Genomic DNA, 88,893 nt, shown 5'->3' with positions numbered 1-88,893 from the left:
GGAATATGACCCCGCTTGTCGGGCCGGATAGCGCGGCCTGTCCAATCCACCAGCATCAGGTAGTCAGTAAAGGAATAGGGCAGCCCTTCAGGCTTCCCCTGGCTGGCAAACGGCAGCAACAGTGGTAACAACACCTCAGGGGCAGCAGGCTCTTCCAGGCGCTGTTTGATACTGGTGTAGTCACTCTGCTCGGGCCGAGCTGTCAACGCGGCTCGGATCGGATTGAGGTCAACATACGCCATACAGGCCAACAAGGCTGATTCGGTGAGCAAAGCCTGGCTCTTGAAGCGCCCTTCCCAGAAATGGCCCTTGCAACCATCTTCCTGATTGGCCTGACGGGCCAGATTTTCATTGAGTAGCCGAATAAACCAGCTGATGGAGTGAAGCCGCTCCCGCCATTGGGCCAGCAATTGCTGTACAACCGCCAGCTCAGGCTCGATCAACATCTCCCCTTGATACCAACGCCTGACCAACAGCGGCCACTGAAAAAGCGCAGCCCAGCGCTCAGCCACTTCCCGCTCACTCCAATTGGCAGCAGCGTCGGGCTCCACCTTGAGCACCAGATGATAGTGATTGCTCATCACCGCATAGGCACAAATGCTGATGGCAAACAGCCGTGACAGTTGCCCCAGTTTGTCAACCACCCACTGACGCCGATGCTCGTAGCTCTGGCCTGAATGGGCATCTTCCCCACACAGAAAAGCGCGCCGCACACAACGGCTGACCACATGGTAATAAGGCGTATCCTGCAAGCTGATTTGACGTGAACGGGCAATGGTCATGGCGTATCCCTCGACAGTAACTTCTTAAGTCAAGACCAGCACTACACCACTGTCAAAAAGGTGGGTGTCCCGGATTTCCCCACCAGATGATAGTGATTGCTCATCACCGCATAGGCACAAATGCTGATGGCAAACAGCCGTGACAGTTGCCTCAGTTTGTCAACCACCCACTGACGCCGATGCTCGTAGCTCTGGCCAGAATGGGCATCTTCCCCGCACAGAAACGCGCGCCGCACACAACGGCTGACCACATGGTAATAAGGCGTATCCTGCAAGCTGATTTGACGTGAACGGGCAATGGTCATGGCGTATCCCTCGACGGTAACTTCTCAAGTCAAGACCAGCACTACACCACTGTCAAAAAGGTGGGTGTCCCGGATTTCCCCCGGATTTCCCTGCCGGATTTCCCCTGCATCAATTCCGCGAACGTCTGATTACGCTTCGCTAATCAGACCTACAAGGGTGGCACCAACCAGGGATGGGATAACAAAGGGAGCCCGCTTGGGCTCCCTTGTTTGTCATGGGGGGGCGTTTGACTGAACGCTTAGCGCAGGGTCGCAGCCTTCATCCCTTCCACAAACTCTTTCAGGCGGGTCAGCATGTGTTCCGGATTCTGGTGGTGAGTCTCGATGATCTTCACCACGGCGGAGCCGGAGATGGCACCAGCGGCGCCAGCTGCGATGGCTTCACGCACCTGAGCTGGTTCGCTGATGCCAAAGCCGAGCAGGGCGGGGGGCGCCTTGAAGTCGCGCAGGGTATTGATGAGACCTTCCACCGGCATGCCGGCCTTGGTCTCGGCACCGGTGACGCCAGCGCGGCTCACCAGATAGGTGTAACCATTGCCAAGCTCCGCCACCTGTTTCAGGGTCTCGGCATCGCCATTGGGCGGGGCGATAAAGATGCTGTCGATACCGAACTTGTCGGCGGCCGCCTTGTAGGGGGCGCACATCTGCACCGGCACGTCGGCGACCAGCACCGAATCCACGCCCGCCTGCTGGCACTTCTCGTAGAAGCCGTCAATTTTGCGCACATAAACCAGATTGGCGTAGACCAGCAGGCCAATGGGCAGCTGCGGGTACTTGGCGCGGATGCGGCCAAGCAGCTCGAAACAGTCGTCCGGGGTGGTGTGGCTGGCAAAGGCGCGCAGGGCGGCGCCCTGAATGGTGGGGCCGTCCGCTACCGGATCGGAGAAGGGAATGCCGAGTTCGAGGGCATCGGCGCCCCCTTCGACCAGCGCATCGACGATGGCCAGCGAGAGTTCAGGAGTGGGGTCACCCAGCATCACGAACGGCACAAAGGCGCCCTGATTGGCTTCGTCCAGACGGGAGAAGAGTTGTGCGTAACGGTTCATGACAAGGTTCCTTCTTTTTCAAAGATGTCGGCAACGGTGAAGATATCTTTGTCGCCACGGCCGGAGAGGTTGACGATCAGCACCTGCTCTTTTTCCGGTTCACTGCGGGCCATCTTGAGGGCGTGGGCCAGCGCGTGGGAGGACTCCAGCGCCGGGATGATGCCTTCGGATTTGGCCAGCTCCTGGAAGGCGTCCAGCGCCTCCTTGTCGGTTACCGAGGGGTACTCGGCGCGGCCGATGGCGGCCAGATGGGCGTGCTGCGGGCCGACGGAGGGGAAGTCCAGCCCCGCCGAGACGGAGTAGGACTCCTGAATTTGCCCCTGATTGTCCTGCATCAGATAGGAGTGCATGCCAAAGAAGACCCCCTTGCTGCCGTGACCCAGCGGCGCACCGTGCTCGCCGCTCTCGATACCGTGACCGCCCGGCTCGACGCCGATCAGGCGCACTGAAGGCTCATCGATAAAGTCAGCAAACATGCCGATGGCATTGGAGCCGCCGCCGACGCAGGCGATCACCGCATCGGGCAGTCGCTCTTCCTTCTCGAAGCACTGGGCCTTGGCCTCTTCGCCGATCATCTTCTGGAACTCCCGCACGATGGTGGGGAAGGGGTGCGGGCCGGCGGCGGTCCCGAGCAGGTAGTGGGCCGACTCGTAGTTGGCGGCCCAGTCGCGCAGCGCCTCGTTGCAGGCATCTTTCAGGGTGGACGAGCCGGAGTGCACCGGAATGACGGTGGCGCCCATCAGCTTCATGCGAAATACGTTGGGCTTTTGGCGCTCGCAGTCCTTGGCCCCCATATAGACCCGGCACTTGAGGCCGAGCAGGGCGCAGGCCAGCGCAGTGGCGACGCCATGCTGACCGGCGCCGGTCTCGGCGATGATCTCGCTCTTGCCCATCCGCTTGGCCAGCAGCGCCTGACCCAGCACCTGGTTGGTCTTGTGGGCGCCGCCGTGCAGCAGATCTTCACGCTTCAGATAGAGGCGGGTCTTGGTGCCCTTGGTCAGGTTGCGGGTCAGGGTGAGCGGGGTCGGGCGACCGGCATACTCGGTCAGCAGGGACTGAAACTCGGCGATAAAGGCCGGATCATCCTTGGCATCGACAAAGGCTTTCTCCAGCTGGAGCAGGGCCGGGATAAGGATTTGGGGCACATACATGCCGCCAAATTCACCGAAAAACGGGTTGAGCAGGGTCATGATTAAATTCCTTGTTTCTGCTGTTAAATCAGGGATGCACAGTGATGGTCTGGGATGTATGTCTGGGGCGCATACATGTCATCGGCGAAATTCACTAAAAAACAGGTTGAGCAGGGTCATAGACTATTCCTTGTATTTATAGGCTTAAGCGATTCATTCATTTGGTGCATGTGTTTAGCGGGTTCGCAGCGCTTTTTCACAGCTGGCGCAGTGCGCCGAAGGCGGCTGCTATCTTGTGCGCATCCTTCTGGCCCGGGGCACTCTCCACTCCGGAGTTGAAATCAAGGCCGAGGCAACCCACTTGTGCCGCCTGCAGGGCGTTGTCGGGATTGAGCCCCCCCGCCAGCATCAGTTTGCTCTTGTCGAGCGTGGCCAGCATGGCCCAGTCGAACGCCTGACCTGTGCCGCCGCTCTGGCTGCCTACCGCAGTTTTCACGACAGTATCGAGCAGCAGGCGATCCGCCGGGTAGTCGAGGGCAGGCAGCGGCTCGCCACTTGTGACTCCAATTGCCTTCCAGATCTGGCAGCCCGCGGGCAGCAGTGGGCGCAGGATCTCGATATAGGCGGCATCTTCATCGCCGTGCAGCTGCACCGCGGCGAGTCCCAGCGCATCCACCGTCTTGGCGATGGTGGCGGGCTGGGCGTTGCGAAATACCCCGACGTAGGAGAGCGGCGCACCGGCCATCACTGTGCGGGCGGCGGGGATGTCCACATAGCGCGGGCTTTTGGCTACAAAGATAAGACCACCAAATACCGCGCCCGCCTGATGGGCGGCGGCGGCATCCTCGGCACGGGTCAGGCCGCACACCTTGTTCTGGCCCAGTACCAGTTTGCGCACCGCAGCCTCCAGATCCGGCTCGGCCATGAGTGACGAACCCACCAGAAAGCCCTTGGCGTGGTGGCGCAGATCCGCTACCTGAGCGCGGTGGTTGATGCCGGATTCGCTGATCACCACCCGATCGCTCGGGATATCTTTAGCCAGCTGTTTGGTGCGGTTGAGATCGACGCTCAAATCCCGCAGATCCCGGTTATTGATGCCAATCACCGGCGCCCCCAGCGCGATGGCCCGGGTCAGCTCCTCCTCGTTGCTCACCTCGGTCAGCACGCCAAGGCCCAGCTCCTTGGCCACCGCGAACAGGGCGCGATAGCCCTCGTCGGTGAGCACCGAGAGCATCAAGAGGATGGCGTCCGCCTGATAGTGGCGGGCCAGATAGACCTGATAGGGGTCAATCATGAAATCCTTGCAGAGCACCGGCTGCTGAACACGGCTGCGCACCCGCGGCAAAAAGGCGAAATCCCCCTGAAAGAACTTCTCGTCGGTCAGCACCGAGATGGCGGTGGCGTATTTGCCATAGATGTCGGCGATCGCCTCCGGGCTGAAATCATTGCGGATCAAGCCCTTGGAGGGGGAGGCCTTCTTGCACTCCAGAATAAAGCGGGTGGAGCCTGCCTTGAGTGCGCCAACGAAATCCCGATCGCTTGGGGTCAGCGCGCTCTGGAAGCTCTCCAGCGGCTGGGCCAGTTTGCGGGCGGCAACCCACTCCTGCTTGGCCGCCACGATCTTGCCGAGGATGGTCTGGCTGATGGAGGCCATGTTCAGAAAAGCATGGGGGGCAATAAGGTCTGACATCTCGTTATCCTTGCGAAACTGCGAACTGCCGCTCGGGAGTTCTGCATGAGTGCCCTGTGGGCGTTCTGAATGACTGCTGTGCAACGTGGAGGCTGACATCATGCCTCCTGATGGCTCAAAGTGGCGAGCCGGGCGGCGAGCTCCGCAGCCTTGCCGCTCGCCAGCACCGCCAGCACCTCGGCCGCCGCGCTCTTGAGGTCTGTCGCCTTGCCCGCCATCAGCAGCAGTGGCGCCACATTGGCGGCGATGGCGGCGTTGTGAGCCGGGGTGCCACGCCCTTCCAGAATGGCGGCGGTGATGGCGCGGTTCTCTTCAGGCTCACCGCCCTGAATGGCGCTGACCGGATAGGTCTCGAGGCCAAAGTCAGCCGGGGTGATCATAAATTCGCGGATCTCGCCGTCACGGATCTGGGCCACCTGGGTCGGGCCGTGGATGGCAATCTCGTCGAGCCCGGCGCCGTGCACCACCATACCGGTTTTCAGCCCCAGTGCCAGCAGGGTTTCGGCGATGGGACGCACCAGCTCGGGGACATAGACCCCCATCAGCTGATAGGTAGGGCGAGCGGGGTTGATAAGCGGCCCCAGCACATTGAACAGGGTACGGGTCTTGAGGGCCTGACGCACCGGCATGGCGTGGCGCACCCCGGCGTGATACTGGGGGGCGAACAGGAAGCAGATGCCGAGCTCGTCAAGGCAATGGCGCGCCTGCGCCGGGCTCATGTCGAGCTTGATGCCCATTTTGTCCAGCAGATCGCTCGAGCCCGACTTGCTCGAGACCGAGCGGTTGCCGTGCTTGGCCACTTTCAGGCCGCAGGCGGCGGCGACCAGCGCCGAGGTGGTGGAGACGTTGATGGTGTTGAGGCCATCGCCACCGGTGCCGACGATGTCGCAGAAGGCATAGTCCGGACGCGGGAAGTCGCGCGCTTCGGCCAAGAGGGCCTCGGCGGCACCGGCGATCTCCTCCGGGGTCTCCCCCTTGATCTTGAGGGCGGTCAGGAGACTGGCGAGCACGATGGGGTCCACTTCGCCACGTACCACCTGGCCGAAGGCATCGCGGGTACTTTCACGGCTCAGAGAGTGACCCTGATAGAGGGTGTTGAGATGTTGATGCATGTTGGTCTCCTTACCTTAACGCACGCCGCGTGTCGAAAAAATGCTTTCTGGACGGGTGATATGGGCGAGCGCCTGAGTCAGCAGACGGGCCCCTTCCGAAGTCATGATGGATTCGGGATGAAACTGGAAGCCCAGCACCCGCTCATCCTGCTGCTCGATGGCCATGGGCATGCCCTGATAGTGGGCAATCACCGTCAGCTCTTCCGGTACATAGGTGGCGACCAGCGAGTGGTAACGGGCTACCGGCAAGGGGCTTTGCAGCCCCGCGAAGGCGCCGTGGCCGTTGTGCTCAATCAGGGAGCGCTTGCCGTGGACGATTTCACCCGCCGCGCCGACGGTGCCGCCGTAGGCTTCGCACAGGGCCTGATGGCCGAGACAGATGCCGAGGATGGGCACCTGACCACGGGCAAGTTTGATCAGATCAATCAGGCAACCCGCTTCGTGGGGGGCACCCGGGCCCGGCGAGAGCACCAGCACGGCGTCCCCTTCGCAGGCGGCGATCTTGCTCATGATGCGGCTGGCTGGCAGGCTGTTGCGGTAGATCCGTACCGGATAGCCGAGGGAGCGGAACTGGTCGACGAGGTTGTAGGTAAAGGAGTCGAAGTTATCGAGCAGGAAAATGTTAGTGGCGGTTGATCCGGTACTCATTGGCTCACGTCCTTATGTTGCTCCTGCTGGGCGCTCAGGGCTTGCAGGGAGGTGCCATGGCTGGCGGCGATGGCGGCCAGCACGGCGGCCGCCTTGGCGCGGGTCTCGTCCGCTTCGGCTTGCGGCTTGGAGTCATAGACCACACCGGCACCGGCCTGCACGTGGGCCAAGCCATCTTTCACGAAAGCGGAGCGGATGACGATGCAGGTATCCATCTCGCCGGCGCCGTTGATGTAGCCGACCGCGCCGCCGTAGCTGCCGCGGCGCTTGCCTTCCACCATGCGAATAAGCTCGCTGGCGCGGATCTTGGGGGCGCCGGTGAGGGTGCCCATGTTCATGCAGGCCTGATAGGCGTGCAGGGCGTCTAGGTCGGCACGCAGGGTGCCGACCACCTTGGAGACCAGATGCATCACGTGGCTGTAGCGATCCACTTTGAGCAGCTCCTTGACGTAGCGGGTGCCGGGCTCCGAGATGCGGGCGATGTCGTTGCGGCCCAGATCCACCAGCATCAGGTGCTCGGCCACCTCTTTCTCGTCCTGACGCAGCTCCAGCTCGATGCGGCCATCGAGATCGCGGTTGATGCTGCCATCCGGGTTGAAGCCGCGGCGGCGGGTACCGGCGATGGGGTACATCTCCACATCGCGGCTGGCGGCGCAGAATTTCACCGCGCTCTCCGGCGAGGCGCCAAACAGGGTGAAGCCCTCATCCTGCACGTAGAACATGTAGGGGCTGGGGTTGGTCTGCTTGAGGCGGCGATAGGCGGCCAAGGGGCTCGGGCAGGGCAGGGAGAAGCAGCGGGACGGCACCACCTGGAAGATGTCGCCACGGCGGATAAAGCCCTTGAGCTTCTCCACCTCGGCACAGAACTGCTTGTCGCTCTTGTCCACGCTCATGCCGCCGGTCAGGGGCTGGGTGGTCAGCTCGGCGCAGAGGGGTTGCTGGCAAATCTGTTTGAAGTCGGTGAGCCGTTCGGTCAGGCGGGTGTATCTCTCTTCCACCTGGCTCTCGTCGCTGTCGCCGCCAAAGATGCAGGCGAGCAGTTGGGTGGTGCGCTTGATATGGTCGATGGTGATGAGGGTCTCGGCCACATAGAAGCAGTAGTCGGGGCAGTCGTTGCTCCCCTCGGGCACCTCGGGCAGGTCTTCAAAAGAGGCGATCAGGTCATAGGCGAAGCTGCCCGCCATAAAAAGCGCCTCGCTGTTCGCGCTAGCGTCAAGAGGGCCCAACTGGCAATCAAGCTCCCGCTGCAGGGTGCGCAGCACATCCAGCACGCTGCTCCCCTTGAGGCGGCTGTCTTCATCCTGCTCCCGATCGGAGGCCGGGAAGTCGAGTTGCAGCTCGCCATTTACCAGCGAACGAGCCACCACCGCAGGCAGCCGCTCGGCCAGCAGGCTTTGCAACTGGGCACCGTTGTCGTTCAGGCTGCGCACCCGCACGGTGCGACCACGGCACTCGATGCGCAGGCAGGCATCCACCAGCAGCAGGCTCTGTTTGCCCGCCTTGGAGTCGATCTCCACCGATTCCAGCAGCAGGTTGTTGGGGCGGCCCTGACAGAGGCGGGTATAGAGCGCCAGCGGATCGGCCACATAGGGGGCGTTGAGTTTGAGGGTATCGAATTCACCCAGAGGAAGGCGATGTGTGGCTGTCATAGTGCGTTCCCTTGCGTGTGATGCGTGTTACCGATGTTCATGACGTTGAATTCCTTAGAAATTTAATTGGTCCGGGGTGGCTGGTTCAGGGGCGCCATCGCCAGGTCAGCTTGCTTGTCTGAATTCTCGGTTTCATCACAGGTCCATTTGCCGGATAATAAAAAAGCCCGCTGGGGTCAGCGGGCTTTTTCTTTGGGTTCTTAATTTGCTGTCAGATTACAGGTACAGCAACGACCACACGCCCGCATGTCAGGGAGTGTGCCACCACCAGATGGTCAGGATGGAAGTCGTTTGCATGATAAGGTCCTGTAAAAAACTGTTTGCAATGAAGTGCCTACAGAGAACGATAAAGCCGCGGCCAAGTCAAGTCGCTTTTTAGCCTTCTTTCACCGATTTGCCATGAATGGTGACCTGACCACGAGAGCGGAATAACCTGATGAGATTCGATCTTCACTGCCATACCACGGCCTCCGACGGGGTGCTAAGCCCAGCCGAATTGGTGCGCCGCGCAGCCGAAAAACAGGTCGAGGTGTTAGCAGTTACTGACCACGACACCCTCGCCGGGCTTGACGAGGTGCGCCGCACCATCGAAGCCGAGCAACTGCCGCTGCGACTGGTGAGCGGGGTCGAGATCTCCACCGGCTGGGAGCATCACGAAATTCATATCGTGGCGCTGGGGGTGGATGAAAAAAATCCGCAGCTGTTGGATTTTCTGGCTGGTCAGCTGGCCCGGCGCGAAGCGCGTGCGCTGGAAATCGGGCGCCGTCTGGAGAAGTGCCTCATCCCCGGCGCCTATGAAGAGGCCAAACAGCTTGCCGGTGACGCCGCCGTGACCCGCGCCCACTTTGCCCGGGTGCTGGTGGCGCGCGGGGTGGCCGACAACATGCAGAAGGTATTCAAAAAGTACCTGAGCCGTGGCAATAAAGGGTATGTTCCGGCCGAGTGGCCCGAGATGAGCGAAGCCATCGCGGCCATTCATGCCGCCGGTGGGCTGGCGGTGCTGGCCCACCCCAGCCGCTACGATCTCACTGCCAAGTGGATCAAGCGGTTGCTGGTGGCCTTCAAGGGGGCCGGTGGCGATGCCATGGAGGTCTCATTGCCCCAGCAAAGCCCGCAAGAACGGGCCAATCTGGGCCAGTGGGCCAAGGATCACGACCTCTATATCTCGGTGGGATCGGATTTTCACTTCCCCTCCAACTGGACCGAGCTGGGCCGCCACCTTTGGTTGCCCAAAGAGGGAATGCCGGTCTGGCTTGCCTATCCCGGTCACTTTGGGCTCACCACCGAACAGCATGCCGAGCTGCTGGCGAGCCGGTAACGGCGCCAGCGAAATAGGGAACAAGCCGGGCAAGAGGGGATTCCCATAGTGTGGCTTGCCTATCCCGGTCACTTTGGGCTCACCACCGAGCAACATGCGGAGCTGCTGGCAAGCCGGTAACGGCGCCAGCGAAGCGGCCACAAACAGGTTAAGGTAGTGTCATGGGTCTTGGGCCCGTGACCATACGAGCGGGCAGGTATTGCTGCCCCCATTGCGAGAACAAGCTATGAGTCAGCATTTTTACGTACATCCGGAAAATCCCCAGGCCCGTCTGATCAGTCAGGCGGTACAGATCATCCAGAACGGCGGTGTGATCGTCTATCCGACCGACTCCGGTTATGCGCTGGGTTGCCAGATGGGTGACAAGGGCGCGTTGGAGCGCATCTGCCGCATCCGCCGCATCGATCCCAACCATGACTTCACCCTGGTGTGCCGCGATCTCTCCGAGATCTCCACCTACGCCAAGGTCGACAACAGCGCGTTTCGCCTGATCAAGAACAACACCCCGGGCGCCTATACCTTCATCTTCAAGGCCACCAAAGAGGTGCCACGTCGTCTGATGAACGAGAAGAAGAAGACCATTGGCATCCGGGTGCCGGATAACAAAATTGCCCAGGCACTGCTGGAGGCCCTTGGCGAGCCGCTGCTCTCTACCACATTGATCCTGCCTGAGTCCGATATGGCGGAATTCGATCCGGAAGAGATCTACGACAAGTTGGGTCGACAGATCGACTTGGTGGTCAACGGCGGTTATCTGGGCGAGCAGCCCACCACAGTGGTCGATTTCTCTGACGACGAGCCGGTATTGCGCCGTCGCGGCGCCGGGGATCCGACTCCGTTTGAATGAGAGTGTCGACCCGGTGACGTCGACCCCAGATGATAACGGGGCTGGCGCCACTGCACCTATCGCCAAAGTCCTGGGGCAGCCCTATCACGAGCTGCCCCAGGACTTGTTTATCCCGCCCGATGCGCTGGAGGTGTTTCTCGATACTTTCGAGGGGCCGCTGGATCTGCTGCTCTACCTGATCCGGCGTCAGCAACTCGACATCCTCAATCTGCCGATCCTGCAGATCACCGCCCAGTATATGGAGTACGTAGAGCTGATGCAGGGGCTCAACCTTGAGCTGGCGGCCGAGTATCTGCTGATGGCGGCCTGGCTGGCGGAGATTAAATCCCGCCTGCTGTTGCCCAAGGCGCCGGAGCTGGAGGATGAAGAGGAGGGGGAAGACCCGCGGGTGACCCTTATTCGCCGCCTGCAGGAGTACGAGCGTTACAAGGTGGGGGCGGAGAGGGTCAGCGAGCTGCCACGGGTGGAGCGGGAGATCTTTATCGCCGCTGCCTTGCCCCCCGATTTTGGCGATCTCAAGCCGCTGGCGCCCGATGTTTCGTTGGTTGAGCTCGCCCTTTACATGCAAAGTGTGGTAAAACGCGCGACTCATTTCGAGCATCACCAGATCCGCCGCGAACAGATCCCGACCCGGGTGCGCATGGCGGAGATCCTCGCCATGCTCTCCCTGGGGCAGACCCTGCGCTTGGAGCAGGTGCTGCGCGCCGAAGAGGGACGGATGGGGGTACTGGTGACGTTTTTGGCCCTGCTGGAGCTGTGCAAGGAGCAACTGATCTGGATCCTGCAGGCAGAACCACTCGGCCCAATCCATTTTGCATTGGCTGCAGAAGAGAATGAGAAACGTGAACAGACCCACTGAGCGTGCATCCCGTCTGTTTCGTTGCAGCCAGAACCCCTGGGTCACAGTGCATTTTGCATTGGCCGAGCAGAGCGAGGAGGGGGAGCGTGGTCTTGCCCATTGAGATGGCTTTTGAGAGGAACGCCCAATGGCGCTGCCAGCTGAACGATTAAAGACGCTGATCGAAGCGGCGCTGTTTGTGGCTGGTCGTCCGCTCAACGTCAGTGAGCTGAAAAGCAGCGTGCTGGCCGATTACCCGGTCACCAGTCGCTATGTACAGCTGCTGTTGGCCGAGATCAGGCAAGATTACAGTACGCGGGGGGTGGAGCTTAAAGAGGTCGCCTCTGGCTGGCGCTTTCAGGCGCGTCAGGAGTACGCCGAAGAGCTCTCAAGGCTCTGGAGCGAGCGGGCGCCCCGTTATTCCCGCGCCGTGATGGAGACGCTGACTCTGATCGCCTATCGTCAGCCCATCACCCGGGCCGAGATCGAAGCGATCCGCGGGGTGGCGGTGTCGAGTCAGATAGTCAATACCTTGAAAGATCGTGGCTGGGTGCGCAGCATAGGCCACAAAGAGGTGGTGGGACGCCCCGAGCTGCTCGCCACCACCAGAGCATTTCTGGATTATTTTAATCTGCAGAGTCTGGAGCAGCTCCCCGAGCTGAATCCCGAGCTGCAACCCCTGTTGCCCACAGTGGTGGACGGGGAGAACGATGCCCGATAAATGAGGCCCAAGTGTGCCGATTGTACCGGCATGGACATTTTTCAACCGTGGTGAGCGCCCCAACTGGCGTTTGTTACAGTTAACCCCGTTGCCCCTTTTACCAGTGGGCAGCGATCAACAATCAGGTAACCCCGATGAGTGAAAAACTGCAAAAAGTATTGGCCCGCGCGGGTCAAGGCTCCCGTCGTGAGATGGAGGCCCTGATCACCGCAGGTCGGGTCAGTGTGGATGGCAAGGTCGCCACACTGGGGGATCGCGTCGAAGTAAACGCCGTGATCCGGGTGGATGGTCACCAGGTCAAGACCCGTGCTGCGGAAGAGGTCATCTGCCGCGTACTGGCTTACCACAAGCCGGAAGGGGAGATGTGTACCCGTCACGATCCGGAAGGTCGTCCCACTGTGTTTGATCGCTTGCCCAAGATGGATGGTGCCCGCTGGATCGCGGTCGGCCGCCTCGACGTCAACACCTCTGGTCTGCTGCTGTTCACCACCGATGGCGAGCTAGCCAACCGTCTGATGCACCCGAGCCACGAAGTGGAGCGGGAATACGCGGTGCGTGTCTTTGGCGAGATCACCGAAGCCATGTTGCAGCGCCTGCGCAAGGGGGTGCAACTGGAAGATGGCATGGCCAAATTCAACAAGATCAAACCCGCTGGCGGTGAGGGTCTGAACCAGTGGTTCAACGTCACCCTGACCGAAGGTCGCAACCGTGAGGTGCGCCGCCTGTGGGAATCCCAGGAAGTGCAGGTGAGCCGCCTGATGCGTATTCGCTACGGCGACGTCAAGCTGGATCGCGGCATCCCGCGCGGCGGCTGGCAAGAGCTCAAACTGCCCGAGGTGAACTACCTGCGCGGTCTGGTCAACCTGCCCAACGAGACCGAATCCAAGGTCGATCTGCAGCAAGATGGCAAAACCAGCCGCCACAAGCAGGCCGCCCAGATCCGTCGCGCCGTACAGCGTCACAAAGAGATGCAGGGCAAAGAGCCCCGCGCTCGCGCCACCACCGCCCGTCGCAAGCCGCAAGCCTCTACCCGCAACTCCGGTACCGGCAGCAAGTAAGCCGACAACCCGTTGCAAACTGTGCGCCGTCAAATAGCGCGCAGTCGGCCAAGCGAAAGGCCCGCACCAGATGGTGCGGGCCTTTTTGTATCCAATGTTTATCTCCAATACCCGCCCTGAACAGGCCAAAGGGCGGTGGGTAAGGGGGGGCGGGGTGTTTCTGTCGTCTGTTTGCCCGCAGACTCGCCTCTGCGGTTGCTCTGCTCCGGTGAGCTTGTTAGCCTGTGCGGCTCTGATAGAGGAGTGAACGATGAGCAAGGTACTTGATGGGCTGCTGGCGTTGCTGGCGCTGGAAAAAATCGAGGAGGGCCTGTTTCGGGGCCAGAGCCAGGATCTCGGTCTGCGGGCCGTGTTTGGCGGACAGGTAATGGGGCAGGCCTTGTCAGCCGCCAAGCAGACGGTCGAGACCGGTCGTCAGGTTCACAGTTTTCACTCCTACTTCCTGCGTCCGGGGGATGTGACCCGTCCTATCGTCTATGACGTTGAGAATATCCGCGACGGCCAGACCGTCTCCACCCGCCGGGTCAAGGCGATTCAGGGCGGCAAGCCCATCTTCTATCTCAACGCCTCGTTTCAGGTGCCGGTCGACGGGTTTGAACATCAGGTGCAGATGCCCAGCGGCATCACCCCGCCGGAAGCGCTCAAGAGCGAGCTGGAGCTGGTGCGCCCCTACGAGAGCCTGATCCCGCCCTCCCTGCGGGACAAGATCCTCTGCGAGCAGCCCATCGAGATGCGCCCGGTGACCCTGGTCGACCCTATTCGGCCGACGGTGCAGGATCCGGTGCGTCACGTCTGGTTCAAGGCTAACGGCCAGATGCCGGACGATCTGCGGGTGCACAAATACCTGCTGGCTTACGCCTCCGACTTCAACTTCCTGCTCACCTCGCTGCAGCCCCACGGGGTGTCGTATTGGGAGCCGGATATGCAGGTGGCGACCATCGATCACTCCATGTGGTTCCACCGGGATTTTCGCTTCGACGACTGGCTGCTCTACGTGGTAGACAGCCCGAGCGCCAGCAGCGGCCGCGGTCTGGTGCGCGGTCAGTTCTTTACCCGCGACGGGGTGCTGGTGGCGAGCACCATGCAGGAGGGGGTGATCCGCCGTCGCGGCAGTTAAGGCGCCAAGCGGATAGCAAAACGGGGTGGCACTGGCCACCCCGTTTTCGTTGCTGCGCTTTGCGCGGACTCTTTGTGCGGGCTCTGCGGGTTCAGCCGCCGCGCTGGTACTTGAAGCGCTTCTTGCGCCGGTAGGGATAGACATCGTCAAACAGCCCCACCTTGATGTTGCTCTGCAGCATCTTCCAGTAGTTGGCGTCGAACATCTCCTTGTGCAGTTGCAGCATGATCTCCCGCACCTGCGGCTTTTGCAGCAGGAAGGTGGCGAACTCCTCGGGGAAGATATCGTTGGGGGCCACCGAATACCAGGGCTCGGCGCTCCACTCATCCTCGGGGTAGCGGGGCGGCGGGATCTGGCGGAAGTTGCACTCCGTCATGTAGCAGATCTCGTCGTAGTCGTAGAAGACCACCCGGCCGTGGCGGGTGACGCCGAAGTTCTTGAACAGCATGTCCCCCGGGAAGATGTTGGCCGCCGCCAGCTGCTTGATGGCGTTGCCGTACTCCTCCAGCGCGAGCCGGGTCTGCTGCTCGTCCGCCTTGTCCAGATAGAGGTTGAGGGGGATCATCTTGCGCTCGGTATAGAGGTGCTTGATCACCAGCTTGTCCCCTGTGATGGTGAGGGCCGAGGGGGCAACCAGTTTGAGTTCGGCCAGCAGCTCCGGCGAGATGCGATCCAGCGGAAACTCGAAGTTGGTGAACTCCTGGGTATCGGCCATCCGGCCAACCCGATCGTGCTGTTTAACCAGCCGGTATTTTGCCTTCACCTGCTCGTGGCTCACATCCTTCGGGGGAGTGAACTCGTCTTTTATCACCTTGAACACCACATCGTAGGAGGGGAGGGTGAACACGCTCATCACCATCCCCTTGATGCCGGGGGCGATGATGAACTGATCCCGACTCTGGGCCAGATGGTGGCAGTAGTGGCGATAGAGCTCGGTCTTACCGTGCTTCTGGCAGCCGATGGCGTTGTAGATCTCGTAATCGGGCTTGTGGGGCATGATTTGGCGCAAAAAGGCGACAAACAGCGCCGGTTCGCGGGCATAGACCATAAAGTAGGCGCGGGCGAAGCCAAACACGATGGAGGCGAGATCCGGCTCGAAGATCACCGTATCCACATAGATACTGTGGCCGGTGCTGAGCAGGGGCAGGATAAAGGGGAACACCTGATCCCGGGCCCGGATCAGCCCCACCAGATAGGCCCCCTTGTTGCGGTAGAACACCTCTTTGAGCAGCTCGATGGCAAAGGGCTCCTCATGGAGGATTTGCGGGCCGTTCTCCGCAAGATGGCGGTGGATGTCGACAATATCCCGCTGTTTATCCTCGTAGGGGAGGGTGAAGCTGTAATCCCCCAATAGCTGGCTCAAGGTCTGCGGCAGGTGGGGCAGTGTGGTGCGATAGATCCGCAGCAGGGCGCTGAGATCCGGTTTTTCGCCACGGCTGACGAAGGGGTGGATATAGAGGTTCTCGTCGCGGATGTTGCGATGACGAAAGATCCGCCGATAGACGGAGTTGAAGAAGGACTCTGCCACCTCGAAGTTCTCGCACTTGGGCAGCAGATCGCTGAAGGCACTCTTGACCCGCTTGAGCAGCGCCTGGGTGGCGTGGTGCTCTCCCATCATCTGGCGGATGGAGCTGGCGGTGGCCCCCACATGGTGGTCATAGAGGCGAATGCGCTCGCGCCCGGCGAGCTGCACCCCCAGCCAGTCGCTGTTCTCGAAGCGGCTCTTGCTACCGCGGGTGATCTCGAGAAAGCGACTATAAAATGACTCGAACCGCTGCAAGATAGTCTCGGCGACGGCCTGTTCCAATGGCTGCTGCATCTCTCTCTTCCTTGTGATCTGTCGGGCCGATAGCGCGAAAAATTGGCTGTAATTTGTTCACACCTCTGGCCACTATCGCAACATTCAAACGTCTGTTCAAGTGGCATTTTTCGGGGATAAACGGTAGATTGCGCCCCTGTTTTGCTGATGGTTTAGCGACTGTTTGCTGTCTGTTTGAGAGGCCGTTTGGCCTGCGAGGAAACCCGATGAAGCTCTATTTTGTCCTGGTGGCACCTGCCCGCGCCGCGAACGTGGGGGCGGCTGCCCGCGCCATGAAAACCATGGGATTCGATGCAATGCGACTGGTGGCGAGTCGGGTGCACGAAGAGGAGGAGGCGAGCTGGGTGGCCCACGGCGCCCAGGAGATCCTGACCGAGGCCAAGGCCTTCGATACCCTGCCCGAGGCGCTGGCCGACATGGATCTGGTGATCGCCACCACCGCCCGTGAGCGCGGTCGCTACCAGCACTACCTCACCCCGGGGGAGATCCGCGAGCAGATCAAGGCCAAGCCCTCCCTTGGCAAGGTCGCCATCGTCTTTGGCTGCGAGGAGTCGGGGCTCTCCAACGAGCAGCTGGCCGAGGTCGATCTCATCAGCTATCTGCCCCTCAAGGTGAGCTATCCGTCACTCAATCTGGGGCAGGCTATCATGCTCTACGCCTATGAGATGAGTCAGCTGATGGATGAGTTGAACGCCGACGGCGCCACTGCGGTAGCAGAAAATTTTGATAACGCCGGGCAGGTTCGGGTGCTGAAAAGCAAAACAGCAGAATTGCTGGGTGAACTCGGAGTTTCGCAGGATGAAAAACTACATCAATGGGTGATGGACCGGTTACCCATGCTGCCGCAGCGGGATTTGAACATGCTCCACCTGCTCTGCAAAGACCTTGCGCGCCGCTTTGGGCGTGAGTAGCAAAGAGGTTTAGGTTGACAGCCCGCTGCCCGCCGCGGTATTGCTAAAAGCCAGCTTCGTCAACGAGTGTTCGTCATGCAGTTATTCACCAACGTCATCACCACCACCATTATTACCGGTACCACCACAGGTGGCACTGGGGCCGGTTGATGCGCTGACGAACAAGCACAGAAATCAGAAAAGGCCCGTACCCACCCAGTACGGGCCTTTTTGTTGGATTGGTTTTTAGATTGAATTTCATAGATTTACAGGGAGAGAAAGCGATGAGAGTGTTGAAATTTGGCGGGTCTTCACTGGCCGATGCAGAGCGTTTTTTACGGGTGGCCGATATCGCGGTCAACACCCACGGCCAATCTCAGGTAGCCCTGGTGCTCTCTGCACCTGCCAAGGTGACCAATCATCTGGTGGCGCTGGTGGAACAGACCAGTCGCGGCATGGATGCCAGTTCCACCCTGTTTGAAGTCAACGGTATCTTCTCCCGCCTGCTGGCCGGGTTGAAGGCGGCCTATCCGGCGCTCGATGACAAGGCGCTGTTGGCCCGTCTCACCGCCGAGCTGGATCAGGTGGAGCGGCTGATGCAGGGCATCCGCCTGCTGGGCCTCTGCCCGGATAACGTGCAGGCGCGCATTCTGAGCCGTGGCGAGAACCTCTCCATCGCCTTTATGCACGAATTGCTGCGGGTGCGTGGTCTGGATCTGGAGCTGATCGTACCGGAAGAGCTGCTGGTCACCGACGGCGGCTATCTGGAAGCCCATGTCGATATCGAAGCCTCCCGCCTGCGCTTTGCCGCCAAGGGGCTGCGCCCGGTTGAAGAGGGGCAAGGCCCCTCTGGTAAAGCGTCATGTCTTTATCTGATGCCGGGCTTTACCGGTGGCAGCGACAAGGGCGAGACCGTGCTGCTGGGCCGCAACGGCTCCGACTACTCCGCCGCCGTCCTGGCTGCCTGCGTCGATGCCGAGTGCTGCGAGATCTGGACTGACGTCGAGGGTTGCTACAGCTGCGACCCCCGTCTGGTGCCGGATGCCTACCTGCTGAAAACCCTCTCCTACAAGGAGGCGATGGAGCTCTCCTACTTCGGCGCCAAGGTGCTGCACCCGAAAACCATCGCGCCGGTGGCCCAGTTCCATATCCCCTGCCTCATCAAGAACAGCTTCAACCCGCAGGGGCCGGGCACCCTGATCGGCCCCGAGAGCGGCGACGATGACCTGAAAGTGAAGGCCATCTCGGATCTTTCCGGCATGTGCATGTTCAACGTCTCCGGCCCCGGCATGAAGGGGATGGTCGGCATGGCCGGTCGCATCTTCTCCGCCGTCTCACGCGCCGGGGTCAGTATCGTGCTGATCACCCAGTCCTCTTCCGAGTACAGCGTCAGCTTCTGTATCCACAGCTACGACAGTGAGAAGACTCGCAAGGTGCTGGAGCGCGAGTTCGAGCTGGAGTTCAAAAACCAGCTGCTGGAGCCGCTGGATATCATCAGCGATCTGGCGATCATCTCCCTCATCGGTGACGGCATGCGTACCAGCAAGGGGATGGCGGCCCGCTTCTTCACCTCGCTGGCGCAAGCCTCCATCAATATCGTCGCCATTGCGCAGGGCTCCAGCGAGCGCTCCATTTCGGCGGTGGTGCGGGATCGCAAGGTGGCGGAAGCCATCAAGGCGTGCCACCAGAACTTCTTTGGCAGCCAGCAGTTTATCGATCTGTTTGTGGTCGGGGTCGGTGGCGTCGGCGCGGCGCTGGTGGATCAGATTGCTCGCCAGCAGCCGGTACTGGCCGAGCAGGGCACTGGCCTTCGCGTGGTCGGCATCGCCAACAGCCGTCAGATGGCGGTCAACAAGGATGGCCTAAACCTCGCCAACTGGCGCGAACAGTTGGCGGAAGCCCGTGACAGCTTCTCGCTGGAAGGGGTGAAAAAGCTGGTGGAAGATAGCCATATCATCAACCCGGTGATCGTTGACTGCACCTCCTCCGAGGCAGTTGCCGTCCAGTATGCCGACTTCCTCGCCGCCGGTTTCCATGTGGTCACTCCGAACAAAAAGGCCAACACCGGCTCGCTCGATTACTACAAGGCGCTGCGCCGCACTGCCCGCCAGACTCGCCGCAAGTTCCTCTATGAAACCAACGTCGGCGCCGGTTTGCCGGTTATCGAGAACCTGCAAAACCTCATCAAGGCCGGTGACAAGCTGCGCGCCTTCGACGGTATTCTGTCCGGTTCCCTCTCCTTTATCTTCGGCAAGCTGGATGAAGGGATGGCGTTCTCCGAGGCGACCCAAATCGCTCGCAGCAACGGCTTTACCGAGCCGGATCCCCGCGACGATCTCAACGGCATGGATGTGGCGCGCAAGCTGCTCATTCTGGCTCGTGAGGCTGGCATGGCGCTGGAGCTCTCCGATGTGGAAGTCGAGCAGGCTCTGCCGCCGGGCTTTGACGTCAGCGGCGACGTGGAAGCCTTTATGGCCCGCCTGCCGGAGGCGGACGGCTGGTTCCGCGACCAGTTCGCCGCCGCCCAGCGTGAAGGCAAGGTGTTGCGCTATGTGGGTTCCATCGAGGGTGGCAAGTGCAAGGTCGCCATCAAGGCGGTCGGTGGTGACGAGCCGCTGTTCAAGGTCAAAGACGGGGAGAACGCGCTCGCCTTCTTCTCCACCTACTACCAGCCAATCCCGCTGGTGCTGCGCGGCTATGGCGCCGGTACCGAAGTGACTGCGGCGGGTGTCTTTGCCGACGTGCTGCGCACCCAGAACTGGAAGCAGGAGCTATAAGCATGAGTTCAGACATGTACCCCTCTTATATGACTGAAGGCGGCAGCGTAGTCGCCTACGCCCCCGCCTCCAGCGCCAACCTGAGCGTGGGATTCGATGTTCTGGGGGCGGCGCTCGCCCCCGTTGATGGCTCTCTGCTCGGCGATCGGGTGCAGGTAAAAGCGGCTGACGTGCCTTTTGCGCTCTCCTCTGTGGGCCGCTACGCCCACAAGCTGCCGGACGATCCGAAAAAGAATATCCTGTTCGACTGCTGGGTCGCCTATGGCGAGGCGCTGGAGAAGCGCGGCCTGACACTCAAGCCCCTCGAAATGGTGCTGGAGAAGAACTTGCCGGTGGGCTCGGGGCTGGGTTCCAGCGCCTGCAGCGTGGTGGCGGCCCTTGAAGGGCTCAACGCCTTCCACGGCGAGCCGCTTAATGAGCACGACATGCTGCTGCTGATGGGTGAGATGGAAGGCAAGATCTCCGGCTCCGTTCACTACGACAACGTGGCCCCCTGCTATCTGGGCGGCATGCAGCTGGTGCTGGAAGAGCACGGCGTTATCAGCCAGGGCATTCCGGTGTTTGACGAGTGGTACTGGGTGGTCTGCTACCCGGGGACCGTGGTTTCGACCGCTGCCGCCCGCGCCATTCTGCCGGCCCAATATCGCCGTCAAGATTGCCTCACCTATGGCCGCCGTCTGGCTGCCTTCGTGCACGCCAGCTACACCGGACAAGAGGGGCTGGCGGCGAGCGTCTTGAAAGACGTGATTGCCGAACCCTACCGCGCGGCGCTGATCGAAGGCTTTGCCGAGGTGCGGGCGCAGGCGGCCCAGAACGGGGCGCTCGCTACCGGCATCTCCGGTTCCGGCCCCACCGTATTTGTGGTGATGAAGGATCTGGCGCAGGCCGAGCGGATGAAGGATTGGATGGAAGCACATTTCGTGCAGAACGAAGATGGATTTGCCCGGGTCTGCAAATTGGACATGGCCGGGGCACGGGTAACAGGAAGCGAGCTATGAATCTCTACAACATCAAGGACAACAGCGAACAGGTGAGCTTCGCGCAGGCGGTGCGTCAGGGCTTGGGTCGCGAACAGGGGCTCTTCTTCCCCGAACAACTCGACCCGCTCGCCGATGTGGATGCTCTGCTCGATCTGCCACTGGCCGAACGCTCCGCCCGCATCCTGAGCCACCTGCTGGGGGACGAAGTGCCCGCAGCGAAAGTGAGCGAGCTGATTAACGCCGCTTTCACCTTCCCGGCGCCGCTGGTGAAACTCAAAGACGGCTCCGATCGCAAAATATATGCCCTCGAACTGTTCCACGGCCCGACCCTGGCGTTCAAGGATTTCGGCGGCCGCTTTATGGCCCAGTGCCTTGCGGCGTTTCGCACCAACGATAAGATCACCATCCTCACCGCCACCTCCGGCGACACCGGCGCCGCCGTGGCCCACGCCTTCTACGGGCTGGAGGGGATTGAAGTAGTGATCCTCTATCCCAAGGGCAAGATCAGCCCCTTGCAGGAGAAGCTCTTCTGCACCCTCGGCGGCAATATCCGCACCATCGCCATCGACGGCGACTTCGATGCCTGTCAGGCGCTGGTAAAACAGGCCTTTGACGACGAAGCGCTGAAAAAGGCCATTGGCCTCAACTCCGCCAACTCCATCAATATCAGCCGCCTGCTGGCGCAGGTTTGCTACTACTTCGAAGCGGTGGCTCAGCTGCCGAAAGCTGACCGTGCCAAGGCGGTGATCAGCGTGCCGTCTGGCAACTTTGGCAACCTCACCGCAGGCTTGATTGCCAAGGCGCTGGGGCTGCCGGTGAAGCGCTTTATCGCCGCCACCAACGCCAACGATACCGTGCCGCGCTATCTGAAAAGCGGTCAGTGGGAGCCGCACCAGACAGTGGCGACCCTGTCGAACGCCATGGACGTCAGCCGCCCCAACAACTGGCCACGAGTAGAAGAGCTCTGCCGTCGCAAGGGCTGGGCGCTGGAGACCTTGGGCTCCGGCATGCGTGACGACGCCCAGACTCGCGCTGCCCTTAAACGCCTGCACCAGCTGGATTACCTGTGCGAACCCCACGGCGCCATTGCCTGGGATCTGTTGGGTGAACAGCTGGCCGAGGACGAAGTGGGGGTGTTCCTCTGCACCGCCCATCCCGCCAAGTTCAAGGAGTCGGTGGACGAGATCCTCAATCTCGATGTGCCGCTGCCCGGCCCGCTGGCCAAACACGCCGAGCTGCCGCTGCTCTCCGTTAATTTGCCTGCGGAGTTTGCCCGGTTAAGAGCCTTTCTGCTGGCTTGAGTCTTGGCCGCGAGGTAACCGATAAAAATAAAATCCCCCCGATAGAGGGTAATGCCAGTCAGTTAAGCACTTTTATGACTAAATATTCGAGATGTTGAATATAAAAAGTAGCTCCATGATTAAAGAGTCAATTTGGCTCCAACCCTTGCCCTGACTGGCATGCAATAAAAAGAGGGAGGCATCATGCCTCCCTCACTCGTTAGCCCTTATACCACGCGGGTTGGGACTCAAATTCTCTTAACTGACTTGCATTACCCCGATAGAGGTTTTTTTTTAGCATCTATAAAGGGTGCTTGTCAGAATGTGAGGTTGGAGGTTCAGTGGGTATTCTCAATACATAATAATAGAGATGACATGTCCGAAAAATGGATGGGAAGTGCCAATATTTTATTTATAGTTTTTCTCTATGAACTCTTTTGATATCTCAAGGATGCTTTTTTTTACAAATCTTTTTTTGGGACGTTTCGTTGATTCCAAAAATAGGTTCTTGTATATGTGAAAAGTCTTTTGATAATTTCACAGCAATTGACATGGAATTGAATAAGCTAACAAAGCAAATGAGGCCTTCATTAGGTATGCTGCTCAACACAAGAAAATGGGAGTCATCATCAATTTTGATAAATTTCCTATAGTTTAATTCAACCATATTTTCAAACCCACTCCCATGAGTATATTTCGATGCCTCGTTGTAATTAGCAGTCAGCAGAATATTTGAGATGTTTATAGCTTCTTGATCTTGATGGTAGCTCTCAATGGAGTCCATCGCAAATTCATATGCTATTTTTAGTAGACCTATTTTGAATTCATATAAATCTATATTGATAGTGGTTTTCACCCCAGAGAGATCAAGAGTTAAATCTTCTTTCTCTACTGAATATGATTCGGTAGACAAATTGTTTTTTCTAAGAATTTTTTCAATTAGTGCTGTGCTCTGGTGTGCATCCATTTCATCTAATGTGAAATTTATTTCAACTTTTTCATTATCTAAGTTTTTAATTGATGGGGCGCTTGGTAAAATGTACTGGTATACAAAACCATTATTGTCTATTCGATTTTGAAATTTCAAACCATCGTTTAATTCAATGTTCCCGGAGTATGGATTAGGTAGTTTTTTAGACTTTCCTAAAGTTTTATATTGAAGTCTCAGTAGTTGTATAAATTTGTTGTCAACAAGTTTGGTATCAACTTTTGAGCCAAGATGAGAGTTACATTGTTCACAGACACTTCTAATATGATAGTATCCACCAAGAGCATCGGGGATGACATGCTCATCAGAGAATTTATCTTTATATTGACGACAAATAATACATTCTTTCATTGAGCTTAACCATATTAAATATTAAAGAGGTTTTTTATTTAGGAAAAAATCCGGGACAACCACTTTTTGAGCAAAGCATTATCCTCTGAAAGCTCACGCTACCGCGCGTGGATTACAGCTTCCAATATGCTCCATTAACCATCCCGTATGTTGGGCTAAATATCGTAGGTTGGTGCTGAACGAAGTGAAGCCCAACGTTTACCGTGAAAGCTAAAATTTATTTGGTTGTTGATTTTGGTATGTTCAAAATTCATCTTGTTTTGGAAATCATAAATCCCGTTTGTTGGGCTTCGCTGCGCTCAGCGCCAACCTACAAAACATTCCAAGCCGATTATTCCCGACCCGAGTCACAATCAATGGCCCAATCTGGCGTTATCCATCCTGCGGTGATATAGCGATGAATTGACGAGTAAGACCAATCGACCGGTTTGGCACAATAACCATGTTTGACCGGATTGAAGTGGATGTAATCGACATGGGCTTGCAGATCCTTGTCATCCCGGATCAAATGTTCCCAATAACGACGTTGCCAGATACCGCGTTCCCGTTTTCTGACTCGACTCTCCCGTATCCGCTCTGTTTTGGCAATGCCCCGTGAAAAGCCTGCCTTGATCAGAGACCAGCGCATGGGATAGTCACTGTCACCCGGCGGTAGTTGCCAAATGGCATGAAGATGACCCGGCATCACCACCATGGCAATAATCTCGAAGGGGTGTTGCTGTTTGACGTGGCGGGTCACTTCGCGCAGCAGGTCGATATGACGTACCAGCAGATCCTGCTGTCGGTCAGCCAGGTTGACGGTGAAGAACCAACATGCCCCACTGGTTGTTGCTCGGCGATAGCGCATGGTTCTCCTTTCCGGTATCGGGGTGAAATATTCGGTCTGTTCGGTTACACGAAATGGGAACCAACTAACCGGAGGCATACGTGTTGGGCTTCGCTACGCTCAGCGCCAACCTACGCAATGCATCAATCACTGTGCAAAACCCACGCTACCGCCCGTGGATTACAGCTTCCAATATGCTCCATTAACCAGCGAGGGTAGTAACCCATCACTGATGAATAGATACCAGATGGCTATGTTAAGCCCATAGAATCTGGCCGCACCAGTCAAAAAGTGATTTAAGTGTCAGTAATGATTGGTTTTTTGCGCTGGCTCAACAAATCGCCCTGAGTGGTCACCGGATTCCCATGGCCCTTGATTCTATTGGGGTTGGCGGGTGTGGCGTGGAAGAGCGGGATTGGCTTGCCGTTGCGGAGGGGCTGGCTGGGGGCAATCCTGCTCTGCCAATCGGCGCTATAGTGCAGGCGATAGTTGCCCTCTGCTCTGCTCCCAAGCTGGCGAGGCGGGGGATCTGCGGCAACAATCAGCTGTTGCAATCACAGCCATGTGCAACACATCGTCATGCAAATATGACCATGCAAACACATCACCAGATAGAGAGGAGATCACCCATGAAGCGTACCATCCTGTTCGGCCTGCTCTGCGGCATCCCGTATGTTGGGCTAAATCTCGTAGGTTGGTGCTGAACGAAGTGAAGCCCAACGTTTACCGAGAAAGCTAGATTTGATTTTGGTTATCGATTTTATATGGTCAAAATTTATCTTTTTGGGAAATCATATCTCCCGTTTGTTGGGCTTCGCTGCGCTCAGCGCCAACCTACAACATATCCCTCGCCGATTATTCCTGACCCGAGTCACTATCAATGGCCCAATCTGGCGTTATCCATCCTGCGGTGATATAGCGATGAATTGACGAGTAAGACCAATCGACCGGTTTGGCACAATAACCATGTTTGACCGAAATCTGGGACACCCACCTTTTTGGGTGAGGCGTAACGCCACTAAATCCCACGCTACCGCCCGTGGATTACAGCCTCCAATATGCTCCATTAACCAGCGAGGGCAGCAACCCATCACTGATGAATAGGCACCGGATGGCTATGTTAAGCCAGTCGAATCTAGTCGTGCCAGTCAAAAAGTGGCTTAAGTGTCAGTAATGATTGGTTTTTTGCGCTGACTCAACAAATCGCCCTGATCGGGCACTGGATTCCCATGGCCCTTGATTTTATTGGGGTTGGCGGGTGGGATGGGGAAGATGGTGGTTGGTTTGCCGTTAGGGAAGGGTTGTCCTGTGCTCCCTCTCCCAAGCTGGCGAGGCGGGGGATCTGCGGCAACAATCAGCTGTTGCAATCACTGCCATTTGCAACACATCGTCATGCCAATATGACCATGCAAACACATCACCAGATAGAGAGGAGATCACCCATGAAGCGTACCATCCTGTTCGGCCTGCTCTGCGGCAGCGTGCTGCTGGCCAATCCGGTCTTTGCCAACGACACAGCCCAGTTGCAGTGCGAGGCGCAGGCCGCAGCCAAAAAGCTTAACGGCGCCGCCAAGACCAGCTTTGTCGGCAAGTGCGTGAAAGATGCCGCGGGTGCCGCAACCGGCGAGTGCGAGAAGGCGGCCGCCGACAAGAAACTGGCCGGTGCGGCCAAAAACAGCTTTATCCAGAAGTGCGTGAAGACGGGCGCGGCAGTGGATCCGGCGGCCAAGTGCGAGAAGGCGGCAGCCGACAAGAAGCTGGCTGGCGCGGCCAAGAACAGCTTTGTCCAGAAGTGCGTGAAGGATAGCGCCGCCAAGTAAGGCATTTTCTCATCCGGTGTGTTTGCGGGGGGCCATCAGGCCCCCCGCGCTTTTTGGGGCGCACTGATGGCGCAACGCACAAGCCTTGTATCGGGACGGCAATAGCGACACTATTGACTCCTTTTATAGGTTCCGCAGCGGCGCAGCCATGACCTGTCGTGACCGGACGAGGGGTTGGCGAGCTGCATTTGTGCGGGATTAGGCGAGATAAGGGAGCAAAGCAGGATGATGGAAGGGATGGAATGGCGCTGGCTCAATGAGCCGGCCCAGTGGCACAAGACAGAGGGCGGTTTACAGGTGGTGACAGACCTGCAGACCGATTTTTGGCGCAGCACCTGGTATGGCTTCGAGCGTCACAGCGGCCACGTCTATGGCTGCGAGGTGGCGGGTGAGTTTACCTTTCAGGTCTGCGTCGAGGGGGAGTTCACCACCCTCTACGATCAGGCGGGGCTGATGCTGCTGCAAGACGACGAGCACTGGCTGAAAGCGGGGATCGAGTACAACGATGCCCAGCCGATGATCGGCAGCGTGCTGACCAATCCGCGCTCTGACTGGGCCACAGGTATTTTCCCCGGTAATCCGCGCTGTTTCTGGCTGCGGTTGACCCGGCTGGCCGATTGCCTGCGTTTGCAATACTCCACCGATGGCAAGGTGTGGCCGCTGCTGCGCCTCGCCCCGTTTCCGCCAGGCGAACGCTGCTTTATCGGGGTGATGTGCTGCACGCCAGAGCGGCAGGGGCTGGCGGTGCGCTTCTCTGACATGCGCCTCACGCCGCCCCTTGGCAAGGCGCTCCATGATTTGAGCTAGGCCAGCGGTTTTGCCTGCGTCATTCAAGCAATAAAAAAGCGCCCGCAGGCGCTTTTTTCATTTGGTTGGTAAAGCCTGAATTATCCCCTATGTTGGGCTAACCCTCGTAGGTTGGTGCTGAACGAAGTGAAGCCCAACGTTTACCGTGAAAGCTAAATTTGATTTTTGTTATCGATTTAATGTGGTCAAAAACCATCTTTTTTGGAAATAACATCTCTCATTTGTTGGGCTTGAGAAATCTGGGACATCCACCTTTCTGAGCACTCATTTGTTGGGCTTCGCTACGCTCAGCACCAACCTACACGAACTGAATTTCAACGTTTACCGAGAAAGTTAGATTTGATTTTGGTTATCGATTTTATGTGGTCAAAAATCATCTTGTTTTGGAAATAACATCTCTCATTTGTTGGGCTTGAGAAATTTGGAGAAATCTGGGACATCCACCTTTCTGAGCACTCATTTGTTGGGCTTCGCTACGCTCAGCACCAACCTACACGAACTGAATTTCAACGTTTACCGTGAAAGCTAAATTTGATTTTTGTTATCTATTTTATATGGTCAAAAATTATATTTTTTGGGGGCGTATATCCCGTTTGTTGGGCTTCGCTACGCTCAGCACCAACCTACACGAACTGAAGCCCAACGTTTACCGTGAAAGCTAAATTCGGTTTTTGATATTATATGGTCAAAAATTATATTTTTTGGGGGGCATATATCCCGTTTGTTGGGCTTCGCTGCGCTCAGCGCCAACCTACAACATATCCCTAGCCGATTATTCCCGACCCGAGTCACTATCAATGGCCCAATCTGGCGTTATCCATCCTGCGGCGATATGGCGATGGATGGAGGAGTAAGGCCAATCGACAGGTTTGGCACAATAACCATGTTTGACCGGATTGAAATGGATGTAATCGACATGGGCTTGCAGATCCTTGTCATCCCGGATCAGATGCTCCCAATAACGGCGTTGCCAGATACCGCGTTCCCGTTTTCTGAGTCGGCTCTCCCGTATCCGCTCTGTTTTGGCAATGCCCTGTGAAAAGCCTGCCTTGATCAGAGACCAGCGCATGGGATAGTCACTGTCACCCGGCGGTAGTTGCCAAATGGCATGGAGATGATCCGGCATCACCACCATGGCAATGATCTCGAAGGGATGTTGCTGTTTGACGTGGCGGATCACTTCACGCAGCAGGTCGATATGACGTACCAGCAGATCCTGCTGTCGGTCAGCCAGGTTGACGGTGAAGAACCAACATGCCCCGCTGGTTGTTGCTCGGCGATAGCGCATGGTTCTCCTTTCCAGTGTCGGGGTGAAATATCCGGTCTGTTCGGTTACACGAAATGGGAACCAACTAACCGAAGGTATACGTGTTGGGCTTCGCTGCGCTCAGCACCAACCTACGAACTGCATCAATCACTGTTCAAAACCCACGCTACCGCCCGTGGATTACAGCTTCCAAAATGCTCCATTGACCAGCGAGGGCAGAGGCCCGTCGCAGATGAATAGGCACCGCATGGCTATGTTAGACCAATTGAATTCGCTCGAACCAGCCAACAAAATGATCTAAGCGTCAGTAATGATTGGTTTTTTTCGCTGGCTCATAATTTTCGCTGGCTCATAAAAGGGGGGGGGCAAAAGGCTCGATTCCCATGGCCCGTGCTTTTGGGGACGAACCGATGGCGCGAAGCACAAGGGGTATGCCGGGGGTTGCCCCATCTTGCGATCATGGGCAAAACAAAACCGCCCCGGCTAACCGGGGCGGTTGTTATTTGGCAATCCAGAGGTGAGCCGTGCGGGCAAGCAAGGCTCAGCGATAGCGGCCGCGCACCGAGTTGCTGGCGCGGCCAGCCATCTTGATCAGGCTCTGGCGGGTGTGCAGGTGGCAGAGCGCAACGCCAAGGGCATCCGCCGCATCCGCCTGCGGGGTGGCGGAGAGTTTCAGCAGATGGGTCACCATATGCTGCACCTGCTCCTTGGCGGCGCCGCCGGTGCCGACCACCGCCTGCTTGATCTGGGTGGCAGAGTATTCGCTCACCGGCAGATAGGCGTTGACCGCGGCGACGATGGCGCTGCCCCGGGCCTGCCCCAGCTTCAGGGCCGAGTCGGCGTTGCGGGCCATAAAGACCCGCTCGATGGCAAACTCGGTGGGCTTGAACTGGGTGATGATCTCGCATACCCCGTCATAAACCTGCTTGAGGCGCTCCGGCAGCTCGCCGCAATCGGTGCGAATGCAGCCGGATCCCAGATATTCGGCCTTGCCGCCCACGACCCGGATAACCCCGTAGCCGGTGATCCGCGAACCCGGATCGATGCCCAAAATAATGCTCATGGGTGTTGATTGCTCTAAACGCGAGTGATGGCCGTCAAGATAGCAAACTGTGGCCCGCTTGGCTGTACGTCCTGGATCAAGCGGGCAAAGATTGGCCAGCCGGTGTCAGGCGTGGCTACCCCTTGAACAATTCTATGGTGTCGCCATCCTGCAGGCTGCCCGCGCCGCGCACCACCACCCGATCCCCCTGTTTGAGGGCGCCGCTCACCGCCACCTGCTGGCTGTCGCCAAACAGCACGGTGACCGGTACCCGATTCACCTTGAGCGCCTTGCCACTTCTCGCTACCTGATAGACCACGCTGCCATCGCTGCCGAGCACCAGGGCATCCCGGGGCAGCAGCATGCTCCGCTGATCCCCCAGTGGCAGGGCAACCCGTACCGGTGAGCCGATGATGAAGGTGCCCGCTTCCGGTTTGAGGCGCAGCTCGATCAGCCGCGATTTGGGATCGGCGCTGGCGGCCCGCTGGTAATAGATGCCGTGACCGCTCAGCTGCTCCCCCTCCACCCGCAGCCGGGTTTGTGGCGCCAGCTGCTGGGCCCAGAGAATGGGGGCTTGCAGGCGGATATCCGGCTGATCCGGGTTGACCAGCTCCAACGCCTGCTCGCCCGCGCCCACATGCTCGCCGGGCTGGATGAAGTGGTTGTTCACCACCCCGTCGAACGGGGCATAGATGTGGCTGCGGCGCAGCTGTTCCTCAATCTGATTCACCTGTATGGCGGCCAGTCGCTCGGCCAGCGCGGCCTGCTCCACATCGTAGCTGGCCTTGTCGTGCTGGCTCTGGGAGGCGCTCTTTTGCTGGTGCAGCCGGGTGATCCGCTGGGACTCGGCGCGAGCGAAGCGCAGGTTGCTCTGCCATTTCGCCTGCTCGGCGCGAGCCTGCTCCAGCGAGAGGCGCAGTGCTGCGCTGTCGAGGCGCAGCAGCTCATCCCCTTTGTTGACCCGGCTGCCAAATTCGGCGATCCACTCCACCCGGCCGCTCACTTCGGCGCTGAGCGCCGCCTGCTGGCGACTCGCCACCGTGCCGCTGACCCAGATATTGGCGGCCACATCCCCTTGGGTCACATCCGCCAGGGTCACCATCTTGCCCTGAACGGCCAATACCGGTAGCGCACAGCCTGCTATCAGCACCACGCCAGCCAACATTCGGGTAATCATATGTGTCATCGATGAGCTCCTTGCTCAGGCCCGCTGGCGCAGGGGTTGTGGGATCGCTACCTGCTCCCCGAGACGCAGGAAGGCAGGCAACAGGATCAGGGTAAACAGGGTGCTGCAGCTCATGCCGCCGACAATGACGGTGGCGAGCCCGCGGTAAATTTCGCTCCCTTCGCTCGGGCTCAGCATCAGCGGCAACATGCCGAAGATGCTGGTGAGGCTGGTCATGACGATGGGACGCATCCGGCTTTGCAGGGCAACGGCCACCGCCAGCTGACGGCTCATGCCGTCCCGCTCGGCGGTGCGGGTCTGATGCACCAGCAGGATGGCGTTGTTGACCACCAGTCCCAACAGGATGACAAAGCCGATGATGGTGAGCAGATCCATCGGCAGCGGCACCAGCAGCCCGCTCAGTTGCAGCGCCAGCACGCCGCCAACCGAGGCCAGAGGCAGGGTGAGCAGCACCAGCAGCGCATCCTTGAGGGAGGCAAACACCCCCCACAGCAGCACCAGCAGGATCACCACGGCGAACAGGAAGATGGTTCCCAGATTGTCGAGCGCCTGTTGCAGACTGTCGGCATTGCCGGCAATGCGCAGCTCGCCACCGGCGGGCAGCAGGGGGCGGATGGCAGCAAAACTGCGGTTTTTCAGGGTATCGATCACCTGCTCCATGGTCATGCCTGCCGGGGGGGCTATCTGCAGGCTGATGCTGCGCCGCCCATCGGCCCGGAAGATGCTGGCAGGGCCCAAGTCGTGCTCCACCCGCAGCAGTTCGCCAAGAGGAACGATGCGCCCGGAGGGGGTGGCCAGCGGCACTGCCTTCAGTTCGTCCGGATTGGCGGAGCTCTGCCCCATCAGCATGATGTCCAGCCGCTCCTCGCCATCGAAATACTCGCCGACCCGCAAGCCGTCGCCAAAGGTCTGGATGATGGTGGGCAGGGGCGTGCGATCCCAACCCACTTCGGCGAGGCGCCGATCTTGCGGCACCAGTTTGAGCTCGGGGGCGGTGAAGTCGAGACTCGGTTCGGGCCGGATCTGTGCTCCCGGCAGGTCCTTGCTGAGGATCCCCATGCTGGCACGTGCCGCCTGATAGAGCTCGGGCAGGTTGCCCCCCTGCAGCAGCAGGGAGACGCCGTTCTCGCTGTTAAAGCCGCCAAACAGCGACCCCTGACCGCCGAACACCCGGGTGTCGGGAATGCCCACCAGCAGCTGTTTCATCAACAGGCTCTCCAGCTCCTTGATGCGGTTCTCGTCCTTGGGGCGCACGCCAATCTGGGCGCCTCCCGGGTAGCGCAAGATGTAGTAGTTCTTGAGGGCAGGCTCTTGCTCCCCCTTCATGTAGGGGGCGAGGCGGGCGATAAGGGTATCGATCACCTCTTCGCGCTGGGCCTTGAGGTTGACCCCGGGGGTGAAGCTCATCCAGACATCCACCGCATCCCGTTTCACGTCTGGCAGATAGTCCATCTTGGGCAGCAGCGCCCAGGTGGCCAGTGCCGGCAGACTCATCATCAGGGTGATGACCGTCCAGCGCAGGCGTGAGGTCGAGGTCCAGCGGATCACCTGACGGGTGGTGCGCTGCCACAGCGAATCATAGGGATCGGTTAGCCGTTCACGCCCCATCCAGCGCGCCGCCACCGCGGGCAGCACGATGACGGCGACCAGCATGGAGACCGTCACGGCGCAGGCGATGGTCAGCGCCAGATCGGCAAACAGTTGCCCTTCCACATCGTTGAGCAGCAGCACCGGCAGGAAGATGGCGACCGTGGTGAGGGTGGAGGCGACCAGCGCCATCCACACCTGACGGGTGCCTTCGAGCGCCGCCTCCGCCTTGCTCAAATCTCCCCGCTCGTGGCGTCGGTAGATGCTCTCCAGCACCACGATGGCGGCATCGAGCACCATGCCGACGGCAAAGGCGATGCCCGCCAGCGAGATGATGTTGAGGGTGCGATCCATCACCTTGAGCAGGCAGAAGGTGAGCATGATGCTGATGGGGATGGCGAGGGCAATCATCAGGGTCGCCTTGAGCTGGCGCAGAAAAAGCCAGAGGATGGCGCAGGAGAGCAGCACCCCGAGCCCCAGGTTGGCGGTGACCATGCTGACGGCGCGATTGATGTAGAGGGAGGCATCGAACGACTGCTCCATGTGCAGTCCGACCGGCTCCAGCACCTCGCGGTTGAGCTCGTTGACCCGGGCCTTGATCGCCTCAAGGGATGCCAGGGCATTGGCGCCGCTCTCCTTGAAGATCTGGGCGGCGATGGCGGTATTGCCGTTCTGGATCCGCAGCACCGGGTTCTCCTCCCGGGCCACCCTTACCTCCGCCACATCCCGCAGATAGATGGGCAGGCCATCGCGCCAGTCCACCACCTTGTCCCCCAGCGTCTCGACATCGTAGCGACCGGCGAAGCGCAGCTTGTACTCCCAGCGACCGATGTCGAGGGTACCAGCCGACACGTCCCAGCCGGTGGTGGCGCGGCTGGCCAGCACCGGGATCTCCACCCCCAGCTCGGCGGCGCGATAGGGGTCGAAGCGGATCTGGATCTGGCGCGCGTTGATCCCCTCGATTGCGACCGTCGAGACCCCTTCGATGCGCTCCAGCTCGGGTTTGATCCGCGCCTCGATCAACGCCTGATGATCATCGATCTGCCCCTTGGCGCCAGGCAGCTGCTGGATGAAGAAGAAGGTGAGGGTATCGTTGCTGCTGTAGTTGTTGACGTAGGGGCCGCCGATCTTGTCCGGCAATCCAGAGACCCGGTTCAGCCGTGAGATCACATCGAGCTGGGCTTTCTGCATATCGGTGCCGAGGGCAAACGCCATGTTGATTTCGGTAAAGCCGGAATAGCTATTGCTGCTGATGCTTCTCAGCCCCTGAACCCCCTGCATCTCCTGCTCGATGGGGTCGGTGATCTCCGACTCCATCTCCTGGGGCGAGGCTGAACGCCAGCTCACCGAGATGTTGAGGTGTGGGCGGTCGATGTCGGGGAACAGCTGGATCGGCAGCCCCCGGATGCTGAGCAGGCCCAGCAGGAAAATCAGCACGATCGAGACCGCCACCCAGATGGGGCGCTCGATCGCTGTTTTGGCGAGGTTCATTCACTCTTCCTGAGTTGTTGTTATCGGCCATTCCGCTGGCCTTGCTTCCAAAGCCCCTGCAACAGGGACTCAGGCATTTAACTGGAATTCTCCCGGCTTGTAAATGCATGGTTAACAAACAAAAAAACCGGCCACGAGGGCCGGTTTGGTAGAGGTTTGCCATGAGATCAGGCTGCGTGCTCGACCTTGCTGGGCTGCTTGTTTGCTTTCTGAGAGAAGCCTTCCAGCTCGCCCGGGGCGAAGTTGTCGACCTGAATGGCTTCGTAGCGCAGGGCATCGGCGGCCAGCAGTTTGTCCGCTTCGTCCTTGCTCAGTACCGATTTGGCCAAAGCGGCTTCCACCAGTTCTGGCAGGGCCATCTTGCGGGGCAGTTTGCCCTCTTTCTGGGCCTGTACCAGCTTCTTCTCATAGGGCTGAACGGCGACCATGGCCTGGAAGGCGCGCTCCATCAGACCGACCGGATCCGCCTCGTCCTTGCCCACATAACACAGAGCGGTGAGACGATCGCGCAGTTCGCCCGGCTTCATCATGGCCAGACAGATGGCGTGGCAGCGATCATCGGCCGGCATTTTGTAACCGACGCCGAACGGGAACACCACCCGCTTGAGCACGACACCCACTACCTTGTTCGGGAAGTTCTGGAAGAAGCCCTCGAACGCCTTGCCAATCAGGTAGAGGTTGCGCTCCACCGCATATTGCACGAACGGCAGATCGGAGACCATGCGGCCCTGATCCTCGTAGTGCTTGAGGGTCGAGGAGGCCAGATAGAGGTGGCTCAGCACGTCACCCAGACGGGCGGAGATCATCTCCTTGCGCTTGAGATCGCCACCCAGCATCAGCATGGAGACATCGGCGCACAGGGCCAGCCCTTTACTCATGCGAGAGAGCTGTTTGTAGTAGCGAGCGGTTTCGCCAGCCACCGGTGCCTTGTTGAACTGACCCAGGGTCAGCCCCTGGAACAGGGAGCCGAAGAAGTTGCCGGCACCGAAGGCGACGTGCTTGACCAGCAGGGCGTCAAACTTCTCGAGGCCGCGTTCCACATCGGTGTCGGCGGCCGCTTCCATTTCACCGAAGACATACGGGTGACAGCGGGTGGCCCCTTGCCCGAAGATCATCAGGTTACGGGTCAGGATGTTGGCCCCTTCCACCGTGATGGCGACCGGAATACCCATGTAGGCGTAGCCGGTGTAGTTTTTCGGCCCCAGCTGGATGGCACGACCGGCGTGGATATCCATGGAGTCATCCATGACTTGGCGTGCCATCTCGGTCATGTGGTACTTGGAAATCGCAGTGACGATGGCCGGTGCCTGACCCAAGTCCAGGGAACCGGCGGTCATGCGACGGGCACCTTCCAGCTGATAGGTGAGGCCACCGATGCGGGCCAGCGCCTCTTGTACCCCTTCAAACTTGCCGATGGACATGCCGAACTGCTTGCGCACGTAGGAGTAAGCGCCCACGGTGCGGCTCGCCATGTGGCCACAGGCGGTGCCAAGGGCAGGCAGCGAGATACCGCGACCGGCGGAGAGGCATTCGACCAGCATGCGCCAGCCGCGACCAGCGTACTCCGGGCCGCCGATGATCCAGTCGAGCGGAATGAACACATCCTTGCCGAAGGTCGGGCCGTTCATAAATGCCAGACCCATGGGGTAGTGGCGATCGCCCACTCGCACGCCGGGGTGGTTGGTGGGGATGAGGGCGCAGGTGATGCCCAGCTCCTCCTTGTCACCCAGCAGTTTTTCCGGGTCATAGAGCTTGAACGCCAGCCCCAGCACGGTGGCGCGGGGGGCCAGGGTGATGTAGCGCTTGTTCCAGTTGAGGCGAATACCCAGCACCTCTTCACCCTTGTGCATCCCTTTGCAGATGATCCCCTTGTCAGGAATGGCGCCGGCATCGGAGCCCGCTTCCGGCCCGGTCAGGGCGAAGCAGGGGACCTCTGTGCCATTGGCCAGCCCCGGCAGCCAGAAATCTTTCTGGGCCTGGGTGCCGTAGTGCATCAAGAGCTCGCCCGGGCCAAGAGAGTTCGGCACCATGACGGTGACCGCCACGCTCAGGCTCTTGGTCGCGATGCGGGTGACGATGGTGGAGTTGGCAATCGCCGAGAATTCACGGCCGCCGTAGGATTTCGGGATGATCAGGGAGAAGAAGCCTTCCTTCTTCAGATAGTCCCAGACCGGCTCCGGCAGGTCTTTGGTTTCGTTGACGATCTTGAAGTCGTCAACCATGGCGAGCAGGGTTTCGACCTGATTATAGATAAAGGCCTGCTCCTCTGCGGTCAGCTCGGCCTTGCCGTAGCTGTGCAGTTTTTTCCAGTCGGGGTTGCCGCGAAACAACTCGCCATCCCACCAGACGGAGCCGGCTTCCATGGCCTCCCGCTCGGTAGCTGACAAGGGCGGCAGTATCTTTTTGAAGATGCCGAATACCGGACGGGTTACCCACTGTTTGCGCAGTGAGGGGACGCCAAGCACTACGGCAATCGCCAGCACCAGCAGGATAAGCAATGTGATCATACCGAAGTTCCTTCTATTTCACTGTTTCCGTTGATTTATTGTTGGTTGTTACACGGCCAGGGAGAGCCTGGTCGACTCCACGGGCGCACCGACACCGGACGCCAGATAAGGAATAACGTTGCGCACCAGCCCCTCCACATCGAGCTGCTGGCCAAAGTCGGCCAGGGCGATGTCGCGCAGCGCATCGGCGGAGGCCATGGTGAAGACGACGGTGCCCAGGGTGAAGTGCAGGCGCCAGAAGAGATCCGCCGGCGACAGGGCTGGATTTGCCTTGGAGATGGCCTGGGTGATCCGCATCAGAATGGGGCCGTAATGGGTAGTGATAAAGCGGCGCAGGTGGCCCTGACTGTCGATATAGCCACGCCCCAGCAGCTGCATAAAGATGGCCGGGCCGTTGGCCCGCACCGCCGAGAGTTTCATCAGCGGCTCGACGAAACTTTCAAACAGTTGCAGCAGAGTCAGCTGCTCCTGCTCCATCAGGGTGTTCAGACGGGCATCAAGATCTGGCATAAACAGGCTCAGATAGCGGTCGAGTACCGCCTGGATCAGCTCTTTCTTGGAGCCGAAGTGATAGTTCACTGACGCCAGGTTGACGTCGGCCTCGCTGGTGATCAGACGCAAAGAGGTATCGGCGAATCCCCGCTCGGCAAACAGCACTTCAGCGGCGTCGAGAATACGGTTTTTGGTATCGATTTTACTCACTGGACACCTCACTTAAACGAATGTTTAAAAAGTACGTTTCATAATGCGAAGTGTCAAGGGAATGTGAATGGGTGTTAGCAGAATGTTTTTTGATAAAAACGCAAAGTGGGCGGAACTTAGTCAAAAAGCAGGACTCTATATCTATGCCACTGCAATTAAACATTAAGTCTTGCCCAACCTGCGCCATGCTAGTTGGGCCTTTTTTTGCGCGTTTGTTACCAGTTTGCGGCTTGCGGACAAAAAAAACCGCCGCAAAGTGCGACGGTGGGGAAAGTGAGTTCGCGTCATCCTGACGGCAAACCGTCGATACGAGTTCAGGCATGTATCGACGGGGGAAGTATGCCAGCCAGGGCCACTCAGACTATGTCAGCTTCGCGGTATTTTGTGACAAAGTGTGGCAAGCACTGGCGTGGCCCAATTCCCCCTACTTTGCTATGCTGCCTCTTCAAAATTTGAGGGGAGAGAAGATGAAGTACCCGGTCGATACCCACACTCACACCATTGCCAGCACCCACGCCTACAGCACCATCCACGACTATCTGCCCATCGCCAGAGCCAAGGGGATAAAACTGTTTGCCACCACGGATCATGGGCCCGAGATGGCCGATGCCCCTCATGTCTGGCACTTTGCCAACTTGCCGATCTTGCCAAGGGTGGTAGACGGGGTGGGGATCTTGCGGGGTATCGAGGCCAACATCAAAAACCTCGACGGTGAGATCGACTTCCCCGAGCGCTACGAGTCGCGTCTGGACATGATCATGGCGGGTTTTCATGAGCAGGTATTCCCTCCCTGCGATCAGGCTACCCACACCCAAGCGATGATCAACGCCATCAAGAGCGGCCGGGTCGATATGATCAGCCACCCGGGCAACCCCGCATTTCCCATCGATATTCAGGCGGTGGTCAAGGCGGCGGCCGACTATCGGGTAGCGCTGGAGATCAACAACTCCTCCTTCATTCACTCGCGCCCCGGTAGCGAAGGCAACTGCCGCGCCATCGTCGAAGCTGCGCGAGATCTGGGGGCCTATCTCACCTTCGGCTCCGATTCCCACGTGGCATTTACCCTCGGCGATTTTGACCACTGCCACCGTCTGGTGACCGAAGCCGGCTTCCCGCACGAGCGGATCCTGGTGCGATCCCCCCGTGCCCTGCTCGATTTCCTCGAGAGTCGTGGCCGGGCCCATATCCCCGAGTTTGCAGATCTGTAAATCGGGCGCTAACACCATGAGCCAACTCATAAAATCGAGTTGGTTCAATTGACTTGCCGGCCATTTTTCATAAATGTGGATAGCAACAAGCCGGTATAGCTCAGTTGGTAGAGCAGCGCATTCGTAATGCGAAGGTCAGGAGTTCGATTCCCCTTATCGGCACCATCTAAAACAAAGGGTTAGCTTCTCAGTGAAGCTAACCCTTTGTGCATTTTGGTTGGAGGCCCCTTCTCATACCCCTCTTTTGCTATTGCAACAGCAAGAGGGAAGGGTCAGCGGGCCAACTCTCCCGGCAGGCGGCTACTCAGGTTTTGCTATTCCCATCAGACCAGCTCCGTTTCTGACTTGGCCGGTTCCCCCTGCATGGTGTGCTGCCCCGCTTGCAGTTGGCACTCCAGCTTGTCGATCCGCACTGCTGCGACCTTGAACTCGGGGATCTTGGCGTGGGGGTCGGTGGCATTGATGGTGAGCCGGTTGGCCGGGGCTTCGGCGAAGTGGAACGGGATAAAGACCACGCCCGGTTGCATCCGCTTGGTGACGAAGGCGGGCAGTTCGATATGGCCGCGGCGACTGGTGACCTTCACCCGCTCGCTGTTACCAATACCGAGGCGCTCGGCATCTTGCACGCTCATCATCACCCTTGGTCCGGCCAGCTTGTCGAGCCCCTTGGTCTTGCGGGTCATGGTGCCGGTGTGGAACTGCTCCAGCAGGCGGCCGGTGGTGAGCACGATGGGATAGGTCTCGTCGGGCAGTTCAGCGGCATAGCGGAACGGGGTGGCGACCATCTCCCCCTTGCCACGGGTGAACTGCTTGCCGTGGAGTAGGCGAGTGCCTGCGGGCGCCGCCTCGTTGCAGGGCCACTGCAGCCCTTGCGTTCCCACCTTGTCCCACTGGATGCCGGCGTATTGCGGAGTGACCCGGCAGATCTCGGCGGTGATCTCCTGCGGGTGTTGATAGTGCCAGTCGCCACCCATGGCGTTGGCGATCTGCTGGATGATCCACCAATCCTCCCGCGCGTCACCCGGCGCCTTGAGGGCTGGGGAGATGCGCTGCACCCGCCGCTCGGTGTTGGTGAAGTGGCCGCTCTTCTCGGCAAAGGAGCAGGAGGGGAGCACCACATCGGCGAGCTGGGCGGTTTCCGAGAGGAAGATATCCTGCACCACCAGAAACGCCAGCTGCTTGAGCCCCTCGATGACATGATGCTGATCCGGATCGCTCAGCACCGGGTTCTCCCCCATCACATAGAGCCCCTTGATGGTCCCTGCGCAGGCGGCATCAATGGTCTCGGTGAGGGTAAGGCCGGGCTTGCTTGGTAGGTCGGGTTGCTGCCAGGCGGTTGCGAAGCGGGCATGTACCTCGGGGTTGGCCACCTTCTGATAGCCGGGCAGGCAGTTGGGCAGCGCCCCCATGTCACAGGCGCCCTGCACGTTGGACTGGCCCCGCAGCGGGTTGATACCGCCCCCTTCGATGCCGATATTGCCACACAGCAGTTGCAGGTTGGCGATGGCGCGCACGTTGTCGTGGCCGGTGGTGTGCTGGGTGATCCCCATGGAGTAGTAGATGGCGGTGCGCTCGGCGGTGCCGATGAGGCGGGCGAGCTCAATCACCTGCTCGGCCGGTACGCCGGTGACAAGGGCCACCTTGTCCGGTGCATAAGCGGGGGAGAGCACTTCGGCCTGCAGCGCCTCGAACCCGTTTACCCGCTCGGCGATATAGGCCTTGTCGTGCCAGTCGTGCTGGATGATCTGCTGCATCAGACCGTTGAGCAGCATCACATCGGTGCCGGGGCGGTGGGCCAGATAGAGGCTGGCGTGATCGGCCATCTCGATCCGTTTCGGATCGGCCACCACCAGCCGCGCCTTGCCCGCTTTCACCACCCGCTTGATATGGGAGCCGATAATGGGATGGGCCGCCGAGGTATCGGAGCCGATGATAAAGATGAGATCCGAGTGATCAATGCTCGGGATGTCGTTGGTCATGGCGCCGCTGCCGAGGGATGCCTCCAGCCCGGTAACGGTGGAGGCGTGGCAGAGCCGCGCACAGTGATCCACGTTGTTGGTGCCAAGCTCCCGGCGCATGAACTTCTGGAACAGGTAGTTCTCTTCGTTGGTGGTTTTGGCCGACGAGAAACCCGCCAGCGCATCGCTGCCATAGTGTTGGCGCAGGGCGGTGAAGCGCTCGGCCACCAGGGCAATGGCCTCCTGCCAGCTGGCGGGCACCAGCTCGCCATCCTTGCGGATAAGCGGTGTAGTGAGGCGCTCCTCGCTCTGGATAAAGTCAAAACCGAAGCGTCCCTTGACGCAGAGCAGCCCCTGATTGACTGGTGAGTTGCGATTCCCCTCAACATAGCGGATGCGGTTGTGCGCCTCATCGACGTAGAGGGTGACGCCACAGCCGACCCCGCAGTAGGTGCAGATGGTATTGACCGGCGTGAGCAGTTCGGTGCGCCCCTGCGACTTGTCGCGGGCATCCACCAGGGCGCCGGTGGGGCAGACTTGCACGCAGGCGCCGCACTGCACGCAGTGGGAGTCGCCCATCGAGAGTCCCGCATCGAACTGCGGCCGATTCGAGAGGGTGCCATCGCTGTGCTTGGCAAAGCGCAGCACCCCCTGCACCGCCTGCTCACCACAGGTCTGCACGCACTGGCCGCAGCCGATGCAGCGGTTGGCATCGAACACGATAAATTCGCTGCTGTCATCCACTGCAAACCTCTGGCACTGGCTGGTATCGAGAGCGCTCTGATCGACCTTGTATTCGGTGGCGTAGTCGCGCAGCGCACAATCGGTGTTGGCCTGACAGCCGCACTCGAGGCAGCGGCTGGCTTCGCTGCGGGCATCGGCATCACTCAGCCCGCGCTCCACCTCGGCAAAGCTTCCCTCCCGCTCGGCGTCTGCCAGATGAGGCATGATGGTGCGGGCGACCTGCTTGAGATGGGCAAACTGGGCGGGATCGACCTGCTTGAGTTTGGGGGCCTTGCAGGCGTTGAAGGGGTGCACCGGATCGATCATGTCACCGTGGAGGAACTGATCGATGGCCAGCGCCGCCTTGCGGCCATCGGCGACCGCCTCGATGGCGGTGGCGGGCCCGCGGCGCAGATCGCCGATGGCGAACAGGTTGCCGTGGCCGCTGTGCATGGTCTCGGGGTGGGATTCCAGCGTCTGCCAGCGGGTGAAGGGGAGGGGGAGGGATTCCCCTTCCATAAAGCTCAGATCCGGTCGCTGCGACACCGCTGCAATCACGGTATCAAACGCTTCGATGAGGTACTCGCCAGTGGGCTCCGGGCGGTGGCGGCCGGAGGCGTCCGGCTCGCCGAGGGCCATCTTCTCGAGGCGCACCTGACAGACGCGGCCAGCTTCATCGGCCAGATTCTCCACCGGATTGGTGAGCATCAAAAAGCGCACCCCTTCCTGCTCCGCCTCGTCGATCTCATAGGCTTCGGCGGGCATCTCGGCGCGGGTGCGGCGATAGATAAGGGTGGTTTCAGCGCCCAGCCTGACCGCCGTGCGGGCGCAGTCGATCGCGGTATTACCACCCCCGATCACCGCAACCTTTTTGCCGGTGGTGAGCCGTTTGGCCAGCATCTGATCCTTGAGGTAATCGACCCCGAGATAACAGCCGGCCAGGGTACTGCCGGGGTAATCCATCGGCACCGCTTTGGAGGCGCCAACCGCCAGACAGACCGCATCATAGTCGCGGCAAAGCGTTGAGAGGGTGATCTGCTGGCCCAGTCGCTGCTCGGTGTGGATCCGCATGCCGCTTTGGCACATCAGTTCGATCTCCTGATCGAGAATGGCCTTGGGCAGCCGGTATTCGGGGATGCCGTAACGCAGCCAGCCACCCGCTTCGGGCATCGCCTCGAACAGGTCGACCTCGAATCCCTCGTAGCCGAGGTAATAACCGCAGGTGAGGCCGCCCGGACCGCTGCCGATAATGGCAACCCGCTTGCCCTTGGCGGGCTTCTTCACCGGTTGATAGGGGGCCACATCGGCCAGGTCGAGATCGGCGGCATGGCGTTTTAGCTGGCGAATGGCCAGCGGCTCATCCACCAGGGTGCGGCGACACTCGGCCTCACAAAACGCGGGACAGACCCGGCCGATGGAGAGGGGCATCGGCAGGGTCTGCTTGATAACGGCCATCGCTGCCTGGTGATCCCCCATGGCGATGTGATGCAGATAGGATTGAATGTCCACCCCGGCCGGGCAGGCGCGCTGGCAGGGGGCTTCGCAATCGGCGTAGTGATCCGAAAGGATGCGGCCGAGAGCCTGCTGACGGTGGGCGCGCAGGGCATCGCTTTGCGTTGCAATCATCATCCCTGCCTCCGGGTAGGTCTCGCAGGCACGCCGGATACCGAGACCGGCAATCTCCACCACGCAGAGATCGCAGGGTATCTTGGGGCCGCTGGTGTTGTCACCGCACAGGGAGGGGATATCAGTCTGGTGCTGTTTGGCTATCTGGAGCAGGGTTTGGGTCGGGTCAACCGTCCACTGAGCCCCATCGAGGGTGATGGTGATCATGGCGTTATAAACTCGCTTTCAAGGCGCAGAAAATGCTGCATCTGGCGGAGCCAGCAGGGGAAGCGACAGGGAGGCCGCTTGCTATTTCCTCACCATAGCAAAGGTCATTCACAACGTTATTTGATTTAACTCAGATTATTTGTCTAAAAAGAAAACGATTTTTCGGGTGCCGGGTGCCGGGTGCCGTGGGGGGCGCTCTGGGGGTTGGCTAGCAATCTCGAGTTAACACATGACATTGCCAGCAGTTTGATGGCCATTAAAGCCGCCTTGAGCTGGATGTGTAATGTGGTGGTTAATCGTGATGGCACGATCAGGGACCTCCTAAAATAGGCAACTTTCGTTTTGGTGGCAGTAGGGGGCAACCTAAATGTGGAGCAACCGAGGCGGAGGCGCTGGCGACAGCTTTACTTTAAAAGCGGCTCGTTCAGGGCGAATGGTGTGAGAAAGCTAGATTAGCCATTAGGGGATGATATGACAGAGCGCAAGGAGTCATACAAAGACACGTCTTTCTAGTAGTCTCTCAATGATTCAATCGGTTACTATCTTGCAGATATGGAAATGGCAGGGTTATACCGTGAGCTCAATCCCCCTTCGCAAGGCCCTCGGGGTCTTGGCTAAATCTTCTTCTTTCTCGGTCAAGACGACAACACAACGTCAGAGAGATCTGTTTGATGATCTCAAGGATTATCTCTACGTTACACCCGAAATAGAGCATGACTTTGAAAAGTGCCTCCGTGCATTGCTGCCTGGCGAGTGCGTGTTTTTATGCGGCAGTAGTGGTGATGGCAAATCTGAAATATTGTCACGTAGCTATGAGCAATATAAAAACAGATATACCTTCCATCTGGATGCAACCCATAGCTTTTCGCCTCATCAATCAGCAATCGATGCGCTAAACGAACTCTTTGATCGTGCAGGAGAGGGGGCTCACCCCCTGGTGGTTGGTATCAATATCGGTATGCTGGCCAACTTTGCCAAAGAAGGGGCTGAGCGGCACAGTGTGTTGCGTGGCGTGATCGAGCGTTTTTTGGATAGTGGCGAGAGAACGCAAGGGGCATATCACTTTCTGGATTTCGAGTCCTATCCAAAATTTCGTTTTAATGATGACGCTGGCAGCTATTCAAGCTTTATGCGTCAACTGCTCAAGCGGTTAACTCAGCCAACCGATGCCAATCTGTTTCATGCTATTGCCCTTGCAGATGAGCAACGCCAACGCGACATGCGCCTCATCGCCAATTTCAGGCTGTTGGCCAATGAGCACGTGCAAGAGATTATCATTACCACTCTGTTCAAAACCCGTTTGATCAAGGATCAATTCATTACGACTCGCGCCTTGCTGGATCTGTTGCATCAGCTTCTGGCCGGGGAGCATTACCTCTTTGACAACCTGTTTCTGGCTAAAGACAGCGAGCTAAGCCTGCGTCTTGCTGACTTTGATCCTGCCTTGATTCATTCCCAAGCGGTAGACCAGTTTGTGCTGCGTTATGAGCTGAATCTACCGGATGAGGCGCTGGATGCCTTTATGGACGAGCTGGCAAAACTGGGGCTCATATTCAACGAGCCTCGTGATAAAGCGGGTCAAGCCGCATCCCTTCTGCGCCTTTTTTATCTGCTTAAGGACTGTGAGCTTGGCAATAACTACCATCACCAATTCAAAGTCGATTTTGAAGAGCAGGTACTTGAACACTATGCCACTGTCTGGCTGCAGCATAGTCAGTACCTTGGGGAGGGTGGAAGCCAGCTGGCCTTGCGCAATTTCTATGTGAAAGCGCTGATCCCGGCCATTTTTGTTTATGCCAACCGCAATGCCCCTGAGTTGTCAAAGCGAGAACTTTCTCTTGGTCAATTTGGCCAGTGTCATGTCGCGGCACCTGTCGAACTGAAAGCTGATTACAGCGCAATTCAGCGCCAGCATGTCGAGAAACACGATCATTTCAGCGCCTATCTGAAGGTTGATGATCAGCCCTTGGCACCAATGGCTATCAACCTCAATCTGTTTGAGCTGATCTGCAAGCTCAACAATGGCTATCGGCCAAACAAGTACGACAAGAATGCCATCGTGTTGCTTGATGAGATGGTTGAGCAAATCCGCGCTGTCGCTAAAAAGAGCCCTGTTCTTCACTATTACGAAGGTGATCAGCATTACCGTCTTGGTTTGGATGACGGCATGATCACTGTAGAAGGAACCAGATAGTCATGTCTCTGTATCCAATTCCTGTCGGATTAGCTCCGGTTGATAAAAACAAGCTCACCAACTACTGGCCCATTCGCAACAAAGGCAATGAGTTTGACTGGGATACCGTGACAGGTGTCGTGCTGGGGCTGTCCTTGCGCAAGCAGGTGACTGCCTATGAATTCGAGCAGTTTAAGGAGGAGTGCAAAGCCCGGTTTGCAGGCAAGCTCGATGATCCTGATTTTTGGCAGGTGCTTGAGCGAGCCTATTTTTCAAATGACGCACTCTTTCATATTTCACCGCTGTTCCTGTTGTTCAAGGCCAAAGGGAAGAAGAGTGGACAAGCCGATCTCAGCGCACCAGATACGCGGTTGTGCAAATTGTTTGCAGGCCTGTTGGGGGATTTCTTTCTTGAAGATGCGCTCGATGACAAGCTCAACTTTGTCGAGCAAGAACTGTTGTCCGTTCTGCAAGGCAATCTTCAAGGCGGCAGCCTGGTAAAAAATGAGGATGAGCAACCTTACCTGCCTTTTTTGAATGCCGTATTTCGTGAAGATATTCGCTTTTTGGCGGCACATCCCCAGTACCTGCTGCAAGCCTTGCCTGGCACACTCAAGCTCTATGCCTTTGCTTACTGTGCTCAGCTGGCACTGAATGTGACCGACTGGCAACATGAGCCCCAAAGCAAGCCTCTCTACTTTATTCTCGATTCGGAAAAGGCCAGCTCTGAACGTACTTCGGTAAAACGTTCTGGCTACAAGCTGCTGGCTGCTGCCTGCGAGCGGGTTTTCCCGCTGCTTTCCGCCCTTGACGTGCTTCAGTTGCCTGGGGATGCCAAGAAAAGACCGCTCTGGCAGGTTTATCGCGATGCCAGGGAATATGCTGACCAGACTCAGCTGCTGGAAGATTTGAATAACTATCTACAGGCCTTTAGAGAAAACCGTAAATTACAGCCGGAACGCCCTCTCACCAACAGCGTGGCGGAAGCCTTTGAGCAGCTTAAAGAGTTGGCACTGGAGCAATTCCGTGATGCCAAGACCTCCCGTGGCGGTGTGAACAAGAAATATGTCAAAGAGTTGGAAGAGAAGCTGCTCAGTGATTTCATTCAGGCCCGGGGGGCCGCTGGCCGCACCCTGGTACTGAATCAGGATCAGCTGTTGCTGTTGACCAATCTCACCATCGGCAAGGCCGACAAGCTGCGCCTGCACGATCTGCGCAAAGGCTTCGAGCAGCGCGGTTTTTATCTTGATAACCAGTCATTACAGCAACTGGTCAGCTTCTATGAGCGCATGGGCAATGTAGAACGAATGAGTGATAGTGGAGACGCCGTATATGTCCGCAAGACCCTTTGAGCATTTTCTGGCCGAACGTTTCATCGAGTGGGTCAGTGCCGACATTGAACCCGGCTCTCGTTACCAGTTCAAATCCCCCAGTGCAGAAAACGGTCTGGTGCTCTATCAGTCACTGGTGACCTTTGCTGCCACAAATACTCTTGCTACGGCCGATGGCATTGACCTGCCATACATAGAGTGCAATGGCGTGCGGGTTTTACCTGTGTTGCATGGTGAGGCTCCGGGATTTACCGAAAACTACATCTCCCGTTTGCGTGATCTGGTCGCAGGGCGCAGTGCAGAATTTGAAAAAGCAGCCCTGCTCATTATCCACAACAGCATGCTGGATACCCTGATCAACAGTGCGCTTGATTTGGGGGCGCCCGGTGCTATCTGGCATCCGGATAGTCTCTCGCAGCAGCTTGGTGCACTGATAGATATTGGCAGCAGTAACAAGGAGCTGTCAGCCTGCCTGCTTGAAGAGCAACTGGCCCTCATCACCGAAGAGGGAGCGACCGTCTTTGGGTTTGCTCCTCTGTTCAGTGCACTTGATCAAGATGGTGTTCTGGAATTTGATGAGCTCCAGCTATTCAATGACCCGGTCATTTTGAGCTGGAGTGGCAAGAAGGCCCAGATCAGCAAGCGGCTCCAAGCCAACCGCAAGCTGCGGCGTGAGATTGAAGATGCGGTTGAGCATTATGATCTCGATCAGCTCGAGAGTGTCCTGAAAGAGTTCAGCGCCAAGTTTATCCGCCAGCATTTCCAGGATGAGAGCTGGCGTGATCTGGAATTCGAGGCCTACCTGAAAGAGATTGAAGCCAACAAAGCGCAAAAGTTGCTTTTGGAAGAGGTGGCCGTTGACAGTGGTTCACTGCAACAAAGAGCCAAAAGCCAGAGCAAGGCGGGACAACGTGACCTGAGTCTGCTGATCCAGCTCCCGCCGGGAGAGAAAACCCTCAACCTCTCTTTTACCTTCATCGGTAATGATCTGGACGAGAGCCAGTTCAAACTGATGCACAATGGGTCGCTCAAAAATGCGGTCACTTGTTCTGTCAGCCGTGTCGGTGGTAAACGTTGCTGGGCGACGGTGACCTTGCCCGTCACAGGAGAACCCACCTTTTTTAGCCTTGAGCTCAAACGCGATAACCGCTCCGAAGAGTACAAGTTCCGTTGTCTGGTAGTCGAGCAGGGGGATTTTTATTTCGATGAGCTGTTGCATTGCTTCCGAGTAGATGCGGGCAAGAAGTGGCTGACCCTGCTGCTGGAAGAGAACAAGTTCAAGGTCAACCCAGAGCAAAACTCCATCATGCATCTGGCTGACGATGAGGGCGAAGTGGACTGCAGCGCCTGTGGCTGGGTGAACTTTGATGCGCTGGCCGAGCAGAGCGAACAGATCCAGTTTGAGCTGGTCAATGGCGAGCGTCGCTTGCCCATCAATATTGAGGGCCCGGCCGCCGATGAGAGCATTTGCGTTCCGCTGCTGTTTGACCGGGATCGTTTCGCCAAATTGCTCAGAGATGACCGTAATGCCGAGTATCTGCGGGCCAAAGGCAAGATCATTTTCGATAACAGCGAAAGTGGTGTGGTTGGGATCCGCCAGCAGCTGCTGAATCTCGAAGCTCGGATGGTTGATGAGCGGGCCTTGTATATCGGTCTGACTGCCGATCCAATGCCACTTGCGGCGATTAGTGCAAGGTTCCCTGATTTACATGGCGCTTATGCCGCCCTGTTTGACTATCTGCAACACAAGAAAACATTGCCGAGCCTGGTGGCCTGGGGCGATAGCTATTGCGCCCTGGTACAGCGGGTGCTGGATGCCTACGAAGCGGCATTGTGCGAGATACCGACCAATGCGGTGTTGGCGCTCGAGCACAAACAGCTGATGCGCATTGGCCTGTGCCGCCAGGATGAGTGGCAACGCCTAAGCCCGCTGCACCCCTTGGTACTTGCCTATCACCTGCAACTGGTGGCCGAGATAAAAGCCGATCGCGATGAAGATGGCGTCAGCTCTTTTGCCGAATTGCCGGAGGTGACCCGCGAGCGCCTGGTTGCATCTGGCTTGCTGCCTTTCGTCTATGACAATGACTCTGGCTACGCTCATCTGCTGCCGGTGCGGGAGAACAGCTTCTGGCTCGACGTGGTGCCACAAAAACAGGAGAGCTACAGCTACATCAAGCGTCTGGTGCGCGACAAATTGGCCGAGTTTACCCAGGCCTATTCTCGTCTGTTCAGTGCCGGGGCCAAGAGCACCCTGATCGTCAATGCCATCAATCAGGCGAGTGGGGCAGAGCTCTTCCTCGGTTTGATCGAGCACTTCAAGCTGCACAAAGAGCAGGCGATCGCCATTCATGTGAACTTCTACGATGAGCGGTTGCAATTCAATGACTTCGACCGCTTTGCCGAAACGGCCGCTTATGACGAGCTAAAAACCTGGCTTGGCTTGAACACCACTGCGCTGCGTGCTGAGGCCGATATGCTGATCGACCTGATCCGCAGCCGTCTTACCTACAGCAAGTTCACCCTGCCCAACGAGCGCGAGCAGTTTGCCTATGCCCATCTGGCGTTCTTCCGCAACCAGGAGCCGGTAGAGTGCCATCCCATCAATACCGATGAGGCACTGAGTGGTGTGTTGTGTGATGGCTTGATCGCCGGGGAAGCAGCTGAAACGAAAGGGGCGGCCTATTTCACCGCGTTTGGTCTGCGTGGCGTGCCCTATCAAGGGGTGCAGTCGCTGCGGGTGGCCCGTATGCTGGGCAACCTGTGGCAACCGGCTAGCCAGAGCAATGCCCATTATCTGGCAACCAGCCTGGGGCTGGCGGTCAGTGCCGATTTCAAGGCTCTGCTGACCCGCTCTTATGACAGCGCACTGTGGACCACCATCATCGATCCCAAGGTGACCCTCGATTTCTTCACCAGTCAGCAGGATGTGGTGCTGATCCACTACTCGGATCAATACACCAGCACGGCCGGTTATGACGCCATCACGGTAACCAAGCAGGTAGACCTCTTTAAACGCTTGTTGCAAAAAGAGGGTCACGGACAAGGGGAGACCCTGCTCTCCGAATTCAATGCCTTCAACGGCGAATGGCTGCTCAAGATGCTTACGGCCAATGACAAGGAGCGCAAAGAGAAAAACGGCATCATCGGTGCTTACAAGTTTGTCTCGGCCTTGTTGCGGCAATCCGATATCTGCTGGGTCCCCCTCTCCGTGGCCGAGATGATCCGCGTCTCCGGCAATGTGGGCCTCAAGATGAGCGACAGCGAGTTCTCCCGTCAGGTGCATGGGTATCGCAAAGGGGCCATTTCCGATGACGTGCTCTTTGTCGGCTTCAAGGGCAAGCAACTCTATTTGTTGCCTCTGGAGGTCAAGACTGGTGTCAGACCTGACTTTGCCTATGCCGGGCAACAGGCGCTGGAGCTTAAACGTTACCTGATGGAAGAGGTGCTTGGCCCCAATACCTTGGCTGCGCGGCTCTACCGTGGTCTCTTTATTCGCCAGGTGCTGATGCAGGTCGACAAGCTGTGCCTCTATCAGGTGATGCAGCCTGCGCAGCTTGCTCCGCTGTTGATCGAGCGGGAGTGGTGGCTCAAAGGGGAATATACCCTAGCCAACGTGCCCGACTATCCCGAAGGCTTTGTCGTCGCCCATATCGAAAACGACAGCTTCTTTGTGCCTCACTACCAGATGACCGAGCGTGGTGTATTGCAGGTTGAACTGCCCTACGCCTTGATGGGTAGCCTTATTCAGGCCTGTAGCGCCCCTGCGCTTGATGAGTTGGTGACCCTGTGCCATGTAGACAAACAATATCTGCTGGGGCTCAGAGAAGAGGCGGCTGAGCCTGAATCTGGCTCTCAACCACAGTCAAAAGAAGGGGGCAATAAGAACATGGATATGGCGCCAGTGGCACCGGCCACTGGTGCCCAAAACACCGATCCGGTTCCCCCTGTTGCAATGGAAGACGAGCCGACCGGCAAGCTGATCGAGCCCATGCGTATCCTGTTTGGCCACGAGGCTTTGCGGCAAGCGCCGCTCTATTGGGAGCCCACCAATACCGCCCGATTTATGAATACCAATACCGGTATCATAGGCACCATGGGCACCGGCAAAACCCAGTTTACCAAGTCGCTGATCACCCAGCTGATGCGCCAGCAAGACAACAATGTCGAGGGGGCACGGATCGGCCTGCTGATCTTCGATTACAAATCCGACTATGTGGACGATGCCTTTAGTGAGGCCAACCAGAGCAAGCGGCTGAAGTTGTATCGCCTGCCGTACAATCCGCTCTCGCTCTATGGCGATATGCCGATGCTGCCGGTGCATACCGCGACCGGGTTTGCCGAGACCCTGGCCAAAGCCTTTGGCCTCGGGCCCAAGCAGCAGCTGCGGCTGCGCAAGTTAATCCTCGATGCGTATGAGCTGGCTGGGATCAGCAGAGCTGACGCCAGCACCTGGTCAAGGCCTGCGCCCACCTTGGCCCAGGTATGGGATCTCTATCTTGAGCAGGAGAAGGTAGAAGAAGACTCTCTCTATGCGGCGCTCGACTCGCTGGTCACTTACGAGATCTTTGAAACCATGCCGGATGAGGTGAGCTCCCTGTATGAGCTGCTCGATGGGGTGACGGTGATCGAGCTGGCGGGCTACTCACCCCAGATCCAGAACCTGGTGGTAGCCCTGACGCTGGATCTCTTCTATTCGCAGATGCAAAAGCGCGGCAAACCGCAAGTCAACGGCGATTATCGCCAGATAACCAAGATGATCTTGGTCGACGAGGCCGACAACTTTATGTCGCAGGACTTCCCCAGCCTGCGCAAGATCCTGAAAGAGGGGCGTGAGTATGGGGTGGGGGTGATCCTCTCAACCCAGGACTTGAGTCACTTTAAAACCGGGGAAAACAACTACGGCTCTTATATTTTGACCTGGGTGGTGCATCGCGTCGCCGAGATCAAGAATGCCGATATCAAGTCCATCTTTAATAAAGATGATAAGGCCGAGCAAGAACAATTAATGGAAACCATCCGCAAACTGGATAAGCACTTTAGTCTCTATATTGATGGAGATAAAAAGGTATCTATGATGCGGGATCGGGCATTTTGGGAGCTATAGATAGATGGAGTTGTTAATGTGCCTTTATTATAAGCTATGTCATTTTGGACGTGCGACAAGAGAGTTTATTATAACGGTTATTATTTCGTTTCTCCCTGTGCTGGTGGGGGCTTTTATTGCGTGTATATGGTCTGAAGATAGCTTCGTTGACGCTTTTAAAACTAACTTTAAATCAGGTGAAGTTTTCTTGTATTGCTCAGCTTTTTTAGTGCCTTATGTTCACAAGAAAATATTAAGCGAAAAGTCAAGCTTATGTAGCATATTAGTGTTCATTCTTTCAATATACTCTTTTACTGTTGGCGCATTCATTTTTAGCTTTGTTCGTTTAGAAGAAATTATGTCTAGAAAAATGAATGTTTCTGCTGATGATATTTTATTGATTGGGTGTTCTATTGTATTCTCTACCATAATTGTTTGGTATTATGGTGTTTGGTCTGATCATGACAAACCAAAGAATATAATTGATATAAACAGAAAAAATCAAAATGAGTTTTCTGCACAGTTAGAAAATAGAATAAGTAGGACTGTTGAATGAATAAGATCATTACGAAATTTCTAAAAATAAATCAGCCAATAGGTGAGTTTTACTGCTGCGTAATGAAAGCTAAGGATTTATATGCAATCTCATTCTCAGATGTTCGTAGGCTTGAGAGAGAACAAAATGAAAATGATTTTGAAACATATCTTGGAATTCAAAGAGAGTTAAACCCTACTCGAGTAAAGAAAATTAACGAGTATATAAAATCTGTTGATGCTACTTTTCCTAACTCTATAATTGTTGCAATAGATGGAAAATTTATTTCATTAGACAGTGGAAAATTGGAAATTATTTTCAATGACGACCAAAAAGGTAAGGTAGCAAAAATTCTGGATGGACAACACAGACTTGCTGGATTTGAGGGTTCTGATTTTAAATTTATCTCTCAAAATGATGATTCTATCGATTTTGAGGTGTTGGTAACTATATTTATTGAGGCGGACCTTCATACGCAAGCTCAAGTTTTTACAATGGTCAATCAGAATCAAACTAAAGTTAATAAGAGTTTGGTATATGATCTAGAGTCATTAGCTTTGGCAAGGAATCCATCGAAAACTGCGCATCAACTTGCTGTGTTTTTGAATTCTTCTCAAGGATCACCTTTCTATCATAGAATTAAAAGATTAGGCGTTAAAACTAAAGGTATTGATAACGAGTTAATAACCCAGGCGGCTTTTGTAGAAAATATAGTTAAGTTAATATCCAAGAGGCCTAGCTTAGATAGAGATATTTTATTAGGGAAGAAAAAAAGATTTCTTGGCCTAAAAAATACAAATCTTCCTGATGATGATTTATTAAGTTATAAGCGGATGCCATTGCGTAAGAGTTTTATAAATGCCGACGATGTGTCCATTGGTGAGAATATATATAACTTTTTTAGTTCAGTAGAAAGCAAATGGCCTAGAAGCTGGAGTAAAAACAATAGAAACTCTGTGCTTAATAAAACAGTAGGTCTTATTGCTCTTACAAGATTGTTTAGAGATATTTATAATAAACAAGTTGAGTTGAAAGAGTTGAATTATGGTGGTGTGGTTTCAAAGGATGTATTCGCGAGATATCTTAAAAAAATAGATATGCAAGATGGATACTTTGATAAAATAGATGCGATTTCGAAAAGCTCTGGATATATATATAAAGAGATGAAAAGATTTATATAGATAGATTGTTGGTGGGCTTTAAGCCCACCATTTTTACATCGGAAATGCGGATTTTATGTAAAGAGTATGATATTTATTTATTTATTGAATATAGATGTCTATTCTTTAGAGTTGACGATATTCAATGTGATATTCAAAAGATTCTTTTGATTTCTTAAACTTGCTATACCATCTTCCACATGAGCAGCCCATGCTTTTATCCACTCTTTATGGTCCAGGTCAGGATAAATCATCTGGAGGGTAAGCTCGGTCACAACTAGGGTTTCTCCCAGCCAAGTTATCTTGTCGAGTACCAGGCTGCCATCCAATTTTTTATGATCAGGATGGTAGCGAAAATCAGTTTCCACTGAACGAAAAAAAGCCAGACGTGCTGCCACATTGGGAGTGATCCCGGTATTGGCTTTTAATCGTTTAAGCTGCTCTTCCGTTTGGCGGGTGAGCTGCATGCGATTCGGGAGCATTAACAAACCTCCTTGGCTTGTACTTGGACAGGACTCTCTTTCCAGAAGTAGCCTTTGGTCAGTTTTGATGACCTGGTCAGCGCATCAAATCGGATCTGATAGGCATGAGAGATATCATCAGCCAAAGCACTGGCAAAATAGCGTTCATCTACCTCCGTGTCGGTCGACAGCAAGATCACCTGATGGCTGGCATAGGGGAAGTAATGATGAATCAGCTTGTCTCTATGGTGTGAGTCAAGGCGCCCCAGCGGGGTATCAATAATGACAGGCAGTTGTCGACCAGATGTTTTAGCCAAGGCTTCCAGGATCGCGATGGCATAAATTTGCTTCTCACCGGCAGAGAGCGACTTTCTATTGATAGCTATCCCCGCTTCGTCTACCAGCTCCACATCAAAGGTGTGAGGATTGATCCTGGCCTTAATCTGCAGATCTTCTTTTCTGGCCAATTTTCGGTAGGCCACTTCAAAATTCTGCTCCAGCGTTTTAACCCGAGCTTGGGTCAATACATCGCTGTACTCATCCAGCAAACTGATGGTCTCATTGGCATATTGCACTGCACTCACGGCACCATATTGCTCTCTGGCTTTATCGTGCAATTTTTGGATCTGGCGGGCGCAATCCAGTTGACTCATTACCGCTTGCTTGGCTTGCTCCAAAAGTGCCTTGTATTTGTGGCGCTCCTCTTGCCGTTGATTGTCCATCTCTCGTAGGGTTTGGAAGATATCCATCAGTTGCTCATCATCAGGTGCTCGCTCAATATTGCTGGCAGCTTGCTCCAGTTGATGTTCGACCTCGGCTAATTTACGACGCTGTGCATCAAATTTGTTCCAGGCTCGTTGGCAATCCTCACTGATTGCCGCGATGACGATGTGAGTCTCGCGCTCCGAGATATCAAAGAGAACTTCACCTTGCGGCTTGTTGGCCATAAAGCTGTCAAGCTGCTCTTCGATCGCCTGGGTTGTGATGGCCAGCGTCTCTTTGCCTTTAAAGCCAATATTGGCTTTAAGCTGTTCGAGAAAAAGGTTGAGCTCTTGGGAAAAGCTGCGAGCCCTTTTTATCTCTATTTCTTTGGCCAGCTGTTGCTGCAGTTTGGCCATGGTATTGGGGGCCAGTGCAAAGGGGAGGGATCCATCACATTCATGGCGCAGACTCTTTTCAAGCTGTTCTTTTTCTTTTACCAGTTCAGCTACTTTCTGCTGCTCCTGATTTTTTGTCCGCGCAAAAGCACCGCCTTGTGCTGCCAGCATGGCTTCATATTTCTGAATATCCTGGGTAATCAGGCCAATCCTTGCCATCACCAAATCAGCTTCAAATCGATAATGCTCGGCCTGTTTGGCAAACTGCTTTTTATTCTGCTCCAGCTCGGCCAATTTGTGCTGTTGTTGGGTGCCCAGCTCTTTGGCCCCTTGCTGCTTTAAATAGATGCCAAGGTCGGTGCGCAGTTTGGCGATCAGGTCAAGGCCCAGCAGGCGGCGTACCGCGGTCTGCAGAATCTTGCCCGATTCATCCTCTGCCAATGAGGCGATCTTTTCGCCATCAAAAAAGAAGAGATCAGCAATACCGTGCGGGATTAACTCATTTAGAAAACCCTGGCACTGTTCATAGTTAAGCTCGTCCAGCTCGACTCCGTTTTGCAGCAGTTTGAGTCTATCTTTTTTATTGCGATTCCAGCTGCGAATAACGGTAAATTCAGACTCAGTGCCACCCTGGTTATAGGTAAACACGAGTTCAATCGAGGCATCTTTAGGTTGCTGAGAGACGCTGACGCCGTTATGGATCAGTGCAGTAAGTTGGTCAATATAGTCCTGATTGTGGATCAGGTTATCGAAGGCCAGGCGTCCATATAGCGCTAAACGAATAGCTGACAAAATCGACGTTTTGCCTGCGCCGTTGAGGCCACCAAACAGCACGATAGGCCTATCAATGTTCTCATTTCCACGTTTTTGTGGGGTCAGCTCTATTTCGTGGTGACCACGAAATACACGAAAGTTATGCAAGACTAACTTCTTAATGATCATTTTTTACTGCCTCACTAAACAGTGCTGCCATATCGTCGGCTTGTGCCAATTGTTTTTGCAATTCAGCAAGCGACTGTTCAATTTGTTCCACTTCTTCTTGATAGAGATCGCGCTCATTGCGTTTTTGTAACTGTGCCTGTTTCTGCTCTATGGCTTCGAGGCTGCCCCAATCCTGTTTCAGGATGGTGCCTATTTTGGCGAAAATGCCTTGGCGGCGGCTAAGCCCTTCAAGGGATATTTCGAGCTCTATCAGCTTCATCACCATCTCGGGCTCGACATCATAGCCCTGGCTTAGTTGTGCCAGCAGCTCGGCATCGCTGGCATTGAAGCGTGACTGATCGTCGATTAGCCAGTCGAGGTCTTCGCCATATACTTCCCGATATATAGCTGGCAGTGAGTCATTCCAATCCGGCTCGTTAGGGTCAGTTAACCACTCCTGGCGAATCGCATGCAGCTCCGGCTTGGTGATCAGAGTAATGGTGTGGCCACGCAGGTTGAGGTCACGCTCCATCTCGAGCAGCTCTTTAAGCCACTCTTGGCGGTATCTCAGCCAATAAGGGCCGGGGACGTGCTTGCGCTCTGCGCTAAGCTCTTCACCCTCTTTGGCGTATTGGTAGCTCACCTTGCCGGTGCGGCGCTTGTAGTTACGGTAGGTATCTTTTTGCGCAGGGTCTGTGGTCAGAGCTAGCTGATTACGAAACTTGAGCAGGGGTAGCATCCAGTCTTCGCCGTTTTGGATCAGGCTCTCCATGGCTCGGTCTTTGGTGACCACGGTACAGGTCCAACACCCAAAGCGTGAATTACCACAAGAGGGGGTACTGTCATCAATGACCAATGGACACTCACCCTGACCCGAGGAGTCCATATAAAGAGTCCAGAGCGGGCGGTTATTGCCGCCCCAGGGATTTTCCCACTCCTCCACATCATCTGGCGCGTATTTGAAGGCGCCGCGCAGCAGTTTCCAGACATCCTCAACATCCCAAGTGTCGATAGGGGTGTAGATGAAGGCATTGGCCAGCGTGGTATGGCGGGCAAGACGGGTTCCATCAATCTTGTGCTTGGCAATGACCTGGGCACGGGAAGCACTCTCGCTGCTGCGAGAGCCGAGCACAACGATCACCTCTTCAAACTGGCTGACCTTGTCTTTGATAAAGTCACTGACCGGGTTGATCTTCATTCGCTCGGTACACCAGCGGAAGCTGCGAGTCGGGGCAGGGTAGCCTTTGCCGAGCAGGTTTACCCAAAACGTCTCATGGGTTTTGGGTACGACAGGGTGAGAGGTAATGGGTAACGCATCGCGTTTGGCGCCCTTTTCGATTTGATCCATGGTCCGAATGATCAAATCGACGACAACAGGGGTCTCGACCAGGGTGTCTGATGACACGACAAAGACATCTTTGTGGCGCATTTCGGGCGGTAACCCCAGCAGCGCCAGATAAACCAGCGTCAGCACAGCAGAAGAGTCTTTACCTCCGCTATAACCAATGACCCAGGGTCGTTTGTCAGCGCAATAGATGCGTTGTACTTCAGCTACATACTCTGCCAGTGGACGGCCGGCAAAGGGCTCGGTATTGATGAAATCTTCGTAATCGGCCAGATCATGGGCCTGAATCAAGGGGTTCATTGAGAGACAACCTGAGCTTCAAGTACCTTCTCCTCGGGAGTGAGGGGGAGGTTGAGTGATGTTTTAAGGGCGTTGCAGGTAAGACGGAGCGCGGTGGTGGATTTGCTTAGCTTGCCATGCGACATGGTTCTGCGAATCCATTCCGGGTTGGTTTTGCGCCAGTCAATGGTCTTGAGCTTACCAAGGTCTGCTTGCCAGGTATCAGGATGCTCGCTTATCAAAAAGCGGCCGAGCATACCGAGAGCTTGCAGGCCGACGCCGTGAGCATGGACATACTCCTGCCGGAGTTGGGCTGGTGATACTTCTTTGCGACTGGCCATCTGCCAATCCGGCATCTGGTCGTAGACCGCTTTCCAATAGAGAGCCGCCAGCTTGGCCTCTTCATCTGCGCAGCCCTCTTTAGGTCCCTTGCCCAGTAGGACTCGGGTTGCCTGCTTGATGCTACTTAAGGTGAAGAGCTTGCTGGAGAGCTGGGAGATGCTCGACTTTTCCATCTCAGTAAGCCCGACGAAGGGCTCCATGCTAGTAGCCAAATGGCGAGCAAGCTCAGAGCCTTGATCTCTATGGTCATAGAGCGTAGACAGTGACGGACTGGGTTTGACCGCGTACTTGTTGAGATCAGCAAACATTTGCTGGCTTCGGGTTAACCCTTCATCGACAAAGAACAAGACAGGGATGTTGTCCTGACCCAGTTCGGGGCGCTCTACCAACGCCTCTTCGATAGCTTTGCGGCGGTGCTGACCATCGTTGATCAGGATCTGTGCATCCATGGGCACCCGTAAAGTGCCCAGATTGTTGGAGCCGGGGTGCTCAGCAAACTCGACGTCAACAGCAATTGACGCAGTCAAGGCAGAGAATACGTAATCCTTGGGATTCTCCAAGAGGTATCGCACCATTTCCGGGATCCGGGATTTGTTCAATGTGCGTTGAGCACGCAATTCAGGGGGTACTTCGCTCTCATCGAAGTTGAAAATTTTGGGGATGATGCGCATCGGGCAGGTCGCGATATAGAAGGGGCGACCGGCTTGTATCCCACGCACTGCGGGGAATGAGTAGCAGTAGTCAGCGTCGAAGTGGTTCATGATGATGCTCCTGGCTAGTCCTGTTTCAAGCCTAGCGTTACGTCAAAATTAACGTAATCGCATGTTGTTATAAGACTGAAGATTAGGTTTTAGCGAGGAATAAGTGGTTTCTTACGTTATTTTGGGGCGCTGATTTTACTCTTTTACGCTACAAATACGAAAGCCTGAAATTCGCCTTTTTTGCTCTTTGAGAGCGGATTCATATTGTTGGCGACTCAAGTGATGCTCTGTTTCCAGATCCATCCCAAGCAGTTTGCTCAATCTTTGCTCCAGTGCTCGTTGTGCCTTGAAGCTCGGATCATCCGATGCCATCAGATAGCTTTTGTTGAGCAGTGGTGGCCGGGTCTGCTCATTGATGTAGTCAAAGAAGTCGACCTCCTGCTCGGCCATCTTGATCTTGACCCGCTCCACCAGATGGGGGATGGGTTTGCTGAAGTCGTCATACCCCATCAGGCTCACCTTGCCGGAGCGGATGTGCAGCTTGATCACGTCGATATCGGTCAAGTCACCGTAGAGCTGGCAAGCCGCGCCGAGGTAGACACGCAGCAGCGGCGGTAATTGCGCAATAAAGCATTTGTGTAGCAGCAGTGAATGGCTGGGATAGAGCAGGCTGTTGGGTAGCTGTTGATGGGCCAGCTCGCAGGCCTGGTTGATGAGGGCGATATCCGCAATCTGGTAGAGCAGTGCTTTGGCGGCCTGCTGTGCCTGCGGGTTGCCACCGAAAAAGGCTTTGATATCCCGCTGCAGTTCGCTGGAGTAGTGGGTATAGGTTTGGCGTTTGCCAAACAGGTTGAGTGCCAGGTAGACCAGCAAATCTTGCTGCCGCTCCAGCTCGGCCTGCTTTAACTGGGCAAGGTCAAAATGCTGGCCAAGCAGGGTCATGGCTTTGCGATGGCTGCTTGCTATCTCTCTTAACTCGTCGCTTTGTTCAAATTCGTCATTGGCCGGAATTCGGCCAAGGGTCAGCGCCCGTTGCCAGAAGGCTTCAAACAGCGGTTGATGGCGAGCGATCAGCAGTGCTGCAGTAGCCTGATGGTTGGGGGTGGGCGAGGTCAGCTGCTGCCAGCTGTGGCTTCGGCGTTGGCGCTGCGCCAAAAAGCGCTGCTCTTCGAGCTTGTCTTTGAACACATAGAAGATGCCTGGCCCCACGGCGATGGCATTTTCATCCAATGTTCTGTCTATGTAGTGCTTGAGCTCGCTTTGGTTGTAGTAGCGCTGAAAGGTGTTGCGCGAGGTGATAACGCCATCTTTATAAGGGGTGAACTGGGCAATAAAGCTGTCGTTGGCCAGCATGGCCGAGACGACCAGCAGGGTTTGGGTCAGATCCCAGGCGCCGAGCAGTGCCTCCATTCGCTCATCTTGATCTTCAATCACGTTGATCACAAAACCGAGATTGACCAGATGGGAGACCACCTTCTCGCCATCCGGGCGAAAGTTCGGGTCCCAGCCCAGCGCATCAATACCGTGTGCTTCCAGCTCCCGCAGGTCATCCCCCCGGCCGCAACCGTAATCAAACAGCGCATAGTCGCCGTTGAGATAACCATGGCGTGCCAGCATCTTCATGGGGGCCGAGAGTTCATGGCGAACCAACGCGGTTTTATGGCGATCAATTTGTGGGCCCCCCTCTTCGGGCGGCAGGGCGGAGATGCGAAACAGGCGCCCATCAACCAGTTGGTAGCCATGTCTTGCGATAAGCCGCTCCCACGAGGCTTTGAAGCCAATCATGCGGGGATGATCGTAAAGCCCTGCCAACTCCCCCTCTTCGGTGATCTGGCGACAGCTCTCTGCCTGTGGGTGATCGGGGGTCAGCATGCACTCTTTGCGATGCAGAATGGGGGGATTGTCCTGGCTGTCGTAGCGGGTAACGGTATAGCTTAGTTTGGCCAGATCAACGGTCACGCTCTGCTTGAGGCTGGGGTAGACCTCTTCGAAGAAGGTGGGGTAGCTGAGCAGTGACAGCCGAAACTCCTGCTTTGCCAACTTGACCAGATCCCATTCGCACTCCGGCAGTTTGAGCGCTTGTGCCACCGCATAGACAAAACGGTAGAGCTGTGGGCTGGTTGTGGCCAGGGTCTCTTTGTGCAGATAGACCGCGTCGGGCAGCACTTTTTTGTATGGCAGGGCAGCGACCAGTTGCGTGAAGCGCTCGGGGGTCAGCATCAGCACATTCCTTTGAGTTGGGTGAGTGTCAGCCGCTTGGGCATTCGTCTTCCATGGTGAGTGGTGAGTTCGACCAAGGCGCGGTTTTGTTCGGGCCCATAGCTGATATGCAGTGGCCGGTCTGGGCCATAGAGATAGAGACGATCAAACGGGGTGCGCTGCGCCAGCCAAAGGGCTATCTGATAGCTGTTCTTCCCTGGGTATATCAGATCAACCGCGGCCCCTTGCCGAGGACAGATAACGCTTCCTCGCTGATTGAGTTCACAGGCTGCATGTTGATCCAGTGTGGGGGCTATACCGGGGGAGGGGTTGGAAAGAATAGCTTTGCGCAGTGTTACCCCGCAAAACCCATAGGTCAGCAATGGGTGACCAAATGTTTCTACCAGGGGGTCGAGAATATGCGTTGCCAGTTCACGGTAGGCCAGCCAGCTCTCGGTTTGTTCAGGCAAGTTTGGGCATTGGATGCGTTGCCAAGTTTCACCACAGTGAAACAGCATCTCGAAGGTGAAATGTTGGCTGCAGGCATCCTCTAAGCGCATGACGAATCCTTATGAACCAGTGCGTTATATTACTGGTTTTGCCTCCACAGTAGAGCCATCAATCCGTGAGAGTGATCTCGAAAACCCAACAGGTTGGGTCTTTGTGAACCATATGAACAAATAAAAAGGGCCACCTCTTGCGAGGTGGCCCTTTCCAAACGTTTGGTGGAGCTGGGGGGATTTGAACCCCCGTCCAAAATTACTACATCCTTGGCACTACATGCTTAGTCACTCTTTACATTCGCCAACCCGCTGCGGAGAGACACGCCACGAATTGACTAGCTCGATTGGTTTTAATGCTTCCGCCCCGAGCAGGACTTCCACACGATCCTGTGAAGGATGACCTTCCAATTCCCTAGGACACAGGCAAGCTAGGGGAGAAGGGCTCTATGCAGGTTATTAAGCTGCTAGTGCGTAGTTTTCGTCGTTTGCGACTATTTTTTTGCGGTTTATTAACGAGGCCTACCGCACCTCGGCATGCACCTTGGGTTTCGTGAATCTTGTCGAATCCAGAATCAGCCCCAAGTTGTTAAAAGCGATTGTACGCAAAAATGCTGTCATAGCAAGGCGTTGATACCCATTCCCTCTGGTCATCAGTCTGTTTGTCGATTTATTGTGCGCAACTGAAGCTGTGTTCAGTTGCGCTGGGGGGAGATAAACCTGTGTCTGGCGCTCGTGGGGGGGGGATTAGCCGCGATTTTTGTTCTTCATGATACGGGATTTTTCCCGATCCCATTCGCGAGCCTTGGTATCTTCGCGTTTGTCGTGCTCCTTCTTGCCCTTCACCAGACCGATCTCGACCTTGACCCAGCACTGTTTCCAGTAGAGGGCCAGCGGCACTATGGTGTAGCCCTGACGGGCGGTGAGGCTTTCGAGCTTGTCCAGTTCACGACGACTCAGCAGCAGTTTGCGGGTACGGGTCGGGTCACAGACCACGTGGCTGGAGGCCGCTTGCAGTGGCAGGAAGCTGGCACCAAACAGGAAGGCTTCTCCCTGCAAGAAGATGACATAGGCTTCGCTGATATTGGCCTTGCCCGCCCGTAGGGATTTGACTTCCCACCCTTGCAGTGACAGGCCAGCTTCGACTTTCTCTTCGATGAAGTATTCGTGGCGGGCGGCTCTGTTGAGTGCAATGGTGCTGGACCCGGCTTTGTTTTTACTGTTTTTTTTGCTCATGACGGGCGATTTCCGGCAATGACTAGGAGGGTCGTATTATACGTAGGCAGGGGCGGCTGTAAAACGCGCAGCGGGTCAAGTGGTGGCTTTCTGAGCGGTTTGGTCGAGGTTTTACCTCCACAACCCGAAACATGGTGATAAAATCGCGCCGATTGGATGAGGAAAAGCCATGCCCCGAATTACGCGCAGTGCCCTGGTGATGTTCAGTGCAGAACAGATGTTCAAGTTGGTTAATGATGTGGATGCCTATCCGCAGTTTTTGCCCGGCTGTGTTGGCAGCCGTGTCCACGAGGCGGGTGACGACTACATGATGGCGTCGGTCGATGTGGCCAAGGCGGGGATTGCCAAGACCTTTACCACCCGCAATCAGCTGGATGTGAATCGTCAGATCAGGATGGAGCTGGTGGATGGCCCGTTCCGCAAGCTGGCGGGCTGGTGGACCTTTACCCCGCTCGATGTCGACGCCTGCAAGGTGGAGTTTGATCTCGATTTCGAGTTTACCTCCAAGCTTATCGAGGTGGCCTTTGGTCAGGTGTTCCGCGATCTGGTGAGCTCCATGGTCTCCGCCTTCTCCAACCGGGCGAAGGAGGTCTACGGTGTCTGATCAGCTCAATATCGAAGTGGTCTATGCCTTGCCCCAGCAGCAGACGGTGATTGCCCTGCGGGTGGCGCCCGGAACCTGTGTGCAGGCGGCCATCGAGCAGTCCGGCATTGTGCAAAAGCACCCCGAGATCGATCTGGCGGTCAACAAGTTTGGTATCTACAGCCGCCCGGTGAAACGGAGCGAGCCGCTGCACGACGGCGATCGTATCGAGATTTATCGCCCGCTTATCGCCGATCCCCGCGAGATGCGCAAAAAGCGCGCCGAGAAGGCCAAGGAGGAGGGGCGTGCCGATGTGGTGACCGGTGGTCGTCCCAATACCAACCGCAAGCGTGCTGAATAGCCTTACCTCTTGTATAAAATCCCCACCTTGTCTCTTGACCCCTTGTCTATCGTACCAGGATACCCGACATGCAATTCACGTCCATCCATAACCAGCTGCTCTTTTATGTAGCCAGATTCGAGCAATGCACGCTCAACAACATTGGCATTGCGCGGGGTCACTCGATCAAGAAGGCCGATAAAGAGGCCCTGGCCGAGTTGAGTGAGGTCGAGATGATTCATCGGGGAGTGAGCGGTAGTTACACGCTATTGCCAGAAGGGTTCTGGTATCTGCTCTATCTCCATTTCACGCAGCCAGATACTTTCCTCCTGGAGCTACGTTTTGCCAGTTGGCGTTATGCCTCTTATGCCAAGACGTTGATGCAGGGGAAAAAAGCCAGTTTCCATCATCGTGAGCTGGACCGGGAGATATTCGGCGCCATAGGGGCTACGCGGGTCTTTGGTTATCTCTCCCTCTCGGTGCAACAAGTGATTGCAAGATGTTGGCATGAGGAGGAGTTTCTCAGTGGCACGTCTTACTACCCTTGGAGTGAGTTGCAGGATGAGGGGGACGAGCTCGCCGAGCAGCTCTCTTATATGCAATTCGAGCAGGATTGTCTGCTGGTGCAACGGGCATCTGACTATTCGAGCGGCCCGCACGAGGTTGTCGAGTTGCTGCGTCACTATAAAGGGGATGCTTCAGGGCAAGTTGGTGAGCTTGAGCTGGCATTGCTGACCTGGCGAGCGCGAACCGGTGAGAAGGGCTTTTTCCCAGGGGGGTTGACCGTGATCTGGTGTGGCCTGCTCGCAGTGGTGGGAGGCGATCTGACCAAGTGGCAAAAGCCCGCGATAACCTGGGCGAAGCAACAGTGTCCCTGGCTGGTGGAGCCCTTGCAGCTGTTGGGCGAGAAAGATCGTGTTACTCCCCCCCTCCTGATGCGTGACTGGCGTGGCCCGGTTGAGGCATTTAGCTCCCGACCCCATCTCCCGCTGGGGCAACTCTGGCTGGTGCTCTGCTTGTTATGGCAGGCACAGCAGTCTGGCGGTGATGTTGGCGAGCTGACTAGCTGGCGGGTTGACCCTTTTTTGAATGCGTCTCCCGAGAATCTGTTGATGGCGCTCTGTCAGGATCTGCTGCGTCTGTTGCTGGAGCGGCCAACCACCCTGGCCATTTTTGCTATCAACCGTCCCGCCCGGTGGGAGCGCTGGCTTGCCGCCTTGCCACAGCCGCAGCATGAGGTAACAAAGCGTGAGCGGCTGGTGTGGCAACTGGACAAGCTGGGTAAGGAGCTGATCTGCCGCTTGCAGAAAGAGAGTGTCAAGGGTGGCTGGAGCAGTGGTCGGGTGATCCACAATATGTGGGATATCGATAACCTCTATCCCGAGGTGGCTGACGAGCAGGATCTGCGCATTGCCCATAGCATGCGCAAGAACTATTACAGCACACCGGATATCGGCACATTACGGATGCTGGCGGAGCATCCCCGGTTGCAAACTGCCGAGGGGACGCCGCTCGCCCTGCTGTTCAATTCGCCACTGGTGGCTATTGAAGAGCGCAAAGGGCGCTGGCAAGCAACCCTGATGGGCGATGGTAACCTGGTGTCGTCACATAGCGGCCAGAAAATCACCCGTATCGCGGCGGATTTGTGGCAAGTCGAGGCGGTGCCGCCACAGGTACAAATGCTGTTGCCCCATCTTGAACGGATGCCCGAATGGCCAGCCGAGGCGTTGCCTCAATTGGCGGACACCCTCAATAATCAGCCAGAACTCGATTGGGTCAGTGAGCATCCAGCGCTCCAAAGCCATACCCGGCTAAGCCCTTGCCCCCTCGATGCGGCACTATTGGTTGATTTGCAAAAAGAGTCTCTGCATTTGCTGTTGGCCAACCAGCTGCCCGGGGGCAAAGCCATGCCCTTGGGCAGTGGTGCCGAGTTCATTAAAGACTGGCAAACTCCTCATCATTACTGGCAGCGGGCCTTGAAGAAAGAAAAGACGCTGAACAAAGCCGTGGCCACAGCGCTGGGGCTGGCAGGCAAAGGCCCCTGGTCAGTGAATGGCGCTGAGATGCTCCCTATGCTGGAGCGGTTCGCGGCCCTCGATGAACTTGGGGTTCGCTTGCAATGGCACAGTGACAGCCAGCGGGTACATCTGCTGGGTGAAGAGTCACTGACATTGCGGATCGAGCAGCAACAGGATTGGTTTGCCATCGATGGCGAATTGCAGGTCGATCAGCAACAGGTGTTGGATCTGCGGATGTTGCTGCGTCAAATTGCCGGAGGCCGGCGTTACATCACGCTGGAGGGCAAGCAAGCCCAGCTCATGTTAAGTGATGCCTTGCTCGCGCGGTTGAGCACGCTGGCGGCGCTGGTGGATGAAAATCAGCAGGTAAACCAGCGGCTGGCCTATCCGCTGATGCATCTGCTTGAGCAAAGCACGGTCAGTGGGGATCAAGGTTGGCGCACCTTGACCGATGCCTGGCGTCAGCAGGCATGCTGCCCAGCCGATCTGATGACGCCGCTGCGGGAGTATCAACGCGTCGGGGTTCAGTGGATGGCTAACCTGGCACTTCATCGCTTCGGCGCCTGTCTGGCCGATGATATGGGGCTTGGCAAAACTATCCAGGCCTTGACGCTGCTGAGGCTTCGAAAAGAGCAGGGGCCCGCGTTGGTGATTGTACCCACCTCGTTGCTGGCTAACTGGTGTGAAGAGGCGGCCCGGTTTGCCCCTGAGCTGACCGTTCAGGTGCTCAATGAACAACAGGATCGGGACGCTGCGTTGGCCAATCTGGGGCCGGGCTCCCTGTTGTTGACGACTTACGGATTAGTGACCAGTCATGGGGAGTTGAGTGAAATAAAATGGGCCACCATCGTGGCCGATGAGGCGCAACAGATTAAAAATGCCAGTACGGCACGTGCCAAGGCTTTGTTCAAGCTGGATGGTGAGTTTCGACTCGCCCTCAGTGGCACCCCGGTCGAAAACCACCTCGGGGAGCTCTGGAGTCTGTTCAACTTCATAAACCCGGGACTGCTCGGCAATAAAACCCATTTCAAACAACGGTTTGGCAAAGCGAGCCGGGATCCGGCCCATCTTGCTCAGTTGAAAGGGGTGATCGCCCCCTTCGTGCTGCGCCGTCTCAAGCGCGAGGTGTTGACCGAACTACCACAGAAGACCGAGATCGTGCACCACGTCGAGCTGTCAGGCCCCGAGTTGGCGCTTTATGAGGCGAGTCGTCGTGAAGCCGTCAGCCAAATGGAGAGTGGCGAAGGGCACAATCTGATGTTGATGCTGAGTAATCTCACCCGTTTGCGCCGGATCTGCTGTTCACCCGCATTGCTGGTGCCTGACTGGCAGCAGCCACAGAGCAAACTGGATGCCGCGATGGAGCTGGCATTGGAGGCTATCGAAAATGGTCACCGGATCCTGGTGTTCAGCCAGTTTGTCGATTTGCTAACCCTGTTGCGCAAGCGCCTGGAAGCGGTATCCCTCGATTACTGTTATCTCGATGGTAGTTGCAGTGCCAAACTGCGGCAGGAGGCGATCGGGCGTTTCAAAAGCGAGGAAATTCCGCTGTTTCTGATCAGTCTGAAAGCGGGAGGCACTGGGCTCAATCTGACCGAAGCCGACACCGTTATCCATCTCGACCCCTGGTGGAATCCGGCGGTGGAAGATCAGGCCAGTGATCGGGTGCACCGCATGGGCCAGACGGAGCCGGTTACCATTTATCGACTGGTGTGTGAGCAGACGGTGGAGGAGAAAATTGTGGCATTGCATGCCCAGAAACGAGAGCTGGCCGAAGGGGTGCTGGGAGACCAGAATCAGGTCGCCCAGATCGATGCCGAAGTGATCAAGGGGCTGTTGACCACAGGGTAGTGGTGTGCAGTGTGAATGCCGGTGGTTGAACGGTTTGTCAGGCGGGAGCAACTGTGATTGTTGCTCCCGCTTTTTACTTATGCGGATGTGGCGGCCAGTCGGGCGTGGGTCCACGCCGCCAGCAGTTCGACCCCGCTTTGCATCACCCGCTCATCGAAATCGAAGGCGCTGTGGTGGTGGGGGGCGGCCAGATCGGCCCCCAGGACCAGGTAAGCGGCTTCACCCCCCTGTTTTTGCACCCGCTCCATCAGAAAGCCGGCATCTTCACTGGCGCCAAAGCGGCGAGTCTGGATGGTGGCGAGCCCCTGCTTGCGGGCCAGCGCCGCCAGCTCGGCCTGCAGTGCCGGGCTGTTGTCGAGGGCAATGGCCTCGCCCTGTTTGATGATGCGGTAGGTGACGCCGTGGGCGAGGGCGGTACCTTCGACGATGCGCTGTACCTGACTGAACATGTAGTCGTTGAGCGTGCTATCGGCGCCGCGGGTTTCACCGCGCAGCTCGGCATGATCGGGGATGACGTTGCGGCCGCTCCCGGCGTGGAGCTGACCGATATTGATGCGGGTCATGCCATCGCGGTGGCGGGGAATACCGAGCATGGCGCTGGTGGCCATGCAGGCGGCTGCCAGCGCATTGCTGCCGGCGTTGGGTTCGAGCCCGGCGTGGGCGGCGGTGCCCATAAAGTGGACGTCGAACTTGGTGGAGCAGAGAAATTCGGTGGGGTTGATCACCAGCTCGCCACTGCCAGCGTGAATACCGATATGGAGCGAAAGCAGGGCATCCACATCATCGAGTGCGCCACCGGCCGCCAGCGCCTTGCCACCGCGACACCCCTCTTCGGCGGGTTGGAAGAAGAGCTTGATGCGCCCGCAAAGCTGCTCCTTCATCGCCATCAACCGGCTGGCCAGCCCCATGCCGATGGCTGTGTGGCCATCGTGGGCACAGGCATGCATCCACCCCTTGTTGTGGGAGGCAAAGCCCTCCTGCTGCGGCTGGTGCTGTTCGGCATCTGACTCTTCTACCTCCACCGCGTCGATATCGAAGCGAAAGGCCAGGGTTGGCCCGGGACGGCCGGTATCCAGCTCTCCCATCAGTCCGGTGACATCGCCGATCCGCTCCAGCCAGTCGGGATGGGCTCCCTGACGGCGGGCGCGAGCCTTCTCGGCCGCTACATCCACATCACGGCCCATCATCAGATTGCTGGCCAGCAGTTTGTCGCCGAGCACGATGCGATAACCGAGCTCGCTCAGGTGGTGGGCAATCAGGCTGGTGGTGCGAAACTCTTTCCAGGCCGCTTCCGGCAGGCGGTGCAGGTCGCGGCGCCACAGGATCAGCTGCTCAAGGGTCATCCTGGTTTCCTTTGTTATGCGGTTTGGCGGCTATTGTGCACTGTTTTGCTGGTGAGGACACGGGGAAGGGGGCTGGTCGGGGGAGCTGCGGTATTGGAGGCTGTTGAGAGGGGTGAGTGAAGATAAAAAACGCCTCCACAAGGGAGGCGTTGTCGATAGCTGGTTATCAGGCCGCGTGATGGTAAGCGGAGGCTTCAAACAGCTTCTTGTTGGCCACTAGATCGATGGGGTCAAAATCATCGACGTTGATGGTGCGCAGGCGACTTACCTCGGCGCGGCGCAGCAGCTCCGCTTCGCTCTGGGTCAGTACGCCAGCAGCCAGACCCATGTCGGCCACCTTGTCCAGCGCCATGAAGGGACGCTTGATGCCATCGCTCTTGCAGACTTTTTCGAACAGTGGCTCGGCGGCCAGCACGTCATCGAGCGCCTGCTCCAGCAGACCGAAGGGGTTGCCCTCTTCGCGGGTCAGGTATTGGCCCTTGGCCAGGCGGCTGCGGGTCTCGCTCGGGGTTTGCAGCAGACGGGCCACTTGCTGGTCCAGCTTGTCGCAGGGGCGCTTCAGGTCACGACCCAGCGGCAGCACCACGGCGCGCAGGGCAAGACCAATCCAGCGGTTCGGGAAGTTGCGCAGCAGCTCGTCGATCGCCTCTTGGGCCTTGAACATGGCATCTTGCAGTGCCCAGTGCAGCAGCGGCAGGTCGGCTTGCTGGCGTCCCTCGTCCTGATAGCGCTTGAGGGCGCTGGAGGCGAGATAGAGCTGGCTCAGCACGTCGCCAAGGCGGGCGGAGACCCGCTCCTTGCGTTTGAGCTCGCCACCCAGGGTGCCCATCGCCATGTCTGACAGGAACGCCAGGTTGGCCGAGAGGCGGGAGAGCTGCTGGTAGTAGCCCTTGGTCTGATCCTTGTACGGTGCCGCGGCAAAGCGGGCGCCGGTTAACCCTAACCAGAAGCTGCGTACCAGGTTGCTGATGGCAAAGCCGACGTGGCTGAATACCGCCTTGTCGAAATCCTTCAGCGCCTGCTCCTTGTCGGGATGGCTGGCGGCCAGCATCTCCGGCAGTACATACGGGTGGCAACGGATGGCGCCCTGACCATAGATGATCATGCTGCGGGTCAGGATGTTGGCTCCTTCTACCGTCACGGCGATGGGGGCACCCTGATAGCCACGGGCCAGATAGTTGTTGGGGCCCATGCAGATGGCCTTGCCGCCGTGGATGTCCATGGCATCGATGATGCACTTTTGGGCACGGTCGGTGAGGTGGTATTTGACGATGGCGGAGATGACCGAGGGTTTCTCGCCAAGGTCGATACCGGTCACGGTCAGGTTGGCTGCGGCGCCCATGATGTAGGCGTTGCCACCGATGCGGGCCAGCGGCTCTTCAATCCCTTCCATCTTGCCGATGGGCAGCTTGAACTGGCGACGGATGCGGCTATAGGCGCCGCTCGCCAGGGCCAGCATCTTGACGCCACCTGTGCTGTTGGAGGGCAAGGTGATGCCGCGACCGACTGACAGACACTCGACCAGCATGCGCCAGCCCTGACCGGCCATGGCCGGGCCGCCGATGATGAAATCGAGCGGGACGAATACATCCTTGCCCTGGGTCGGGCCATTCTGGAATGGCACGTTGAGCGGGAAGTGGCGACGGCCGATGCCGACACCCTTGATGTGAGTGGGGATCAGGGCGCAGGTGATGCCGAGCTCTTCCTCTTCACCCAGCAGGTGTTCCGGATCACGCAGTTTGAAGGCCAGACCCAGCACGGTAGCAATAGGGGCGAGCGTGATGTAGCGCTTGTTCCATGTGAGGCGCATACCTAACACCTCTTTTCCTTCCCACTCGCCCTTGCAGACGATACCGAAGTCGGGGATGGAGCCGGCGTCAGAGCCCGCTTCCGGGCTGGTCAGGGCGAAGCAGGGGATCTCTTTACCTACCGCCAGGCGGGGCAGGTAGTAATCCTTCTGCTCGTCAGTGCCATAGTGCTGCAGCAGTTCGCCCGGGCCCAGCGAGTTGGGCACGCCGACGGTGGAGGCGAGCACGGCACTGGCACCAGTCAGTTTTTGCAGTACGCAGGACTGGGCATAGGCCGAGAACTCCAGACCGCCATATTTCTTCTTGATGATCATGGCGAAGAACTTGTTGTCCTTCAGGTATTGCCACACCTCGGGGGAGAGATCCGCGCGCTCGTGGGTCACTTCCCAGTCGCTCACCATGCGGCACACTTCCTCGACCGGACCATCCATAAAGGCCTGCTCTTCGGCAGAGAGGGCGCTGACCGGGATGGCGTGCAGCTTTTTCCAGTTCGGGTTGCCCGCGAACAGATCGGCTTCCCACCAGGTGGTGCCCGCTTCAATCGCCTCTTTCTCGGTGCGGGACATCTCCGGCATGATCGATTTGTAGATCTTGAACAGCGGCTTGGTTATTTGATTGCGGCGAAATTCCACCAGATTGAGCGGGATGGCGATCACCGCGAACAGCGCCCATACCAGCAAGGGCACATGACCATAGATGGCGCCAAGCACCAGGGCGGCGCCGGTGACCAGGGTGGAGATGAACAGGGGTACCCGGCGATAGGCCAGGGCTCCGATAACCAAGATCACCCCGAGCAGAGTGAGGGTCGTCGTCATTGCTTGCTCCTTGCGTGGTTAGGTTGCCAACGTGGCGTAACTGATCCAGAGGTCTGACCTGTTGGATATGGCCCCTGTTGTAATTCATACGCACAAAGTTATCAAGCTGTTTACATCTTCATTACCTTCTCTCTGTGATCTCCATAACGCTCACGCGCCGTCAGCGCTGTGGCTCGCAGGGGGGCGACTGTGCGATTCGCTTGTGCGAGAATAGCCGCGATCTACACGCACACTAAAAACAGTGGAAGAGACATCATGTACCAAGAATTGATCCGCAATGAACTGACCGAAGCTGCCAGCGTGCTGCAGGCCTTCCTGGCTGATGAGCAGAACCTGAAAAACATCGAAGCGGCCGCCAAACTGCTGGCTGACTCTTTCAAAGAAGAGGGGAAGGTGCTCTCTTGTGGCAACGGTGGTTCCCACTGTGACGCCATGCACTTTGCCGAAGAACTGACCGGTCGTTATCGCGAGAACCGCCCGGGTTATGCCGGTATCGCCATTTCCGACCCGAGCCACCTCTCCTGCGTCTCCAACGACTTTGGCTATGACTACGTCTTCTCCCGCTACGTAGAAGCGGTCGGCCGTCGTGGCGACGTGCTGCTTGGCATCTCCACCAGCGGTAACTCCGGCAATATCCTGAAAGCCATCGAGGCGGCCCGCGCCAAAGGGATGAAAGTGATCGCTCTGACCGGCAAGGATGGCGGCAAGATGGCAGGTCTGGCGGATGTCGAGATCCGGGTGCCGCACTTTGGCTATGCCGACCGTATTCAGGAAGTGCACATCAAGGTGATCCACATCCTGATCCAGCTGGTCGAAAAAGAGATGGCCAAGTAATCAGGCCATAACTACCAGACAAGGGCACCAGAGGTTGCACGGTTTGTCATCGATCGGTGCTGCCAGTCACAGGGGAAGGGATTGCGCCTTCCCCTGCTGTCTATCGAACCTGCGTGCTGGTCGAACATGCCACAAGCCAAATAATGAAAGGAGTCTGCCGGATATGTGCGAACTGCTCGGCATGAGTGCCAATGTGCCGACCGATATCTGCTTCAGCTTTACCGGGTTGATGCTGCGCGGCGGCAAGACCGGGCCCCACAAGGATGGCTGGGGGATCACCTTTTACGAGGGGAAGGGCTTTCGTACCTTCAAGGATCCCGAGCCCAGCGCCCAATCTCCCATCGCCAGACTGGTACAGGCGCTGCCCATCAAGAGCTGCGCCGTGGTCAGCCACATTAGGCAGGCCAACCGTGGCTGTGTGTCACTGGAAAATACCCACCCCTTTACCCGTGAGCTGTGGGGCCGTTACTGGACCTTTGCCCACAACGGTCAGCTCACCGGTTACAAGAAGCTGCCAACCGGCCGCCACCGTCCGGTGGGGGATACCGACAGCGAGCACGCTTTTTGCTGGCTGCTTGATCGGCTGGAGCAAAAATATCCCAGGCGTCCAGCCAACTTTCCCGCCATGTTTCGCTATCTCGCTACCTTGTGTGATGAGCTCAGAGCGTTCGGGGTGTTCAACATGCTGCTCTCTGACGGGGAGTATGTGATGAGTTACTGCAGCAACAACCTGCACTGGCTGACCCGCTGCGCGCCCTTTGGCGAGGCGCGTCTGCTCGATGAGGATGTCGCCATCGACTTTCAAAGCGAGACCACCCCCAACGATGTGGTGACCCTGATCACCACCCGTCCGCTGACCGGCAATGAAAACTGGGTCAAGATGGCGCCCGGCGAATTCAATCTGTTCCGTATGGGGGTTCGGGTGGCGACCAATCAAGGGGCCTGAGTGAGATAAAAAAATACCAGGGTAGATACCTACCCTGGTTCTTCGCAGCAGCCATAAAAGGCAAAAGGGATGAGAGGTGTTGCTGAGCAATATCACTCTGACGGCATTGAGTGTTGATCGTTTGTTAATTTTCAGCAACAAGGCTGTTGCGTTGATGGGCGTCGTCACGTCACAATTTCGATGCTGCTCACATTTTTCCCCATGAATTCCCTGAGTCATCCAATTGGATGCATCATCACCATCACCGCCAGGTCATGAGTAACAACATCGAAAACTATCTATAGTATGGTCTGTTTGAATACCGTTTTGGAGGAGCCTCACATGGAGTGGGTGGATCGCAAGGTGTTGCAGCAGCTGGCCGAGGATATCGGTCCGGATATGTTGCCCGTGGTCATCGCAGTATTTATTGAAGAGGTGGGCGAGCAGCTGAGTCAGCTCAGACCTCTCTATGAACAGGGAGAGTGGGAGGCGCTGGCAAGGGTGGCGCACAGCATGAAATCATCCTGTGGCAGCTACGGCGCCATGCCGAGCTATCAGCAGGTGATGGCGCTGGAAATGGCCAGCAAGCAGGCCGATGTAGCCGAGGCTGAGCGCCAGTTGCAACTGCTGGAGGTCTCCTTGCCCCAGGTGCTCGCGTTTCTTGCCGATTATCAGTAGCGGCGCCATGCAGAGATAGCGGGGCGCCGTTGCCGTTGTCTAACGCTGGTTGAGCAGGTGCTGGATGATCCGGTCCAGTGCCAGCTTCAACTTCAATCGATCGTGCCGATGGGGCAGCTCAAGCTCGCCCAGCTCGGCTTCGATCACACGCCCTTGCCAGTCCCCCGCATCACCCGCGCCCTGTGGGGCCAGGATGGCATCCAGCCGACCCTGACCGAGCCGGGACTCCAGCCAGCGACACTGACTCGTCAGATCCAGCTGACTGGCAGGGCCGTTTTCCGCCACCAGGTTGCAGACGAAAACCAGCATGGCGCTGCTTTCGTTGATGGCCTGGGCGATCTCGGCCAGCAGCAGTGGCGGCATGATGGAGGTGAGAAAACTACCCGGCCCCAGAATGATCATGTCCGCCTGCTGCAGGGCTAGCACCGCTTCCCGAGTCGCTTGCACCTCCGGCATCAGGCCGAGGGAGAGGGGCGGGGTTGCCAGTTGATCGATAGAGACCTCTCCCAGGATCTGGGTGCCACACTCCATATGGGCGCAGAGATCGGTGGGAAATTCAGACATGGGTAGCAATTGTGACTCGATTTTGAGCATGTCACTGATCAGCTTGATAGCATCAAGAGGACGGACACAGAGATTATCGAGTGCCAGCAGCATCAGGTTGCCCAGGTTGTGGCCCGCCAGCTCGCCTTTGCCGGCAAAGCGGTATTCGAACAACAGGCTGCCGATGCTGGGATCGGTCACCAGCTGGTTGAGGCAGTTGCGCAGATCGCCCCAGGCGATGCACTCCTGGCTCTTGCGCAGGCGTCCGGTCGAACCACCATCATCTGTGGTGGTGACAATGCCGGTGAGCCGTTGGCCAAGGAATGAGAGGGACGAAAGTACTCGGCCCATGCCGTGGCCACCGCCGATAGCAACGACCCGATCGAAGTCATTGATGTTTTTTTGCCACATATGGGGTCCTATTGCTGGTCTCATTTGACCGCTATGCTAGCAAGTGAAGCGAGATAATTGTTTGATAAAGGTATGATTTTTGCTTTAGCAGAGTCATTCGATAAAACAAGGAGATGGTGTTGAAATTTCTGACCGTTCACTCCCTCGCCCAGAATTCATCGCTGGCGGCCCAAGATATCTGCGCGCAGCTGCGCCACCATGCCAATCAGGCCCCCTCCCTGCTGTTACTCTATTTTACCCAAGCCCATGACGGGGCGATACTGCGCGACGCGCTCAAACGCCAGTTCCCGACCACCCGTCTGCTGGGGTGCAGCTCCTGTGGTGGCGTCATGACCGAGATGGGTCATCATGCCAGTGAGGGATTTGGGCTGGCGGTTGCGGCCTTGTATGACGAGAAAGGGGCCTTCGGGGTGGCCGGTGCCAGCGGTGACGGGGTAGATGTGCGCCAGTTGCTGCGCCGAGCCATGAGTGATTGTGGTCGACCAGGTGAGCTGCCTCAGCTGATCCTGTTGCACGCAAGTCCCGGTAAGGAAGAGGGGTTGCTGGCCGGTATCGAGGCCGAACTCGGCGCCTCGGTGCCTGTGGTCGGTGGATCGGCGGCTGATAACAGTGTCAGCGGTGCCTGGCAGCTCTGTTGGGATGAGGCGGTGGCTCAGGACGGCATCGGTCTGGCGGTGCTCTATCCCGATTGCCAGCTGGCCTTTCAGTTTCACTCAGGTTACGTGCCTGCCGAGTTCAGCGGCGAGATAACCGCTTGCAACGGGCGGGAGGTGCTGACCATCGACAATCAGCCTGCCGCCGAGGTCTATGCCCGCTGGTGCGGACGCGATAAGCCCTGGCCGGTGGGGGCGATTTTGCGGGAGACCACGCTCAATCCGCTGGCCCGACAGGTGGGAGTGCTGGACGGCATTCCCTACTACAAGCTCTCCCATCCCGAGGCAGTGACCGAACAGGGCGGGCTGCGGCTCTTTACCGATGTGGTGCAAGGGGAGCGTCTGCTGCTGATGTACAGCAGTCAGGAGGGGTTGTTGCAGCGCAGCCTCAATGCCATGCGCATCGAGCTTGGCTATGGGGTTGATGTTACATTGGAGCCCATTGGTGCTCTCATCATCTTTTGTGCTGGTTGTCGTTTGGCGCTAGGTGATATGTTGTGCCAATTTGTCGAGCAGAGCCATGCTCGCCTCGGCAAGATCCCCTTTATCACCCCCTTTACCTTCGGCGAGCAGGGGCGGCTGCCCAATGGCGAGCTGGCCCACGGCAATCTGATGGTATCGAGCGTGATTTTCCTGACCCCTTGAGTCGGTAGAACATGACAGAGCAGGCAACAAGATGATTGGCAACAGTGAACTGGAATCCCTCGGCGACAAATTGCAGACCACGCTGGTCGATCTTATGCGTTGTCGCGAGCGTGAGGCCAAGTATCGTCACGAGTCTCAGACCCTGCTGGGGGGAGTGGCTACCCTCGCCGATGCCAAGACGCTGGAGCAGGTGCTGGAGAGCCTTATTCAGGTGCTCAAACCCTTTATCGGCTTTGAGCACGCGGATGTGGTGGCCTGGGAAGGGGATCTGGGGAGCACCCACCTCAGTACAGAACCTATGTACTCGGCCCGCAGCTGGCATATGACCCCGGCATTTGCCCGCGCCATCGCGGGTGAAACCCTGGTGATTTACGATCCCGCCCAGCTGCCCGAGCTGGCACCGCTGGCGAGTGAGCCGGGCTGGGCCAGCGTGATGCTGACCGGTCTGCAGGCGCCTGGCTTTACCGCGCTCCTCATCTGCCGCCACCCCCGGGCGGGCACCTTCGACCTTACCAGCAAGGCGGCCATGGAGCGTTGCCGTCCGCTCATTGCCCAGGCGCTGGTCAACATTACCTATCGGGCCCGCTTGCAGGAGCAAGTCGCGGTAAAAACCGAGGCGCTGCAGGCCAGTGAGCGCCGTTTTCGCAGCTTTGCCGGTATGGCTTCTGACTGGTTCTGGGAGACCGATGCCGAACATCGCCTCAGTTATGCCTCTGAACCGGGGTATCTGGATGAGCTGACCCCGCAGGCGAGCCGGCCGACCCTCTATGACTACGTCTGCAACAAGCAGAGCTGCGAGGCACAGCAATACTTGCAGCTTTTGGCGCTACGCCAGTCGGTACGAGGGGTGCGCATGCAGGTAGCACTGCCTGATGGCCCTTGCTGGATGGAGGTGAGCGCAGAGCCCTGTTTTGACCATGATGGCCTGTTTATCGGCTACCGTGGTACTGCCCGGGATATCAGCAACCAGATCCGCCGTGAAGAGGAGCTGGCGCGGGCACGGGATGAGGCCGAAGCGGCCAACCGTGCCAAGTCACAGTTTCTGGCCATGATGACCCACGAAATCCGCTCGCCCATGAATGCGGTGTTGGGGATGCTCGATCTGGTGCAGCATGCCGAGCTGGCGCCGGAGCAACATCGTTTGCTGCGCCATGCCACCCACTCGGCCAGATTGCTGCAAACCATCATCGACGACGTGCTCGATTTTTCGAAAATCGAGTCGCAAACCCTGGTGTTCCATTGCGAGACCCTGCAGCCCGTCGAGCTTTGCCAATCTCTGGTCGAGCCGCTGCAGGCGCGCGCCAGCGCCAAGGGGATTGCGCTGGTTTATCGGGTCGATGACTCCGTTCCCCGGGCGTTACAGGGGGATCCGATGCGTCTGTCGCAGGTGATGGGCAATCTGCTGGACAACGCCCTCAAATTTACCGAGCAGGGGCAGGTGTCGCTGCACCTGGAGTGGCAGGATGAGAAGTTGCGGATCTCGGTTTCCGACACCGGGATCGGCATCGCCAATGAGGATCAGGCACGGTTGTTTGAACCCTTCTCCCAGGTCGATAACTCGGCTACCCGCCGTTTTTCCGGGACCGGCCTTGGTCTTGCTATCAGCAAGCGGCTGGTCACCCTGATGGGGGGTGAGATCCACTTGAAGAGCGAGCCGGGCAAGGGAAGCTGCTTCTGGCTGGAGTTGCCGGGCATGGCGCTACCCTGTGAGTGTCAGCCACTGCGAGAGGAGGGGGCTACGGCACTGCTGCCGCTGGATGTGCTGGTGGTGGAAGACAGCCCGGTGAACCAGTTGGTGGTGTCGCTGATGCTGCAAAAACTGGTGAGCAAGGTACGGTTGGCCGCCAATGGTCTGGAAGCGCTGGCACAGGTGGATGAGCAGCTCCCGGATCTGATCCTGATGGATATGCGGATGCCCCTGATGGACGGACTGGAAGCGACCCGGCGCTTGCGTGAGTTGGGATGCACCATGCCTATCGTCGCCCTGACGGCCAATGCGATGGCGGAGGACAAGGCATGCTGTCTGGCGCAGGGGATGGATGACTTTCTCGCCAAGCCCATCACCTTGTCACGGCTGAGAGAGTGTTTGCAGCGTCACTTTGGCCAGCGGTTGCCAACACGCGGATAAAAAAAATGGTCAACTTTGTGGGTTGACCAGTTCTTCAGCAAATACTGAAGAGAGCACGGGATAAATCGGGTTGTACTAATCTATATGAAAAATCTGTGCCAACTTTTTAGGGACTCTTTTGTGTTCAATTTTGGCCGTTTAGCGCAGCGGCTCTCTCTTGTTATGGTTTATTGCGTTCCTACTCATTTGCAAAATGCGAATTTAGGATTTTCATTGTTGGAATAATTGCATTTTGCAACGCTGTTTTTGTCATTGTGAAATCAGGCGATGCAGGAATTTACGGGCAGCTTCGCTGTTTTGTTTGGCAATCAGCATCTGCTTTTCATAAATTGGCATCGGCAATATCTCGAGCCAGCGCTGGCAGAGCCAGGCGGCATCTTCAAAGCGCTTGTCCGGATAGAGCTCATCAAGCTCCGGATATTGCTCGAACACTTCCCGCAGGCGATTGACCAGCAGTTTGTCGTTGAAATCTGAGTGGGTGCTCGGCCAGTTGGGCAGCATCTCCACCTTGGCCCGGCGCAGGCCCATCTCGTCTGTTTCCATCTCGTGGATGCAGAAGCGCTCCAGTCCCAGTACTGTTACTCCCAGCAGACCATCATTGAGGGTGTAGAAGTCGGTTACCTTGACCCGGGTGCCTACCGGCAGAATGCGACCGGATTGTCCCGAGGTGGTTGACTCCTCCATCACGATGCCAAAGCCCTGATCGTGGATGAACGACTCCTTGAGCATCTGCAGGTGGCGTGGCTCGAACAGGCGCAGAGGAAGCTTGCCGCCCGGCAGGATGTGGGAAGGCAAGGGGAACAGTGCCAAAGGTTGTAGTTTCATGTTCCATCCTCCATTGAGTAGTTGCTGAATATGACAATGCAGCGACTGTGCCAGAGAATGAAAAAAGCCACCGGAGGGTGGCTTTTCGGACGGTTGAGGGCGCTTAGTTACGCTGCTCCAGATACATGACAGCCGCTTCCACTCGGCTCTGTGCCTCGAGTTTCTTCAGCAGGCTCTTCACGTGAACCTTGACCGTTCCCTCGGAGATATGGAGCACCGAGGCGACCTGTTTGTTGGAGAGGCCCTTTGCAATTTCGCGCAGGATTTGCATTTCGCGACGCGTTAAGCTTTCCAGCTTCTGCTGCAGGTGATCCAGCTCGTAGATGTTTTCGAGATAGGGACGCAGCGGTTCGCTCAGGATCTGCTTGCCAGTCATCACGTCGGCCAGCTGGGCCAGCAGCAGATCCGGCTCGGTATCCTTGAGCAGGTAGCCATCGGCACCGGCCTTGAGCAGGGCCACCACATCCTGACGGGCATCGGAGACAGTGAGGATCACCACCCGGGAGGTGATCTCTTCGGCCCGCAGTGCTTTGAGGGTATCGAGGCCGGAGAGTCCTTTCATATTGAGATCGAGCAGGATCAGATCCGGCTCGGACTCTTTGGCCAATGCCACGGCATCTGTGCCATTAGAGGCTTCACCGGTCACCTCCATGTTCTCTTCCAGAGCCAGCAACTGCACAATCCCTTTGCGCATGAGGGGATGGTCATCTACGACCAGAACAGTGTATTTCATCTCGTCCATCAGGCGTCTCTCGCTAGACTGGTGGGAAAGGTCAGATGCACCCGGGTGCCTTGTGGTTGCTGCTCATTGATGGTCAGCAGGCCGTGCAGCTTGCTGGCGCGCTCGTTCATGATGCTCAAACCGTAATGGTTGATCGCCGAGCTGGCGAGTCCGATCCCGACACCGTCATCTGAAATCTGAACCTCGATGTTACCACTGGCGAGGGTCTCACAGCTAACATCAATCACTTGCGCGTTGGCATGTTTGATGGCATTGAGCACTGCCTCACGGATCAGCTGCAAAATGTGGATATGCTGGCCCGCCTCCAGGTCGTTGTCGGCCAGCCCGTAATGGAACCGTATTTCGGCCTGAGTCTGGGGCTGCAGCTGATCGAGCATCACCCGGATGGCTTCCCCCAGATTGGCATCGCCAATGGTGAGACGGAAGGTGCCGAGCAGTTCGCGTAGCTGGGTATAAGCATTGCTAAGCCCCTCGTCGATCTGCTGCATTGCCTCTTGGGTCTTATCCTGCAGCCCTTTGGCGTAAGAGCGCTTGAGCAGAGTGGACTGGATCTTGAGATAGGAGAGGGCCTGCGCCAGCGAGTCGTGCAGCTCGCGGGCGATGACGGCGCGCTCCTCCATCAATAGCAGCCGCTGTTGTTGCAGCAGGGTCTGGTCTTTGTGCAGCACCTGAGCCAGCAGCATGGTGAAGTTTTTAATCAACCGCTCATCGATGGGGTGCTGGCTGATGATGTCGAGGCGGCCGAACTCCTGCTCATCCATCTGCAGATAGAAGCTGGCTACCGCATCGAGGTCGCCGGGCCAGCCGGTGCGCCCCGGGATGTAGACCGGCATGGCATTGTGTTCGAAGCGGGTCAGCCGGATATGGTCGATATGTTGGTGGGCGGCGGCGCGATCCAGCAATTTAATGAGGGTGCGGGTGCTGAGCGGAGCGGCGTGCAGCTTCTGGGCGGTTGAGTAGAGAAACGAGAGAGTATCGTTGGCCTGCTGCAGCTTGGCGGTTTTCTCCTCTACCTTGTTCTCCAGCTCCCGATAGAGCTTGTCCAGCTCGTCTGCCATGGTGCCGAAGGCCCGCGATAACTCACCCAGCTCGGTGTCATTCTGGGCAGGGAGATGCAGATCAAAGTCCTGCCGCTGGATCTGGCGGGCACAGTAGACCAGCTGGTTGAGGGGGGCAACCACCTGCTGGCGGGTGAAGCGCACCGTGAACCAGGCGATGGTGATAATGGCCAGCAGCCCGAGCCCCTCCGCCAGCGCCAGCATCCTCACCTTGAATTCCACGTGGTACTGCATCTGATTGACGAAATTGTCGATGGCCGCCACAAACTGCTCGGTGTTATCGGTGTACCGTCTGGGGGTGTTAGCCTCGATGTGTTGGCGCATTACCTGCCACTGGCCGAGCACCTCGCCATAGGTGCGACGCAGGGAGGCAGGCGTGATCCAGCGTTGGGTCTCCTGTAGCTCCGCAGCATGAAGTGTCTCTTCAAACTGGCTCAGACGGCCCAGTACGCTGTCGCCTCGCTCGATCTCATAGGCCATCCGGTAGGCTTGCATCCGCAGCGAACCGGAGAGGTTGATCGCCTTGGCATCGGGTACCGAGTAGAAGAGGGTGACCATGGCGACCAGCGCAATAAGGCTGGCCATGAAGAGGATCAACACCATGGCGCGGCCAATGGCACTGCTGACCGAATGGACCCTGAACCGTTTTTCCATACTGATGCGCACCTCTGGATAGTGATAAGGACCCCGCAAGATGCGTGGGAGTGTACTCCAACTTGTGTTAGCATCGAAAAACTAGATGAACTCCGAGCGGTTTTGCCTAAGTCCTAGCGATAGGGGGAAACCAGCCGTCAGCCGATTGTGAACCTCATGGTCGAGCTGTAAGGGTCAGGAAAGAAATGCCCTGGCCTCCCGTATTTGGAAAGGTGTTTATGTTGCCACTTGAAGATGGTTTTTCCCGTCGTTTTTACTATTTGCGTCTGTCAGTGACCGATGTGTGCAATTTCCGTTGTACCTATTGCCTGCCTGACGGTTATCGCCCCCCCGAAGGTCACAAAGCGGGGCGTCAACCCTTTCTCTCGATTGACGAGATCCGCCGCGTGGTCAGCGGTTTTGCCGCCATGGGCACCCGCAAGGTGCGCATTACAGGGGGCGAGCCCTCCCTGCGCCGCGATTTCACCGAGATCGTCAGGGTGATTGCCTCTACCCCGGGTATCGAGAAGGTCGCTATGACCACCAACGGCTATCGCCTCAAGGAGCGGGCCCAGGAGTGGTTTGATGCAGGACTCAACGCGCTGAATGTCAGTGTCGACAGTCTCGACCCGCGCCAGTTTCACCAGATCACCGGTGAGAACAAGCTGGCCGAGGTGATGGAGGGGATCGAAGCAGCACTGGCCGCCGGTTTCAAATCGGTGAAGATCAATGCGGTGCTGCTCAAGGGGCTCAACGACTACCAGCTCGATGCCTTTCTGGGCTGGATCAGGCACAAGCCCATCGAGCTGCGCTTTATCGAGCTGATGCAGACCGGCGAGATGGATACCCTGTTTCGTGACCACCATGTCAGCGGCGAACAGATCAAACAGCGCTTGCTGGAGAGCGGCTGGGTGCAGCAGTTGCGGGGCACGGATGACGGTCCGGCGCAGGTCTTTATGCACCCCGATTCGCAAGGTGGGGTAGGGCTCATCATGCCCTACAGCAAGGATTTCTGTGCCGGTTGCAACCGGCTGCGGGTCTCCTCGCTGGGGAAGCTGCATCTGTGCCTGTTTGGCGACAACGGCATCGACCTGCGGGATCTGCTCGGCGCAGATGGGCAATCCGATGAGCTGCAACAGCGCATTCGCGCGGCACTGGCGGGCAAGAGTGCCACCCATCGTCTCCATGAGGGCAATGCCGGTATCACCCCTCATCTCGCCTCGATCGGCGGATAACCGCAAAAAATCCCCAACGATTAAATAGCAATCCTCACATGGAGGTATTTTAACCGATACCTCCATTTTTATTGCGCTGCAAGGCTTTGATCTGGCGCAACAATCCCCCCTGTTTATCTCCCTGGTGGTATATCCCTGACCTTGTCAGGGTCGCAATATACACCCACTCTTATAATTGGTATCTAAAATGCCACTCATGGACTCGCACTGCACCCTTTCTCACCAGAACAGGAGTCAAGATGCCGGATGAGATCGATCTTGCCCGCCGCGGCCTGTTCCGGGGGCGGCTGCGAACTGCCGAACCACAGGTGCAGTTGCCCTGGTCAGTCAACTGGTCGGCATTTGTCGCCGACTGCACCCGCTGCGGGGACTGTCTGGCCGCCTGTCCGGAGCAGATCCTGGTGAGTGGCGAGGGCGGTTTTCCGGTGGTCGATTTCCAGCGTGGCGAGTGCACCTTCTGCACCGAGTGCGTCACGGTCTGCAAGGCGCCGCTGTTTCGCCCGACCAGCGAATCCCCCTGGCACTATAAGGCCCATATCGAGGCCAACTGTCTGGCCAATGGTCAGGTGTTCTGCCAGCGCTGTCAGGACAGCTGCGAGCCCAATGCCATTCGTTTTATTCCGGTGTTGGGGCGCGTGCCCACCCCGACAGTGGAGCCGGAACGCTGTAACGGCTGCGGCGCCTGCGTGCAGGATTGTCCGGTTGGCAGCATCAAGGTCGACGGGCGAGCCGCCCCATCCGGTGGTGCGAGCCAGCCCACCCTCAAGCAGGAGTCAGAATGAGTCAGAAGCCGTGTGACACAGAAGCCACAATGGATCAGGCGTTCCATGTATCGAGTCTGGTGGTGCTGACCCAGCCCCCTTTGCGCCATCAGCTCGCCGAGCAGATTGGTGCCCTTGAAGGGGCCGAGATCCACGCCGTCAGTGACGAGGGCAAGCTGGTGGTGACCCTGGAAGGTCCGAGCCAGCGGCCGATCATGGCGGCCATTGATGCGATACAGGCGATGCCGGGTGTGCTCTCAGCCGCCCTGATTTACCACCAGTTCGATGAACTGGGCGGTCACTGAAAAGAGTGATGGGATGCCGGGCGTGCCCTCTGCCGCTGATGGCTGGCTCCCGTTGGACAGATTCGACAACTATTACGCGATAAGCAATGTGAGGATATGCCATGAAGCTGAGTCGACGCGACTTTATGAAGGCCAACGCGGTGGCAGCTGCCGCTGCCGTGGCCGGTGTCAGTGCCCCCACGCTGGCAGCCAATCTCATCACCAGTACCGACAAGACTGCCATCCATTGGGATAAAGCGCCCTGTCGCTTCTGCGGTACCGGTTGCTCCGTGCTGGTGGGCTCTCAAAATGGGCGGGTTGTGGCGACTCAGGGCGACCCCGATGCACCGGTCAACCGTGGCCTCAACTGCATCAAGGGTTACTTCCTCTCCAAAATCATGTACGGGGAAGATCGTCTCACCCAGCCGATGTTGCGGATGAAGAATGGCCAGTTCGACAAGGATGGCGACTTCGCCCCCATCAGCTGGGATCAGGCGTTCGACATCATGGCCGAGAAGTTCAAGGCGACCCTGAAAGAGAAGGGGCCGACCGCCGTCGGCATGTTCGGCTCCGGCCAGTGGACCGTCTGGGAAGGCTACGCCGCCGCCAAGCTGATGAAGGCGGGTTTTCGCTCCAACAACATTGACCCCAATGCCCGTCACTGTATGGCCTCTGCAGTTGTCGGCTTCATGCGAACTTTCGGCATGGACGAGCCGATGGGCTGCTACGACGATATCGAACAGGCCGACGCCTTCGTACTGTGGGGCTCCAACATGGCCGAGATGCACCCCATCCTCTGGTCGCGGATGTCTGATCGTCGTCTCTCCAATCCGGATGTGCAGGTGCACGTGCTCTCTACCTTCGAGCACCGCAGCTTCGAGCTGGCGGACAACGGCATGGTGTTCACCCCGCAGACCGATCTGGCGATCCTCAACTATGTCGCCAACTACATCATTCAGAACGACAAGGTGAATTGGGACTTCGTCAACAAGCACACCGTGTTCAAGAAGGGGGTCACCGACATCGGTTACGGCTTGCGCCCGACTGATCCGCTGCAGCAGAAAGCGAAGAACCCGGATAGCGGTGATGCCACTCCGATGACCTTCGAGGAGTTTGCCAAGTTCGTGGCGGATTACGATCTGGAGTCGGTCTCCAAGCTCTCCGGCGTCTCCAAAGAGAAGCTGGAAAAACTGGCTCAGGTCTATGCCGATCCGAACAAGAAGGTGGTCTCCTACTGGACCATGGGCTTCAACCAGCATACCCGCGGTGTCTGGGCCAACAACCTCTGCTACAACATCCACTTGCTGACCGGCAAGATCTCCGAGCCGGGCTCTGGTCCCTTCTCCCTGACCGGTCAGCCCTCCGCTTGCGGTACCGCGCGGGAAGTGGGTACCTTTGCCCACCGTCTGCCTGCCGACATGGTGGTGACCGATCCCAAGCATCGGGCCATCGCCGAGCAGATCTGGAAATTGCCGGAGGGGACCATCCCCGATCAGGTGGGCTATCACGCTATTCTGCAGGATCGCATGCTCAAGGATGGCAAGCTCAACGCCTACTGGGTGATGTGCAACAACAACATGCAGGCCGGCCCCAACATGAATACCGATCGCCTGCCAGGCTATCGCGATCCACGCAACTTCATCGTGGTCTCCGATCCGTACCCGACCGTCACCGCCCAGGCCGCTGACCTCATCCTGCCCACCGCCATGTGGGTGGAGAAAGAGGGGGCCTACGGCAATGCCGAGCGCCGTACCCAGTTCTGGCACCAGCAGGTAAAAGCGCCACAAGGGGCCAAGTCTGACCTGTGGCAGCTGATGGAGTTCTCCAAGCGCTTCAAGGTGGAAGAGGTGTGGCCAAGCGAGCTCATCGCCAAGATGCCGGAAGTGAAGGGCAAGACCCTGTTCGAGGTGCTCTATGCCAACGGTCAGATCAATCAGTTCCCGAAAGAGCAGAGCAAGGGCGCACTCAACGACGAAGCCGAGCACTTTGGTTTCTATGTCCAGAAGGGATTGTTCGAGGAGTATGCCCGCTTTGGCCGTGGTCACGCTCACGACCTGGCTCCCTTCGAGCAATACCATGAGTCCCGTGGTCTGCGCTGGCCGGTAGTGGATGGCAAAGAGACCCTGTGGCGCTATCGCGAAGGGTTCGACCCCTACGTGAAAGCGGGCGAGGGGGTGCGTTTTTATGGCAAGCCCGATGGCAAGGCAGTCATCTTCGCCCTGCCCTTTGAGCCTGCCGCCGAGTCGCCGGATAAAGAGTACGATTTGTGGCTCTCCACAGGTCGCGTGCTGGAACACTGGCATACCGGCACCATGACCCGTCGGGTACCCGAACTCTATCGCGCCTTCCCGGATGCGGTGCTGTTTATGCACCCGGACGATGCCAAAGCCCGTGGCGTGCGCCGTGGTGAAGAGGTGATCGTCTCCTCCCGCCGTGGCGAGGTGAAGACCCGGGTCGAGACCCGTGGTCGCAACCGTCCGCCGAAAGGATTGGTCTTCATGCCCTTCTTTGATGCCAGCCAGCTGGTTAACAAGCTGACCCTGGACGCCACCGATCCGCTCTCGAAAGAGACCGATTACAAGAAGTGCGCCGTCAAGGTGATGAAGGCTTAAGGCGGGGGAGTGCGAGATGAGTCGTAGTCGTCGCCAGTTTCTGGCCGACATGGCCTCTCTGGCAAAAGGGGCCTGCGGTGTGGGCCTGCTTGGCGTGGGGCTCGGTGGGGTGGCCCGCCAGCAGGCGCAAGCTGTGCCGGCTCAGGCGCTGCGTCCGCCCGCAGCCCTCGATGAAGCCGAGTTCCTCAGCGCCTGCGTGCGTTGCGGGCTTTGCGTCGAGGCCTGCCCCTACGACACCCTCAAGCTCGCCCGGCTGTTTGACCCTGTGACCACTGGCACCCCTTATTTCAAGGCGCGTGCCGTGCCCTGCGAGATGTGTGATGACATCCCTTGCGTGGTGGCCTGCCCGAGCGGGGCGCTGGATCAGCAGATGACCGACATCGATCAGGCGCGGATGGGGGTAGCAGTGCTTATCGATCACGAGACCTGTCTCAACTATCTGGGGCTACGCTGCGATGTCTGTTATCGGGTCTGCCCGCTGATTGACAAGGCGATCACTCTTGAGCTGCAGCATAACCAGCGCACCGGCAAGCACGCCATGTTCCTGCCCACGGTACACAGCGATATCTGTACCGGCTGTGGCAAGTGCGAGCATGCCTGCGTGCTGGAGGAGGCCGCTATCAAGGTGGTACCTCGCCAGCTCGCCAAGGGAGAGCTGGGTCATCACTATCGGCTCGGCTGGGAAGAGAAGGCCAAGGCGGGGAACAAGTCACTCATCGGCGACAGGCTCACCCTGCCCACCCGCAAACCGGATGGGTTATGAGTCGTTATCCGGGGGAAGAGGCTCGCATCAAGCTGGGGTGGTGGCGTGCTCACCGCTTCCTGTTGCTGCGTCGGCTGAGCCAGTTCAGCGTGCTCGGGCTGTTTTTGCTGGGGCCGCTGGCGGGCATCTGGATCCTTAAGGGCAACCTCTCCAGCTCGCTGTTGCTGGAGACTGTGCCGCTGACCGATCCGCTGACCCTGTTGCAATCGGTGGCCGCAGGCCACTGGCCCATCGCCACCCTCTGGCTGGGGGCTGCCATCGTGCTGGCCGGTTACTGGCTGGTCGGTGGGCGGGTGTTCTGCTCCTGGGTCTGTCCGGTCAACCTCATTACCGATGCAGCGGCCTGGCTCAGGGGGCGACTTGGCCTCAAGGGCAATGGCCAGTTCAGCCGTGCCACCCGCTACTGGTTGCTGGCCATGGTGCTGGTGGTGCCTGCGGTGGTCGGGGTGATGGCGTGGGAGCTGGTCAATCCGGTGTCGCTCGCCATGCGCGGCCTGCTGTTTGGCATGGGGGCGGGCTGGGCCCTGCTGGTGGCGCTATTCCTGTTCGACCTCTTTGTGGTGGAGCGGGGCTGGTGTGGTCATCTCTGTCCGGTGGGGGCCTTCTATGCCCTGGTCAACCGGGTCGGATTTATCAAGATTTCTGCCAAGGGGCGCGAGCGGTGCAACAACTGTATGGATTGCTATGCGGTCTGCCCGGAGCGTCCCATCCTGCGCGGGCCTGTTCATGGTGCCAAGCGCGGTCACGGGCCCTTGATTGCGGCTCAGGAGTGTACCAACTGTGGCCGCTGCATCGATGTCTGCGCGGAACAAGTTTTTGAAATCACTGTAGGTTTTGCCGTCAAGGCAGAAAAAACGTCGGAGAACACATAATGAAAAAGCTGATTGGAGCAATGCTGGCCTGCCTGATGGCGGGATCCTTGATGGCCGCCGCCCCCGAGATCACCAACAGTACCGGTGGCCTCAAGTCCGAGCGGGGGGCGACCGATCTGGTGACCGATGCCACCGCCGCACCGCTGAAAAATTTCCGCAAGGATGGCGCACCTTACGATCGCCAGTACATACATCAGCCGCCGCTGATCCCCCACGACATTCGCAACTACGAGGTGGATACCAAGGTCAACAAGTGCCTGGCCTGCCACAGCTTCAAGAATGCCAGTGCCATGAAGGCCACCAAAATCAGCCCGACTCACTTCGAGACCCGCGATGGCATGACCCTGGGTGAAGTGTCGCCGCGTCGCTACTTCTGCCTGCAGTGCCATGTGCCGCAAGCGGATGCCAAGCCGCTGGTGGAAAATACCTTTAAACCGGTTGAAGCGCTGAACTGAGGAACCCATAGATGAAATTACCCGGCTTTATCCAACGTCTGTGGACCACCTTTAAATCCCCTTCCAAGGCGGCTCTATGGGTGATCCTGCTGATGGGCTTCTTTGGCGGCGTGATCTTCTGGGGCGGTTTCAATACTGCCATGGAAGCGTCCAACACCGAGGCCTTTTGTACCAGCTGTCACGAGATGAAGGACAACGTGTACGAGGAGTACCGCGACACCATCCACTATGCCAACCGCTCCGGCGTGCGGGCCAGTTGCCCGGATTGCCACGTACCCCATGAGTGGACCTACAAGATCATCCGCAAGGTGCAGGCTTCCAAGGAGCTGTGGGGTATGGTCACCGGCAAGGTGGATACCCGCGAGAAGTTCGAGTTACACCGACGCGAGATGGCGGAGCGGGAGTGGCAGCGGATGAAAGAGACCGATTCGCGCGAGTGCCGCAACTGCCACAACTTCGAGTACATGGACTTCTCCCTGCAGGGGCAGCGTGCCGCCAAGATGCACTCTACCAATCTGGCCAGTGGTGAAAATACCTGTATCGATTGTCACAAGGGGATTGCTCACCAGTTGCCCGACATGACCGGGGTGAAAGGATTCTGATCCTGTAACGGCAGGCCGGGTTTGCCCAGCCTGCATTTTGCACATATATGGGACAAGCATCAGATTTGTGTGTCTTTTAAATCCCATATCTCGTGAAACCTTTGATAGAATCAGCCCGCCGTCACACGCTTGAGCAAGTTGGTCACCCCTGTCTGCGTCAGTGTTTACGCCCTGACAGCTGGCCTCTCATACCCCTTCTCTTCCTGCCTCGTTGACGGCCCATAGCCACAAGGAGCTGCCCGATGGGACAGAAACACAACGCATTTATTCCCCTCAAGATCGCCGTGCTGACGGTTTCCAACAGCCGCACTACCGCCGATGACAGCTCGGGCGACTATCTGGTCTCGGCCCTTACCGACGCGGGCCATCAGCTGGCCGATCGGGGGCTCTGCCCCGACAACCTGTTTCGCATCCGCGCGCGGGTGAGCGAGTGGATCGCCGATGAAGGGGTGCAGGTGGTGCTGATCAACGGCGGTACCGGCTTCAATGAACAGAACCGGGTACCGGAAGCAGTCGGTGTGCTGTTCGAGCGCACCGTACAGGGTTTTGGCGAGATGTTCCGTCAGCTCTCTTTTGCCGAGATTAAAGGCTCCGCCATGCAGAGCCGTGCGCTGGCGGGACTCGCCAATCGCACCCTGATCTGCTGTCTGCCGGGCTCCACCGGCGCTTGTCAGCTGGGTTGGGAGCAACTGATCCGCGATCAGCTCGATGCCCGCACCAAGCCGTGCAACTTTGTCTCCCACCTCTGAGAGCAAACGATGAACCAGACCGAACCCAAGCAGACCCAGCCCAACTTGACTCACCTTAACC

The 88,893-nt window shown here is 57.4% G+C and carries 66 protein-coding genes, 1 tRNA gene, 1 other RNA gene, 1 pseudogene and 1 riboswitch (1 of these 70 only partly in view); of the genes and pseudogenes, 37 read left to right on the top strand and 32 right to left on the bottom strand.

Annotated elements, in window-relative coordinates; all coding sequences use genetic code 11:
- The 8 genes and pseudogenes from BN1117_RS05125 to BN1117_RS05090 form a co-directional block, all read right to left on the bottom strand.
- Nucleotides 1-782, bottom strand: a 782-nt coding sequence (locus tag BN1117_RS05125) for a transposase (protein WP_040095380.1), incomplete at its 3' end; no start/stop codon positions are given.
- 74 nt (nt 783-856) lie between these two features.
- Nucleotides 857-1,087: pseudogene (locus BN1117_RS05120) on the bottom strand (transposase); the annotation flags it as partial.
- 239 nt (nt 1,088-1,326) lie between these two features.
- Complete coding sequence (gene trpA, locus BN1117_RS05115; RefSeq protein ID WP_040095376.1) at nt 1,327-2,133, bottom strand: tryptophan synthase subunit alpha; 807 nt, start codon at nt 2,131-2,133, stop codon at nt 1,327-1,329.
- Nucleotides 2,130-3,323, bottom strand: coding sequence for a tryptophan synthase subunit beta (gene trpB, locus BN1117_RS05110; protein ID WP_005347359.1), 1,194 nt, complete (start codon nt 3,321-3,323; stop codon nt 2,130-2,132). Before trpB ends, trpA begins: the two co-directional genes overlap by 4 nt.
- A gap of 196 nt (nt 3,324-3,519) precedes the next feature.
- On the bottom strand, nt 3,520-5,052 hold the full coding sequence (gene trpCF / locus BN1117_RS05105; RefSeq protein ID WP_040095373.1) for a bifunctional indole-3-glycerol-phosphate synthase TrpC/phosphoribosylanthranilate isomerase TrpF: 1,533 nt from the start codon (nt 5,050-5,052) through the stop codon (nt 3,520-3,522).
- Nucleotides 5,052-6,065, bottom strand: coding sequence for an anthranilate phosphoribosyltransferase (gene trpD / locus BN1117_RS05100; protein WP_040095371.1), 1,014 nt, complete (start codon nt 6,063-6,065; stop codon nt 5,052-5,054). The genes trpCF and trpD overlap by 1 nt, the downstream gene beginning before the upstream one ends.
- A gap of 15 nt (nt 6,066-6,080) precedes the next feature.
- The gene (locus BN1117_RS05095) at nt 6,081-6,713 is read right to left on the bottom strand and encodes an aminodeoxychorismate/anthranilate synthase component II (RefSeq protein WP_040095369.1); all 633 of its coding nucleotides are present in this window, start codon (nt 6,711-6,713) and stop codon (nt 6,081-6,083) included.
- Nucleotides 6,710-8,362 carry an anthranilate synthase component 1 gene (locus BN1117_RS05090; protein WP_040095367.1) on the bottom strand — a complete coding sequence of 551 codons (1,653 nt, stop codon included), beginning with the start codon at nt 8,360-8,362 and terminating at the stop codon, nt 6,710-6,712. The genes BN1117_RS05095 and BN1117_RS05090 overlap by 4 nt, the downstream gene beginning before the upstream one ends.
- 436 nt (nt 8,363-8,798) lie before the next feature.
- On the opposite strand from BN1117_RS05090, the gene rnm reads away from it, so the two are divergent.
- The 6 genes from rnm (at nt 8,799) to tesB (ending at nt 14,261) form a co-directional block, all read left to right on the top strand.
- Nucleotides 8,799-9,680 carry an RNase RNM gene (gene rnm, locus BN1117_RS05085; RefSeq protein WP_040095366.1) on the top strand — a complete coding sequence of 294 codons (882 nt, stop codon included), beginning with the start codon at nt 8,799-8,801 and terminating at the stop codon, nt 9,678-9,680.
- 226 nt (nt 9,681-9,906) lie between these two features.
- Nucleotides 9,907-10,527, top strand: a complete 621-nt coding sequence (locus BN1117_RS05080; RefSeq protein ID WP_040095364.1) for an L-threonylcarbamoyladenylate synthase — start codon at nt 9,907-9,909, stop codon at nt 10,525-10,527.
- 13 nt (nt 10,528-10,540) lie between these two features.
- Nucleotides 10,541-11,386, top strand: a complete 846-nt coding sequence (locus tag BN1117_RS05075) for a segregation and condensation protein A (protein WP_244463512.1) — start codon at nt 10,541-10,543, stop codon at nt 11,384-11,386.
- A gap of 127 nt (nt 11,387-11,513) precedes the next feature.
- The gene (gene scpB / locus BN1117_RS05070) at nt 11,514-12,086 is read left to right on the top strand and encodes an SMC-Scp complex subunit ScpB (RefSeq protein WP_040095360.1); all 573 of its coding nucleotides are present in this window, start codon (nt 11,514-11,516) and stop codon (nt 12,084-12,086) included.
- Nucleotides 12,087-12,220: 134 nt separating this feature from the next.
- On the top strand, nt 12,221-13,144 hold the full coding sequence (gene rluB / locus BN1117_RS05065; protein ID WP_040095358.1) for a 23S rRNA pseudouridine(2605) synthase RluB: 924 nt from the start codon (nt 12,221-12,223) through the stop codon (nt 13,142-13,144).
- Nucleotides 13,145-13,394: 250 nt separating this feature from the next.
- The gene (gene tesB / locus BN1117_RS05060; RefSeq protein WP_040095356.1) at nt 13,395-14,261 is read left to right on the top strand and encodes an acyl-CoA thioesterase II; all 867 of its coding nucleotides are present in this window, start codon (nt 13,395-13,397) and stop codon (nt 14,259-14,261) included.
- Nucleotides 14,262-14,352: 91 nt separating this feature from the next.
- On the opposite strand, the gene aceK is transcribed toward tesB, so the two are convergent.
- The gene (aceK, locus tag BN1117_RS05055; protein WP_040095354.1) at nt 14,353-16,080 is read right to left on the bottom strand and encodes a bifunctional isocitrate dehydrogenase kinase/phosphatase; all 1,728 of its coding nucleotides are present in this window, start codon (nt 16,078-16,080) and stop codon (nt 14,353-14,355) included.
- 206 nt (nt 16,081-16,286) lie between these two features.
- Between aceK and BN1117_RS05050 the strand changes: the two genes are divergently transcribed.
- From BN1117_RS05050 to thrC, 4 genes are all read left to right on the top strand, one after another.
- Complete coding sequence (locus tag BN1117_RS05050; RefSeq protein ID WP_040095352.1) at nt 16,287-16,991, top strand: tRNA/rRNA methyltransferase; 705 nt, start codon at nt 16,287-16,289, stop codon at nt 16,989-16,991.
- 263 nt (nt 16,992-17,254) lie between these two features.
- On the top strand, nt 17,255-19,747 hold the full coding sequence (gene thrA / locus BN1117_RS05045; RefSeq protein WP_040095351.1) for a bifunctional aspartate kinase/homoserine dehydrogenase I: 2,493 nt from the start codon (nt 17,255-17,257) through the stop codon (nt 19,745-19,747).
- A 2-nt stretch (nt 19,748-19,749) separates the two neighbouring features.
- On the top strand, nt 19,750-20,745 hold the full coding sequence (gene thrB, locus BN1117_RS05040; protein ID WP_040095349.1) for a homoserine kinase: 996 nt from the start codon (nt 19,750-19,752) through the stop codon (nt 20,743-20,745).
- Nucleotides 20,742-22,028, top strand: coding sequence for a threonine synthase (gene thrC, locus BN1117_RS05035; RefSeq protein WP_040095347.1), 1,287 nt, complete (start codon nt 20,742-20,744; stop codon nt 22,026-22,028). The genes thrB and thrC overlap by 4 nt, the downstream gene beginning before the upstream one ends.
- Nucleotides 22,029-22,452: 424 nt before the next feature.
- Here thrC and BN1117_RS18900 read toward each other — a convergent pair whose 3' ends face one another.
- Together BN1117_RS18900 and BN1117_RS05025 are read right to left on the bottom strand one after the other, a co-directional pair.
- On the bottom strand, nt 22,453-23,346 hold the full coding sequence (locus BN1117_RS18900; protein ID WP_082032548.1) for an HNH endonuclease: 894 nt from the start codon (nt 23,344-23,346) through the stop codon (nt 22,453-22,455).
- 331 nt (nt 23,347-23,677) lie between these two features.
- Entirely contained in the window at nt 23,678-24,193 is a 516-nt protein-coding gene (locus BN1117_RS05025; protein WP_040095343.1) for an REP-associated tyrosine transposase, read from the bottom strand.
- 1,421 nt (nt 24,194-25,614) lie between these two features.
- Here BN1117_RS05025 and BN1117_RS05015 point away from each other — a divergent pair.
- Both BN1117_RS05015 and BN1117_RS05010 read left to right on the top strand, forming a co-directional pair.
- Nucleotides 25,615-25,992, top strand: coding sequence for a hypothetical protein (locus BN1117_RS05015; RefSeq protein ID WP_033115842.1), 378 nt, complete (start codon nt 25,615-25,617; stop codon nt 25,990-25,992).
- Between the two features lie 225 nt (nt 25,993-26,217).
- Nucleotides 26,218-26,799, top strand: a complete 582-nt coding sequence (locus tag BN1117_RS05010) for a DUF1349 domain-containing protein (RefSeq protein ID WP_040095339.1) — start codon at nt 26,218-26,220, stop codon at nt 26,797-26,799.
- A gap of 772 nt (nt 26,800-27,571) precedes the next feature.
- Here the strand turns inward: BN1117_RS05010 and BN1117_RS05005 are convergent.
- From BN1117_RS05005 to psrA, 6 genes are all read right to left on the bottom strand, one after another.
- A complete protein-coding gene (locus tag BN1117_RS05005; protein WP_040095338.1) occupies nt 27,572-28,087 on the bottom strand; it encodes an REP-associated tyrosine transposase in 516 nt (171 codons plus the stop codon).
- A 520-nt stretch (nt 28,088-28,607) separates the two neighbouring features.
- Entirely contained in the window at nt 28,608-29,129 is a 522-nt protein-coding gene (gene ruvC, locus BN1117_RS05000; RefSeq protein ID WP_040095336.1) for a crossover junction endodeoxyribonuclease RuvC, read from the bottom strand.
- A 115-nt stretch (nt 29,130-29,244) separates the two neighbouring features.
- Nucleotides 29,245-30,294: an efflux RND transporter periplasmic adaptor subunit gene (locus BN1117_RS04995; protein ID WP_040095334.1), complete on the bottom strand. Its 1,050-nt coding sequence runs from the start codon at nt 30,292-30,294 to the stop codon at nt 29,245-29,247.
- A gap of 15 nt (nt 30,295-30,309) precedes the next feature.
- Nucleotides 30,310-33,372 (bottom strand): efflux RND transporter permease subunit, encoded by a 3,063-nt coding sequence (locus tag BN1117_RS04990; RefSeq protein ID WP_040095332.1) that lies wholly within the window; start codon nt 33,370-33,372, stop codon nt 30,310-30,312.
- Between the two features lie 167 nt (nt 33,373-33,539).
- The gene (locus tag BN1117_RS04985) at nt 33,540-35,879 is read right to left on the bottom strand and encodes an acyl-CoA dehydrogenase (RefSeq protein WP_040095331.1); all 2,340 of its coding nucleotides are present in this window, start codon (nt 35,877-35,879) and stop codon (nt 33,540-33,542) included.
- Between the two features lie 48 nt (nt 35,880-35,927).
- Entirely contained in the window at nt 35,928-36,581 is a 654-nt protein-coding gene (gene psrA / locus BN1117_RS04980; protein WP_040095329.1) for a TetR family transcriptional repressor PsrA, read from the bottom strand.
- 467 nt (nt 36,582-37,048) lie between these two features.
- Here psrA and BN1117_RS04975 point away from each other — a divergent pair, with 467 nt between their 5' ends.
- Nucleotides 37,049-37,789, top strand: a complete 741-nt coding sequence (locus tag BN1117_RS04975; RefSeq protein WP_040095328.1) for a phosphatase — start codon at nt 37,049-37,051, stop codon at nt 37,787-37,789.
- Nucleotides 37,790-37,878: 89 nt separating this feature from the next.
- Nucleotides 37,879-37,954: transfer RNA gene (locus tag BN1117_RS04970), tRNA-Thr, on the top strand.
- 158 nt (nt 37,955-38,112) lie between these two features.
- Here BN1117_RS04970 and fdhF read toward each other — a convergent pair.
- Nucleotides 38,113-42,303 (bottom strand): formate dehydrogenase subunit alpha, encoded by a 4,191-nt coding sequence (fdhF, locus tag BN1117_RS04965; protein ID WP_040095326.1) that lies wholly within the window; start codon nt 42,301-42,303, stop codon nt 38,113-38,115.
- A gap of 574 nt (nt 42,304-42,877) precedes the next feature.
- Between fdhF and dptF the strand changes: the two genes are divergently transcribed.
- The 5 genes from dptF to BN1117_RS04945 are packed head-to-tail and all read left to right on the top strand — an operon-like array spanning nt 42,878 to nt 52,606.
- Nucleotides 42,878-44,497: a DNA phosphorothioation-dependent restriction protein DptF gene (dptF, locus tag BN1117_RS04960; protein WP_040095394.1), complete on the top strand. Its 1,620-nt coding sequence runs from the start codon at nt 42,878-42,880 to the stop codon at nt 44,495-44,497.
- A gap of 2 nt (nt 44,498-44,499) precedes the next feature.
- Complete coding sequence (gene dptG / locus BN1117_RS04955; RefSeq protein ID WP_082032547.1) at nt 44,500-45,828, top strand: DNA phosphorothioation-dependent restriction protein DptG; 1,329 nt, start codon at nt 44,500-44,502, stop codon at nt 45,826-45,828.
- Nucleotides 45,809-50,911, top strand: a complete 5,103-nt coding sequence (gene dptH, locus BN1117_RS04950) for a DNA phosphorothioation-dependent restriction protein DptH (protein ID WP_040095324.1) — start codon at nt 45,809-45,811, stop codon at nt 50,909-50,911. The genes dptG and dptH overlap by 20 nt, the downstream gene beginning before the upstream one ends.
- 4 nt (nt 50,912-50,915) lie before the next feature.
- Complete coding sequence (locus BN1117_RS19350) at nt 50,916-51,446, top strand: hypothetical protein (RefSeq protein WP_156129877.1); 531 nt, start codon at nt 50,916-50,918, stop codon at nt 51,444-51,446.
- Entirely contained in the window at nt 51,443-52,606 is a 1,164-nt protein-coding gene (locus tag BN1117_RS04945; RefSeq protein WP_040095322.1) for a DGQHR domain-containing protein, read from the top strand. The genes BN1117_RS19350 and BN1117_RS04945 overlap by 4 nt, the downstream gene beginning before the upstream one ends.
- A gap of 98 nt (nt 52,607-52,704) precedes the next feature.
- Here BN1117_RS04945 and dndE read toward each other — a convergent pair whose 3' ends face one another.
- The 8 genes from dndE to smpB form a co-directional block, all read right to left on the bottom strand.
- Complete coding sequence (gene dndE / locus BN1117_RS04940; RefSeq protein WP_040095320.1) at nt 52,705-53,067, bottom strand: DNA sulfur modification protein DndE; 363 nt, start codon at nt 53,065-53,067, stop codon at nt 52,705-52,707.
- A complete protein-coding gene (gene dndD, locus BN1117_RS04935; RefSeq protein ID WP_040095318.1) occupies nt 53,067-55,085 on the bottom strand; it encodes a DNA sulfur modification protein DndD in 2,019 nt (672 codons plus the stop codon). The genes dndE and dndD overlap by 1 nt, the downstream gene beginning before the upstream one ends.
- Entirely contained in the window at nt 55,075-56,709 is a 1,635-nt protein-coding gene (gene dndC, locus BN1117_RS04930) for a DNA phosphorothioation system sulfurtransferase DndC (RefSeq protein ID WP_040095316.1), read from the bottom strand. Before dndC ends, dndD begins: the two co-directional genes overlap by 11 nt.
- Complete coding sequence (gene dndB, locus BN1117_RS04925) at nt 56,706-57,791, bottom strand: DNA sulfur modification protein DndB (RefSeq protein WP_040095314.1); 1,086 nt, start codon at nt 57,789-57,791, stop codon at nt 56,706-56,708. Before dndB ends, dndC begins: the two co-directional genes overlap by 4 nt.
- A gap of 135 nt (nt 57,792-57,926) precedes the next feature.
- Nucleotides 57,927-59,951, bottom strand: coding sequence for a DNA phosphorothioation-associated putative methyltransferase (locus tag BN1117_RS04920; RefSeq protein ID WP_040095312.1), 2,025 nt, complete (start codon nt 59,949-59,951; stop codon nt 57,927-57,929).
- Nucleotides 59,951-60,490, bottom strand: coding sequence for a hypothetical protein (locus BN1117_RS19345; protein WP_156129876.1), 540 nt, complete (start codon nt 60,488-60,490; stop codon nt 59,951-59,953). Before BN1117_RS19345 ends, BN1117_RS04920 begins: the two co-directional genes overlap by 1 nt.
- A 163-nt stretch (nt 60,491-60,653) precedes the next feature.
- Nucleotides 60,654-61,013, bottom strand: a transfer-messenger RNA (tmRNA) gene (ssrA, locus tag BN1117_RS18890).
- 164 nt (nt 61,014-61,177) lie between these two features.
- Nucleotides 61,178-61,666 (bottom strand): SsrA-binding protein SmpB, encoded by a 489-nt coding sequence (gene smpB, locus BN1117_RS04910; protein WP_040095308.1) that lies wholly within the window; start codon nt 61,664-61,666, stop codon nt 61,178-61,180.
- Between the two features lie 169 nt (nt 61,667-61,835).
- Between smpB and BN1117_RS04905 the strand changes: the two genes are divergently transcribed.
- The 3 genes from BN1117_RS04905 (at nt 61,836) to BN1117_RS04895 (ending at nt 66,458) form a co-directional block, all read left to right on the top strand.
- A complete protein-coding gene (locus BN1117_RS04905; protein WP_005334496.1) occupies nt 61,836-62,270 on the top strand; it encodes an SRPBCC family protein in 435 nt (144 codons plus the stop codon).
- Nucleotides 62,263-62,610, top strand: coding sequence for an RnfH family protein (locus BN1117_RS04900; RefSeq protein WP_040095306.1), 348 nt, complete (start codon nt 62,263-62,265; stop codon nt 62,608-62,610). Before BN1117_RS04905 ends, BN1117_RS04900 begins: the two co-directional genes overlap by 8 nt.
- 68 nt (nt 62,611-62,678) lie before the next feature.
- Complete coding sequence (locus BN1117_RS04895) at nt 62,679-66,458, top strand: DEAD/DEAH box helicase (RefSeq protein WP_052441417.1); 3,780 nt, start codon at nt 62,679-62,681, stop codon at nt 66,456-66,458.
- Between the two features lie 77 nt (nt 66,459-66,535).
- Here the strand turns inward: BN1117_RS04895 and BN1117_RS04890 are convergent, their stop codons facing one another.
- A complete protein-coding gene (locus BN1117_RS04890) occupies nt 66,536-67,801 on the bottom strand; it encodes an amidohydrolase (protein WP_040095305.1) in 1,266 nt (421 codons plus the stop codon).
- A gap of 166 nt (nt 67,802-67,967) precedes the next feature.
- Nucleotides 67,968-70,424 carry an acyl-CoA dehydrogenase FadE gene (gene fadE, locus BN1117_RS04885; RefSeq protein ID WP_040095303.1) on the bottom strand — a complete coding sequence of 819 codons (2,457 nt, stop codon included), beginning with the start codon at nt 70,422-70,424 and terminating at the stop codon, nt 67,968-67,970.
- Between the two features lie 255 nt (nt 70,425-70,679).
- On the opposite strand from fadE, the gene lpcA reads away from it, so the two are divergent.
- The 3 genes from lpcA (at nt 70,680) to BN1117_RS04870 (ending at nt 72,861) form a co-directional block, all read left to right on the top strand.
- Complete coding sequence (gene lpcA, locus BN1117_RS04880; protein ID WP_005334485.1) at nt 70,680-71,258, top strand: D-sedoheptulose 7-phosphate isomerase; 579 nt, start codon at nt 70,680-70,682, stop codon at nt 71,256-71,258.
- Nucleotides 71,259-71,421: 163 nt separating this feature from the next.
- Nucleotides 71,422-72,204 carry a class II glutamine amidotransferase gene (locus tag BN1117_RS04875; RefSeq protein ID WP_040095301.1) on the top strand — a complete coding sequence of 261 codons (783 nt, stop codon included), beginning with the start codon at nt 71,422-71,424 and terminating at the stop codon, nt 72,202-72,204.
- Nucleotides 72,205-72,525: 321 nt separating this feature from the next.
- Complete coding sequence (locus tag BN1117_RS04870; protein WP_040095299.1) at nt 72,526-72,861, top strand: Hpt domain-containing protein; 336 nt, start codon at nt 72,526-72,528, stop codon at nt 72,859-72,861.
- 39 nt (nt 72,862-72,900) lie between these two features.
- Here BN1117_RS04870 and BN1117_RS04865 read toward each other — a convergent pair whose 3' ends face one another.
- Nucleotides 72,901-73,815 carry a gluconeogenesis factor YvcK family protein gene (locus tag BN1117_RS04865; protein ID WP_040095298.1) on the bottom strand — a complete coding sequence of 305 codons (915 nt, stop codon included), beginning with the start codon at nt 73,813-73,815 and terminating at the stop codon, nt 72,901-72,903.
- 113 nt (nt 73,816-73,928) lie between these two features.
- Here BN1117_RS04865 and BN1117_RS04860 point away from each other — a divergent pair, with 113 nt between their 5' ends.
- Together BN1117_RS04860 and BN1117_RS04855 are read left to right on the top strand one after the other, a co-directional pair.
- A complete protein-coding gene (locus BN1117_RS04860) occupies nt 73,929-75,113 on the top strand; it encodes an FIST signal transduction protein (RefSeq protein WP_040095296.1) in 1,185 nt (394 codons plus the stop codon).
- Between the two features lie 31 nt (nt 75,114-75,144).
- Nucleotides 75,145-77,241, top strand: coding sequence for a hybrid sensor histidine kinase/response regulator (locus BN1117_RS04855; RefSeq protein WP_040095294.1), 2,097 nt, complete (start codon nt 75,145-75,147; stop codon nt 77,239-77,241).
- A gap of 249 nt (nt 77,242-77,490) precedes the next feature.
- Here the strand turns inward: BN1117_RS04855 and BN1117_RS04850 are convergent, their stop codons facing one another.
- The 3 genes from BN1117_RS04850 to narQ all read right to left on the bottom strand — a co-directional run bounded on the left by BN1117_RS04850 (nt 77,491) and on the right by narQ (nt 80,520).
- Entirely contained in the window at nt 77,491-78,066 is a 576-nt protein-coding gene (locus tag BN1117_RS04850) for an LON peptidase substrate-binding domain-containing protein (RefSeq protein WP_040095291.1), read from the bottom strand.
- Nucleotides 78,067-78,169: 103 nt separating this feature from the next.
- The gene (narL, locus tag BN1117_RS04845; RefSeq protein WP_005334471.1) at nt 78,170-78,808 is read right to left on the bottom strand and encodes a two-component system response regulator NarL; all 639 of its coding nucleotides are present in this window, start codon (nt 78,806-78,808) and stop codon (nt 78,170-78,172) included.
- Nucleotides 78,808-80,520 (bottom strand): nitrate/nitrite two-component system sensor histidine kinase NarQ, encoded by a 1,713-nt coding sequence (gene narQ, locus BN1117_RS04840; RefSeq protein ID WP_040095290.1) that lies wholly within the window; start codon nt 80,518-80,520, stop codon nt 78,808-78,810. The genes narL and narQ overlap by 1 nt, the downstream gene beginning before the upstream one ends.
- Before the next feature lie 78 nt (nt 80,521-80,598).
- Nucleotides 80,599-80,751, top strand: a riboswitch (molybdenum cofactor riboswitch).
- Here narQ and moaA point away from each other — a divergent pair.
- The 10 genes from moaA to moaC all read left to right on the top strand — a co-directional run.
- On the top strand, nt 80,739-81,734 hold the full coding sequence (moaA, locus tag BN1117_RS04835; RefSeq protein ID WP_040095388.1) for a GTP 3',8-cyclase MoaA: 996 nt from the start codon (nt 80,739-80,741) through the stop codon (nt 81,732-81,734). Its footprint overlaps the riboswitch before it by 13 nt.
- Before the next feature lie 239 nt (nt 81,735-81,973).
- A complete protein-coding gene (gene napF / locus BN1117_RS04830; protein WP_040095288.1) occupies nt 81,974-82,516 on the top strand; it encodes a ferredoxin-type protein NapF in 543 nt (180 codons plus the stop codon).
- Nucleotides 82,517-82,545: 29 nt separating this feature from the next.
- Nucleotides 82,546-82,800, top strand: a complete 255-nt coding sequence (locus BN1117_RS04825; protein WP_040095386.1) for a chaperone NapD — start codon at nt 82,546-82,548, stop codon at nt 82,798-82,800.
- 101 nt (nt 82,801-82,901) lie between these two features.
- Complete coding sequence (napA, locus tag BN1117_RS04820; RefSeq protein WP_040095286.1) at nt 82,902-85,391, top strand: nitrate reductase catalytic subunit NapA; 2,490 nt, start codon at nt 82,902-82,904, stop codon at nt 85,389-85,391.
- Nucleotides 85,392-85,407: 16 nt separating this feature from the next.
- Nucleotides 85,408-86,154, top strand: coding sequence for a ferredoxin-type protein NapG (gene napG, locus BN1117_RS04815; RefSeq protein ID WP_040095284.1), 747 nt, complete (start codon nt 85,408-85,410; stop codon nt 86,152-86,154).
- Nucleotides 86,151-87,026: a quinol dehydrogenase ferredoxin subunit NapH gene (gene napH, locus BN1117_RS04810; protein ID WP_040095282.1), complete on the top strand. Its 876-nt coding sequence runs from the start codon at nt 86,151-86,153 to the stop codon at nt 87,024-87,026. The genes napG and napH overlap by 4 nt, the downstream gene beginning before the upstream one ends.
- Entirely contained in the window at nt 87,026-87,481 is a 456-nt protein-coding gene (locus tag BN1117_RS04805) for a nitrate reductase cytochrome c-type subunit (RefSeq protein ID WP_040095280.1), read from the top strand. The genes napH and BN1117_RS04805 overlap by 1 nt, the downstream gene beginning before the upstream one ends.
- Nucleotides 87,482-87,492: 11 nt before the next feature.
- Nucleotides 87,493-88,083 carry a cytochrome c3 family protein gene (locus BN1117_RS04800; RefSeq protein WP_040095277.1) on the top strand — a complete coding sequence of 197 codons (591 nt, stop codon included), beginning with the start codon at nt 87,493-87,495 and terminating at the stop codon, nt 88,081-88,083.
- A gap of 242 nt (nt 88,084-88,325) precedes the next feature.
- Complete coding sequence (gene moaB / locus BN1117_RS04795; protein WP_040095275.1) at nt 88,326-88,832, top strand: molybdenum cofactor biosynthesis protein B; 507 nt, start codon at nt 88,326-88,328, stop codon at nt 88,830-88,832.
- A gap of 9 nt (nt 88,833-88,841) precedes the next feature.
- On the top strand, nt 88,842-88,893 hold the start of the coding sequence (gene moaC / locus BN1117_RS04790; protein WP_040095273.1) for a cyclic pyranopterin monophosphate synthase MoaC. The gene runs 473 nt beyond the window's last position; 52 of the gene's 525 nt are visible here — the first part of the coding sequence; it begins with the start codon at nt 88,842-88,844; its stop codon lies off the right edge, out of view.

The sequence above is a fragment of the Aeromonas australiensis genome (genome assembly GCF_000819725.1).
Lineage (GTDB): Bacteria > Pseudomonadota > Gammaproteobacteria > Enterobacterales > Aeromonadaceae > Aeromonas > Aeromonas australiensis.
Note: the sequence above shows the minus strand (reverse complement) of the source record. Positions and strands in the feature narration are given on the sequence as shown.

What these genes read in the sequence shown, in the direction of transcription:
- aceK (WP_040095354.1), bottom strand. Translation starts at nt 16,080, where the DNA reads ATGCAGCAGCCATTGGAACAGGCCGTCGCCGAGACTATCTTGCAGCGG.
- moaB (WP_040095275.1), top strand. Translation starts at nt 88,326, where the DNA reads ATGGGACAGAAACACAACGCATTTATTCCCCTCAAGATCGCCGTGCTG.
- dptG (WP_082032547.1), top strand. Translation starts at nt 44,500, where the DNA reads ATGTCTCTGTATCCAATTCCTGTCGGATTAGCTCCGGTTGATAAAAAC.
- lpcA (WP_005334485.1), top strand. Translation starts at nt 70,680, where the DNA reads ATGTACCAAGAATTGATCCGCAATGAACTGACCGAAGCTGCCAGCGTG.
- smpB (WP_040095308.1), bottom strand. Translation starts at nt 61,666, where the DNA reads ATGAGCAAAAAAAACAGTAAAAACAAAGCCGGGTCCAGCACCATTGCA.
- BN1117_RS05010 (WP_040095339.1), top strand. Translation starts at nt 26,218, where the DNA reads ATGATGGAAGGGATGGAATGGCGCTGGCTCAATGAGCCGGCCCAGTGG.
- thrB (WP_040095349.1), top strand. Translation starts at nt 19,750, where the DNA reads ATGAGTTCAGACATGTACCCCTCTTATATGACTGAAGGCGGCAGCGTA.
- fadE (WP_040095303.1), bottom strand. Translation starts at nt 70,424, where the DNA reads ATGACGACGACCCTCACTCTGCTCGGGGTGATCTTGGTTATCGGAGCC.
- dndC (WP_040095316.1), bottom strand. Translation starts at nt 56,709, where the DNA reads ATGAACCCCTTGATTCAGGCCCATGATCTGGCCGATTACGAAGATTTC.
- BN1117_RS04975 (WP_040095328.1), top strand. Translation starts at nt 37,049, where the DNA reads ATGAAGTACCCGGTCGATACCCACACTCACACCATTGCCAGCACCCAC.
- dndB (WP_040095314.1), bottom strand. Translation starts at nt 57,791, where the DNA reads ATGAACCACTTCGACGCTGACTACTGCTACTCATTCCCCGCAGTGCGT.
- BN1117_RS04945 (WP_040095322.1), top strand. Translation starts at nt 51,443, where the DNA reads ATGAATAAGATCATTACGAAATTTCTAAAAATAAATCAGCCAATAGGT.
- BN1117_RS04995 (WP_040095334.1), bottom strand. Translation starts at nt 30,294, where the DNA reads ATGACACATATGATTACCCGAATGTTGGCTGGCGTGGTGCTGATAGCA.
- BN1117_RS05005 (WP_040095338.1), bottom strand. Translation starts at nt 28,087, where the DNA reads ATGCGCTATCGCCGAGCAACAACCAGCGGGGCATGTTGGTTCTTCACC.
- trpD (WP_040095371.1), bottom strand. Translation starts at nt 6,065, where the DNA reads ATGCATCAACATCTCAACACCCTCTATCAGGGTCACTCTCTGAGCCGT.
- BN1117_RS04990 (WP_040095332.1), bottom strand. Translation starts at nt 33,372, where the DNA reads ATGAACCTCGCCAAAACAGCGATCGAGCGCCCCATCTGGGTGGCGGTC.
- BN1117_RS04800 (WP_040095277.1), top strand. Translation starts at nt 87,493, where the DNA reads ATGAAATTACCCGGCTTTATCCAACGTCTGTGGACCACCTTTAAATCC.
- ruvC (WP_040095336.1), bottom strand. Translation starts at nt 29,129, where the DNA reads ATGAGCATTATTTTGGGCATCGATCCGGGTTCGCGGATCACCGGCTAC.
- BN1117_RS18900 (WP_082032548.1), bottom strand. Translation starts at nt 23,346, where the DNA reads ATGAAAGAATGTATTATTTGTCGTCAATATAAAGATAAATTCTCTGAT.
- BN1117_RS04895 (WP_052441417.1), top strand. Translation starts at nt 62,679, where the DNA reads ATGCAATTCACGTCCATCCATAACCAGCTGCTCTTTTATGTAGCCAGA.
- tesB (WP_040095356.1), top strand. Translation starts at nt 13,395, where the DNA reads ATGAGCAAGGTACTTGATGGGCTGCTGGCGTTGCTGGCGCTGGAAAAA.
- BN1117_RS04805 (WP_040095280.1), top strand. Translation starts at nt 87,026, where the DNA reads ATGAAAAAGCTGATTGGAGCAATGCTGGCCTGCCTGATGGCGGGATCC.
- BN1117_RS04855 (WP_040095294.1), top strand. Translation starts at nt 75,145, where the DNA reads ATGATTGGCAACAGTGAACTGGAATCCCTCGGCGACAAATTGCAGACC.
- BN1117_RS04870 (WP_040095299.1), top strand. Translation starts at nt 72,526, where the DNA reads ATGGAGTGGGTGGATCGCAAGGTGTTGCAGCAGCTGGCCGAGGATATC.
- BN1117_RS05095 (WP_040095369.1), bottom strand. Translation starts at nt 6,713, where the DNA reads ATGAGTACCGGATCAACCGCCACTAACATTTTCCTGCTCGATAACTTC.
- narL (WP_005334471.1), bottom strand. Translation starts at nt 78,808, where the DNA reads ATGGACGAGATGAAATACACTGTTCTGGTCGTAGATGACCATCCCCTC.
- BN1117_RS04850 (WP_040095291.1), bottom strand. Translation starts at nt 78,066, where the DNA reads ATGAAACTACAACCTTTGGCACTGTTCCCCTTGCCTTCCCACATCCTG.
- BN1117_RS04860 (WP_040095296.1), top strand. Translation starts at nt 73,929, where the DNA reads ATGGTGTTGAAATTTCTGACCGTTCACTCCCTCGCCCAGAATTCATCG.
- BN1117_RS04875 (WP_040095301.1), top strand. Translation starts at nt 71,422, where the DNA reads ATGTGCGAACTGCTCGGCATGAGTGCCAATGTGCCGACCGATATCTGC.
- BN1117_RS19345 (WP_156129876.1), bottom strand. Translation starts at nt 60,490, where the DNA reads ATGCGCTTAGAGGATGCCTGCAGCCAACATTTCACCTTCGAGATGCTG.
- BN1117_RS04865 (WP_040095298.1), bottom strand. Translation starts at nt 73,815, where the DNA reads ATGTGGCAAAAAAACATCAATGACTTCGATCGGGTCGTTGCTATCGGC.
- rnm (WP_040095366.1), top strand. Translation starts at nt 8,799, where the DNA reads ATGAGATTCGATCTTCACTGCCATACCACGGCCTCCGACGGGGTGCTA.
- fdhF (WP_040095326.1), bottom strand. Translation starts at nt 42,303, where the DNA reads ATGATCACCATCACCCTCGATGGGGCTCAGTGGACGGTTGACCCGACC.
- napG (WP_040095284.1), top strand. Translation starts at nt 85,408, where the DNA reads ATGAGTCGTAGTCGTCGCCAGTTTCTGGCCGACATGGCCTCTCTGGCA.
- dptH (WP_040095324.1), top strand. Translation starts at nt 45,809, where the DNA reads ATGTCCGCAAGACCCTTTGAGCATTTTCTGGCCGAACGTTTCATCGAG.
- trpB (WP_005347359.1), bottom strand. Translation starts at nt 3,323, where the DNA reads ATGACCCTGCTCAACCCGTTTTTCGGTGAATTTGGCGGCATGTATGTG.
- BN1117_RS05050 (WP_040095352.1), top strand. Translation starts at nt 16,287, where the DNA reads ATGAAGCTCTATTTTGTCCTGGTGGCACCTGCCCGCGCCGCGAACGTG.
- napH (WP_040095282.1), top strand. Translation starts at nt 86,151, where the DNA reads ATGAGTCGTTATCCGGGGGAAGAGGCTCGCATCAAGCTGGGGTGGTGG.
- BN1117_RS04890 (WP_040095305.1), bottom strand. Translation starts at nt 67,801, where the DNA reads ATGACCCTTGAGCAGCTGATCCTGTGGCGCCGCGACCTGCACCGCCTG.
- thrA (WP_040095351.1), top strand. Translation starts at nt 17,255, where the DNA reads ATGAGAGTGTTGAAATTTGGCGGGTCTTCACTGGCCGATGCAGAGCGT.
- BN1117_RS05025 (WP_040095343.1), bottom strand. Translation starts at nt 24,193, where the DNA reads ATGCGCTATCGCCGAGCAACAACCAGTGGGGCATGTTGGTTCTTCACC.
- scpB (WP_040095360.1), top strand. Translation starts at nt 11,514, where the DNA reads ATGGCGCTGCCAGCTGAACGATTAAAGACGCTGATCGAAGCGGCGCTG.
- moaA (WP_040095388.1), top strand. Translation starts at nt 80,739, where the DNA reads ATGTTGCCACTTGAAGATGGTTTTTCCCGTCGTTTTTACTATTTGCGT.
- rluB (WP_040095358.1), top strand. Translation starts at nt 12,221, where the DNA reads ATGAGTGAAAAACTGCAAAAAGTATTGGCCCGCGCGGGTCAAGGCTCC.
- BN1117_RS05015 (WP_033115842.1), top strand. Translation starts at nt 25,615, where the DNA reads ATGAAGCGTACCATCCTGTTCGGCCTGCTCTGCGGCAGCGTGCTGCTG.
- trpA (WP_040095376.1), bottom strand. Translation starts at nt 2,133, where the DNA reads ATGAACCGTTACGCACAACTCTTCTCCCGTCTGGACGAAGCCAATCAG.
- thrC (WP_040095347.1), top strand. Translation starts at nt 20,742, where the DNA reads ATGAATCTCTACAACATCAAGGACAACAGCGAACAGGTGAGCTTCGCG.
- BN1117_RS04825 (WP_040095386.1), top strand. Translation starts at nt 82,546, where the DNA reads ATGGATCAGGCGTTCCATGTATCGAGTCTGGTGGTGCTGACCCAGCCC.
- BN1117_RS05090 (WP_040095367.1), bottom strand. Translation starts at nt 8,362, where the DNA reads ATGACAGCCACACATCGCCTTCCTCTGGGTGAATTCGATACCCTCAAA.
- trpCF (WP_040095373.1), bottom strand. Translation starts at nt 5,052, where the DNA reads ATGTCAGCCTCCACGTTGCACAGCAGTCATTCAGAACGCCCACAGGGC.
- dndD (WP_040095318.1), bottom strand. Translation starts at nt 55,085, where the DNA reads ATGATCATTAAGAAGTTAGTCTTGCATAACTTTCGTGTATTTCGTGGT.
- napF (WP_040095288.1), top strand. Translation starts at nt 81,974, where the DNA reads ATGCCGGATGAGATCGATCTTGCCCGCCGCGGCCTGTTCCGGGGGCGG.
- napA (WP_040095286.1), top strand. Translation starts at nt 82,902, where the DNA reads ATGAAGCTGAGTCGACGCGACTTTATGAAGGCCAACGCGGTGGCAGCT.
- BN1117_RS04920 (WP_040095312.1), bottom strand. Translation starts at nt 59,951, where the DNA reads ATGCTGACCCCCGAGCGCTTCACGCAACTGGTCGCTGCCCTGCCATAC.
- narQ (WP_040095290.1), bottom strand. Translation starts at nt 80,520, where the DNA reads ATGGAAAAACGGTTCAGGGTCCATTCGGTCAGCAGTGCCATTGGCCGC.
- BN1117_RS04905 (WP_005334496.1), top strand. Translation starts at nt 61,836, where the DNA reads ATGCCCCGAATTACGCGCAGTGCCCTGGTGATGTTCAGTGCAGAACAG.
- dndE (WP_040095320.1), bottom strand. Translation starts at nt 53,067, where the DNA reads ATGCTCCCGAATCGCATGCAGCTCACCCGCCAAACGGAAGAGCAGCTT.
- BN1117_RS04985 (WP_040095331.1), bottom strand. Translation starts at nt 35,879, where the DNA reads ATGATCACATTGCTTATCCTGCTGGTGCTGGCGATTGCCGTAGTGCTT.
- BN1117_RS05080 (WP_040095364.1), top strand. Translation starts at nt 9,907, where the DNA reads ATGAGTCAGCATTTTTACGTACATCCGGAAAATCCCCAGGCCCGTCTG.
- BN1117_RS19350 (WP_156129877.1), top strand. Translation starts at nt 50,916, where the DNA reads ATGGAGTTGTTAATGTGCCTTTATTATAAGCTATGTCATTTTGGACGT.